Raw genomic sequence first — 115343 nt, 5'->3', positions numbered from 1 at the left:
GCGACATGCATGATGACTTCATTGATACATAGACCACCAGAGACCGTGTTGTTACGCACGTTTTCGATGCTACTATAGTTGTCACTAAAGACGTATAGCGCTAGTGGCCTTGGACGCGAGTTCACAAAATAGATCGCATCGTCTAGTGTCTCATAATGCATCAGTGGCAAAATCGGGGCAAAAATCTCATTTTGCATCAGATCGCTATCAGGCGCAGGCTCGCTCACAATCACAGGTGGCATCAGACGCGTTTCGATATTGGGCTCAACCGCAGTAAGTGCGTGTATCTCATCACCTGTTAGCGCGTCTAAGTAGCCCTTAACCCGTTTAAACTGCTCACCATTGATAATGCGTGAATAGTCTGGATTGTTTTCGATATTGGGATAGTGCTTAGCCATCCACTCTTTTGCCAAGTGGATAAACTGGTCATGATATTGACGCTGAATCAATACATAATCTGGGGCAATACATGTTTGACCTGCATTTAGTGTTTTACCCATCATGACACGGTTGACCACCGACTCTAGATTGGCATCATCCAATACAATCACTGGTGACTTACCGCCAAGCTCAAGCGTTACTGGTGTCAAGTTAGGCGCGGCGGCAGCCATCACCTTTTTGCCTACAGCAGTCGAACCCGTGTATAACAAGTGGTCAAATGGCAACTTACTAAAGGCAGCAGCAATATCAACCTCGCCCAGTACCACACAGATCATATCTGGCGAAAAATAACGAGAAATGGCATCAGCAAATGTCTGAGCAAACTGCGGCGCGGCTTCGCTCATTTTGACCATGATTCGATTACCCGCGGTGATTGCATCAATCATCGGACCAATCGCCAAAAACAGTGGATAGTTCCACGGCACCATAATACCGACCACACCCAATGGCTGCGGCTGAATCTCATTGTGAGCTGGCATATACAGTGCTGAAATAGGCGCGCGGTGTGCTTTCATCCACTTTTTGCCGTGTTTTTTGGCGTGACTGATACCGGTAAAACTCGGAAACAGCTCGGCAAACTGAGTCTCTGATTGACTACGATACCCAAAGTCTGCGCTGATTGCTTTTGCAAAGCTCTCTTGATTGTCGCTCAGCATCACTTCTAGATTGTCTAGTTGAGTCTCACGAGTGCCCCAGTCATTGATCGGCCGCGTACGGCTCAATGTTTGTAGACGTGAGAATTGAGATTTCATCTCATCGATGGTTTTTGCGGTACTCAGTGCTTCAGGCATACGCTGCAGCGCAAAACCTGCATCGGTTGGTGCCTGCTCATGGGCGTGTTGGTTGCTATCTGTCATTTGTCTTCCTTGTCGTAGTCACATGTACTCATATATCGTGTAGTCACTACATTATATTGGGTTATAGGCGCTGTCTTTCTAGTCAGGCGCGCGCTTTAATAACCTGCCCTGACTGTCAATTTCATCAGATTCCATTCATTATACTTTAATGTAGCGCATCAACTGTGCAATGAACAGCACCTTTCATTGACTGCCGCGTTTGTAATCGCCTACTAAAGCCATGATATTAAAATGGTTTTACTTTTTCTAGCACATTTTCTATAGGTACTCACATGCCACATCCGATGCTAGACTGCAGATAAACTTTGAGCGATAGACACCAAAACTGCTACACTACCTATCGACATTATCTATATTTAAACCAAACAATAATAAGACAGACACGCTCATGCAAAACGACACACAACCGCTCAATGACACGCTAATCAGTAAATCTCTGTCAGCAGCCGATTATGTTCTCACTCTCGATGCCATGCTGTCACGTACTCTCGAACGTATCGATCTAAAAAAACAGCAAGGACTACGCACGCCTGATGAGTTATGGATCGTTGATCACAACGATGTTTATACGCTTGGACAAGCAGGCAAAGAAGAACACATATTGCAGCGCACCGACACGCCTATCATCAAGACCGATCGCGGTGGTCAGGTAACCTGGCATGGTCACGGACAGCTGGTCCTTTATTGGTTGTTTGACTTAAACAATTTGGGCTGGAGTGTACGCCATCTGGTCTCCCACGCTGAGCAAGCGATCGAAGACGTCGTTAATGACTGTCTGCATAGCTCGCCATCTAGTCGTGACAATATCAGTGCCCACGCCCGCCGTGATGCGCCTGGCGTTTACATGTATTCTGACCCCACTGTAGCGGATGACAGTAGCAATGCTAATAGCAACTCGCTAGATAACAAATCTTTTGATAATAAGATTATGCTTGGAAAAATAGCGTCGTTGGGCTTCAAGATTAAGCATGGCTTTAGCTATCATGGTATCGCAATTAACTTAGACTGTGATTTGTCAGCATTCAACGCCATCAATCCTTGCGGTTATGAGGGTATGCAGATGTTGCGCCTGTCTGACTTTGTAGTCATGCAGACAGATTCAGAGCAAAAAGAATCAGAAACAAAAACGACTCAACAAATCAGCGACGCATTAAGCTATAAAATCGTTACCCAAAAACTTATCGATAATATCGCCAAGCGTCATGCTGGACTGATTGAATTGCGAGCCATCGCGCCAAAGTAAGTTTTGAGTCCATTTTTGCATAATCTTTTTTTGCATAATATCTTGCACGCTTAGACTTAAGCATTAAGAGAAAATTTAGACCAAACTTGTTATAATCGCACCCAGTACAAATCGGGTGCGGCAAAAATTTTGCAGTATCCCCAGCTAAATCAATCATTCAAACCTCTAAAACAAAAGCAAATTGGAGTATTTCATGGCAGATTTTAATAAAATTTTGGACGCAGGCGACGTAGACGGCGGTATCATCAACGTAGTAGTAGAGATCCCAGCTGGTAGCAGCCATAAAATTGAGTGGAATCGCGAATTGGCCGTATTTGAGCTTGATCGTATTGACCCACAGATTTTTGCTAAGCCATGTAACTATGGTTTCATCCCGCAAACACTTGACGAAGATGGCGATGAGCTTGATGTATTGCTATTGACTGAACAGCCACTACCAACAGGTATTTTCCTAAAAGCAAAAGTCATCGGTGTGATGAAGTTTGTTGATGATGGCGAAGTGGATGACAAAATCGTTGTCGTACCTGCTGACGACCGTGACACAGGTAATGCTTACAATAGCCTAGAAGACCTACCAAAGCAGTTAATCAACCAACTAGAGTTCCATTTCAGCCACTATAAAGACCTGAAAAAAGCGGGTACTACTGTGGTTGAATCTTGGGGTGATGTTGCGGAAGCGAAAGAAGTCATCAAAGAATCTATCCAACGCTGGAAAGACCTATAATTTATCAAAATTGGCATAAATGCTAATCATAGATGAATACCAAAATACCGCGATCGCAATGTGATCGCGGTATTTTTTTGTTTGAATATCGCTTGTGTAAAATGGTTATAATAAACCCTATTACTCATTCACACGCATACGCCGTAATAAGGACAGCCATGTTTAACCCCGACCCTAGCAAAAAGCCGGTCAATACAAAGTTGCCAAAAGACGTCATCATGATGGTCGAAAAAAACAACTTGGTAATGGCCATCAAAACGTTGGCGGCAGACGAAAACATCAGTATGGATGAAGCCAAGACTAGGATTGATGCCTATGAGACAGCACTAAAGGTAAAACAACAGCAAAAGCTCAATACCATCGCTAGTAAACAAGGTATCCCCAATCAAGCCATTAGCTTCGATAGAGAGCAAGAGATCGATGACGGACCTGGACCATTGGTAAAAAATCGTGTCAAAACCACCAAGCAAAGCCAAGGATTTAAGAGCCTGCAAGATGGTGTCGATGGTCAGCTAAATGACTTGGGCTATAAGAAACCTTTGCTCCCTTATTGGCTAAAACGATTACTCGTTATCGCTGTCTTGATGATAGGTATATTTTGGATATTGTGGCGAGTGTTTGTTTAAATCAAGTACTGAATCGCGATACTTTTTATAGAACCGTTTATCGCTGATACTGTAGCCTGCGAGTATTGTTACTCACAGGCTGGACAATAGAAAAGCCAAGCAAGGTTTGTTGGTTTCGCCAGTCTGTTATAAGTGGTTCCATGATAGCGGTCTGTTTTAAGTAGTCTATTAATAGGTTTGAAGGGTGAGATAACTGGTTCCGTTGAGGTATAGCTAAAACGCACCAAATTAAGCTATTTGACAGTAGGGGTCAAATAACTTAATTTGGTGAATGAAGTAATTCGCTATCTCCCCCATAAATTTTTTGAGAGTCAGCATGGAAATTTCACATTTAGATCATTTGGTTTTAACTGTTTCAGATATTGAAAAAACATGTAATTTTTATAATCAAGTTCTAAATTTTGAGGTTGTTTCTTTCGGGAATGGTCGTAAAGCCTTAAAGTTTGGTAAGCAAAAAATTAACTTACATCAAGTAGGAAAAGAATTTGAACCCAAGGCTAAGTGTCCAACAAAAGGATCTGCTGACCTATGCTTTATAGCAAAAACTCCATTAGAAATGATCGTTAAGCATCTAAACGATTTTAATATCCATATTGAAGCAGGACCAATTCAACGTACTGGAGCTACAGGAAACATTATATCTGTATATATTCGGGATCTTGATGATAACTTAATAGAAATATCTAATTATATTGTGTAGTTTTTGCGTAGAAAGCTACATTATGGCAAATAAACTTTAACCGAAGTAAATTGCTAAGAACAAAAGGCTACTAACGCCTTACCTATCTATATTATAGGAGCATTAATACAAATAGATAGAGCATTAAAAAAGGATACCATCGTATCCTTTTTTTGTTTTCATAATAATTGAGAGTAAGCCAATTTTAGTGATGCTCACCAGGGAGAATTCTGGCAAAGGCACGCTGAGCAAAGTTAGGCTTGCTATCCGTCGTTTGCGCCGCCGTCGAACTTGGAAAGATACGATAACCAATTGATTGAATACCGACGTTAAATGCTGGCACCAACGAGTACGTCGCTGAGGCAAATTTGCCCATATTACTGGCGATACTATTTGGCTTATGGACAATCGCTTTTGCGACCATTAATGCGGCTTCATCAGGCATCAAAGCTGGCATATAACGGTATAGCTTGGTTGGGGCGATCATAGGGGTACGTACCAAGGGCATAAAGATATTGGTGACCTTGATATTATCGCCTTTGACTTCCGCGGCTAAGCAACGACTAAACGCATCTAGCGCAGATTTTGACGCCACATACGCAGCAAAACGAGGGCTGTTGGCTAATACACCAATCGACGAGATATTGACAACTTGACCCGTTTGGCGGCTAATCATCGTCGGCAAGAAACCAAGAATAATTTTGACCGCGCCAAAATAATTGATCTCCATAGTGCGCTCAAAGTCATGAAAACGGTTGACCGACTCATGGACTGAACGGCGAATCGAACGACCAGCATTATTGACCAATACATCCACATGTTTAAAATCAGCAAGGATTTGTTCGCTAGTTTTTTCAATCTCATCCATATTGGTAAGGTCACATGGATAATAACTGGCCCTGCCACCCAATATTTCAATATTTTCTTTGACGGTTTTTAGTTTGTCTTCAGTACGCGCCAACAAAATAACATGCGCCCCGCACTCACTTAATAAAAAAGCCGTACGCTCGCCAATACCACTTGACGCGCCTGTAATGATAATATTTTTACCTTTTACTGCTTTGGTTATTGCTTTTTTCGAGGGATTAGCCATAAAAAGTCCTTTTTGTCTGTCCTATACCAATGAATATTCGTTTACAGCATAGCAAAAAAATATCGCATACAGTGAACAAAACACCAGTAGCTGATAGTTAATTTGACGGTTTTAGGGGTTTATAGTGATATATCATCATATAATAGTGACGATGTTTAGCGCCATACTTTTTGCTGACTGATACAGAGGAGACGTTATTTTGATCGGAAACTTAACCCACTATATTGACTTGATTGCCAAGATAGTCGAAGTCATAGGTGTCTTGATTATGTTTTTTGGACTCCTCTTTGCTTTTTACAAAGCATTTCGGATATCGGGCGGCCTGAACCACAATACCTACGTAGAGATCAGGCAGACCGTTGGCAAATCCATTCTTTTGGGACTTGAGGTATTGATTGCTGCAGATATTATGGCAACAGTGGTGACAGAGCCGACATTACGCAGCGTCTTGGTGTTGGGTATTATCGTGCTTATTCGTACGTTTTTGAGCTTATCGCTACAAGTTGAGCTAGAAGGCCGATTCCCTTGGCAAAAAGAAAAGCCCACACCTGAGAAAAATCCTGATGCTATGCCTTTCAATGAAGCCGCCCCTATTGATAAAACATAGATTGAATCAATAGAGTTGAAAGAGGTATCAGTGATTTATGCTCATAATAAGCGTGATGAAACTGTGCAGGCCATTACTACTCATACGTCTGCAAAAAACTCTGAACCACGCGGAACTGTCCGGCGGTACTCTCCTCGCCATACATCGCTTGACGGAAGGCGTTGGAGTTGGGGATGCCTGTCGTATACCACGCAATATGCTTGCGGGCGATACGGCAGCCAGAGTACTCGCCATAAAAGTCATACAGCTCTTGCAAATGTGCCAGTACGATTTCTTTTATCTCACTGACACTAGGGGCATCTAGACGCTCGCCAGTACGCAAAAAATGCTCGATATCGCGAAATATCCACGGCTGCCCTTGCGCGGCACGCCCAATCATCACTGCATCACAGCCTGTCATCTCATAAACATGCTGCGCTTTTTGCGCGCTGTCGATATCACCATTGGCAATGACAGGAATGCTAATGCTGTCTTTGACTTCGCGTATTAACTCGTAACGCGCCTCGCCCGTATACATATCTTCGCGCGTACGCCCATGGATGGCAATCGCGGCAATACCTGCTTGCTCTGCCCGCTTGGCGACTCGTAGGATGTTTTCACGACCATTTTCAAACCCCAATCGTGTTTTTAATGTCACAGGCGCATCAACAGCATTTACAGCGGCATCAAGCAGTCTTGCTACTAAATCCTCATCTTGTAGCAGCGCTGAGCCTGCCAGCTTACGACAAACCTTTTTGGCAGGACAGCCCATATTGATATCGATAATCTGCGCGCCATTATCGATTTGATAACGAGCCGCTTCAGCCAATTTTTCTGGTTCTGCGCCTGCTATCTGTGCAGAAATAGGCGCAATCTCGTTATCAAAGTTGGCACGATATAGGGATTTTTTGCGCGCATAAAGTGCCGTATCAGCGATGATCATCTCACTAACTGCATGACCTGCGCCAAATGATTTGCACAATCGGCGAAAAGGGTTATCCGTCACACCTGCCATCGGTGCGACCATCAAACGGTTTTCAATCGTCAGACCACCTATATTCAATGGCTGCAACAATGGATGGTCAGACAAAGTCGAGGACGAGGGTAAAACAGGAGAATCAATAGACATAAAAAAACGGCTTGATTTGTAAGGAAAACAAGCCGTTATTCTAAGGATTCTTGCACTTATTGCAAGCGATTAACGTGAATAGCTTGCATAAGCATTAGTCATTTTTGATACATGCCGTGCATTATTTATCAAGCACACTGCCCTGCTCTAGCGTGATGTCATCATCATGCTCTTGCATGCGCCACGGTAGACTATCAGGCGATACATTGAGGAAATGTAAATACTTCTCGAACTGATCGATGATGTCATTAATCACTGATTCAGATTTGTAGCCGTATAAATCATACGTCTGACCACCACGGCGTAGATACACCTCAGCACGATGATGGTGCTCTTGTGGCAAAGTATCTGCGCTGTCTTCAGTATAATAATCGGGCGCATCATGCTCAGATAGGCGCACTTCATACCAAAATTCGACATCGTCACCACGTTGTAACTCAAGCACCGCACGGTTATTGACTGCGTCATAGTTGACCTCAGTCGTCCAACCAGTTTCTGCAAATTTAGACGACACTTCCATCATCGAAGGCATCACCACTTCTTTGATGTAATTCAAGACCTTTTCACGCGTTGGCTTGTCGGTCATATAGTCGATACGCTCGCGCCATGCAGACGGTTTAAGTAGATGCGGTGGCAGTCTGTTGTCATTACCAAGGCTCTGATTACGATGTCCTTCGATACGCAGCGCACGCCACATACCAAACATTGAGATCAGAATGATAATCGCAAACGGTAACGCACTGACGATAGCTGCCGTTTGTAGCGCCGTTAGGCCACCTGCAATCAGTAGGACGGCTGCCACAGCGCCTTCGGTCACTACCCAAAAGCTACGCTGCCACCACGGCGTATCACTGCGACCACCAGCTGCTAGCGAATCGATCACCAACGAGCCAGAATCCGATGACGTCACAAAAAAGGTAATAATCAATAAAATGGTCAATGACGACACAAATTCAGTAAATGGCAAGTTCTCTAGTAGCTTAAACAGAGCAATCGCTTGGTTGTTTTGTACTTCACTGATCAATGAGGTATAACCATCGACCATAATCATGTGTAGCGCGGTATCACCAAACACCGAGAACCAAAAGAACGTAAAGAAAGTCGGTACGAGCATCACACCCAATACGAACTCACGGATGGTACGACCACGGCTAATCTTGGCGATAAACAGACCCACAAAAGGCGCCCATGCAATCGTCCATGCAAAAATAAACAAGGTCCAGCTGCCGATCCAATCGCTATTTTCGTACGCCTGTAAGCTAAAGGTACGCTCGACGATATTACCCAAATAGCTACCCGTATTTTCCATAAAGGCGTTCAAGATAAAAATCGTCGGACCGACAACAAATACAAATAGCATCAGCGCAGTTGCCAATAGCATATTTAAAATAGATAAGCGTTTTACGCCCTTATCCATCCCTGCCAATACCGATACCAATGCCGCGGCTGTCACCAAGGCAATGGCAATCACCTGTACGGTCGTATTCACTGGAATGATATCTGGCAACAGATAATTGAGTCCCGCATTAATTTGCGATACTGACAAGCCCAAACTGGTAGCAATACCGAACATCGTACCCAATATCGCAAACACATCGACCGTATGACCGATAGGGCCATGAATCCTGTCACCAATAATCGGATACAGTGTCGAGCGTATTGATAATGGTAGACCATGACGAAACGCAAAATACGCCAGTGATAAACCAACGACACCATAAATCGCCCAAATATGAAAACCCCAGTGGAAATACGCAATTTGCATCGCCTCTTTTGCCGCGGCAATAGTCTGCGGGTCCGACATTGGCGGACTGGAAAAATGCATCACTGGTTCCGCTACCCCATAAAACAGTAGCGCAATCCCGTAGCCTGCCGAAAATAGCATGGCAAACCATTCAAGGAATCCGTACTCCGCCTCAGCATGATCAGGGCCCAGCTTGATACTGCCATAAGACGAAAACGCCAGTACAATAATAAACATCAAAAACAGGGCCACTGCCAGCATATAAAACCAGCCGAATGTCTCAGTCGTAAAACTAAGCACATCACTGAACAGAGCACCCGCTGCCTCAGGATCAATCGCGGTACCGATGACTAGCAGCAGCATAATGACCGCTGCAGGTATAAAAACGGGCAATAAAATGGTAGAGCGTGAACCGTTACTCATAAGCAGTGGTATCCTCAAAGCCAAGAAAACAGGAGATAAAAACGATATCCCTAAACATAATCAGTATAAAAACTATCAATATAGAGACTGCTAAATCATCATGGCGGTGGTAATACCGATTGATAATAGCCAAGTAATATGTTGGTAGTGTTAAACAAGGATACTGTGTAACATAATCTTTGCCTAAACCCTAGAACGGGCGCGTATTTATAACAATAACTTAACGATTCTTACACAAGTATTACTGGACAATAAAAAAGGCAACTTGTTAGTTGCCCTTCAATCTTATATACCTATCATCCTAGCAATTTATGCCTCGATATCAGACGGCACTAATAACCATAGCAAGTCGCTGAGCAATGTCTGCAAGCTCACCTTGATTAGCCTGCGTTACTGCATGACGTCCTAACTCATGAATGCTCGATGGAATCAGATGCACATGATAATGAAATACGGTTTGACCAGCTTCCGCACCATTCAACTGCATTTGGATAATGCCTTCACGTTCAAACACTTGACGCTGGGCCTGCATGACCTTTTTAGACGTCATTAATACCGCAGCGGCATACTCTGGCTCAAGATCTGCCAAATCTACCGCTTTCTGCTTCGGTATCACCAATACATGACCTTCGGCTTGCGGCATGATATCCATAAAGGCAAGCGTCTTATCGTCTTCATAGACCTTGTGATATGGAATATCACCATCTAACATTTTGGCAAAAATATTATTGTCGTCATAAGCAGTCTTTTGATTTACTTCAGTCATTATTTTTTCCTTTGATTATTTGATTGTTGGATGCTTAACAGCTTTTAAAATGGTTTAGAGCGCTTGTCATATAGTGGACGAAATATAAGTTTAGTACAAGTTGCTATCATTTCCGTCGTTGATAAAATCAAGCTGTATACTCCCTAGCTTATCCCACTAATTTATTGGCGAGTCATGCCTTTTAAATGTTATATTAACCCTCTATTTTAACAACGCTATGTTTATGGATTCGTCTACTTTGTCAACTCAACCAGATATGGATAATACTGCTATAACCCTTGATAATAAGGAAGAACACTCTGATATTGAGAGTGAAAGCGGTACTCAAACCATTGACCCAAATGCTATTATCTTAGCAGAAGCCTTGACTGACAAAGCTATTAGCTGGCAGATACACAACTGCAAAATTGTCAAAAAGACCGTCACGCAAGATTTGCCACTGCCTTTTCTTTATCATTACGATAGCTTAGACGATGCCGTCAAGCAGTCGCATCCACTCACCCCTGAATTACTGCTTCAATTCAATACGCCTATGTCAGCTCACGAAGCGGCTAAATTGATTGGCATTGATGAGGAACTGTTGACCAGTCCTTGGCATGTGAAAGTCATTGGTTCATTGGTGGTGTTCAGTGAGGCATTGCAGTTAGCCGTTCGGTTGCATTGGACCAATACGGGCAAAGAGACGCAGCAAATCTATACTAAGGATGCCGCCGACGCTATTATTGCCGCTTTTGAAGACTGGCAGTTTTTTGGTCGTGTCGACGTTCTTTATAAAAATAATAAGCAGACGTTAATCAGTATTGATGCGCAAAATGCCAATACTCAAGCATTACCTGCCGAATCGCTATTGACGATTGACGCAAGTGGCGACTATCAACAGCTTTTGGCCACCCATGCGCTGGCAGCTATTTTGAAGCTAGAAGCCGATAAAGCTGAACTACCTTGGTTTGATAAAGCGATTTTAGCTCGCATTGAATAGTGCCTTAATTGTACTTTTATCATATTAAACCCATTACCATTACTAAGCTATTTTCAATTATTCATATCTAATGGTATGGTAAAGACTTAGTATTATTCACTAGTCTTCATATCAGATAAAAAGCAAACTATAAGCATCACACTTGCGAGTTCACACTCAAAAAAATCTCGCCTATTAGTAAGGAATATCACATGGATTATCGCTCAAAAACCTCTACCGGCGGTCGTAATATGGCAGGCGCGCGCGCATTATGGCGTGCCACTGGCATGACTGACGGCGACTTTGGCAAGCCAATCATTGCGATTGCCAACTCTTTTACCCAATTCGTACCCGGCCATGTGCATCTAAAAGACCTTGGACAACTGGTCGCACGTGAGATTGAGCAAGCTGGCGGCGTTGCAAAAGAGTTCAATACTATTGCAGTCGATGATGGTATTGCGATGGGTCATAGCGGTATGTTGTACTCGCTACCAAGTCGCGACCTGATTGCTGACTCGGTCGAGTATATGGTCAATGCGCACTGTGCTGATGCGCTAGTGTGTATTTCCAACTGCGATAAGATCACCCCCGGTATGCTAATGGCGGCAATGCGTCTTAACATACCCGTGGTATTTATTTCGGGTGGCCCGATGGAAGCAGGCAAAATCCTAGCCAGTACCGTTGGTAAGAGCCACAATACCGATAGTAGTGATAGCAGTGCCGTTCGTAAACTTGACCTTGTCGATGCCATGATGGATGCCGCTGACGACAGCATTAGTGATGAGGACGTAGCAGCTATTGAAGCCTCAGCCTGCCCGACTTGCGGTTCATGCTCTGGGATGTTCACAGCCAACTCTATGAACTGCTTGACCGAGGCGTTAGGCTTGGCCCTACCGAGTAATGGCTCGCTACTCGCTACTCATTCACTACGCCGTGAGCTATTTTTAGAAGCGGGACGCACTATTGTCTCGCTTGCGAAACGCCGCTATGAGCAAGATGATGATTCGGTATTGCCGCGCTCTATCGCGACAAAGGCAGCTTTTGAGAACGCCATGAGCTTAGATATTGCCATGGGCGGTTCAACCAATACGATCTTGCATCTACTTGCTGCGGCCAATGAAGCTGAGATTGATTTTAAAATGGCTGATATTGACCGTCTAAGCCGCGGTGTGCCCTGCCTAGCAAAAGTAGCCCCTGCCTCACAAAAATTCCATATGGAAGACGTGCATCGTGCGGGCGGTGTCTTTGCTTTGTTGGCTGAACTTGATCGTGCGGGATTGTTAAAAACTGACGTACCGACTATCCATAGTACGACAATGAAAGAAGCGATTGATAAGTGGGATATCATGAATCATGATAACCATGAGGCACGCGCGCGCTTCCTTGCTGCACCGGGTGGCGTTCGCACCACCGAAGCATTTTCACAATCAAAAGAGTGGTCAAACCTTGATGTCAACCGTGAGTCAGGTTGTATCCGTAGTGCCGAACATGCCTACTCTGCAGATGGTGGATTGGCTGTACTGTATGGCAATATTGCCGAGCGTGGCTGCGTGGTCAAAACCGCTGGTGTCGATGAGAGTATCTTAACCTTTACCGGTCGCGCACGTATTTTTGAATCACAGGATGATGCGGTTGCTGCGGTATTGGCTGACCAAATCGTTGCAGGCGACGTGGTCATCATCCGCTATGAGGGCCCTAAAGGTGGCCCTGGTATGCAAGAGATGCTCTATCCAACGACATATCTGAAGTCAAAAGGACTGGGTAAAGAATGCGCCCTACTCACTGATGGTCGTTTTTCTGGTGGTACATCCGGTCTATCAATCGGTCATGCTAGCCCAGAAGCTGCTGAAGGCGGTGCCATAGGTCTAGTTGAAGAAGGCGATAGCATTCACATCGATATCCCAAATCGCACTATCAACATGCAAGTCAGTGATGCAGACTTGGCCGCACGCCGAGAAGCTATGGAAGCACGTGGTCGCGATGCATGGAAACCTGTCAGTCGTGATCGTCACGTTTCTCCAGCATTACGCGCTTATGCAGCTATGACTACCAGTGCGGACACTGGCGCTGTACGCGACGTAAGCCAAGTTGAGCGCTAAGAACTGTATATAAACCCTTCGTTTTCGTAACTTAATTATAGAAATCTATCAAGCCTGCGCCATGCAGGCTTTTTTTTCACCAAAAAACAACGCATCTGTCGTTCTGATAACTATTTTTTTCGGTAATAATTCTTTTTTATCGTCATGATAAGTCATACTGCAGGCTAGATATTAAGCATCCATACCGACCATTATCAATATCGACAGCCGACCTTTTAAAACTCATCCTTAAAATACAACAACGTGCGAAAACCTTATGATTGAAAACTACAATTTATTTTTATTAATCTGCGGTATCGCCTTTTTGTTAGGGGCATTGTTTCCTGTTATCTTTAAACGTACCTCGATCTCATTGCCTATGCTACAAGTGAGCTTCGGTCTAATGATGGGTTACTGGTGGACGTCTCTATCGTTTTTAGACCCTATCAACAATGGGGTAATCATCGAAAAACTGACTGAAATTGTCATTTTGGTCTCATTGGTTGGTGCGGGTATCAAAATTGACACCGAATTTTCTTGGCGGCTATGGCGACCCACGGTCAGGCTCTTGCTCATCACGATGCCCATCGGTATTTTTGCGATGGCAGGGTTAGGCTATTATGCTTTTGGCTTGAGCCTCGGCGCTGCTATTTTGCTGGGTGCGGTATTGGCGCCTACCGACCCTGTTCTGGCCTCTAGCATTCAGGTGGGGCCACCTAATACTGGCAGAGAAGACACACCCCGCTTCACATTGACTTCAGAAGCAGGGTTAAACGACGGATTGGCTTTTCCTTTTGTCTACTTAGCGATTAAAATTGCGGAAGCTTTCAGTGAGGGAAAAGCTTTTACCAGTGAGATGCTGTGGTCATGGTTCACCCATGATGTTTTGTGGAAGATTGGCGCAGGGGTCTTGGTTGGTGTGCTGGTTGGCAAGGCGATGGCCAAAGTGGTGTTTTCTAAACACACCCGTGAGACCACGATATCGCAAGGATATGTGGTTATTGCTTTGACTTTGGTGGCATATGGTGTCGCAGAGTATGTACACAGTTATGGGTTTATCGCTGTCTTCGTCGCTGCATTTGCATTCAGGCGTTCAGAATGTGAGCACACTTATCATCAAAAACTACACGATTTTGCTGAGCAATCAGAAGGTTTGTTAATGTCGTTAGTACTGGTTATTTTTGGTATGTTCTTGGGTCAAGGTTTGCAAGCTGGTGTTGAGCTCACATGGCGTGTCTATGTCGTCAGCTTTACTTTCCTACTACTCATACGCCCAATTGGCGGGTTTATCGCCTTATCAGGACTTCATTTACCCCGTGCTGAAAAATACGCAATTTCAGCACTAGGTATACGCGGTATTGGTACTTTGTACTATCTGTCTTATGCGCTCAACACAGATTTCTTTGCTGAGGATGATGCACTCAAACTCTGGATTGTCTGCTCGATTGTGATTCTAACCTCCATCTTCATCCATGGTCTGAGCGCAACAAGGCTACTTAAAATGACACCAAAAGAGCATCATTAATCATTCATGATGCCAGTATCACGGATAAAGTGAGTTCATTTATAGAACTGCTTTTATCAGCGTACTTCATCAACCCAGCTCAAAACCGCTTCTGTCAATGCAAACTGACGGATATCATTGAGCATGGTGGTATCAAAGTTGTGGATAAAGGCAAATGACAGTTGACGCGTAGGATCACACCAAGCGACTGAGCCGTTATATCCCATGTGCCCAAACCCTGATAGTGCTGGATCAATCCCATTATCGGTAGTATCTTTACTACTACATATACTGAATAATCTGTGGTAGCCCAATCGCCACTGCATTGTTGCTGGCATGACAGCATCTAGGCCTGTGACTTGTATTGTGGAGAGCTGCTTAAACGTAGCACTATCAATTAGCGTCTGCCCTTGCCAAACCCCACCATTGGCCAACATGGCATAGATAGTGGCTAGCGCATCCGCTGAAGCGACGCCATTAGCAGCAGGAATGACTGCCTGTAGTGTCTTGCGATTGTGGTAATCAAGTGCTTGTTTTCCGGCAGGAATGAGCGCTGCCTTATAGTTTTTTAGATTGAGCTGGCTGGTATTGAAATATAGGCTATTAATACGCGCAGTATTTAATACAGGTTGTATGTTATCAATATTTTTGTTGTCTAGATCGTCATCAAGGCTACTTTGCGTTTCCGCTGTACGCTCATCATTTAGCATTTTTTGTTGCCAGCAATGATAGCTAGGCAGACTTGCATAAGTACGTAAAGTGCTTGGTGAGTCGGATTTTAAGGTTGGTTTTTGGCGCTTGTTACGCAGTTGTACACTATCCTCATTTGTTGATTCAAAGTCTTTGGCAAGCTTTGCTACTTGATCTACTTTGCTATCCGGCACACCAAAATAACAACTGTCTGCAATACCTAAAGGCTCGGTCAGATACTGACGTAATGCTTCGGCTAAGGACATATGCGTCACGGCTTCTATCACACCGCCTAGTACCCAACCATATACCAACGCGCTATAAGCGCTGCCATATGCGGCAGCGTCCTCAGGTGCTGTGATAGGCATTTCTTCAATATGGCTCAGCATAGCGCGCCAATCAAGCACTGTGTCACTATCGACATCGATACTGGTGATCGAAAACAGATCAGCCTGATGTGACATCACCTGTCGCAAAGTGATGTTGTCTTTACCTTGTGCAGAAAATTCTGGCCAATATTGAGCAATAGGCACATCATAATCAAGCAGCTGCTGCGAAACCAATACATGCGCTAGCGTCGCTAAGATGCCTTTACCAGTAGAAAAATTAATGGCGAGCGTATTAGGCTGCCATGATGCATCCAAACGCGCCATGCCTGTACTTGCCTGCGCAATACATTCGCCTGCCTGATATACAACCACAGCACCACCAGCTGGCGCGTCACCTAGTTGTAAGTCTGTCAATAGCTGCTGTAATCGGCGTTGTAAATCTATGCTCATAGATGTATCGATATTTTTATTATTTTGATCATTGCTTTGCTTATTGTCGTCCATTATTGCTACCTTGCTCCAGTATTGTGAACTGTCCTAGTATTAAAATCGGCTGAGTGTATGCGTTATACAGATATTGGAGATCAGCATAAATGCATTGATAACCAACAAAAAAGGCCACCTATCGGTCGCCTTTTTATGCATCAATAATTATGATAATTTAGCGCGGTACTAGCAAGCGATTATGGACTTCTTGTTCAAGCTTGGTCAAGCCGTGACTACGTCCACGCTCCATAGCAGTATCCATTTTACGTCCACGTAACCAACCTGCACGTAGTGCAATGGCAGCCCCTACCCTGTTGCCTGAACCGCAGTGCATGGCCATTTTTTTACCGTGATACTGACGCAATATATTATCAAATGCCAATATTTTAAGTTGCTTTAGCTCTTCAGCGCCATTAATAGGCAGATGCTCGTAGCTCATTCCTGCGCGCTCAACGGCGGCTGATTCATTAAAACTCAACTCATCCTCTGGCTGCAAATTAATCACCAACTCAACGCCAGCTTTTGCTAAGGCGGCGACTTTTTCTTCATTTAACGCGCCGCACACAATGGTATTGGCATCCGGACGAAAATAAGGATCAAAGACAGCGGACAAATCAACGCCATTGTCAGAAGCGCTATGGTCATCACTTGAGATATCAGTGACAACGTTGTCATTAGCAGCTGCTGTATCAATAGTCATTGGTCTGTCAGCTTGATCCGTACTTGTCGCGCTATTTTGTGAATTCATGTTTTGTGCAGTCATAATGATAAATGTGTTGGTTAAATATGGCTATTAAGATATAGGTTCCGATAAGTCGTACAATACTTGCTACTTGCTATTTAACGTCACCACACCCGCCAAATGTGGCTTACTATTTTTAGAGCTATATAGTCCGAAGTCACAGGTATCTCCTGCGTTCTCAAGCTTCGCTACTGGTTGAGCGATAAGCTCTACTTCAGCCGGCAAAAAGATAGGCAGTTTAAATGACACGTCGACTGTATAAGCATCAGGCAGCTCATCCATTAGAGCAAGACATTTAGCTTTTGACCACATGCCGTGTGCAATTGCTTTAGGAAAGCCGAACGCACGCGCTGATAGTGGATGCAAATGAATCAGGTTAAAGTCACCTGAAACAAAAGCATAACGGCGACCGATATCTTCTGGTACTTCAAAAATACTATGTACGTCTTTTTTACCTACTTCTGGCTTTACAGCAACTGGACGCGGTGTGCTTTTTTTATCTTTGCTGCTGGCCATTTTTTTGCTGCGTGATAGGTAAGTTGACGTCCCTTCCCAAATCACTTTGTCCTCTGCTTTGACCGTGGTGACAAAATCAAACTGCTGACCTTGAGCGTGGTCACGCAAGTTGTCAAAAGTGACTGACATGGACACCGTTTCGCGCTCACCGATAGGACGATACTGCGTGACGCTATTGTCTACGTGTACCAGACCCAACATCGCAAACGGAAACGGCTCTTTGACCATCATATTCATCTGTAGAGTCTGTGATAGTACTGAAAAATACGTTGCTGGAACTTTACCGTTATCAGCAAAGCCACAAATTTTACGATAGTCGTTTAGATTATCATGATCGATATGCAAATCATCGACGTAATAGGTGGCCTGCGGCAATTGATCTTTACTGACTTTGCCACTGTTACCAATAGGTAGTAAGCTTTTGACGATATTGGCATAGGTAGTGTGCGCTTTTGGCAACGCGTCATAATGGGTGTCTGACATAAGTAAATCCTAAATGTGGCTTGAACAAGATTTTTAACGTATCTAAAGACATTAAGCAGTCACTGACTGGTGCCTATTATCAAATCATCTAATAAGCACTATATTCAATCAATTTTGCAAGTATCTCTAATAGCAAAAAATAGTTTGGCTGATGGCTCTTGTGTTTTTATCATAAAAAAGCCACCCGTGGGCAGCTTTATTACAATTTATCAGCAAATATTTCGTAAGCATATGTGAGGCAAATCAAAAACAAAGGATAATACCATCACACTACCCTCTCCTTGTTTGCCACATATTCTCACCAATAAATCAGTATTATGCGCCAAGTAAGCTTTGACCACAAACACGAACTGTGTTGCCATTTAAGCCACCAGACGCAGGTGAAGCCAACCATGCGATGGTCTCAGCCACGTCAACTGGTAAGCCGCCTTGGCTCATTGAGTTCATACGACGACCAGCTTCGCGAATAGCAAATGGAATCGCTTCAGTCATTTGTGTTTCGATAAACCCTGGCGCTACTGCATTGATGGTCATGCCTTTAGCATTGTCTTCTAACTGCTTAGCAGTCGCATCAACCAAGCCAATAACGCCCGCTTTAGAAGTGGCATAATTGGTCTGACCCATGTTACCAGCGATACCTGAAATAGATGACACACATACGAAACGGGCATTTTCTTTTAGCACATCATTATCGAGCAAGTAGCGATTCAATTTAGCAATGCTACCCAAGTTAATATCGATGACCATATCCCACTTCTTCTCATCCATTCTGGCCAATGTCTTATCACGTGTCACGCCAGCATTATGGATAACTGAATCTAAACCACCACGCTTTTGCGCCGCATCTGCGATTTCTGCGCCAGCGTCATCACTAGTGATGTCTACTGTCAATGCAGAGCCACTGATTTCACTGGCAACTTTTTGTAGGTCAGCTTGCTGCTGCGGTACGTCAAGACAGATCACATGCGCGCCCTCGCGAGCCAAGACACGAGCGATTGCTTCGCCGATACCACGACTTGCGCCAGTCACTAACATCGTTTTACCGCCTAAAGGCTGATTCCAATCAACGTCCACTGAGTCGCCCTTGCTCACGCGTACCACTTGTCCTGAGACATAAGCTGAACGTGCTGAGGTGAAAAAGCGCAAGGTCGAGTCTAGGTTCTGCTCAGCGCCCGCTTCTACATAGATAAGCTGGGCTGTAATGCCGCGCTTGAACTCTTTACCTACTGATTTTACAAAGCCCTCAAGTGCACGTTGTGCCATGGCAGTTTCGATATCAGTGATGTCCTCTGGCGTACGACCAATAACGATCACACGGCCTGATTTTTCAACGCGGCGCGCAACGCTATGAAAAAACTCGTACACTTCTTTTAGCTGATCCGCGTTGCTAATATTACTTGCATCAAAAAGCAACACTTTGAACTGATCGTCACCACCTGTATTGGCTTTTGCTTCAACGCCTGCATCAGCAAGAGCGTCTTTGACATCATCACGGCTGTTTACATATACATCAGCATGCACATCTAACAAAATACGTGCAACAGATTCACTAATGCTTTTGTCCTCACCATTAGCACGGCCAACTAGTACACTACCACGAACCAAACGCTCACCGCTTTCAAAACGATCAAGCGTCGCTGGCATTGGCAAACCTAAGTTCTTTGCGACTTTTTTACCAATAGAAGATTGAACAAAATCACCATAACGGTCTGACATAATATATTCCCTATAAATAATGAATGGTTGAAATAATAGTAAACACTAAATGTAATACGCCTATTATATAGACTCATCAACATTGTAATTATTGATATTTGGTAAATCATCTTAAAACTGGCTTAACTATACACTGCCATCAGAAACATGTCCAAAAACAGACAATGTCTACAATAATCTGTAAACAAGTCAGTATACAAGCTGACGACTTTTTACCGACTTACTGACCATCATAACATGTTAAAATCCGGCCTATAAGTTATGGCAAACATAATTATTGATAACAATATATTATCTAACGTATCGTTATGCAATGCTACTATCTGATACTCGTTGGTACTCGCCAGTCTATTAGCGTCTTAACCAGTACATTTAAAGCTGTCATTGAACTTATATAAGCGACACATCGTTTGCTAAAGATATACATTAAACGAGCACAAAACGACTTATCATACACAGCGATACTAGGCGATAAATGATAATATTTGATTTTTGCTTAACATGACTTTGCCACTTTTTTTATGTTTACCCTTCAATTTTTCTGCCCATACTTTTTAAGGATAATATTATGAGTAATAAAAACAACCACCCTGATAGTCCAGTTGTTGAAAGTACTGTTGTTAAAGCCAGCGATGCAAAACCACAAGAAACTGCTGAAAACAATGAGCCTGCTAAAACTGCTGACGTTAAAGCTGATACTAAGGCTGATAACGCACAAGCTGAAAACACAAAAAAAGAAGCGCCAGCTACTAAAAAATCTGACGCTAGAGAAACTGATACCAAAAGCCCAGAGACTAAAGACACCACTAGCAAAAAATCAGATGATGAAAAAGTAGAAACCACAGCGGCTAAAAAACCAGCGACTGCTGCTAAAAAAACAAGTAAAACCAAACCTGCTTCGAACCAAAATCGTGTGGCAATCCTAGGTGGTAACCGTATCCCATTCGCGCGCTCAAATGGCTCATACGCTGATGTTAGCAACACAGATATGCTGACAGCTGCCCTAGACGGCTTGGTTGAGCGCTACAACTTGCAAGACGAAGTCATCGGTGAGGTGGTTGCTGGTGCTGTTATGAAGCTAAGCCGCGATATCAACTTGACTCGTGAAGCAATGTTGAATACTGCATTGAACCCACACACGCCAACTTACGATATCTCACAAGCTTGCGGTACTGGCTTGCAAGCGACCTTTGCTTCTGCCAACAAGATCGCACTTGGTCTGATCGATTCGGCCATCACTGGCGGCGTAGATACCACCTCTGATGCGCCTATCGCTATTGGTGACGGCTTGCGTAAAGTATTGATCAAACTTGGTGCCGCCAAAGACAATAAACAACGTCTAAAAGCATTAATGGGTCTAAATCCAAAAGATTTGATTGATTCACCGCAGAATGGCGAGCCGCGTACTGGTCTATCAATGGGTGAGCATCAAGCCATCACCGCGCTTGAGTGGAACATCACTCGCGAAGCTCAAGATGAGCTTGCCTTTAACAGTCACAAAAACCTAGCACGTGCTTATGACGAAGGTTTCTTTGACGACTTGATCACGCCATACAAAGGCCTGACTCGTGACAACAACTTACGTCCAGATACCACGCTAGAGAAGCTAGGCAAATTAAAGCCAGTCTTTGGCAAAAAGAACGCCAACCCAACCATGACTGCTGCCAACTCGACGCCACTGACTGACGGTGCTTCTTGTGTCCTATTGGGTACGGATGAGTGGGCAAAAGAGCACGGCTTAAAACCACTGGCTTATATTGTTCATCAAGAAACAGCAGCAGTAGATTTCATCGGTAAGTCTGGCACGACAGAAGGCCTACTCATGGCACCCGCTTATGCGGTACCACGTATGCTTGAACGCGCGGGCCTGACGCTACAAGACTTTGACTTCTATGAGATTCATGAAGCGTTTGCCTCACAAGTATTATCGACACTGGCTGCTTGGGAAGATGAGACATTCTGTGAAGAGCGCCTAGGTCTTGATGCGCCACTAGGATCGATTGATCATAGCAAGTTAAACGTAAACGGCTCATCACTAGCAGCGGGTCATCCATTTGCTGCAACTGGTGGTCGTATCTTAGCCACCGCTGCGAAACTACTGGATCAAAAAGGCTCAGGCCGTGCGCTAATCTCTATTTGCGCCGCTGGTGGTCAAGGCGTAACGTGCATCTTAGAAAAATAAGCCTCATAAATTGTGAATCAAAAATATATGCTGACTAATTATTTTAATCAGCATATATCTATCCATAAAAAATGCCCTTTAACTATTTAAAGGGCATTTTTTATTGTCTGTACTTTGCTATGATAGAACCGACCTAGATAGTAGCCTCTTAAAAAAGCCGATATGCCAAACAAAGGTAATATTTATGGGTAAGACAGAATTTCTACTTAAAAAAAAGTTTCTATTAAGAAAAATGAGGCAAATCATTTTTGGCTCTGAAAAATTGGTAACGACAAAACCCATTACAACCAGTGATTTTCAGTCTTTAACCACTAAGGAGGATTTAGATCGGTACAATCAGGAGCAAGCCATCCTGTCTGAACGTATCGAAAAAGACATTCTTGATGATGAACTGCGTCGAAAAATGCATCAAGATTTAATTGATACCTATGATGAAGAATTAGAAAATGAAATAGATGATTATGCGCGTGACTTTCGTTTTAACGGACGTGAGATGAGTGAGCAAGAAAAACTGGATCGGCGCACCTATTTCCATGAATTGGTACGATTGCAGCGAGAACTTATCAAGCTGCAAGACTGGGTGGTCGCAAATGGTGAGCGTATCGTCGTTATCTTTGAAGGGCGAGACTCTGCTGGCAAAGGTGGGGCCATTAAACGTATCACTCAGCGGCTCAATCCGCGAGTTTGCCGTGTTGCCGCCTTACCTGCTCCAACGGAACGTGAGCAGACACAGTGGTATTTTCAGCGCTATGTCGCGCATTTACCAGCCGCAGGTGAGATCGTCTTGTTTGATCGCAGCTGGTACAACCGAGGCGGTGTTGAGCACGTCATGGGTTTTTGTACCGATGCGCAGTATGAGGAGTTTTTTCAATCGGTACCAGAGTTTGAGCGCATGCTCGTGCGATCAGGCATTCGCTTAGTCAAATACTGGTTTTCTATCACCGACGATGAGCAGCATGCACGTTTTATGAGTCGGATATATGATCCGCTAAAACAGTGGAAACTCTCACCAATGGACCTGCAGTCACGCAGGCGCTGGGAAGACTACACCAAAGCAAAAGAGACCATGTTTGAGCGCACTCATATTCCTGAAGCGCCATGGTGGGTCGTTGAAGGTAATAACAAAAAGCGCGCTAGGCTCAACTGTATTGCGCACTTACTCGAGCAAATTCCTTACAAAGAAATACCTCGTGACGAGATTGAATTGCCCAGTCGCAAACGCGATGATGAATACTACCGCGAGCCTATTCCTGATGATATGTACGTACCGCCGCGCTACTAGCACTAACTGATACAAATATATGTCCTAAAAAAAGCCTTATAAAGTTATAAGGCTTTTTTATCGATTATAAAGTACCACTATGATGGCTATCTATAGAGACGCCTAGGTTTTTGAATTAAGTGGTATGAACTACATGGTATAAGTCGATTGTAAGCTATCAATTTTTCCCGCTAATAATCGCTCGACTTCGTTTTTAATTCTTTGTCCAGCGATATCACTACCAATTTGCACCGCAAAGCCTGCTGGTCGACCAGCTTGGGTCTTGGAGTTGATCCAAACAACTTTACCATTCATTGGCAAGCGCTCGCTAGAGTTAGGTAATGTAATAGCGATAAACACTTCGTTACCCAATTGCTGCGGCTGATCGGAAGGCACAAATAGCGCGCCATTATTCACAAAAGATAAATAGCTGGCATACAGCGTGTCGATACTTTCAATGTTACAGGTTAAAATCCCGCCGCGTCCTGGCATTGCCATAGTCAGCTTCCTTTATCAATTGGGTCTAATGTATTTTTATGAGTTATTGAAAGGTTATAAATAAAAACGATTGTGAGTTATTAGGCACTGATGAAGCGCTATATCACGACTTTTACAAGTCAGCTAATTCTTGCATTAGCTTATCATAGGCAAATTTTTCTTGCACATTTTGTTGCAAAGCAACTTTGGTTTGCTGCAAGCTGGTGGCGAATGTCTCTAGTCGGCTATCGGTGGGTTGATAAGATTCTAGTGTAGCCGATAGTTTGATATCTTTTTGTAGCTCACCAAGCCCTAAACAAACACGGCGCATATCAAGCAGCATCAGCTCAGACAGTTGAATAAACTCTTTGATACTTAACTGACTTTGCCAATAGTCACTTGCTGCTACGCTACTACGCTTACCACTACGTAGCGCTTGCCATGTAGTCAGCCATAGAGCACGCTTGCCATACCACGGTGCCTGTGCCAATGCTAACGCAGCAAGTGGCGCTCCGTTCGCTAGCTGTATAAGCTGTTCAATCGCCATTTTGCCAACGGCTTCACGATTGATCGTATGACCGAGTGCTTTTGTCACATAATCGACAGCAACAGTAGGCTCAATAGTCTGTAATGCCAACTGTTGTACACGACTCTTAATTGTTGGAAGTAACTGAGCAGGCGTATCACTGATTAAAAATAGGTAAACTTGTGCTTGTGGCTCTTCTAATGTCTTGAGTAGCGCATTGGCAGCAGCGACAGTCATTTGTTCTGCGTGATCCAACACGCAAATACGCATTCCTTGCCCGCCTTGATAAATAAAAGGCTGCAGGGCACGAATGTCATCTACTTTTATTTTAAGCGCGCTGCTGCTTGTGGTCTTGGTACTTTTTTTATCTTTTGCGCTGCTTGATTTGTCTTGAAGGGTGTCACTATCCGCATTAGTTGGCATACTCATAATTGGCAGCACTTGCAAGCTTGGATGAGTCCCTGACTTAAGCCATTGACAACTTTCACACGTGCCGCACGCGCCTAGCGGATTCATATCATGCTCGCGGCATAACAGCCAAGCCACTAACCGCCATACAAAGGCGCGTTTACCCATCCCCTGCATGCCAGCAGCAAGCAATGCATGCGGCAAGGACTGCTGCGTCAATACTCGCTGAGTCAATTGTGACCACAACGTCTGCTGCCATGGCAATAATGGCGCAAAATAGATACTATCTGAACGCTCTTGCGCGCCTACATTTGCTGTCAGGTCATTCATAGTTATAGCTCTATTGGCTCTATCACGTTTTCAGATATTTAGGATGCGGCACGCTAACGATACTCTGGATAATGTACGAGCGCTTGCTCAAACCATTATTTAGCAGGGTTTTGAAAATCAGCTAAGCTCATGGCATTTAAACGGTCCAGATCTTCTTGTGTATCGACACCCGCCGGCAGTTGACAAGCTGCTTCTGCAATGGCGATATGCTCACCATTTTCTAATACCCGTAGCTGCTCTAGACTTTCGAGTAACTCAAGTGGTGTCTGTGGCCAATGCACAAACTGCTGAAGCAGACTGACACGGTAGGCGTATAAACCCAAATGACGATACGCATTCTTTGGTGGCTGTCTTTGATTGTCATCCGCCAATACGATATCACGATCACAAGGGATCGGTGCTCGACTAAAATAAAGCGCGCGCTGTAGATCGTTATTATATTGACTGACCACTTTTACCACAGAAGATCGCTGGAACGTATCGTAATCATCGATAGGCTCACAGAGTGTCGCCATGACGCTGGCCTCATCCGCTACCAAAAGCGCCTGAACCTGCTCAAGCAGTAATGGCGGTACAAGCGGTTCATCGCCTTGCATATTGACCACAATATCATGATCAGCCCAGCCTTTAATAGCAGCGACTTCTGCCAAGCGGTCAGTGCCTGAAGCATGCTCGCTACTTGTCATCACCACATCAAAACCTGCATCGGTGCAAACCTTTGCAATACTCTCGTCATCAGTCGCAATACACATATCATCAGCAAAGGTTGCTGTTTTTGCCTTTTCAGCCACCCATAGTATCATCGGTTTACCATGAATGCTCAATAATGGCTTACCAGGTAATCGTGTGCTCTTGAAGCGTGCGGGAATCACAATATGGGTTTTGGCAGGTGTGGTGACAAGCGACATAGTTTATTCCTAAAAATTGTGTCAGTTTGACGTATTGACTATTATCTATGATGTCGTTTTTATACTAATATCAGAGTCAGCCTCAATACCCAAAGCTTTTAGTTGCTGGTTTAGATGATCATAACAGTTATCGGATAATACGGCTGTTACAGGCAAAACCCACAACCTGCTAACGAGCTCTGCATACTCATCACTTAATGCTTGCTCTGCCGTATAATCTGACAACAATGCTTTTATTTTTACCGCATCTTTACTGGTAACTATTATAGGATAATCGCTGTATTGTAAAAGCTCAGTCAAATTAAAGTCATAGTGATCAGGATAAGGATGCCCTATCACATCAAAACCAAGAGATTCTAACGTATTAAAAAAACGCTGCGGATAGCCGATACCGCTGGCCGCGTGTACTCTACTATTACTGGCAGGAACGACATTATCTATTTGCTTAATAGCTGTTTGAGGACTCCATAGACGTTGCAATTCATCAGCTTGCAAACGCATGGTCAAGCGCTCAGAGCTCTGTGGCTGATTACTACTTTTAGCCGAGTCTGTATTTGGTTTTTCATGATAAATAACATGAGCGCCTTTTAGTCGTGACATTGGCTCACGCAAAAATCCGGTTGGCAATAATTGCTCATTACCAAACCCCCGCGCGGCATCTACCACAATCCATTCTATATCCCGCTTGAGCGCATAATGCTGCAGCCCATCGTCAGCAATAATTAATTGCAAATCAGGCTCAGCATCCAACAAGGTAGTAATCGCTTGCTGACGATTGGGAGATACTGCCATGGCAGCGCCTGTCATATGAACAATCAAACATGGCTCATCGCCTACCACGTTGGGCAAACTAGTCGTGCTAACCAATGCCGGCATTTGGCTCGTATCACCACCATAACCTCGACTGATGACGCCGACTTTTGTGCCTCGTTTTTGCAAGTGATTGACCAAGGCGATAATTAACGGTGTTTTGCCGCTACCACCCACACTGATATTACCAATTACCATAACGGGTATAGGTGCGCGATAACTTGATAGCAACCCAACTTTATAAGCGTGACGACGAAGCAACATGATCAATCCATAAAGCCAGCTAATAGGTAGCAGTAGCCATAGCCAAAGCGCTTTACGCTGCCATGCACGGGTGACTGTTGTCTCAATGCTCATGGATAATTGCCATTCACCTATCGATTTGATTTCGTATTATGAAAAATAGTCCAATCTGAAGATATCTCAATATGCCAGCAATTAAAGCGGCTCTACCAAAGTCTACTCAAAATCTCGGGCATACATTTGCGCATAGTGCCCTTGCAGTGCCATCAACTCGGCATGTGTTCCAAGCTCAACGATTTGACCACTATCCATCACAGCAATACGATCTGCAGATTCAATAGTCGTTAAGCGGTGCGCAATTACCAATGTCGTACGGTTTTTCATGACGTTATCGAGCGCTTGCTGAATATAATATTCTGACTCATTATCAAGCGCACTGGTGGCTTCATCCAAAATCAAAATTGGAGCATCTTTTAACAGCGCACGAGCAATAGATAGTCGTTGACGCTGTCCGCCAGATAACTGCAGCCCTTCGGCCCCGATTTCGCTTTGGTAGCCGTTTGGCATTTTCATGATAAAGTCATGCGCGAAAGCCGCTTTTGCAGCCTGCTCGACTTCAGCTTGGCTCTTATTAGCCAAGCCACCATAAGCAATGTTATTAAATACTGTCGTATTAAATAGTACGACTTGCTGATTTACCATGGCAATTTGCGCACGTAGACTTTCTAATTTGATGTCTTCAATTGGTATATTATCTAAAGTAATTTGCCCAGAAGATGTCTCCAGAGTACGCGTTAAAAGATTCACTAAGGAGGACTTGCCTGCTCCGCTTCGTCCTACCAATGCAACCGTCTCGCCTGCTTTTATATTTAACGTAAAATCACGTAGAGCAACTGTCGAATCTGGATAAACCAAACTGATATTATCCAAAGACATCTGACCAGATAACGCCTTGCTGATAGTGCCTGTATCTTCCTCTTCTGGCTCATCAAGTAATGCAAAAATTGACTCACCAGCAGCAATGCCTTTTTGCAATTTTTGATTGATATCTGTCAATGAACGGACGGGCTTACTGAGCAGACCAGCTGCTGCAATATAAGAGATAAACTCCCCCGCTGAAATACCGCTAATAACTGAAGGTCTCAATGCAAGCCATACCACCACCGACATCGCTATCGCCATCAGCAGCTGTACTGCTGGGGTATTGATGCTATTGGTGACGACCACCTTCATGCCTTGGCGTAAGTTCTTTTTTGAAGTCTTATCAAAGCGCTCGGCTTCATATGCTTGTCCGCCATAATTTTTTACCACCTGATAGCCACTGATGACCTCATTGGTAATATGACTGACACTACCCATCGTTTTTTGAATACCTTTAGAGAGCTTAAGATAGCGCTTGGAGGCGATGCGAATGAGCCACAATATAGGCGGCAATACGACAAATAAAATGAGCGTCAAGCGCCAGTTGCTATAAAGCAAAAACCCTATCAATGCCACAACCGTCAAACCATCACGCAGCAAAGTCTTCATTGAGTCTGTACTGGCAGCGGTAACTTGCTCCACATCAAATATCAACTTGGATGAAATCGTACCAGCAGGATTGGCCAAATAGAACGAACTTGGCAAGCGCAGTAGTTTATTAAAAACCTCGACCCGCAGCTCATAAACCAAATTACGTGAGACCAAAGCCGAGTAATAGTTACCCAAAAAACTGCCCAAACCGCGTACGAAAAATAGCGCAATGATGAGTAATGGAAATAACGCCTGTTTGCTTCGACTACTTTGGTTAATGGCATCAGTAATATATTGCAACAGCTTGGCAATCCAAATCTCAGTTCCTGCATTGATAGCAAAGCCCAAAACAGTCAGTAGCAAAGCCCACCAATACGGCTTTAGATATCTTAATAGACGCAGTAAAGTCTTACTTTTTGGCGGACTAGACGAGGCTGCTGAAGGTTTTTTAGCAGAAGGGTTTGTAGAGTCAGGTGTGTAAGCTTGGCTCATAAAAGCCTCAATGTAGGTGTCATGAATGGGCTGTGCTTGATACACAGTTTATAATAATGATGCGGCAAATATTATTGCGGCAAAGTTTGACCAAGTGGGACAACGGTGCTGATATTTAAGTTCAAAAATCCGAGTTTACCAGCAACATCCATCACCCGTACGACAGATTGATGGGTAGCGTTGGCATCTGCTGCGATGACAAATAGCATATCGCGATTGGTTCCTGCTTCTTGTTGCAACATACTGGTCAGTTCAGCCTCATTGCTACTGGCGAGCGTAATACCATTAACCAAGTAACTGCCATCTTCTTGCACAGCTACTTCTATACTATTTTTTTGCTCTGTCTGCGCCACACCTTCTGCTTCAGGAAGGATAATATTTAAACGACTAAAATGATTAAAGGAAGTAGCCAATAGCAGAAAGACGATTAAAAACAATAAACAATCAATCATCGGCGTCAGATTAATTTCAAGTGGCTCAACAGTCGGTTTTCTAAAGCGCATATGAATCTCTTCTATTTACCTGCTGTTACGAACGTACTTTGAGCATCAAACTTAGTAGCAAATATGACTATTACATTGTCGCCATATTGGTTTTATCTATATTTAACCGATCGGGAACACGCTCATCAATAGTGGTCATACTATTAACAGGTGTCGCTGCGTGAGTATTGTCGAGCAATTGGTAGTCGTATAGCTCTTGAATCATCAGCCCTGCTTGAGTCTCGAACTGTGCATTGATGTCGATGATACGGCGCTGAAAGTATCGATACGCAACAAGCGCTGGGATAGCGACGATCATACCAGCAGCCGTAGTGATTAACGCTTGTGAGACACCAGCAGCAAGCATCGTTGGATCTTGCATCGCACCATCAGTAATCGCCAAAAATGAAGAAATAATACCTAATACAGTACCTAATAATCCAAGCAATGGTGCAATGGCACCAATCGTACCCAACATATTGATATTTTTTTCTAATTGATGGACTTGCACGCTAGCACGATTTTGCATGTGCATGGTCATAGACTCTAGGCCATACTGACGATAGAGCAAACCTGTCGCCAAGATATCACCAAGTGCCGTCTTCTCTTTGACATTCATCAATTGCGTACGGCCGATATCTCCATTTTCGCGTAAGCGAGTGATGAGCTGTTCACGCAGTCTGCTAGGCACAATCTTGCTAAATTGTAGTGTATGACTACGCTCAATAATGATAACCAACGCCAATATAGAACAGGCGACAATAGGTGTCATTAGCCAGCCACCTGCCTTTACTAACTCCCACATATTTGCTCTCTTCCATATTTTTAAAAACAGTTATGACGTAGATAGATTTATACGTAAATAGTCGTTACTAATAAATTAGTCCTACTAGCTTGCGTATTGTCTTATGCCTGCGCTTCTATGTGCTTAATCAAAGCAGCTAACTGGTCTTGACTGTGAAAAAAGATCTCGACACTGCCCTGCCCGTCTTTTTTGTGCTTAAGTTTTACCTCAGCACCCAGCATATCTGTCAGTCTTTGCGTGAGACGTTCTTCATCACGAGACTGTGCTTGTTCGACACGGTTGGCTTTGGGTGCAGGGTTCAAAATGGATTTGACCAGCTTTTCAGCTTCTCGCACCGTCATACCGCCATCGATGATTTTTTGCGCGATGATCGGCTGCTGCTCAGAAGACAATGCTAAAAGCGTTCGAGCGTGACCCATATCTAGCGCGCTATTTGCCAAATGATCTTTTACCGTATCATGCAATTGATTTAGACGTAGTAGATTCGACACCGTTGTACGCGCCTTGCCCACCACTTCAGCAATCATGGCATGACTCATACCAAACTCTGTATGAAAGCGTTGCAACGCCGCTGCTTGCTCGATCACAGATAAGTCTTCACGCTGGATATTTTCAATTAATGCCAGTGCAATGGCAAGCTCATCAGATAGCGCACGCTCAATCGCCGGAATAACTGACTTGCCTGCCATTTTTGCCGCGCGCCAGCGACGTTCGCCAGCGATAATTTCATGAGTGACAAATGCTTCACTCTTATCTTCATTGGCGAGCAATGGGCGAATAACGATAGGCTGCATCACGCCATGCTGTTCAATAGAGGATGCCAATTCTGCTAATGCCGTTTCACTCATATCACGGCGCGGTTGATACTTACCTGCTTGTAGACGCGTAACATCGATCTGCACGAGGCTGATTTGATCCTCTGAAGTGTTCACGTCTGTATTATTACCACGCGTTTTGCTGATAGCCGTCTTGTTTGTCACACGTGATGAACGAGTACTATTACTGACAGTAGTGTCCTTATCAGTGGATTTTACAGCCGATTTTTTACTGGCTTTGGGCGCAGCAGTATTGACGGGTGCAGTTTTCACAGGCATATTGATATCTAGCGTTTCAGCTGGCACGGCCATATCGCGTGCAGCCATATCATCTTGCAAGGCAGAGGCGGTGATTTGCTTTTCTTTCTTGATTGACCCTAATAAGGCATCTAAGCCTCGATTGGCAGCCAACCCTCTTTTCTTCGCCATGATTACCTATCCTCTAACGCTAAAATAAAAGCCTATTGATTACTACTGCGGCTTACTAAATACAATGTTAAGTGCTTTATCGTTCAAAAGCTTTTATAGAAAAACTAGCTGCTTTGCTTCATCACTTCAGCAGCCAGTTTTTGATAGGCGCGCGCGCCTTTTGACCATCTCTCATATGCAATAACTGGCAGACCATGGGCAGGTGCTTCTGCTAGGCGAATATTTCTTGGGATATGAGTCTTATACATAATATCGCCAAAATGCGCTTCTAATTCAGCAGACACATCACGGGCAAGCGTGTTACGCGCATCAAACAGCGTTCTTACTACACCGCGAATGTATAACTTAGGGTTTAATTCAGTGAGACGCTCAATCGTCTGTGACAAATCTGCTAGCCCTTCTAGTGCATAATATTCACACTGCATTGGAATAATCACACTATCAGTTGCTACTAACGCATTAATCGTTAGTAGGTTCAAACTCGGCGCACAGTCTATAATGACATAATCGTATGACGGCTTTTTTGTATTGGCTTGATCACTGACCAAATCTGCCATGGCCGTTTTGAACAATTCATGACTGTCAGTCTTACCCATCAACGTGATATCCATGCCAGCCAAATCACGATTAGCACCGATCACATCAAACCCTGCCGGACTGGTCACAATGGCTTCTGACAGCGCTACACCATCCAGTAAAACATCGGCTATAGTGAGCGTCAGATCGTTTTTGTCGACACCAGTACCGCTGGTTGCATTACCCTGTGGGTCTAAGTCAATCAGCAGTACGTGCTTGCGCTTAGCAGCTAAACTGGCGGTCAAGTTTACCGCCGTCGTGGTTTTGCCCACGCCGCCTTTTTGATTCGCAATTGCTATGATTTCCATACACTCACTCAATTTTATTAAGGTCTGTTACTGACTTTTTCTTTTAATTTATTTGACGCAGAATTTGCCGCTCAATATTATATGCTTATGCAGTGCTACTAACTCAGCACTTCATGAAAGGCAGCCATTTATAAAAAAATTCTTTTATAAAGTACCCAATTTTCGTTTGTATATTTTCAGTGCTTTTAAATACTATGCCATTTAGGTACAAACGTAAACTGCGTTTCACAAAAAACGACTGCTGTTTCATGACTGAGAAGTATCTACCATTCAGGCATTCTTAGCAGACATTTCAATCAAATGACGACTATCATGCAGACGCGGCACTGTCAGCTTAATCGTCTTAATGTGCCAATCACTATCGAGCGCTTGCAGTTCTTCATCGCTCGGTGCTTTGCCTTTCATAGCACACAAATAACCGCCATCTGTCAATCTCGGCTGTGCCACTTCAACAAAATCTATCAAACTGGCAAACGCTCTAGAAGTCACCACATCATAGCTGGCTTCGTGCGCTTCAATACGCGAAGCGATCGGTTGCATGTTACGTAAGCCAAGCTCACTGCTGATCTGCTTGATAAAGCGAATCTTTTTTTGATTACTATCAAGGGCTGTACACGGGCGCTCAGGCTGACAAATCGCAATAATCACTGCAGGCAACCCTGCACCTGTACCGATATCAAGCAGGGCTCCTGTCGGCAAATGCGTTATAATAGACAAGCAATCAATCACATGTTTGATCAGCGCTTCTTCTGGATCGGTGATAGCGGTCAGATTATACGCCTTATTCCACAACAAAAGCTGGTCTAAGTACAATAATAACGTGCGCTGCTGTTTCTCACTTAGTGATAGACTTAGCTCACTTACGGCTTGTGCTAAGATACTGGCCAGCTTTGGCAATTGTGAGCCAAGCTTCACAAAGCCAGTCGGATCAATATTGATATTACCCGTGCTAGTAGACGACGAAGAAGAGGTTTTAGCGGAAGCTGACATACAACGAGTTATCCAGTTTTGACATGTGAACCGCCTATTTTATCATGCAGTCTGCTCATTGAATAGTTGCAGATTGCGCCAATGTGGGACATCTTATACTATCTGCACCGTTCATGACGCGTTATTCTGCGTTAATAGCATAAAACGCCTTGCCTAGTTTCTTCATTTTTCGTTTATCATGATCAAAGATTTCTCTAAATATGATACAAAACTGCGCTTAATGACTTCGCTAAAATGCAACTATATCTTGTAAGATGTCACTATTAATTATAAAAAGTTCAATGCGCGCATGACCAGAATAAACATATTATCCCTCACACTCTTTCAATACCTTTAAAACGATCTCTGAAAAACCTATGACCGAACAATCCTATACTCCTATATCTCAAATATCAAAAGACACTAATAATATGGTACCACCTACCGCTGACTCACAAAACGATGAACCAGTAATATCTAACGCCCCAAATCCTATTTTTACTGAGGTTCAAAAAAGCTGCCGTATTTCGGCGGAGCAACTAAAACGTTATAGCGACCCTGATAAGTTGCCTACAGACACACGTACTGCGCCTGACTTAGATGTTGGTTTTGGTCAACAACGTGCGCTCAAAGCCTTACACACTGCGTTAGATATTAAAGCAAGTGGCTATCATGTGTTTGCTGCTGGCGAGAACGGCTTGGGTAAGCGTACTGTCATCAGTCGCCTGTTGGCCCGTATTGCCGCCGATGCACCAACGCCTGATGATTGGGTTTATGTGCACAATTTTACTGATCCACGTACGCCACTGGCTCTGCGTCTACCTGCGGGGCAAGCCGCTTTGCTACAACAGCAGGTCAATAACTTGTGGCAACAGGCCAAAAAGCGACTAAGCCAACGCTTTCGTAGTGACCAGTATCAAAGCAAAATCGAAGCAATCAAGAACAACACGCATCAAAAAGAGAGTCATGCTTACGACGCGCTAAACGCTGAAGGCAAACAGTATGATCTAGCCTTAACATTTCGCTCATTTGATAATAAGGCAGTTTTTGTCCATCCCAGTCAGCTGACGACAGACAGTAGCAGCGACCATGTAAAGGCTTCAGAATCATCTAGCAACAGTGAAAATTTATCATCAAGAAATGATAACCAAAAAGTCAACACACTGAACAATGATAAGACTAACCATGATGAAGAGCAAAACAACGCTCAAAATTCTGAGTATGGCAATAGTGAGTACGAGGCTGAGTTAAGTAACTTCGTACAGAAGAACCATATGCAAAAGCGCCTCAGTCAACTGACCATTGCGTTAGAGCAGTTAGAAGACGAAGCCAACGATGCGATAGAATCACTGCATCGCAGTATCGCGCGCCGTGCACTACAGCCTTTGTTTGCGCCTGTTTATGAGCAATTTGCCACGCACTCGCTTGTGGTTAATTACCTCAAAGCCGTATTTACCGATATGGTTACTCATGTAGAGCGTATCGTTAACGGCGATGATGAAGAATTTGTGACAGCTGTATTGACCACAACACCCAGCCGTTACGCGGTCAATGTCATTGTGAGCCATCTACCAGACAGTGGCGCGCCTGTTGTCTTTGAAGACTTGCCAACCCACCTTAATTTATTGGGTCATGTCGAGCAAATTACCCAATTAGGGACAGTAACGACTGATGTCAGTATGATTCGCGCAGGTGCCCTACACCGCGCCAATGGCGGCTACCTGCTGCTAGAAGCCAGCCATTTACTTGAGCATCCTTATGCATGGCAAGGTCTAAAGCGTGCGCTACAGTCACGTAAAATTAAGCTCTCAAGCCTTGAGCAAATGCTAACGCTAACAGGTAGCTTGTCTTTATCACCAGCGCCTATTGATCTTGATATCAAAGTGATCTTATTAGGTGAAGCAGACTTATATTATGAGCTGCTAGAGCTTGAGCCTGAGTTTGATGCGGTGTTCAAAGTTCGCGCAGACTTTCATGATGATGTGACGCGCACCAGCGAGCATGAATTGGCACTGGTAGCGAAAATGGCAGACATCATCGATTATGCTGATCTCTATCCATTCGATAGTAGCGCGCAAGCCACGTTACTTGAACATTTAAGCTTGCAAGCTGAAGAGCAGGACCGTTTAAGCCTACACAGTGATTTGTTGATCAAACTGTTGCACGAATCAAACCGGCACGCTCGTTTAAATGATGAGATGATGGTGACAGCAGATCATGTCATTCAGGCAATTGACGACATGGATGAGCGCTCAGGATATTTGCGCGATCTATACTGGGACGAGCTCAAAAACGGCCAGCAGCTGATTCAAACCCAAGGCAGTGCAGTTGGGCAAGTCAACGCCCTGACCGTCGTCAGCTATGCTGATAGTGAGTTTGGCATGCCAGCGCGCCTCACCGCGGTTATTCAGCCCAATATTGGCGCAGGTGAAATCCTTGATATCGAGCGTGATGTAGACTTGGGTGGTAGCTTGCACGCCAAGGGTATGTTAATCATGACCAGTTATTTGCGTGCGTTATTTAGCCAACACCATGCGCTAAACTTCAGCGCTTCGCTCGCGTTTGAACAAAGCTACGCCCATATCGATGGTGATAGTGCCACCGTTAGCGAAGGTTGTGCACTACTATCCGCCTTAGCAAATGTCCCCATTGATCAATCCTTTGCCATTACTGGTTCTATGAATCAGCTGGGCGAAGTGCAAGCAGTTGGTGGTATCAATGCCAAAATTGCTGGCTTTTTTGATGCGTGCCGCGAGCAAGAGTTGACGGGCGCTCAAGGCGTGGTCATTCCAATGGCCAATGTCAAACAACTCATGCTACGTGACGATATCATTGCTGCGGTAAAAGACGGCGACTTCCATATTTATGGCGTTTATACCTTGAGTGAAGCATTGACCTTGATGACAGGCCTACCCATCGATACCATGAATAAAAAAGGTCGCTACCGCAAGGACACCCTATTTGGCAAAGTCCTAAATCGTCTGATGCTCTGGGATGAAAACCAAGACGGCGATGATGAGGTAGATGATAAAAAGTCAAAAAAGAAAGAGAAGAAAAAACGCAAAGCTAAGCGCCAAAAAAAAGAGGACAAAATAAAAAAAGAAAAACGTAAAGGCGAAAATAACGATAGTGACGTCACTGATAACCGTGAGCAAAATGAAGCTTAAAGTGTTAATGACAACACACCAAAATGATAATTAGGAAGTGTCTAGACCATGTTTAGACAGCGCCTAAACGATGTCTAAATGTATACGAACGTCCCTAGACGCTTTGATACTTTTCTGAGATGATAAACAACCAGCCAAAATCTGTAGAACAATAACCTGTGACTTTATAAAGGGTATTTTTTAATGACTGTACATTCTACTAACGCCGAAAACATCCAAGCTCAGTCAGATTCTGATGAGCAAGCGATTGCAATAAAGGCGGCAGAAAATGATGTGTTAAAAGAGAGCCAAGATAATCGTCACGGGGCAGCGACAACGGCTCGTCAATGGCAAGTACTGTCACAGCTACAGCGCAATCGATGGGTAGGTACGACTCATATTTATGAACAGCTCATGATGGCCGGTTTTGACATCAGCCTGCGTACCGTGCAACGTGATTTAAACGCATTGGCCAAACGCTTTCCTATCGAAAAAAACAACGCCAATCCACAAGGTTGGCGCTGGAAAGAAGATGCGCCGCTGCAAAGCTTGCCGCATATGAATCTATCGCAAGCAGTTGCTTTTAACATGGTTGAGGCCAATCTCACTCAGCTATTGCCGCCTGTGATTTTAGATGAGCTATTCCCGTGGTTTGATCTAGCAAGACGACAGCTCAAAAACAGTAAAGTCACGCATTCATGGATAGACCGCGTGCGTATCGAACCTGCTACCCAGCCACTTATTGCCCCAGATATAGATTTAGATAGCAAAGACAACATTTACCATGCATTGTTTTATCAGCTACAAATCAATGCCTGCTACACTCGCAGCAATAAGTCAGAGGCCAGCGAATACACGCTAAATCCTATTGCCATTATCCAGCGTGGCGTGATTATTTACCTACTGGCGACTCGTACCGATGATCCAAAAGCCACCATCCGCACTTTTGCGCTGCATCGATTTGATAGAGTCGAGATTTTAGAGAGTGCAGCACAGACACCAGATAACTTTCAGCTCGATACTTATTTGGATGAAGGCAGCATGGGCTTTAGCCATCCGTTGTTTGGTGAACTGGCTGAGCGTGGTAAAAATACAGCTGTTGAGCTACAATTTACGCAACAAGCAGGCAGAAGCCTCACTGAGAGCAAGCTGAGTGATGATCAAATCGTTATATCAAACGACGACGACACCCTGACGATAAAAGCGACTGTTAATTTGACCTCACAGCTGGTTTGGTGGTTACGTGGTTTTGGCAGTGGACTGTTGGACGCCAAGCCTGCACTCCTTTATCAAGCGGTATTGGACCAACCTGCAATGACAAATAACGAATAACACTCGAATGACAATAATCGTTAACCACTAAAAATTAAAAAGGAATATTATGCCGACCACTGCCCCATCACCGCTGCTTTCCGACAGTTTAAGAGGACTGGGCTTGGATACGGGAACGTTATTTTTTGCACTCAACTATGAATTTACTAAGATCGAGCCGAAAGGGTTGTTGAAGCGTTTTAAAAAGGACAAAAGCGCGGTAGATATCGACTTGGCTTGCGTCTTGTACGATGACAATTGCATCATTAGTGATATCGTCTGGTTCAAACAATTACGTGACAAAGCTGAATCCGTCAAGCATCAAGGAGACAGTCTAAACGGTAAGGATCGCGGAGAGCAAGCCATGTATTTGGCTCCGCTTGATCAAGAACAAATTAGACTAGAGCTAGAGGAAATTCCCTTGCATATCACTCATATCGCTTTGATTGCCAACTCCTATCACGGGCACTCACTCTCTAGGGTCAAAAAAGGTGAGATTCATTTGAGTGATGATGAGGGTAACCGCTGTTTTGAAGTCAACCTAAAGCAGCTCCCACGTGATTGTAAGACGCTTTGGGTGGCTCATTTGCGCCGATCCGTTGATGACTGGCATTTAACCCTACAAAACTTACCATTGAGCGCTGAAGACTTATCTAACGCGGCGCAAGAAGTCGCACATGAGTTGGCACGGGCGCTACCGATTCCTCAAGGAATATAGCGTCAGTCGATCATAAAATCTAAAAAGGGTACTGCGTCTCAATCACACAGTACCCTTTTATTTTTCCCGCCAAACATATGTACTTCTAGAAATCTTAAGCATAAATTTCTATGATTGCCTGATAGATACTGAGCTATAAAACCTCACCGCAATGCGGGCAAAAATTCTTTTGACGCACTTCTACTTCTCTTTCTCGCCGCTCAAGTTCTTGTTCACGCAGTACTTGTAGTACGATATTTTGCGCTTGCTCTTTATCTAATCCTAGCTCTCGGCGAATCTTATCAATCATCATCTGATTTTGTACCAAATCAAAATCGCTATCGATCAACTGCTCACGAAAATGCTGCTCCAGCTCTTCACGGCGCTGAGCCAACTCATTTGCAAGACCCGTTGCCAAAATACCTGCAGGCAGTGCTGCTAGACCCACACCCAATATCGTAATAATAGCACCCAATATCTTGCCAGCATTAGTGATTGGTGTGACATCCCCATAACCCACGGTCGTGAGCGTTACCACAGCCCACCACATCGCCTTGGGTATTGACTCAAACTCTTCTGGCTGCGCATGGTTTTCAACCAAATAAATCCCACTCGAGGCGGTCACAATCATAATAATTAATATGAAAATAACCGCTTGAAACGAGCCGCGTTCTTTACTGATGACCACCAAAAGGATACGCATGGACGCAAAATAGCGGGTCAGTTTGAGAATACGGAATAAACGCAAAATACGTAAGAAACGCAGATCAATATTGACGAAGAAGTTTAAGAAGGCTGGAACAATGGCTACCAAATCAATGAGCGCGGAAGGACTTCTCACCCAATCCCAACGCTGTTTCCACGTTGTATTGTCCGGTTTGGCTTCAGCAACACTCCATAGTCGCAGCAAATATTCAATAGAAAAGATCACAATAGAGAAGTTTTCGAACCAAGTAAAATAATCTTGATAAGGGTAATACCAGCTATCAACTGACTCGGCAATCACAGCTGCCACATTAGTCATAATCAGGAATATGAGAAAATAATCAATATAGCGGCTAAACAAAGTGTCATGTTCATCATTTTGCAAAGTATCATAAACAAAATGACGCAGGCGCCTTATAGATTTGAGTAGCATGCCATCCCTATTCGGTGAAATACCGGTGTTATATAGATAAAATAAAGTCACTATCGTAAGATATGACTTGAAAGCTCTAGTACAAGACAGCTCATCTTAATCAGGATTAAGATAGAAATAGAAGTAGTTCAAAATTGCCAATACAAACACTGGCTCGTTGAGCACCAACCACAATCAACCCTCATGTGATATGCAAATAGTGAACATAGACTGCTATTAATAGCACCAATACGATTACTAAAACAGAAAACCGTAAAAATTGCTCATCAGCAAGCAATTGCTGGGTTATATCCTGTGCAGGCACCAAAAACAAATGACATTCAGGGCAACAAGAATCTACCTGATTCAGTATCTTTGCAGAACGCGCATTCTCACAGCGTAGTGGAGAGTTGCTACAATAACCGAGCATAATATATTACGCCTCTTGTCATATCATGAATATTAATTCAGTAAGCCATCACCATTTACTTCCAATTCTACCGTTTAGACATTAACAATCATTAATATAATTCTTAGCTATCTATTTTCAGAGTATCACAACACGCTTATACCCTACCTCACAATAATCATTTTTTTAAATAATCAAAATAATTATACAGTTATCGCGGTTACTATAAATAATTAAATAAAACTTAGTAAAGTATAATTAAAACCTTACAGTAATTGTGGTTTTATACTATAATAGAGTCATAATGTTACCGCTTTATCATCCATTATAACATTATGTATCAGTGTGCAATGTCATCCCTCATTCAACACTGATAGCCTTTTAATATATTAAGGAACCAAATCATGAAACTACAATCCCTAGTTTTAGCCGCTGCCACTGCCTTTACTATGACCACTGCTTTCGCTGTACCTGCTGGCACTTGGTCTATTGCGGCTGGTGCACATTATGTTGACCCTAAAAGTGATAATGGCACTCTAGATAATGGTTTGTCTGTTGATGTTGACGGCGATATACAACCAACTATCAGTGGTGAGTATTTCATCGCCAACAATATCGGTGTTGAGCTACTCGCAGCACTTCCATTTCATCATGATTTTGATCTAAACAGTGCTGATGGCACACAAGTTTTAACAGGTAAAACCCAACATTTACCACCGACTCTTTCTGTGCAATATCACTTTGACTCTGACAACATGCCAATGAATATCAAACCATTCGTTGGTGTTGGCGTGAACTATACGACCTTTTTTAAAGAAAGAATCTCTACCGGTGGTGATTTAGATCTTGATGATAGCGTTGGTGTGGCTGGTCATGTCGGTTTGGACATTCCTTTCGCTCCAACTGAAGCTTTCCGTATCGATGCGCGTTATATGGACATCAAAACAGATGCTACTTTAGATGGCAGTGACATCGGTGAAATCGATATCAGCCCTTGGGTATATGGCGTTGCATTTGTTAAACAGTTTTAATCACAAACCGTATTAACCTCGATTATTTAAGTATGAAAAGCCAGCGCTGATGCTGGCTTTTTTATGGCTAACATTTACTTATTTCAAATACAGTACTGCTCAAAAAAAAGACCACTCTTAGGCAGTCTTTTTTTTGATTTTAGCTTTTAGAGTAGCGTATCAGCTATAGCAAAATACGGCGTGGATCAGCGAGCAAGGTCGCTACATAACGCGTAAATACCGCTGCATCCGCACCGTTGATGACGCGGTGGTCATAAGACAATGACAATGGCAGCATCAAGCGCGGCTCAAAAGTCTGCTTAGCCGCGTTCCAAACAGGCTGCATAGTCGCTTCTGAGGCGCCCAAGATACCCACTTGTGGCCAGTTAACCAGTGGCGTGAATGCTGTACCACCCAAGATACCTTGGCTTGAGATGGTAAAGCTGGCACCTTGCATGTCTTTAGTAGTGAGCTTTTTATCGCGTGCTTTGCCTGCCAACTCACCAATTTCGATGGCGATCTGCTTGATGCCTTTGTCCTGTGCATTTTTAATCACAGGAACCACTAGGCCGTCATCAGTCGCAACCGCAATACCCATGTTAACACTCTTACGCAAAATCACTTGCGTATTGTCATCACTCAAATGACTGTTAAAGCGTGGGTGCTGGGTCAAAGCGTAAGCAGTTGCTTTAACAATAAAAGCCAAAATAGTCAGGCCAATACCTTGCGCCTTCATGTCACCTTTTAGCTCACCGCGTAGTTTTTCAGTTTCGGTGATATCAGACAAATCAAACTGTGTCACTTGCGGTAGATACGTATTGTAGTTCAACTGCGGGATTGACACTTTTTGCAAGCGGCTTAAATCTTGGGTTTCTGTTTCGCCCCAGATCTCAACGTTGCTCATATCAGGCAGCTTTGGCAGACCTGAGCTAACAGCGCCCTGAGCAGCTGGCGCTGCTTGTTGGGTGGTCAAACGGTTTTTAACATGCGCAAACAGATCTTCTTTTAGAATGCGATCGTTTAGCGCTGAACCATTTACCTGTGTGATATCCACGCCAAGCTGACGAGCCAGTTTACGTACAGCAGGACCTGCATATACATCAACCAACTTTTCATTCACTTCCGCTTCGCTCAATTTTTTGCCCGCAGGCGCAGCAGTTGAGGTCGGCGCAGGTGCTTGCTTTGGCTCGCCTGTTGGGCCTGGCTGTGACTTGCTTTCAGCTTTCGGTGCAGGCTTAGGTTTGTCCGCTTTATCTTCAGTTTTAGCAGTATCCGCTTTTGGTTTTGCCTTAGGAGTACCTGCTGCTTTAATAACGATAAAGTCTTGACCGTTGGCAACAGTATCACCAGCATTAACCAAGATTTTTTCGACCACACCTGCTTCTGGTGCAGGCACTTCGACTGAGGCTTTGTCTGACTCAATCAGTAAGATAGACTCATCTGCACTGACCGTGTCGCCTACACTCACCATAATCTCAGCCACTTGCGCTTCATCAACGCCTATGTCTGGCAGTGCATGGGTAGTCGATGCGCCTTCGCCAGCATCATCAGTCGCTTGTTCTGCATCTGCGTCATCTTCAACAGGTACGTCTTCATTATTATCGTCTGTTTGTTCTGCCTCAGTAACTTCTTCGGCAGTGTCGTCATTATCATCGCTTGCGTCAGCACTCTCTACTTCGATCAATACCATGCCTTCGCTGACTTGATCGCCAATGGCAATATTGATTTTGGTGACTTTACCAGCAGCAGAGCTTGGTACTTCAACTGAAGCTTTGTCAGACTCTAGCAGAACGATGTTGTCATCTTTTGCGATGACATCACCCACTGCTACCATAATTTCGCTGACTTCAGCACTATCGACACCCAAATCGGGGGCTTTAATGTCCATGTTTTATCTCCTAGTCTTATGATTATTATTCTTTGACATCACCGTCATTGAGCAAGGTCGCATCTGCTTGATCTTCGGCGCGGCCTTCATCGCTGATTTCTTCATCGTCTTCAGCAACGAACTCAGGCACAGGACTTGGGTTAACTTTGCCTGGCGCAGGTGCATCTGGAGAATGATCATAATAAGACTGTTGGTGCCATGCAGGTGGCTGATCCGCATCGATGCCTAAGCTTGAAATCGCATCTTTCACCAAACGCATTTCCACTTCGCCCTCATCCGCTAAGCGCTTAAGCGTAGCAACAACGATGTGAGCCGCATCAACGTTGAAGAAGCTGCGTAAGTTTTCACGAGTATCAGAGCGGCCATAGCCATCTGTACCAAGCGTGGTATAAGGGCGGTTGTCTGGTAACCAAGCACGGATCTGTTCTGAGTAGTTACGCATGTAGTCGGTTGCTGCAACTACGATACCTTCGTGCGGTGCTAATTGCTCAGTAACCCATGGCACTTTTTCTTCATCCATTGGATGTAGACGGTTGTAGTCGTCACAAACCATACCATCACGAGTCAACTCGTTGAAGCTGGTGACACTCCAAACGTTTGATGTGATATTGAACTCATCTTTTAGAATCTGAGCCGCTTTTTGTACTTCACGTAAGATCACGCCTGAACCCAATAGCTGTACCTGAGTTGAGCCGTTGTCTTCAAGTAAATACATACCGCGCTTGATACCTTCCTCAGCGCCTTCTGGCATGGCAGGCTGGTCGTAGTTTTCGTTCATTAGCGTTAGGTAATAATAAACGCGCTCGCCTTCTCCATACATACGGCGTAGGCCATCATGTACGACAACCGCCAGCTCATAACCATAGCAAGGATCATAGGTCACGCAGTTTGGTACCACGTTAAATAAAATCTGTGAATGACCATCTTGATGCTGCAAGCCTTCACCATTCAAAGTCGTACGACCCGCGGTAGCCCCTAATAAGAAGCCTTGTGCCTGACAGTCACCTGCTGCCCAAGCCAAATCACCGATGCGCTGGAAGCCAAACATCGAGTAATAGATGTACATCGGAATCATTGGCAACGCGTTCACAGAGTAACTGGTTGCTAAGGCAATCCAAGTACTCATCGCACCCGCTTCGTTGATACCTTCTTCTAGCATATGACCATCGATGGCTTCTTTGTAGCCCATCAATGCTTCGCTATCTTCTGGCGTATATTTCTGTCCAACTGCAGAATAAATACCCAATTGACGGAACATACCTTCCAAACCAAAGGTACGCGCTTCGTCTGGTACGATTGGTACCACGCGATCTTGGATGTCTTTGTTTTTCAGCATCGCTGATAACAAACGCACGAATACCATCGTCGTTGATTGTTCTTTACCGTTACTGCCTTTTAAGACGCGATCAAATATCGACAGCTCAGGAATGTTCAGCGGAATATGGCCACTGCGGCGGTTTGGCAGATGACCACCCAGTGCTTCACGGCGACCTTTTAGATACTTCATCTCTGCCGACCCTTCTTCAGGACGGTAGAATGGTAGGGTCTCTAATTGCTCATCGGTAAATGGCAAATCAAAACGATCACGGAAATAAACGAGCGCCTCTTGATCAAGTTTCTTGATTTGATGCGATTTATTGACCGCTTGTGTTGTGCTAGACAAACCATAGCCTTTGACAGTTTTGACCAGTACGACCGTTGGCTGACCTTTGGTTTTCATCGCTTCGCTAAACGCAGCATACACTTTTTGTGGATCATGACCACCACGGTTTAGGCGTGCAATGTCTTCATCAGTCAATGCATCTGCCATTTCTTTTAATTCAGGATATTTACCAAAGAATTCTTTGCGAGTAAACTCAGGCGTACGCGCTTCATATAGCTGGTACTCACCATCGACCACTTCTTCCATACGATGTTTGAGCACGCCAGTATCATCATTGGCAAGCAGGCTATCCCATTTACCACCCCAAATGACTTTAATCACACGCCAGCCAGCACCGCGGAATACCGACTCCAGCTCTTGAATAATTTTACCATTACCACGTACTGGGCCATCAAGACGCTGCAAGTTACAGTTGACCACCCAAATGAGGTTATCCAACTTTTCACGGCCCGCAAGAGAGATTGCACCCAGGCTTTCTGGCTCATCCGTCTCACCGTCACCTAAGAACGCCCAAATTTTACGACCTTCTTTCTCTAACAGTTTGCGGTTTTCCATATAACGATGCACGTGAGCATGGTAGATCGACATGATCGGACCTAGACCCATCGATACCGTTGGGAACTGCCAATAATCAGGCATCAAATATGGATGTGGATAGCTTGATAAGCCTTTACCACCCACTTCACGGCGGAAATTATCGAGCTGATCTTCAGTTAGACGACCTTCTAAATAAGAACGTGCATAGATACCTGGTGCTGAGTGACCTTGATAATAAATCATGTCACCACCGAAGTGATCACTTGCCGCACGGAAAAAATGGTTGAATCCTGTTTCATAAAGCGTGGCACTAGAGGCGAATGACGCTAAATGACCACCCAAATCATCATCGTTTTTGTTGGCACGCATGACCATTGCCAAAGCGTTATAACGAATCAACGCACGAATCTTACGCTCCATACCAAGATCGCCTGGATACATTGGTTCGTCTTCAACAGCGATACTATTAATATACGCGGTATCCAATCTATTAAATGGTAACCCTTCTTGAACAGCCATATTGTACAAGGCTTTTAGAAGAAACTGAGCGCGATCCTTATCTGCATGTTTGAGAACAGACTCAAAGGCTTGTAGCCACTCTTTGGTCTCGGTGCTATCAGCATCCTTGTAATAATTCATTGTTGTCGATCCTTTTATATCAGTCATACCTACCTATCTAGACGGTAGGGCTTTGTTAAATACTGGTGTGAAGTGAGATATCGGTTTACTTATGACTTCCTTGCTATGTCCAAGCATTCCCTTTCATACGGTGAGGTACAGCTAGATTATACAAAATAGTGCCACTGAGAATTGACGTATGCGTCAAATGGACGAAACTACAAAACAGATCATACTGTTGTCCCTGTATATTCAGTCATGAATGATTTTGACACTCTATTATAAGCGTTTGCGAGGCAATTGTTTATGGCTGTAGAGAAATGGATAAATAACAAGTATTTTTTAAATAAATAATGATTAGTTTTTTTAAAAATGACTATTGATCACTTGCTAAACTGCATCTATTCAACCTTGCTGAATATATAAAAATTAATATCGTCTCTGTAGTGACAGTTTGTGTTTCTAATTAGATATTATTTGAGTAAAATTTTATGCTATTCATACCCTATAAATAGACTTTCGTCTCATTTTTGTATATTAATTGTCACTTAGACATTATGCTTATCACAAAGCCATATCTAAATTCCATTCTTACTCTCGGAGCTATTATGAATTCGTCTATTGAACTGTCAGCTTTTAAGTCGAGAGTAACACGTTGGATAGCCTTACCGTCTTTGTTGGTACTACTGCCCAACTATTTGGCTTTTGCAGCAATTACAACTTGCCCTGCTAACTTTGTGTCTGATGAGTTTGCAAGCACTGATTACAGCAACTTAGGATCGACAGCATCGCCCCCTATTCTTGGTGTAAACCAACTTTTAAGTGGTCTTAAAAGTGAAAGTTACACTGTTGCTTCTAACAGTTTGATTACTACTGGCAGTTTAGATGCAGGTGGCTCAAATTTTTATAGACCTAAAACGCTAGCGGGCAACCTTCAATCATTTGAATTTTTTCAGGATTTTACTAACAAAGCATCATCTCGTACGGCCTCATATACCTTTAAAAATAGTTTTACCAACGAGTCTCAAGCCCTTACCAATGTCAGCTTAAGTATTTATGATATAGATGTGAACTATCTAGGTACAGGTACAGGAAACGGAGGAACAACACTAAATACTAGGTATTTCGAGTTTTCTGACCAAGTGACCATCACTGGTTTTACTAGTGCAGGTACTAGTGTGACGCCAACTTTAACGTATAGAGGCGCCGGAATAACGACTACGGCACCCTATCGTCAAACCACCACTACCGGTAGCGTTTTGTGTAGTACAGATTCTGTAGACGAAAGATGTAAAGTATCAGTTACTTTTAATCAACCTATCGTTAGAGTGGATGTGTCTTATGGCAATAACCCTAACCTAGAATACTACGATAATACTACTGGCACTGTGGGTAACCCTGGTGACCAGTTGATCAACATTGTATTTGATGGTTACTGCTACCTGCCACAGCCGCGTCTAACATATACTAAAGTGCTCTCTTCTTCTCGTAAAACAAATACCGATCAATTTACTGTTCAAATCAAGGATAATGCAGATAACTCGGTTGTTACCAGTGGTATCAACTCAGTTACTACGTCGGGTTCAGGTAATACAGTTACTACGGGAACAGGTACTACAGGAACCTTTAAGGTGAATCCTGCCAAGACCTATACATTGACTGAAGCCGTTTCAGGAACGACCAACCTAGCAGATTATACGGCGTCATATGCATGCAGAAGATCGGATGGTACAACCGTTACCACTTTAGATCCAAAAAATCTAAAGCTTACGTACGGAGATAGTTGGATATGTACAATCACAAATGATAGATCCAATTATATCTTTTCAGGTACTGTATTTAACGATAACGGTCAAATTACATCTCCAGCCAAAGATGATGTTTCTGCTAAATATTTAAATAACAGCCTTTATTTTAATGGTAGATATGACTCACCAACTGAATCTGGAATCCCCTTTACCACTGGTCACACCATTACTTTGAATAAGTGTGCTGGTGATAGTGGGACGTTTTCGCCTCAAACAGTGAATATTAATAGTGACGGTACCTACAGCTTTAATTTGACATCTGCACAAGTTGGCAGTTACACAAGACTCTGTGTCACTCAGAATGAACCTAGCAATTATGCATATTCTGTAGACACGACAAGCGATGTACGACAAATAAACATTATCAATAGTCAGTACAACTATCCTAGCAATGATTTCGGTGATGTTATCCAAGAAAATGCTGCATTGGTATTGATCAAGAGTCAGTATGTTCATGACTGTAGTCTAAATAACCTTGCCACAATTGGTGTCAATTATGAAGGTAGTGCTAGCAGCGCGTATAGTATAAAACCAATATCTGGCATTGTGCCAGGGCAATGTATCGCTTATAGAATTGAAGCCATCAATCGAGGTAATGTTTCTCTGACAGATATTGTTATCAAGGATACGCTACAGAGTAAAAACGACTCTAATAATTCGCTAATTACCTCTACCTTAGTTAATCCAACACCTATTGGTGAAAATAGTGGCACTCCATCATTTGCAACAAACTCGGTATCTATTGGTAACAACGGTACAGTGACCACCAATACTTTTTCCTTAGGTGCTACTACAGCCACTCGCCGTCAGGCAATTCGTTTTAATACTAAATATGGTACTACCATTAGTAACTAAACACCTGTGTATCAAATTACTAAGTACTCAATCAAGCCCTATCTTCTTTGATAGGGCTTTTACCGTTTGGTCATCTCGAAATACCATTTGTCGTCTTTATAATGAAAGTTTGTATTGGTTACGTGACAATAGCTTAAAGGGAGGTGTTTGCTTTTTACAGACGATCCTGATATCAAATTATAGACAGCTTCACTGTAGCCCAAAGCATCTGTATCCCAATGATAGCAACGGTATAAGAAAGGATTTTATATGAAACGTTTCAAGATTCTACGCAATGTTCTGTTAGCAACGGTTGCTTCTACTAGCATGTTAGGCTTCGCGCATGCTGAAGATGCTCTAAAGATGGAACTGACTGCCAATCAAGTCATCAAAAATGCTGACGGTAAGACAGTCTATACGGCAGTACGTACCGCACCAGCAGGTACTGTCATCCAATACAAGGCAACTTATACCAATACCATTAATGAAGATATTAATGATCTGATGGTAACTCTACCCATTCCTGCCAACATGACCTTTACTGGCGATGCGATGCCAGCCAGCGCACAAGCCAGCACTGATGGTAAGAACTACGCTGATATGCCGCTCATGCGCAAAGTCGATGGCAAGATGGTCAAAGTACCCTATTCCGAATACCGTACGCTACGCTGGAACATCAAATTACTACCCGCAAAAAAGGCAGCAGCTGTTGCCCTTAATACTGTCGTTAATAAATAACCCTTCATCCTTACTGATTTAATCTTTCGGAGATCTACTGCATGAAACCAAATTCTTTTAAATATTCAGTATTAGCCGTAGGTGTTGTGGCTGCAATGGGTATCTCTACTGCCGCTAATGCAGCTACTCCTAATACTACTGGTGGTATTAGTGCAGGAGCGGCACCGATTACCAACGTCGCAACCGCAAACTATAGCGTTGCTGGTATTGCTCAGCCAAACGTTACTTCTAACATTGTGACTGTCAGCGTTAGCGAAACAGCTAACTTTGCACTCGTATCGACTGTTGATGATGGTAGCATTGGTAACGATACTGCTGTTAATAGAACTGCTACGCCAGGTGGTACGACTACCTTTACTCATGCTTTAACCAATACGGGTAACGTGACGGATACCTATACCGTTAATACCACAGGTAATGACTCAGCCCTAGTAACAGCTGCTCCAGACTATGCTTTAGGTACTGCGCCTGTTACGTTTACTATTGTACAAGCAGATGGCACTGCTTTGACTCCTGCTCAGCGCACCGCTTTAGGAACTCAAGCGGAGACAGGTACCCTAGCCAATGGTGGTACTATTAGACTACAGCCAGGTACTAGAGCTAACTTAAGCTACGAAGCAGCTACGCCAGACGATCGTAACGGTAATGACAAAGGTGTAGGCACATTAACAGCGACCAGTACTTTCTTTACTGCTAATAATGCACCTGGTGCGACATTGGTGAACGAAAACCAAACTATCGTCAGATTGCCTACCTTCAAAATTACAAAAACAGCGACCAGTACTGTCGATTTGACAGTCGCTAACCCACAGATTGCTTATAGTATCGTAGTCACTAACGCAACTACTGACTATAGTACTGCTGCGACTGATTTTGTCATCCGAGATGTCCTTCCTGCAGGTTTGAGCTTGCCTAGTGGCACAGCATCAGACGTGACCGTAACTGGTGCTGGTACCGCGACGATCTCTACTGTTGGTACTCGACAAGCTATCAATGTTGCCGTAGCGAACTTAGCCGTTGGCGCAAGTCGCACGATTACTTTCACGGTTAATGTCGATAAAAATCAGTTTACAGCTGCTAATAGTTCAGTAACTAACAACGCAGAAGTCTACGATAAGTTCATCGGTCCGGTTAGCCCGCTACCTGCTACTCCTGTACTTGGTACTGACTATGATATTTTTGATAGCACAGATGGCACTGTAGGTGTTACTAGAATACCTGATGAGGCGGGTGAAGGTAACGGCGCTGGTATAGATACTCCTGGTGTGACCAACTTTACCAGACGAGCGGTTGTAGTGAGCAATCCAACGACTAGAGAAGTTCCCCCTGCCTCAGGTACTGCTAGTCAAGCGACTCATTCAACTCTCATTACTAACAGCGGTCAAGATGCTGAAGGTACCAATGCTAACCCATTGACTTTCACTATTGCCGATGGTGGCAATAATGCGGCTGTCAGACCTGTTACTGGTCCTGTTAGTGCTACTTATACGCCGCCTGGTAATGGCGCCCCGGTTACTATAACGCTGCAACCTACCGTTGCTGGTGGTAATACATATACTCTTAATAGCACTACACTACCAACCGCTCAATTTCCAAATGGTATTGCACCTGGTGGCACGCTAGCGATCAACTACAATGTGTCGTCGGGCAATGTAGCTGCTCCTGCAACTGTTAATGATGCTGCAGCTGTTGGTAGCACTGAAACTTCTGTTGTAACGCTAACGCCTGCTGGTATTAATCCACCTGCTGTTACTTCAGTAACTGATACGACTAACGTTAGAGGCTTAACTTTAGTGAAGTCTCAAGCATTAGATGAAACTTGTTCAGGTACGGTTGCTGCAAGTACCTTTGTTCAGACTGCGCTCGAGGCGAAACCTGATCAGTGTGTTATCTATCGTATTCAGGCGACTAATACTTCTTCAGCAGCGTTAGGTTTTAATCTTAACGCTTTAACCATCTCGGATTTGTTGTCTAACTTTTCAGCTGGTGCAGATTTAGTAGCTGGTTCACCTGCTACTTCTGCGACTGCTTCATCTACTGCAGGCATAGCTAGTACTTCTGCTACTGCGGTTCTTGGTAGTAACTACACTATAGCTCCTCAGGGCGTTGGCACCTTGACCTTTAAAATCAAGATCAAAAACGCTCGTTAATTTATATTTAATATTTCAAAGTCTATAAGCTTCAAAAGACGCTTATAGACTAACGCTCCAGCTTGACCTAATTGATTTTGATGAGCCAAGCTGGAGAATTACTATCCTACCCTTCTATGTTTTATTGGATAAGCGACACATGACTAAATCTTTAATGACACCGTCTAATCGTATTACGTTGCATACAGCGAAGATCTCTGCGCTGACTGCTGCAATGTTGCTTATGCAATCAAATATAGCGTTTGCTGCACCGAGCACTCTCGTACAAACTATCAACAACGTTGCTAATGCTTCTTATAATATCAATTCTATCAAACAGAATAGCATTTCAAACCAAGTCCAAGTCAAAGCCTCTGTCTTATCTGAATACGGTATTAATTTAACTCAGCAACCTGTGCGTACTGTCGCACCCAACACACTGGTGAATTGGGTTAATGTTCTTAGTAATACTGGCTATAGTAGTCAGACTGTTGAGCTGACGCTTGATGTATCGCCAACTCTATCTAATTTGAAAGTTTATCAAGACCTAAATAACAACGGTATCGTCGACAGTGGCGATAGACAACTTATTCTTGATAACATGAGCGCTCAAATCAAGCTTGGTCAGAGTGAAAACATTCAGCTTATTGTACAAGCGTTATCAGATGCTGATGGTCAGGATGGGGATACTGCTGATATTAAGATTGGTGCAGTTGTGTTGGAAGATTCGTCAGTCACCAGCGTGAGTGCGACCGATAGCTTGGTCATTATCGAATCTGGTATCAAATTCACCACTCCAAAATTTGATGAAAGTAAAACTGTTTCACAAATTAATGATGATGTTTATGTCAGTGCCAGCTATGCGCAATGTAACGTACAAACTGACAAGCCTGATCAAGTATGGGTAACCATCACATCGCCGATAACTGGAGATAGCTATTCACTCAAAGCTATAGAAACTGGTAATAACACGGGTAAATATCAGCTATCAGCGGCCACTCAAAATAACGCCAATGCTATTAACGATAAGCTCATCCAGACGTTGAACAGCGACACATTGACTGTCAATTTAGACGCCTGTATCGCCCCTTCGGTTGGTACTGGTGCTGATGAATTGCCAAACGCGTCTGACTTCACCGTACATATCAGTGATCTGAGCTCACAAATCAATATTGTCGATGATAATCCAACTTTAGTTGTCACAAAGGAAAGTGACGTAAAAAGTGCTGAGCTCGGCGATTATGTCAGCTACACCATAAATATCACAAACAATGGTAGTGCTACTGCTTACGATGTACAGCTAAAAGACGCATTACCACGCGGTTTTGCTTATGTCGATAGCAGTGTGCGTGTGAGCCCAGCGACTGCTATCGATATCAATCAGACACAGACTACTGAGTTTAAGTCTGACGGTAAATATCAGGTATTGAACTTAGGCAATATGGCAAATGGCGAAAGTAAAAAAATTACTTATCGTGTGCTTGTTGGTGCTTCATCACTAGGTGGTGATGGTATCAACCGCGCAATCGCAGTTGCTAACAATGAGCAAGGCCAAAGCTTAGTATCAAGAGAAGCACAGTGGAAAATCGACGTAGAACGCGGCGTCATGAATACTGACGGTATCATCGTTGGTAAAGTCTATCACGATATCAACCGTGACGGTATTCAGCAAAAAGAAGACGGCGAGCTTGGGGTTGCTGGTGTCCGTATATATATGGAGAACGGCAACTTCATCGTTACTGATCCTGAAGGTAAATACAACTTTTATGGGGTCAGTGCCAAAACACACGTACTAAAAGTAGATAGCACGACGATCCCTAGAGAAACAGAGCTGGTCACCCAAAGTAACCGTAATGCTGGTGATGCTGGCAGCCGTTTTGTCGATTTGAAATATGGCGAGCTACATCGTGCAGATTTTGCGATTGTGGGCGGCATGGGCGATAGTACTGAGCGTCTGAACGCCGAGCTAATCGCTCGTAGCAAATCAGTGAGTACTAAGAATGATACGCTAGAGCAAGCGGTAAAAACAGCGCTAACATTAGAGCCAAACTACGATGCCGACACGACTGATAATGTCGATGCTAGCGGCTGTAATATCAATGGTGATCTAGACCTTGGTAACAACTGTGATTCTGCTATTGTCAACGATATGATTGGGGATGCGACCAATCGTGTAGACATGGCCGTGACAAAGGTTGCACTTCCAGTAGAAAAAGAGCTCGAAGAATATTTAAAAGAAGTTGTCAATAACGATGTCTCGTTTATCAACTTGAGCGAAGGTCAACAGCTAAGTACTTACAAGCAGATGATACAGGTACAAGCACCACTTGGCTCAATATTTACTTTGTACGCCAATGGCAAAGCAGTATCAGAGCAAAATATAGGTAAAACTGCTAAGCAAGAAAAGCAGAATGTCACGGCTTTTGACTATTATGCGGTTGACCTAAAACGCGGAAGCAATACGTTACGCGGTGTGGCCACTGATATCAACGGAAAAGTCATCTCTGAGCAGACTATTAAAGTGTTGACACCTGATAGCTTGCAATCTATCGACTATCGTACTCAGGTACAGCTAGTAGCTGCAGACGGCATTAGCGAATACCAGATAGTCGTTAGTCTAAAGGATCGCGACAATCGCCCCTATATCGGTACTACTTCTCTTACACTTGATACTAATATCGGTCGTATCAATCTGAAAGACAGTAGCCAAGATCAAGCCGGCACCCAAGTTACTGTATCAGGTGGTGAGCTATTAATACCAGTCATCGCGCCAAGTGCACCAGGCAAAGGCGAGTTGGTGATTGATACGGGTAGCAGCAAACAAATCATTCCATTACAGTTTACGGCTAAGCTGCGTCCACTCATTGCTGTAGGTATCGTTGAAGGGGCTATTTCGCTCAAAGACTTTGACGGTAGCAGTATCACTGATGCTCAAGGCGCCTTTGAACAAGAGCTGAATGATTTTGCTGGTAACGACGACTATACCGCATCTGGTCGTGCGGCGATGTTCTTGAAAGGCAAAGTACGTGGCGACTATTTGCTGACGCTGGCTTATGACAGTGACAAAAAAGGCGAGCGATTATTCCGTGATATCGAGCCTGGCGAATACTATCCTGTCTATGGTGACTCATCGGCTAAGGGCTTTGATGCGCAATCAACCAGTAAGCTCTATGTGCGCTTGGATAAAGGCCGCTCATTCGCGATGTACGGCGATCTAAAGACACAAATTGACAATGATGAAGGCATTGAACTGGGTCAATACAACCGTACGTTGACTGGTTTAAAAGCGCAATTTGAAGATAATAATACTCGCGTGACTGCGTTTTTGGCAGAGACCAGTACCAGCCAGCGCGTTAATGAGACTCGTGGCTTAGGCATTTCAGGTCCATATCCATTGGCTGAGAACTTCGATGCGGTACTAGAAAACTCTGAAACGATTGAAGTGATCACTCGTGATGCCAATAATCCTGGTCTTATCATTAGTCGTGAAACGCTGACACGTTTTGCTGATTATGAGATAGACCCGATTAGCCGTAGTTTGTTTCTAAAATCGCCGATTGCGAGTCAAGATCTCGAAGGCAATCCTATCTACATTCGTGTCACAGTAGAAGTCGACGAAGGTGGTGAGGACTATTTGGTTGGTGGTATCGCTGCCAAACAGCAACTGACTAATAAAATCTCTATCGGTGGTAGCTATATCAATAGCGACGACCCATTGAACAAAGAAGAGCTGGCTAGTGTCAATAGCGTTATCAAGTTCAATGATAAGCTAAAGCTGGTCGCTGAATACGCGATGAACAAAGCTGAGAACCCTAATTTTCAGCCAAGTAATCAGATCAACACCACAGAATTAGACGGTAATAATGTTGAGGGCAATGCCTTACGTGTCGAGCTTGACTTTGATAACAAGAGAAACACCCGTGCCAAGGTTTATTACAATGATGCAGATGAAGGGTTTGTCACTGGTGCATCACCACTTACTGCTGGACGTACGGAGTCTGGCGTAGAAGTCATCCATACATTCAACGACAAAAAAACAGCGTTGAAATTAGAAGGCGTACGTACCGAAGATCATACTACCGAGGCGAGCGTCGAAGGTGTCCAGGCTAGCATAGAGCAGCGTTTAAGTGAGAATGTGGTCGGTGAGATTGGCGTACGCTACTATAAGCAAGATGCTACTGCTGCTTCACGCAATATCCAAGCGGCGACAGACGTTTTGGATATTACAGACGATACGCTATTTAATGATGACATTATCAACCAATCAGCATTGAACAGCGTTAGTGATGCTGACAAAGACATCGAAGGCACCACGGTTCGTGCTCGTATTACCTCTCGCCTGCCTAAGTTAAATAATAGCTTGGTATTTGCAGAGTATGAGCAAGATATCGACAACAGCGCACGTAATGCCACTTCTATTGGCGGCGAAACCCCTCTTGGTAGCTTGGGACGACTGTACGCGCGTCACGATTTGATCAACAGTCTATCGGGTACTTATGGTCTTGATGATACTGATGAGCGTCAACGTACTGTTTTTGGTTTCGATGCCACTTATATGAAAGATGGTAAAGTGTATAGCGAATACCGTATGAGTGACGCTATTAGTGCACGCGAGGCCGAAGCCGCTATCGGTCTAAAAAACAAATGGTATGTCCAAGAAGGTCTAACCTTGAATACCTTGTTTGAGCGTGTTGAGTCGCTTGAAGGCGAAGAAGACAATACGGCAACCGCAGCAGGTATTGGTGTTGAGTATCTTGCCAAAGAAAACTACAAAGCATCAGGACGCTTTGAGAAACGTTGGGGCGAGACAAGTGATACTTTACTGGGTAGCGCAGGTATTGCCTATCGTTATACCGATGAGATTACCTTATTGGCCAAAGATACCTACTCGCGCATCGACTATAATGATGGCGATCGCACGATTAATCGTTTCCAACTTGGTGCCGCTTATCGTGATTACGACAGTAATCAACTAGACATGCTTGCAAAGCTTGAGTATCGTTTGGATGACAATAACACGGGGGATGACACTTATCAAAAAGACACCATCATTTGGTCATGGAATGGTAACTACCATCCAACGCGTACCTTAACCTTGTCTGGTCGCTATGCGGGTAAGTATACAGAATATGAAGCAGACAACATTGCCAGTGACAACACCGCTCATGCCGTTTATGGTCGCGGTCTCTACGACATTAGCGAACGTTGGGATGTTGGCTTGCAAGCAGGTACTTACTGGAATAAGCAAGCAGATGACTTATCTTATATGCTGGGTGCTGAAGTGGGCTATAGCCCAATGACCAACCTTTGGTTGTCACTTGGCTATAATTTTATGGGCTTTGAAGATGAAGACATCGCATACGACGACAGTACTCAAGAAGGGGCTTACTTTAGATTGCGCTTCAAGTTTGATGAAAATCTATTCAAGCGTGAAGACCCACGTAAGAACAAGCGTCTAAATAGTGACTCTACGCAAGTTAACATGACTACCTTGTAAGCTAATGATAGCGTCTTAACTCCTGTCTGATGGCAATATAATCAGCGAATAGACAGGAGTCGCAGAGTCAGTCCTAATAATGGTAAATACCCACACTCATTACCTTCAGATAAGGTTTGCATCATGTTTAAAGCTGCCATTAAAACCACTGCTTATAAACAACCAGTACATACTGCACTCTCAGCACTGTTACTTTTGAGTGTCGTATCCCTTGCATCAGCACAAGATAGCATCGCTAACAACACGGCTCAAATCGTTGATACGAATAGTGTTGTAGACTGTCGTGATGATATTCAGGCTCAAGCGCCTTCTTATAAATATCAAAGCACGCAGCAACGTGTACTCAACTGCATGGTAGAGCAACTACAGCCCTATCAGCAAAAAGACAAAACGGCTCATCAGCAGTACCTCGCTTACAAAGCGCAAGCATGGCTTACTTATGCGATCCATAAAGACAGTATGAATAGCCGCTCAGCTGAGGGCCCATTAGCAGTAGAAATGGCTGAGAATATATTACAGTCACTAAAAAATAATACAGCACAAAACATCAAACTACAGCAAGATATCCCTACTACCTCTGCTCTCATGCGACCTGATCTATGGGCAACGCTAAGTGCGTTAAAAGACAGCGATGGTATAGAGTCAGTACCACGTGAAATGGCATTTAGTGAAGTGGCGTTAATTTGGGCGGCGACCAATCAATGTAAGCGAGGTTGGCGTGAATCAGGCATACATTTTCGTATGGCAGATCGCTGGCTTGAGCAAGCACGCGAAGCTTATGTGAATGCTCACGATTCACAGACTAACGTGGCTTTAGAACAATCTATCGTCAGCTACTACAAGCAGTATGCGCCTTTAGATACAGGCGACGATATCTGTCGCGGACAAGATCTAACGCCAAATAATTAAAGCGCCTTACTAAATGACAGAAGTAAAAAAGCCGACAAATCTGTCGGCTTTTTTGTATCTAATATAGATAAAATTAGCGGTTTTTACGTGGTAGTTTTTCTGGTAGATAGCAGCGTAAGTACGCGATAAATGCGGTATTTGCTTCTTGAATATAGTCTTCAGTGATACTCTGATGACGACGATAAGACAAGGTAAATATCGCATTAACAATGCTATAAGCAATCAATAACGTGTTTTGGATATCCTCAAAATTTGGCATCTCATAACGCTCTGATAAACGCTTGTAGACCAGGTCAACAATTTGATGGTCCATATCTTCACCAAACTCATCACCTTCAAAATCAGGCGTATTGGTGTCATAGATGAGTTTGGCTTTGGTTTCATCATTATGGAATATCGTCACGCACTGATCAATCAGCGCGGTTAGATATCCTTGCCATCTATCGTAATTGCCGATATCGACGGTTTCTACCATCTCTAATATTTCAATCGCATTCAAAAAGCGCAATGCTAAAAATATTGCTTCAATGTTAGGGAAGAAATGATAAGCAGAAGCTCTTGGTATGCCTGCTTCTTCACACACAGCCGCCAAAGTAATATCATTGATGGCTTGTGTTTCGCTCAACTTTTTGGCACCAGCCAAAAGTTTTTGACGACGTGCGCGGCCCTGCTGACTGGTAAATTTAAACTTGTTTGGTACAAGTTTTTTTGCCAATTCCGAGTCTACCAACACATCTTCGATTTTTTCGTCTTTGTTATCACTCATTATAAGTCTCTTAATGTTACGTCCTATTTTATAAATATAATCTTCATCGAATAGTATTCATCCTAAATGACCGGATTACGAGCTATCGACTGCAATACAAAGCCAATATTATCGCTACTAACCTCAATGAGGAGGCATCATAAACGCTTGTACACTATCAAGCAAGGGACATGAATGGGTTAAAAGTTAATGTATCGATTAACACTCTACTAGAGTTAACTATCTAATTTTATGAAGTTAATCATTCAGTTTAATTTTCGCTCTTATAATACCATGATCAGTCACCCTATCTGAATAATCCCACTTAAGATGGTCATTGAAATAATCAACTCTTTCGACCTGACCGAGCGAAAACTTGCTATCAGGTAAGAACTCTTCTGAGACAAACAACTGATCGATCACTTCTGGCATACCTTGATGAATATGGGTGTAAGCCACATCTTTCATCCAACCGTAGCGAGCTTGAATACGAGCGGCGTCAAAAAGTGCGACATCACGCATACTTTTATCATAATTGACCTCGCCAGTCTCAGTCATCAGCTGGGTCGTTACGCTACCAGTCACATCATTCATGTCGCCAAGCAGTATCAATGGCTCACGCGTGTGATGCAAACGTTCCATAATCGACATACGAATAGATGCCGCCTCTGCAGCACGCATGCACAAACTGCGAAGCTTGGCACGAATACGGATATTTGGATCATCCATGTCTTCTAATAGATGACCATTTTCGTCACGTAAGAAAAACGCACGTTTACTTTTTAGATGAGCCGTGATGATCGTTATTGGTTGACCATATGCGTCAACACGCAATATCAAAGGTGGACGATTAAAATGCTTATGAGGTCCGATATCGGGGATATCAATCACAGCCTTTGGTGCAATTTCTTCTAATAAGGTCGTCTCTAACTGCTCAAATCGACTAATAATACCGACGGCTGGCGTATTTTGTGCACCTCTACCTTGAGTATATGGACTTGCAGTGTCATTGCTTGCAAGCGGAATGACTGCCTGCTCTGGTTTGAATCCTAGTGAGACAGCTAGTGCTTCTAGTGCATTACTATCCCATACTTCTTGTACGGCGATGATATCAGCGTGTGCTTTAGCCAATAGGTCTGACAGACCACGTAGCTTATGCTCATAGGCTCTATTGTCATAAGCTGGGGCATTCTCATAATAAATGCGATTAGGGTTAGCAAAGTTCAATAAATTAGCTGTGGCAATATAAAACTGTTTACTACCGTCGTTATTAGTCATAAGTCCCCTGTCATTCTTGTTTTTCTTATATTATATTATATTCATACATATAGATTCATAGCAAATTTTATGCCAAAAAAAACTTCCAAAGGTTGACTTTGGAAGTTTTAAAATAACATAAATACTGCTGGTTAAAGTCATTAATAGAACCAATCGTACAATCAATTTATTTTCAGCAACGAAATAGTAATCTATTGTCAGTTTTTTAGTAAACCGACTGCCTATCAAACTGGCTATCTATTAAAGTCATTGAGTTAACAGTAATCATATTCTTAGATATTTTTAACATTTAACTTTTTTGTAAAATACGTACTACGATACACGATGCCATGCGTCACGTGATGCTAGACGCGCTTCATCCCACGCCAAACGAGAATCACCTTTCACTTCATGCCATGAACGCTCTAAGTCGGCTTCATGATCTTCAAAACGTGCATCTACTGGATAACGAGCGCGGTTTGCATAACCTACCGCATACGCTGGGTGCATATCGCGATCAAAGTCATAATCTTCTCTATGATAGTCAGCGTTTGCATACTCTGCACGCCAGTAAGCTTCTTCGTGTGTTGGATCAATGGCTTCAGCGGCTGCATGACCTGCGCCGCCACCAACGATAGCGCCAATAGCACCACCAATTAATGTACCTAATGGACCTGCCATTGTACCGATAGCTGCACCTGCTGCTGCACCGCCTACACCGCCAATACCTGTACCTACTGGATGTGAGCCTGGCTCACCCGTTATGATGTCTGCATTCAAATCTTCTTTTGTCTCTTTAGACATGTTTTTTACTTCACTACGATCGATAGCGTCATGGTTACTCATAGTATTGTCCCTAAATTATTTATTATTTGTTGAATTATTTATTTGCTAAAAGATTAGCGATTTTGCTAAATCCAACTGAAGTATAGAAACTTATAGGTAGAGACAGATAGCCTGATTATGTAAACTGTGTCCGTATTGCGATTGCATTGCGTTACAGCCTGTATCTTTATGACGTATATGTACGGTGCGCTCATACTTTGGGTAATCATAAGAGCTTAGCATTGATAAATTTACTATAGAAATCAAACCTATATCTGCATTAATGACCTTGCGATGGCACGTTGCCATTTATCAAGGTATTGCTCACGCGCATCAATCGACATGCTTGGCTCAAAAACACGATCCACTTGCCATGAGGCTTTCATGGTTGACTCATCGTAAAGCCCAGTTTTCAAACCAGCAAGTAGTGCTGCACCCTTTGCCGTAATCTCTGTGTCTCTTGGACGCAGCACTGGAACATCTAACAAATCTGCCTGAAACTGCATCAGCAAATCATTATTTGCCGCGCCGCCATCTACTCTCAGCTCAGTCAAGGGATGAGGGCTGTCTTTTTGCATGGCGATGAGCACATCATACGTCTGATAGGCAATTGCTTCCAACGCAGCACGGGCAATATGGGCTTTGGTAGTACCGCGGCTCATACCAGTGATGCTGGCACTGATATCAGAACGCCAATAAGGCGCACCCAATCCAGTAAAAGCAGGTAATAGCACCACATCTTCGCTACTGTCTACTTGCCGAGCTAAATCTTCGACATCGCTACTTTGTTGAATCATACCCAAATTGTCACGTAGCCATTGGATGATAGCTCCTGCCATAAAAACGCTACCCTCCAAAGCATAGGTGACTTCTTTTTTGGGTGGCTGTAGCATCCGCTTACCTGACTGTACGATTTGATCAAATGATAAATTGTCTGGACGAGTTGGCGATATTTTTCGCTGCCATGCAATAGTGGTTAGCAGCTTGTGCTCGCTCAGTTTTGGCTGCTGACCAATATTCATCAGCATAAAGCAACCTGTGCCATAGGTGTTTTTGGCCATGCCAGCATCGAGACAGCCTTGCCCAAAAAGCGCGGCTTGCTGATCGCCGAGCACCGCTTGAATGGGTATTTGCTTTGCAAATAGGCCTTTTTTGGTTTTGCCAAAATCACCGTCAGATGGCAGTACCTTAGGCAATATATTCATAGGAATGGCAAACCGATCACAAAGCGTCTCTGACCAAGCCAATTTATGAATATCAAATAGCAAAGTACGAGAGGCATTGGTCACGTCGATGACGTGCTCGCCGCCGGTTAACTTATAAATCAGCCAGCTATCAATGGTGCCAACGGCAACCTCTCCTTTACTGGCACGTACGCTGAGTTTATGATTATTTTCTAGCAGCCAAGCAATTTTACTGGCACTGAAGTACGGATCTAAGCGCAGACCTGTGATGCGTTGTACTTCCGCTGCCATATCATATTGAAGGTCATTGTTGAGATCATTATGATTGGCACTTTTATTCATGCTGTTATCGGCGCTTTCAGCAGCGAGTGTCTTGCAATAATTTGCTGTGCGTCTATCTTGCCAAATAATAGCGGGTGCGAGCGGCTTCCCTGTTTGCTTGTCCCACATGACAATAGACTCGCGTTGATTGGTAATCGCGATACTAGTGACATCAGTCGCAAGCAATCCTGCCTGATTGATCACATCATGCGCACAGCTGATCTGAGTTTGCCAGATTTGCTGTGCGTCTTGCTCAACAAATCCAGCTTTTGGCGTTTGCAGCGTTGTTGGCTGTTGTGCCATCTTAATAGGGCGTGCATGATCATCGTATAATATCGCTCGACTCGATGTTGTCCCTTGATCTAACGCCAAAATATATCCTGCCATTACGCATACCCTCTACTGATATTGTTGGTTCTATTTGATAAAAACTAGTGGCCATTCATTGTTTGCTGTTAATCAATCACTGTATATTTTATAAATGACTGGTCAAATTATTTAATGATAAAAATAAAAGTACGGTGGTTTAAATTATTTAACTCTAAGCTATGATGTTACTTATAAACAAATATTTAAAAAACAGCTCAAACCTCTATCATACCGCTAGGGATGACACAATAGAGAATAGCAGAATACTGAGCATTGACCCGTCACCATTGTGGCTCTACAGTGTACGCCTTATTTTGCACGATACGTTTTTAGCGCTTTCGTATTAGCAAGCACTTTATTAGAAAGCGTTCTGATATTTCAGTACAATATTTTATTTCAGCATTATTTATTCGCTTACTAGCAAATCGTTTATAATAGTTTGACTGCTTTATATTTTGAGCAATAAAATCTATTGATGCTGTCCGTTATTTTATAATACCTTACATTCTAATTAATGGCTTATGTGACTTATGAAATTCACTTTATCAGCGCTACCGACTGCTATGATGACAATTGCACTCATGAGCGGCCCTATAGTGACTTATGCGAGCACGGGCTCAGATAATATAGAATCATCAGATGACATGACACCGGTGACTGTGACAAAAATTGTAGATGCCGATGGTCAGATTAATAATCAGACAGTTCAGACAGCAATGGCACCTAGTCATACATTAGCAGAGACTCATTCTGAGCACAGCACATTAAACACCCTTATCGATCCAATCACACACAAAGCCGTGGATAATAGCTATCCATTAGAAGTCTCGAGCTTTTTAAGCCTAGAACAAGCGCAAAAGCTTTTGGTCCAAGTCTCGCCCAAAATGGCAGCCAATCAAGCAGCCATCGCTGCCAGCGAATATCAAACTGACGCCCTCAGAACTATCGATAATCCCCTCGTATTTGCGCGCGTCTCTGCCAGCGCTTACCATCTGGATGAGGATATAGATCTAACGTCTCTTAGAAACGGTATCGTCAACGAAGTAAATAATACTGTCGATAACGCGGTTCCTCCGATTGCAGACCTACCAGATTTACCAAACTTTGGGGAGTTGGTCGGTGAGCGAATTCCAGACTCTTATGATGTTAAGCGCTCAGGATCGACAACAGGGGCAGGTCTTGGTGTGGTCTGGCCTATTTATACCGCTGGGCGTACGGATGCATTGACTGGCGCCTCAGATGCACGCACCCAAGAAGCGGTCGCTGATAGCATCCTTGATAAAAACGAGCTCTATAATACGTTAATTGAACGGTATTTTAAGGCCCAATTGGCGATTATTGCCGCTTACTTACGTGAGGATGCTTACGATACCTTGCAGCAAACGGATCATATGGCAGAACGCTTGTTTGAAGAAGGCTTTATTTCGCGCGTCGATAGACTAGAAGCACAGTCTGCGCTTGCCGATGCCAAAAGCGAGTCCGTCAATGCAAATAATGATGCGCGCTTAGCTATGATTGCGTTACAGCGATTGCTACGTACTGATTATCGCATTAAGCCGACGACGCCATTATTTGTCTCTAGCCGTCCCCTACCGGATGTTAGCTATTTTCAAGACTTGGCATTGAATAATCATCCAGGATTACAAAAGGTCGCTGCCAAACGCGCGCAGGCTCAGCAGTTGCATGCATTATCAGATACTGGCTACAAGCCGACAGTCTTGCTATATGGTTATGGTCAGCTCGAAAAAGACCCAAGCTGGGTCGCTGGCATCTCTGCCAGTTGGAAACTGTGGGGCGGACTTGATAAAACCGCATCATTGGCATCAAGCAATGCTCAAATACGTCAGGCAGATCTTTCTGAGATTGAAGTCAGCGACAACCTGCTACTGCTGGTAGAAAAAAACTGGCACGATGTTAATAATGCTCAGTCACGCTATCAAGCGCTACAAAGTAACGTTGATTTGGCTGCAGAAGTTTTAAGATTGCGCCGCTTAGGATTGCAAGAAGGCGTGAATACCACAGTCGATGTGGTACAAGCACAAACGCAATCGCTCAAAGCACGTACTGAGCAAGCGCAAGCCGCCAACAGTTATGTACAGTCATTGGCCGCACTCATGCAAAGCTGCGGTACGCCGCTTGCTTTTAACGCTTATCTTAATGCCGCTGATATCCAGCTACCGACTTTGTACACTGAATGATGATTATATATAAAAGCTTATAAAGTATACGAGTAAGCGCTATGTCGTCGTTTCAACTTTTAAGTGTTATAAGACTAATGGGCGAAGATATATACCAAATCAGCATGACGCTACCAAAAAATAACGCTCAATGAACCATACTATTACTATAGTGAATCACTGTTTTATGAAAAAACCAACGTCCAAATCGATAAATAACTGGCTACAAACTTTGCTAAAAACGTGGCCTATTGCAAATACCACTAACGTTTGGGCACATTGCGCCAGTGTCGGATTTTTTGGTTTTTTATCCATCTTTCCAGCGATGGCGGTATTTGTGCTGATTTATGGTCTCGTATTTTCACCTGTTGAGATGCAAGAGCATATCTCCATTTTGCGTCCGTTTATACCTGACACAGTATATGAAGTCCTTAATTCGCGCCTAAGTGAGTTGGTCTCTAATACCAAATCCACGCTGACGTTTAGTCTGATCATATCGACCTTACTTGCCCTTTATGCTGGCTCCAAAGGCATCAAATCTTTAATTGCCCTTGTCAATCTCGCTTTTCATATCACCCAAGAGCGCAGCTTCATACAAGGCACGATTCGAGCAGTGAGCCTAACCTTTGGTGCGGTAGTCGTCTTGATGATAGCGGTGTCTTCTATTGCTATTATCCCTGTAGCAGCGAATTACTTCCCCTTCCCTCAAGTGGCTGAAACAGTTGCATTGTGGGCCAGATGGCCTGTATTGGCGGGTATTATCTTTTTAAGCTTTTTAAGTCTCTATCGCCTAGCACCAAATCGCGATGCCGTTGCACTAAAAAAACTGGTTCCAGGAGCAACGCTCGCGACCATTCTTTGGATTATATTGTCCGTGCTGTTTTCGATTTATGTGCAAAACTTCAACAACTATAGTGCTGAATTTGGGGCGCTGTCAGCGGCGGTGGTCATTATGCTTTGGCTGTATTATTCGGCCTTTATCGTCGCTTTTGGTGCGATTTTTAATTCTGAAGCCATAGACAATGCCAAACCTTATGCTGTTCGAGTGTACTAATCATAAATCCTTTGTTCTCAACTTTGCTGCTTTAGGAATCACACCGTCATGACTGAATTTCCAAACGAATCAGACAACTTAAATAAATCAGTTGATTCAACCGAGTCAGTGACCTCTCAAGATGCAAAAGCCTCCGTCGATCCAGTAGAAAATGTATCTGGTGGGTCTGACGCTCCAGAGCAATCTGTACCTGCATACAGTCGTGGCAACGCAAAAGCTGATAAATCTGCTCGTATGAAAAAGATATTGCTCATACTGTTTGTACTAGGTGTTCTTGGTGCAATTGCATACGGTTTATATAAAAGCAATCAGCATAATGAACCAGGAGTCATTACCCTCCAAGGGCAAATGCAAATGCAGCAAACCTCTATCGCTGCAAAGGTAGCAGGCCGCATTGCTAACATTATGGTGACAGAAGGTGATACGGTTACGGTGGGTCAACAACTCATCGAGATGGATTCGCCTGAGATTAATGCCAAGATCAACCAAGCACGTGCTGGTAAGCAAATCGCGCAAAGTCAATTGGACAAAGCAGAAAACGGGGCACGCCCGCAAGAGATCGCTCAAGCCAAAGCCGCTTGGCAAGCCAATAAAGCCGCGTCTGATTTGGCAGAAAACACCTATCAGCGTGTCAATCGTCTGTATGAAGAAGGATTGATGGCACGGCAAAAACGCGATGAGGCTTACGCGCAATATCTTGCTACTCAAGATCAAACTGAAGCCGCACGTTTGCAATATGATTTAGCATTAGAAGGTGCTCGCAGTGAAGACAAATCAGCGGCTACCGCTCAAGTCGCACAAGTCGATGCCCAGCTAGATGAGGCACTGGCAGCAAAAGAAGAAGCCAATCTAAAGAGTCCTATCGCTGGTATTGTGGACAACGTCATCGTTAGTGCTGGAGAAGTCATCGGTCAAGGTGTTCCTTTGCTCACGTTGGTTGATACCAATGACCAGTGGGTAGTGCTCAATGTCACTGAATCTTATTTAAATCAATTTGCTATTGGTCAGACATTTACAGGTACTATTCCCGCATTATCATCAGCAGATAAGCCTTATAACAAGCAGTTTACTGTTTATGCAACATCGACCTTATCTGATTTTGCTACTTGGCGACCGACCAACAATGATGATGGTTTTGATGTGCGTACCTTTGAGGTCAAAGCGCGACCATCCACGCCCGATACTCGCATTCGCTCAGGAATGAGTGTGGTTGTGCATATTAATCCTATCAATCAGAACCCAGAGTAGGCCATGCACTTGACTAAGTTAAGTGAGGCTTTTTTACGTAGCGCCGCTTACGAGCGCCGTTTTTTAGCCAAAAACCATTGGGACCTTAGTATGGTGGTGTGGATACCACTAGCCACAGTGCTGCTGATTTGGTGGATATTTTCACAGACTCAGATTACCGATTTACCCATTGGAGTGATCGATCAGGACAATAGTGCTGTTGCCAATACTACCGTACGTTACTTAGAAGCCAGTCCTACGCTTACGGTTAGACAGCTTTATTATTCACCAGCGGATGCAGAGGCTGCGATCTTGCAACGCGATATTTATGCGGTTATCATCATTCCTGAGGATTTTTCGCGTAATATTTTATCTAACAAGCCTGCCCCTTTAGTCCTACAAGTAAACGCCCAGTACGGTACGCACTCTGGCATTATTCAAACGGCTGTCCAAGCAGTCGCTAGCACATTGTCCGCAGGCGTAGAGATCAAGCGATTGATAAAGCAAGGCGTAGGGCCGTCGCAAGCCATGACTGCTTACTCGCCTATCAGTATCCAACGTATTAGTCTGTTCAATGCTGCAACCAATTATCAGCAGTTTTTGGCATCGACCGTCATACCTGCACTACTACATATATTAGCAATGGTCGTCGGGGCAACTACCATTGGTCGCGAGCTGCGCGATAAAAATATTGGTCGCTGGTATCGCTTTATCAGTACAGGTACACCTGACTTAGCCTTGGTTAAATCTTCTGAAAAAGCAGCTGCATTGAACACCGCACAAGATAGCGCCAACAACACTGTACTATCATCAGACTCAAAAATACCCAATTCTGTCAGCATATCAGTGTTGTTATCTGGTCTACTAGGCAAGTATTTTTGGCCAATGTTGGCCTATAGCTTATGGTCGGCTTTGGTATTGTGGCTTATAACGTCGAACCAAAATATAAGCATATTATCAATCATCGCAGTATATATCGGCCTGTTATGCTTGATGATACTGTCATTCTGGCTTGGTGCTATTTTTACTTTGAACTCCTTTTCACTGCGTATGGGTTTATCAACGACTGGTTTTATTTCAGCGCCTTCTTATGCCTTTGCTGGTGTGACCTTTCCTTATATTGCAATTAGTGATAGCGCGCAATACTGGTCGAATGCATTGCCGCTAACACATTACCTCAAGCTGCATATTGCCCAGTTACAAATGCAAGCACCGCTTGCTACATCCCTACTCATTGTCTATGGTTTAGCGGTTGCTACCATGATAGCCATGCTACTTGCAGCCTTATTAACCAAACGCGCATTGGCGCATCCTGAACGTTGGGGAGCACGCTAATGTCCGCACAATCGAATACCAAGCGCGAAAAACCTCAATCAGATATCGCTCCAGCATCTCAAACATTTTGGACAAGCTTTCTTCAAACTTTCAAAGATGTCTTTGGGGATAAAGGCGTACTTTTGATGTTGATTATTGCCCCGATTATCTATGGGTTCTTTTATCCTTGGCCCTACTCAACTGAAGTGGTCAACCATGTTCCAGTAGGTATTGTTGATTATGACAATAGTAACTTGTCGCGTACGCTTGCCCGTTATGCAAGTGCCAGTCCATCTCTAGATACTGAGCACTTTATCAATGAACAAGCGGCCAAAGAAGCCATATGGTCCGATCAAATTGCAGGCTATATGGTGATTCCAAGCGGCCTTGAAGAACAAGTCATGTCAGGGCAGCAAGCCTATGTCAGCGTCCTCGGCAACGGCGGCTACTTTATTTTAAATAAAAACGTCCAACTGGGATTCTCTCAAGCAGTAGGTACGGTATCCGCAGGCATCAAGGTAAAAAAAAGCATTGCGAAAGGCGCTTATGCATCTACCGCAGCACAGAATACTCAAGCTATACCGCTACGGATTATGCCACTGTATAACCAAACCGAGGGCTACGGTGCCTACGTCGTCCCAGCCGTCTCCGTCATTATCTTACAGCAGACACTGTTGATGGCGACTGCGATGCTAATTGGCACTTGGTATGAGCAGCGCCGTCATGCTGCGAGTGTACGCGGTTGGCTCGGACGTATCACAGCGCTGAGCACACTAAGCTTTATCATTGGCTGTTTTTATTATGGCTGGACTTTTGAGCTGCATCATTATCCACGTGGGCAAAATATGCTCGGAACGCTATTGTTTTTAGCACTGTTTTGTCCGACAGTCGCAACGCTCGGCTGCATACTCGGATTATGGTTCCGGCAGCGTGAGCGCAGTATGCAGATCTTAATCTTTATCTCCTTACCGATATTTTTCTTGAGCGGCTATCCATGGCCAGCCGACCAGTTGCCTCAAGTTTTGCAAGTAATACGCTGGATCGTACCGACTACCCCTGCGATCAACACCTCTGTGCAGCTTAACCAAATGGGTGCAAGCCTCTCTCAAGTCGCTATAGGATTTTATGCATTAGCTGGCTTATGGCTATTTTACTTTGCTTTGCTACTGTTTTTACGCAAGCGTATTCCGCAAAAAAAAGCCTACTTATAAATCTTCAAGTTAATTAAATCTATGAGTATAAAAAAGCGCCTGCTAATGTTAGTAGGCGCTTTTTTATACATATGACACTTTTACTTTGAGTCATTTTTAAACATCAAAATACTCGGTTCAAACCATTCAATGCTGCCACACGGTATGCTTCTGCCATCGTTGGATAGTTAAAGGTCGTGTTTACAAAGTACTCAAGCGTATTGTTGCACTTCATAACCGCCTGACCGATATGAATAATCTCTGACGCGTGGTTACCGTAGCAATGAATGCCTAAAATCTCTAAGGTATCACGATGGAACAATATTTTTAATACGCCCGAACGTTCACCAATGATTTGAGCACGTGCCAGATGCTTAAAGAACGCTTGACCTACTTCATATGGGACTTTTTCATCTGTTAGCTCCTGCTCTGTTTTACCGATACAAGAGATTTCGGGAATGGTATAGATACCAGTCGGTACACTAGATACTGGCTCGGCATCACTATCACCAACCATAAATGCAGCGGCACAGCGACCTTGATCGTAAGCAGCTGAGGCTAGTGATGGCCAACCGATGACATCACCCGCAGCATAGATATTGTCGATACCAGTACAATAAGTATCATCTACTTTTAGCTGACCACGGCTATTTGCTTTTAGTCCAATGGCGTCTAAATTCAAGCCTTCTGTGTTACCTGAGCGTCCATTTGACCAAAGAATGGCATCTGATTTGATTTTCTTACCGCTTTTGAGATGTAGGATTACGCAGTCATCATGGGTCTCAAGATAATCAATATCTTCATTACTACGGATAAGCACACCGAACTGCCTAAAGTCATGCGCGATGGCATCACTGATTTCGCTGTCTAAGTAGTTAAGCAATTGATCTTGGTTATTGATTAGATCAACTTTGTAGCCAAGACCAGTAAAGATAGACGCATACTCACACCCAATCACCCCTGCACCATAAATGATGATTTTTTTGACCACATAATCCATTTGCAAGATTTTGTCAGAGTCAAAAACGCGTGGATGGTTAAAGTCTAAAATCTCAGGACGGTAAGGACGACTACCGACAGTGATGATAGCTTTATTAAAAGTGATGGTTTCGTAGACATTGTCGTCGACTTCAATGCGCAGCGTATGAGCGTCAATAAAACTTGCCCACCCTTGAATGACTTCGATACGGTTGCGCTCATAAAAGCGGGTATGCGTACTGACTTGACGACGGATTACTTGACGAGCCTTAGCCAATACTTCATTTAGCGGAACTTGCTTATACTCCATCGCTTTGGTAAACATTGGGTCGCGACGGAAGTTAATTAAGTTAAATACTGATTGGCGCAATGCTTTACTTGGAATAGTACCGACATGAGTGGAGTTACCACCTACCTGATCTCGCGGATCAACGACCACCACTCTTTTGCCAGATTTGGTCAGCTTCATGGCAGCAGCTTCACCAGCAGGGCCCGCTCCTAAAACCACCGCATCGTACTCATACTCATGATCGTCACTTTTTAGTCGACGAGAATCTTTGGTAAATCCAGATTTAATATCAATACGAGTGTCATCAAGCGGGTTGATGAGATCAGGGTGATGCATGATATCTTCAGTGACCTGCTCATGCGTCTGCTCGATTTTCTGTTTTGTGTCTTTACCTTCAGTATGCTCAGGATTGGGCGAACGGCCATTAGATTTATTCGATACTTCAGTGTGGACGTCTTTACCAGTATCATTGGTTGCGTCACTTATATTCTTACTTACCATCATGTCCTCTTTATATATTGTTTGCTCTATTAATATCTATGTGCACTAGTTAATATTTTTAATATTCAAGCAATTTAGTAAAGTCGTACTCACAATAAGGCATGAATATACTTTTTACAAACTTGATGACGATTACATATTATAAAATTAATAGTCCATTACCCAATGCGGCGCTTAAGACCTGTCATCTGCAAGATACGCGTCGCAATCTCTTCAACAGACATCTCTGATACATCTAAGCTTGGGATACCATGCGTGATATAAATTCCCTGTATCGCACGCTGTTCTTGTTGGCACTGCTGATAACTTGAGTAACGACTGCCTGCACGGCGCTCTTGACGGATTTTTACCAAGCGATCGGTATCAATGAGTAAACCAAACAATTTGTCTTTATGCTCACGCAGCGCTTTTGGTAGTTGATTGTCGTATAGATCATCTTCGGTCAAAGGATAGTTAGCGGCTCGAATACCGAATTGTAATGCTAAGTATAGAGAAGTCGGTGTCTTACCAGAGCGTGACACACCCACCAAAATAATATCTGCTGCATTATAGTGACGAGTACGCGCCCCATCGTCATTGTCTAAGGCGAAATGGACTGCATCAATACGCTCTTTGTATGTCTCAGAATCAACATCATCATGCGCATGACCTGAATGACCATCTGGCTCTACGCCAGTCTCTTCTGCAACACGGCCAATCAACCCTTCGTACATATCCAAATTACAGCTGTGTGCTGAATTGATTTTTTCACGAATCTCTGGATTGACGATCGTATCAAATACTAACGGCAACGACCCATCACGTTGATATGCCATGTTGATCTGCTCTACGGCATCATCAGCACGCTCTAGGCTATCGACGTATGGCAACACTCTTGTCTCAAAAGGGACCGAGGCAAACTGACTTAAAATAGCGCGTCCGAGAGTCTCAGCCGTAATCGCGGTGCCATCTGAGATAAAAAACGCCGTTCTGATGGCTTGTGAGCTGTCCAAGTTTAACGCATGACGATTTTGGATAGTGGACTTGACTTGTTCAGATGGATTGCTTGAGTACATAACGTTGACACCTCGGTTGAAAACTCAATAATGATATTCATTTTATTTTTAGTATTGATCTAATAGCATTTATCTAACTTTGGCTGCCTTATCTCTTTTAAATGCAGAACGATGGCAGCGCTGCTATTGCACGTTTATATAGCCATATGCATTACTTATCTATCCGCTACATTATACGCATATTAGCATCCTAATAGAAATCAATGTTACAGGTGTACACTTAGAGACTTATGCTGTTTTAAGTTCACACATCACCCCTAATTTGTGGTCAGTTATCTGCTATTGATATCACATGTCGTATATAAAGGCAGAAATTTCGCGAATAATTCAAATAAATCCGCTTTAAACATGTCTATTTTTAGACTCGTCAGCAGTTATCAATACATGTCATCACCCCTACTATAGATATTTTTTCATCTTGCTAAAGGTAATATCTTTAGAAACTTGCCTTAATTTATATGGCAATTCCTACAATTTGTGTATTTTTAACAAGTTTTTTGGTAAAACCCCTCGAATTCCTCCTAATATGGCGGTATAATTCACCGTTATAATCTTTACTAAATAACCTTATTTTCTGGAGTTATCATGGCAGCGCAATCTACAGCACTTGTAATCAATCTTGATCAGCTAGGAAAAGACGACATCGAAATGGTTGGTGGCAAGAATGCCTCACTTGGCGAGATGATCAGCCATCTTTCTGATTTAGGCGTTAGTGTTCCAGGCGGCTTTGCCACCACTTCAAATGCATTCAATCGCTTTTTGACAGAAACAGGTTTACTAGAAAAAATCAACAGTGAGCTAAACACATTGGACGTCAATGATGTTAATAAGCTTGCGGCGACTGGTAAAAAGATTCGTACTTGGATCATCGAGCAAGAACTGCCAAAAGATCTTGAGCAAGAAGTACGTGAATCATTTGAAACCATGAGTGGCGGCGAAGATATCGCTGTTGCTGTACGTTCTTCTGCGACTGCTGAAGATTTGCCAGATGCGTCATTTGCTGGTCAACAAGAAACCTTCTTGAACATTCGCGGTATTGATAACGTCCTAATTGCTATTAAAGAAGTGTTTGCTTCTTTATATAACGACCGTGCAATCTCTTACCGTGTACACAAAGGTTTTGAGCACGAAGGCGTTGCACTGTCTGCTGCCGTACAGCGTATGGTACGTTCAGAGACTGGTGCGGCTGGTGTTATGTTCACGCTAGATACCGAAAGCGGTTTTGATCAAGTTGTGTTCATCACGTCAAGCTATGGCCTAGGCGAAATGGTTGTACAGGGCGCGGTTAACCCAGATGAATTCTACATCTCAAAACGTCTGCTAGCCGATGGTAAGCCTTCTGTTATCCGTCGTAACCTAGGCAGCAAGCACAAGAAAATGGTTTATGGTGATGAAGGCAGCACCGCAAAATCAGTGAAAACAGTCGATGTTGAAAAACAAGATCGCATGCAATTCTCTTTATCTACTGAAGAGCTGACCTCTCTTGCCAAGCAAGCGGTCACGATCGAGCAGCATTATGGCCACGCGATGGATATCGAATGGGCAAAAGACGGTGACAGCGGTGAAATCTTTATCGTTCAGGCACGTCCTGAAACCGTTAAGAGTCGCCAAGACAGCAATGTCATGGAACGTTATGTCATCGACACGACTGGCGCAAAAGTATTGTGTGAAGGTCGTTCAATCGGTCAGCGTATCGGTTCAGGTAAAGTACGTATCGTTACTCACCTAAACGAGATGGACAAAGTAGAAGAAGGCGACGTATTAGTATCAGACATGACTGATCCAGATTGGGAACCAGTCATGAAGCGCGCTTCTGCCATCATTACCAACCGCGGTGGTCGTACGTGTCACGCAGCGATTATCGCGCGTGAGCTAGGTGTGCCAGCCATCGTTGGTTGTGGTAACGCCACTGAGCTATTGGTTGACGGTCAAGAAGTGACTGCATCTTGTGCTGAAGGCGACACTGGTTTTATTTATGAAAGCCAGATTGATTTTGAAGTGCAGACCAACTCGGTTGAGTCTATGCCAGAGCTTGCATTTAAAGTCATGATGAACGTTGGTAACCCAGATCGCGCCTTCTCATTCACTCAAATGCCAAACGAAGGTATTGGTCTTGCGCGTTTAGAGTTCATTATCAACCGCATGATTGGTGTGCATCCAAAAGCGCTGCTAAACATGAACAGCTTGCCACGTGAGATCTCACAAGCCATTCAAGAGCGTATCGCAGGCTATGCCTCACCTGTTGACTTTTATGTTGATAAATTGGTTGAAGGTATCTCAACCCTAGCCGTTGCATTTATGGATCAGCCAGTTATCGTTCGTATGTCAGATTTCAAATCAAACGAATACGCTAACTTGCTTGGTGGTAAGCTGTACGAGCCATCAGAAGAGAATCCAATGCTTGGTTTCCGCGGTGCCAGCCGTTATGTGTCTGATAACTTCCGTGACTGTTTTGAGCTTGAGTGTAAAGCGCTAAAACGTGTTCGTGATGAGATGGGCTTGACTAACGTTGAGATTATGATTCCATTCGTCCGTACCACTGGCGAAGCGGCACAAGTGATCGAATTACTTGAGAAAAACGGTCTAAAACGCGGTGAAAATGGTCTACGCATCATCATGATGTGTGAGCTACCAACCAACGCGCTATTAGCAGAAGAGTTCCTAGAGTACTTCGATGGCTTCTCAATCGGCTCTAACGATTTGACTCAGTTAACGCTTGGTCTTGATCGTGACTCAGGTATCGTCTCACATCTATTTGATGAGCGTGACCCTGCTGTTAAGAAATTGCTCACTATGGCTATCGATGCTTGCCGTAAGCAAAACAAATATGTCGGCATCTGTGGTCAGGGCCCATCAGACCATCCAGATCTAGCGTTCTGGCTAATGGAGCAAGGTATCAGCTCGGTATCATTGAACCCTGATTCTGTGCTAGATACTTGGTTCTTCCTAGCTGGTGAAGAAAAGTAGACCGTTACGTTCAGTCGCAACGGTAACTCACACAGTCATTAAAGATACCACTATTAGGGTCTATTTGATTTTTTCAAATAGACCCTAATATAATGTCTTAAGACATGACTAACTATGCAGGCAATTATGCAGATTTTCCTTGCTCGAAATAACGTACAAGCTGGTCCATACAATTTGGAACAGCTTAATATCATGCTGGCATCAGGCGAAGTATTGCTTGATGATTTAATGTGGCATGAAGGCTTAGATCAGTGGCAGCGCGTAGGAAATGTGACCAATAATCAAACGGTTTATCGACCGACTGGTGCTACTACTCCTGATGCGAATGATTCTATTATCAATAATGTGACCGTCTTCCCTGAAGATACCAGCAATACTAAAGATAATAATTCAGTATCATTAGATAGACTATATGGCAAGCCTGAACGTTCTAAAAATGTGAAGGCCGATATGACGACCAATCGTCATCAGACGCCGCACAACAATGTATCATTAAACAAGCCGACTATTAAGAAGGCTGCCACGGACAAAGATAAAACCGTTGGCAACGTGGTACTTGCCCCGATTATGTCGCGAGTATTGGCGACTGCGCTTAATGGGCTGCTGTATGTATTGGCCATATTGCCATTAGTAATGGCATTGACCAAAATGGATGTGGACTATACCAAATTCCAAAACATTCAAGATATGGATGCTGCTTATCAATACTCAATGACATTGATGGAAAGCCTTCCTAGTAGTACGCTCATGATGTCGCAAGTCATGGTTTTTGGCTTGTTTGCATTGCAGCTGGTATTTATCACCATGCGTGGGCAATCACTAGGCAAAGTAATCACTGGTATTCGGGTTGTGGATCAGACCACACATCGTCTACCCTCGTTTATTAAGCTTGTCGGCACACGTACATTACTGTTGTTTATTATTTATAATCTACTGTTTTCGTTTACTAGCTTTTTAGGTTTTGTGATTATTGCTATCCATTATTACATGGCATCTAAAAGCCCTGAAAACATTGGTTGGCATGACAAGCTTGCCAAAACCTTAGTGGTCAAAGCTGACAGCAGTCAACTGGTAAAGAAATCAAAATCTGAGTAAATATTTTTTAACCATATAATTCATGATAGTCATAAAAAAGCTGCGTATAATCGCAGCTTTTTCATTTAGCAAAGATTACTCATGTTTTTTTTATATCTTATTGGCAGCACTCGGTGATTAACCTTTGTGTTAATCACCGAGTGCTGTTATAATACGGCGCTTTATAAACTAAGCTTTTTTCTTATTATATTTTTAGGAATTAGGGCTTACCTTATAAATCTCCTTGCTATTAACATAGGGTTAATAGCTACTAATCCGTAAGGAGTCATAATGCGACATTACGAACTGGTGTTACTTGTACACCCAGACCAAAGCGACCAAGTGGTTGGCATGGTTGAGCGCTACATCAAGTTAGTTCAAGACAACAACGGTGTTATCCATCGTCTAGAAGATTGGGGCCGTCGTCAATTGGCTTACCCAATCAACAAGATTCACAAAGCTCATTACGTTCTTTTCAACATTGAAACTGACGGCGAGACTTTGGCTGAACTTGAAGAATTATTCCGCTATAACGACGCGATCATTCGTAGTCTAGTTATGCGCCGTGACGAAGCTGTCACTGAAGAGTCGCAGTTAGCCAAGAATGCCGATGAAAAACGCGCACGCAAAGCAACTACTCGTCGTCCAGACAATCGTGAAAGCGATAATGACGACAACGACAACAGTGAAGACTAATTAAAGGAGAATACTCATGGCACGTTTCTATCGCCGTCGCAAATTCTGCCGTTTCACTGCTGAAGGCATCACTCACATCGACTATAAAGATGTTGAATTGCTAAAACAGTACATTAGTGATAATGGCAAAATCGTACCAAGCCGTATTACCGGTACGTCTACTAAATATCAGCGTCAACTAGCGACTGCTATCAAGCAAGCTCGTTATTTATCGCTACTTCCATACACTGATAACCATCAAGGTTAACCGCTAACTAGGAATGACTCATGCAAATTATTTTGTTACAGCGTATCGTCAACCTTGGTAAACTCGGTGAAACTGTCGATGTAAAACCAGGTTACGGTCGTAACTTTCTTATCCCTCAGGGCCGCGCTCTACCTGCGACTAAAGCTAACATTGAAAAGTTCGAAGCACGTCGTGCTGAGCTTGAAGCTGAAGAAGCAAAAGAGATCGCAGTTGCTCAAGAGCGTGCTGATGCACTAACTGACGTTAATGTTATCATGCGTGCTAAATCAGGTGACGAAGGTAAGCTATTCGGCTCTATCGGTACTCGCGATATCGCTGAAGCATTGACTAACTCAGGTCTAGAAGTAGACCGTGCTGAAATCAAGCTACCTGAAGGCACTCTACGTCAAGTTGGCGAATACAATGTTGATATTCAGCTACACCATGACGTTACTGCTAGCATCTTAGTTACTATTCTTTCTGAAGATGGTAACAACGAAGATTCAGCTGACGAAGAAGAAGCTGACGAAGATTATTCTGAAGAGTAATCTTTCAGATAATTAGACTCAGTCTATAAAAAAGCCAGTGACCTTGTGTTGCTGGCTTTTTTATATCTATGTATTCTCTATTGACTAATTGACTAGACGGCAACTCTCGCTACACTCATGCCGCTAAAATTACTATTCTATCTCGACTTTTGACCCTGTTATGATCATGATATATACCAGTAACCATCTGCAACAACTAACTCAAAAACATCATACCAAACAATAAGATACTGTCTATGTATTACGAATATAATTTTAGCCGCAAACAGCATTCAGATACTGCTCCATATTATTTATAAAAGGCCATCATATGATAAACGACAATGAGATACATACCGATGATAAGTTAATGTGCATTCAAGGCAATACCTTTTATTCGAAGGGTCAGATTTACACGGTAGGTAGAATCGTTAATGATAAATACTTTCAGATACTGACCAGCGGCGATGATGACCACTGGTATGCAACGCTAGATGATAAAGGTATTTACGTAAGCTTCGACTCTATGATAGCTACTGACAATAAAGCGTTCTTCGATAAGATTGCTTAGGTTGGAATTTATATAAAAAACTCATCTTGAACAAATAAAATAAGTGATATCTTATAAACAGACTGGCCATCTATAGTGGTCAGTCTGTTTTTTAGTGAGAGATCTTAGTTACAGGCAGTCTGAAAATTGAAAAAGCGATAACTCTACAGGCAAAATAATGCCCCCACTCTCATCAAAAAATACTCATATCGCCATAACAAACAGCATCTCTTTGACAAATGTATTTCCTAGTGATGCCTATTTGCTATAGAATATGCCCCTTCAAAATTTCGTATCGTTATTCATGCCTGTTTGCGTGAATAACTCATTAAGATATAAACCATATTGAGACAGTGATGATTGTATTTTGGCTTGTGCTGACCATTCTTTTTATTATTTTCGCTACCGCAAAGTTAAAGTGGCATCCTTTTTTAGTGTTAATTTTGTCCGCTTTTTTAGTCGCGCTATTTTATCAAGTACCACTTAATACGGTAGCAAAAACGATCTCTGATGGTTTCGGTGGTATCTTAGGCTATATCGGTCTTGTGATTGTATTTGGTACGATTATCGGCTTAATCCTTGAAAAAACGGGTGCCGCTATCGTGATGGCAGAGTCAGTCATCAAGGTATTGGGGCCACGCTTCCCTACTTTAACCATGTCTATCGTCGGTGCAGTCGTTTCGATACCTGTATTTTGTGACTCTGGCTATATTATCTTGAACTCTCTGAAAGAGTCTTTGGCTGAGCGCTTACATGTATCAAGTGTCGCGATGAGTATTGCCTTGGCAACTGGTCTATACGCTACCCATACCTTTGTCCCGCCTACGCCAGGCCCAATCGCGGCGGCAGGTAACTTAGGTCTAGAATCCAACCTAGGTTTGGTCATCATGGTCGGTGTGGTTGTGACAGCAGTTGCTGTACTGGCTGGCTGGTGGTGGTCTAATCGCTTTCTTAACGCGACTCCTGCCAATATCAATGCTGTAGATGCTCCAGCAGCCATGCCTGAAGGAATGAAGACTCGTGACGATTATAGTCACCTGCCTTCAGCGACAATGGCGTTTTTACCTATCATTGTTCCTATCATTCTAATCTGCTTATCTTCGGTTGCTAATTTCCCAAGTGCGCCGTTCGGTAGTGGTACGCTAGCAGAGATTTTAATATTCATTGGTAACCCGCTTACTGCGCTACTTATCGGTTTGTTCTTATCCTTTTTCTTGATTAAATCAAGCCAAAAAACGCAAGAAATCAGCGATAGCATCTCGCAAGGTTTGGTAGTAGCAGCCCCTATCCTATTGATCACTGGTGCTGGTGGCGCGTTTGGTGCCATGCTAAAAGTGACACCCATTGGTGACTACCTAGGCTCAACGCTATCGGCTTTGGGTTTAGGTATCTTCATGCCATTTATCGTCTCTGCTGCACTAAAAACAGCACAAGGCTCAACCACGGTCGCATTGGTTACGACTTCTGCTATGGTTGCCCCACTATTGAGCCAGATTGGCCTAGACAGTGAACTTGGACGCGTGTTTTGCGTGATGGCAATTGGTGCCGGTGCTATGACTATCTCACATGCCAATGACAGCTTCTTTTGGATTGTGAGTCAGTTCAGTCGCATGAGCGTCGCACAAGCGTACAAAGCCCATTCCATGGCCACTGGTATCCAAGGTGTGACTAGCATAGTATTTATTTGGTTATTGACCCTAGTATTTATCTAATTCATAAGATTGGGTACTTATATATACGTTTATTTGATGAGTGTTAAATAAACGTTTTAAAACATGACACTATCGCAATGATCGTGTCATTAAGATATGCAAAGAGAGCCGTATGAAAATTTTGATCGCCCCTGACTCGTTTAAAGAAAGTTTAGAAGCACTGGACGTGTGCCACGCCATTCAATCTGGCTTTAGCCAAGTGTTTCCAGATGCAGACTATAAGCTATTACCAATGGCTGATGGTGGTGAAGGCACCTCAGCGGTATTGTCTTATGTATTAGGCGGAGGCTGGAAGGAAGTCAGAGTACATGACCCGTTAATGAGACCGATTACTGCAAAGTATCTGTTATTGCCTGATGCGACGGCAGTTATTGAAGTGGCTCAAGCGTGCGGATTGCACCTATTAACAGCTGATGAGCGTAACCCCGTTATTGCGAGTAGTTATGGTGTTGGGGAGCTGATCGAAGATGCGTTAGCAGAAGGGGCTAAGCGTATCGTTATCGGTCTGGGCGGTAGCGCAACCAATGATGCAGGCCTTGGTATGCTAATGGCGCTAGGCATAACATTTCATGACATCAACGATAGCCTACTCACTCATGGTGGTGGCGCACTTGCCAGCCTACATAAGCTCGATAATACTAGCCTGCATGCACAGATATCAGACACGGTATTTGAAGTTGCTTGTGATGTGACCAATCCATTATGCGGTCTGCTGGGTGCAAGCGCCGTGTTTGGCCCACAAAAAGGCGCCTGTCCAGAGCAGGTCAATACCTTGGACAAGGCACTCAGTCACTTTGCGACCATCTGTGGACAGAACGGCTACGAAGACTGTCAACACGTTGAAGGCGCTGGCGCTGCTGGTGGTCTCGGATATGCGATGATGACGTTCTTTGACGCTCAGTTGAAATCAGGCTTTGATACAGTTGCCGAAGTGGCTCACCTGTCACAGCATATCGCAGAGGCTGACCTCGTCATCACTGGCGAAGGTAAGCTCGATGCACAAACAGCTATGGGTAAAGTGGCAGGTGGTATTAGCCAAATCGCTAAGACCAGCCGCACACCTGTTATCGCTATCTGCGGCAGTGTCGATGGACTAAAACCTGCTCAGACCAGTCAGTTCGATGTAGTCATGCCTAGTATCCAAAAAGTAGATACGATTGATAATGTATTGGGTTCTGCTTATAACAACATTGAGACGACTGCTGCTAATATCGCTGCAAGTATCAAACTTGGGCAGACTTTAAAATAGTGCAATCTATCAATAAGCCTCCTCCACTAAATGCACAGCTATCGAGCTTTTTATTAACGCTTTGTTAGCTGTGCATTTATCACTCTCAAAACAATTATAGCCATTTTTTTACTTCATTAATGACCGTACGCATTTTATTAGAGAGTGCCTGCTGTCTTCTGACTGCCAAATATAGCGTTTCGCTAACAGCAACTGGTAGATGATGACTGTTAATCAGCTCAGGCTTTGGATAAGCCGCCACTGCATGGGCTGGCAAAACAGTAAAACCTATTCCCCTGCTGACTGGTTCTAAAATCAGGCCAATCTGATTCGAAAAGCCCTTTTTCTCAAAATCATTGATATGCTGAAATTGCTCATAATTGGCAGTCAGTAGCATGCCTGCATGATGGGCACCATCCGGATGATCGATAAATCCAAGCTCGATAAGCTGCTCCCAACTAGGCTCTACGATAGCCGCAGGGGTTACTAGTATCAATGCTTCTTTCGCCATAGACTTGCAGCTAACCGTTTCATCATCTGAGATATCTGTCATAAAGCCAATATCAATCTCGTGATTAGCCAGTGCTCGCTCTGTATCAGAATTTGGTGCAAATCGGTAATCAATGACTAGTTTTGGATGCTGCTGCTGTAATGCCAAAAGCTGCGGATACAGTTTAAGTCCCACACTCCCTGGTGACATCAACCGTACCAGCCCTTTATAAGGCGGATCTTCACCGATGCGCTGCTCTAAATTTGATAAGCGTTGCAATATCTCGCCTGCTTCTTTGTAAAGCTGCTCACCTGCATTGGTCAATGAGAACTGCTTTCCTTGTCGAATCAATAAGTCCGTATCTAGTTGCTCCTCTAACTTACGTATGTGCTGACTCACGCCAGATTGCGTCATATATAGACGTTCAGCCGTACGCGTGAAGTGCCCGATCTCAGCAAGCGTGCAAAAAGTACGTAGCCACGTGATATTTATCATTACGTTTCATACTTATTCATATAATATTTGATAATTTTACATAATTAACCTGTATTTGTATACTGGCTTCACGTTAAAGAAAACGCACATCAAACAGGAGCACAAACTATGAATAACGTCTATCCAAGAAGCTTTTCGCACATCGGTCTGTCAGTCCCTGACTTAGATGCCGCCGTAAAATTTTATACTGAAGTGATGGGTTGGTACACCATCATGGAACCAACTGAGATTGTCGAAGATGACAGCCCGATTGGTGAGATGTGTACTGAAGTATTTGGTTCTGGTTGGGGCAGCTTCCGCATCGCTCACTTATCTACTGGTGACCGTATCGGTGTTGAGATTTTTGAATTCAAAAATCAAGAAAACCCTGAAAACAACTTTGAATACTGGAAAACAGGTATCTTTCACTTCTGCGTCCAAGATCCAAATGTTGAAGAATTGGCTGAGCGTATGGTTGCAGCAGGCGGTAAAAAGCGTATGGAAAAACCACGCTACTACTACCCTGGCGAAAAACCCTACCGCATGATTTATATGGAAGACCCGTTCGGTAACATCGTTGAGATATACAGCCACAGCTACGAGCTTATCTATAGCGAAGGCGCATACTAGATCCAGTATAAATTTAGATTATATCTGACTAAAAAACCAATAGCGTATTCATCACCTGAGTACGCTATTTTTTTGTGAGCTTTCTATGTGCTCCATCTATTGTATAGAATGTGAGCCATGCTACTATTTAGTCAGCTATATATAAAACTATAAACCACCCATTATCAAGGATGATAAATGACTCAATCTGACATTACTCTAGACACGGATAACCTTCTGGTTATTAGAGAAGACAGTAAAGAAAGTAGCGTAGTCACGCTCACCTTAAACCAACCCAAACAATTCAATGCGTTGTCCGTTGAAGTGCTGTCTGCCATGCAAACAGAGCTAGACAGTATCGCTCAAGACGATACGATCAGAGTCGTGGTTATTCAAGCGACAGGCAAAGCATTCTGTGCGGGTCACAATCTAAAGCAAATGCGCGCACACGACGATGAAGCATTTCACCGTGCTCTATTTCAGCAATGTAGCCAAATGATGCTTACCATCAACCGTATGCCGCAAGTCGTTATCGCAAAAGTACAAGGTCTTGCCACCGCCGCAGGATGTCAGCTGGTCGCCGCTTGTGACTTGGCCGTTGCCGCTGATGATGCAAAATTTGCCACCTCTGGGATAAACGTTGGACTTTTTTGCTCTACGCCTGCCGTTGCCGTCAGTCGTAATTTGCCCCGCAAGCAGGCATTTGAGATGCTAATTACAGGTGAATTTATCGATGCGCATACCGCTTTGCAATATGGATTGATCAATCGAGTTGCGCCAGCAGAGCAACTCGATCAAACACTACAATCACTGATAACAGCAATCACTACCAAGGCTCCGGTAGCAATAAGAACTGGCAAAGATATGTTTTATAAGCAGCTGGATATGAGTGTCGAAGACGCTTATGACTATGCCAGTGAAGTAATGACTTGCAATATGATGGCAGACGATGTGAGCGAAGGTATTGATGCTTTTATTGAGAAACGCCAAGCAGTATGGAAAGGATGCTAATTCCTATAATAATCATTGTATTGCTTCGCTGACGTTATACGGCGTGTGCTTGGATTAAAAAGCTAGCATATTCCTCTTTAATAATCGAGTTGGCTTATTGCTACGCATAGAAAAGGCCATGATATCGCTATCATGGCCTTTTTTATTTCTATTTAATAACGGTACTACAGATACTGCGAGCCGTTTATTACTCAGCAGCGATGGCTATCATCTCAACCAATAGCTCAGGGCGTGCAAGCGCTGATTCGCCACATGCGCGCGCTGGTGGCTGAATACCTTCAAACCACTGGTCATAGACTTCATTCATAGCAGCAAAGTCTGCCATGTCTTTGATCCAGACAGTTACTGATAGTAGCTTTGATTTGTCGCTACCCACTTCTTCTAATAGCGTTTGGATTTTTTCTAGACAAGTCAACGTTTGCGCTTTGATATCGTCTTCTGCATTACCGACCTGACCACACAAATAGATCGTCTGGTTATGGATTACGGTTTTGCTCATACGTTGATTGCTGTGTAGCTTTTTTATCATGTCTATACCTTTTATTCATTAATTTAATTCTGTACTAACTATAGTCAATCCACTATAAAAGCGTTACAGCGTTAACCTCGCTTGAAGTATGACATATACATCTGCACTCGGTTGCCTTGTACCGCTCTTAAATTGGATCAACTATATGTCAGATGCGCTCTTAGTTAGAAAAACGCTGGGCACTAAATGGTGCAAGATCGACCAATGTAGGCTTATCGTGAATCATCTCTTCGACAAGACGACCTGTCATTGGCCCTAGAGTGAAGCCTTGATGGCTGTGACCAAACGCAAACCAGAGCTTGTCATGCTTATCAGCAGGACCGATGACTGGCTTCATGTCAGGCATACAAGGACGTGAGCCTGCCCATGCTTCACTCTCAACCGCATCTTCTAATGGCAAGATTTTTTTAGCAAGCTTCAATACGGTTTGCAATTGACCAAAGTTCTTTGGCGCATTCATAGTAGTCATCTCAGCACCCGTGGTGATACGAATACCTTGCTGCATTGGCCCCATGACAAAACCTTTGTCCATATCAAACATACTATGATGGATTGTGTTCTTTTCCGTCACTTTGAAATGCTGATGATAGCCACGCATTGGGAACAACGGCAAGTTATAACCAAGTGGTTTGATCAAATCATTTGACCAAGGACCTGCTGCGATGACCAATTTATCACTATAATACGTATCTTTATCAGTGATAACTTTCCAGCCGTCCGCTTCTTGGACGATTTCTTTTACGTCATTTTCTTTGATCGTACCTTGCATGTCTTGGAAGTTTTTTGCGTAGGCTTTTACGAGCGAGCTTGGGTTTGATACTTGCCATGAATTTAACCAATGAATGGCACCAACAAAACCTTCGAAATTAGCACGAGGCTCTATTGCTTTTAGCTCTTCAAGACTCAGTACGTTATGCTCAACCCCTTGGTTGCGAGCATCAATGGCGGATGCTTGTGCTTCTTTGAATGTTTCTTCTGAGCGATGTAGTTGTAACCAACCATCACGAGTAATGAGCTCATCAGCACCAGAAGCGCTAATCATAGTTTGGTGCTCGCTAGTACAATGCTCAATCAGCGTCTGCCACTCTGACTCGATTTTTTTGACAGACGCAGGCGTAGAGTATTTCCAGTACTGCAGCAGCGCTTGATGATAACGCAGAATGGCTGGAATACGGTAGCGGATATCAGTACCTTGGTTCGGCAGTACTCGGATCATCTCTGTCAGCTGACGCGGAAAAGGATGCGTATGAATGGCTTCGCGCTGAATCAATCCTGCATTGCCATATGAGGTCTCTGACCCTGGCAATTTCTTGTCTAAAAGTAATACATTTGAGTTATTTTTTTGTAGATGCCACGCGATTGACGTGCCAACCATACCTGCACCGATAACGATAACTTCATAGCGCATAACCTATCCTTTTCTTAGGGTGTTAATACAGAGTATCAAATATAAGGGTCGAACCGAATTAGGTGCTAATAGTAACGCATTGTGCTCAATATTAAACCCTTATCTGAAAAATATTTTTACCATTAAATACTTTTAGCTATACCTTTATTTGCAGGTCATTTTTAAAAGGAATAGTTGGCGTATGAAGCTATAATTTGGCGATAAACACGAGGCAAAATTATCTGACATTTAGAACAAAAATATTCGTTAATGACAATGAAAAATTACCACCACATTGGATCATCGTTATCTATGACAGGCAGCTTCATTGTTTCGACTGTTACCTCGTCAGCAGATAACTCCGCGATAAAGCGTGAGGCCATGTCAAAGTATCCAGAATAACTAGAAAAATAATTCGGCGCGGTCAGATACAGCTGAGTTTTTGCACGACTACAAGCCACATAAAACAGCTTACGCTCTTCTTCTAATGCTTCAAAGTCATCTAATGAGCGATGATGCGGCGTGATGCCATCGACCAATGAATTGACGAATACCACTGGCCACTCAAGTCCCTTAGCACTATGAATGGTTGAGATCGTGACTTTATCATTACTTTGTTCATCGTCAGAGCTTTCCATGACCGCAACTGAGTCATTGGGTGGATCGAGCGCAAGATTTTCTAAAAAGCTATCGAGGCTCGTGTGCTCTGTCGCTAAGTTCTTTAGCACCCGAAAGTCCTCGCTACGCTCACGCCAGTTGTCTTCAATCAGCTTTAACACAGGGATATAAAACTCAAGAATATGCTCAATGGCTGTCTCAACCGATTCCGCTTGCTGGGCCTTGGTAAGCGTGTGATATAGAGGCTTTAGCTGATTGCTTTTTTTGGTGAACGGTGCTGCCAATAACGGCTCAAACGCATTATTGTCAGCAGTGATGGCTTGGGTTAAGCGCGTCGCCGTGACTGCGCCTACTCCTTTAAACAAAGTTAGAATTCGATGCCAAGCAATCGTATCATTTGGATTATAGAGAATTTTGACAAAAGCCAACACGTCTTTGATATGACGTCTTTCAATAAACTTGATACCGCCCACCACGATAAAGGGAATATTGCGCGCCATAAATTCTAGCTGCACATAATTGGACTGAAAAGACGTGCGGCACAATACCGCAAAGTCGTTGTAATCATACTCGGGCTTTAGCGCGACAATCTTGTCAGTGATATAGCTCGCTTCTTTTGTCTCGTCGCTGAGTCGTCGAAATATTGGTTTTTCCCCTGCTATTGGCGCATCAGAATACAGCTGCTTTTGATAACCTAGCGTGATTTGCGCTGACAACGCATTAATATAGCCTAGCACCGATGGCGTACTACGATAATTTTGTTCAAGCTTAATAAGTTTGGCATCGGGATAGGTCTCACCAAAAAGCAAGATATTTTCGTAATTGGCGCCGCGAAAGGCATAGATACTTTGATTGTCATCGCCAACGACCATTAGTGACACCGAGGCAGGCTCACATATTAAATCGATTAACTGTTTTTGTGGAATATTGGTGTCTTGATATTCGTCAACCATGACATAACGATAGGTGTTTTGGAGTCGCTGCCTAAAAGTGTCGTTGGTTTTTAAATGACGTACCACTTGACTGATAATGTCGTCAAAATCGTATAAGTGATTGGCACGCTTATACTCATGAAAATCGATTGCCAATTGCTCGATGATAGGAATGTGCACCGCAATATCAGGATAATTAGCCTCGATTAAGTCACGAATATGTATACGTCTGTTTCTAGACGTCGATATGATATTTTGCAGCGTTTTTTTGCGCGGAAAGGCTTGGGCTTTGGTTTGCGTGGGATACTTTTTTTCTTTGTGTACCAAATCGATGGCATCCTCACTATCGCCAGTATCTAAAATCGTAAATCGTGGATTGATACCGAGCAGGCCCGAGTATTGACGCAGCAGCATATTGCAAAATGAGTGAAAGGTGCCACTGGTGATACTGTTTAAGGCCTTATCTATTGGCAGCTTATCTTCAGCCAATGCGTCATCAGATAGCTCTTGATTTGAAAGACTACTTGCCAGCAAAGATTTAACGCGATCTTTGATTTCATTTGCCGCTTTACGCGTAAAAGTCAGCAGTAATATCTCTTCAGGCGACACGCCGTTTTCGAGCAAATAACTGGTGCGATAGGTCAAAGTCTTGGTTTTGCCCGATCCTGCACCCGCAATCACCAACACTTTACCTTCGATAGTAGTGGCAGCCATGAGCTGATCGGGATTAAGCTCGCTGGCATAGTCGACCTTTAATCCTAAATGACTATCCAACCTTTGCGTAAGCAGCTTTGTGTTTGCTTGATCATTAGCATCAATGAGGTTTGCCTCTAACTTTTTGATGGCCTGCTCAAGTCGAGCAAGTTTGGGCTTCATCTGAAGGAAGTTTTGTGGATATTTATAGCGGCGTGTGTCAAAAATCGAGGTTGTCATTATCGGATATTGCCTTACATTGTGTTTTGGAGCGAGCTGATTGTTTGAAAAAAATTAATCCAACCAGCAGATTGCACTTACTGTTTGTGAGCCTGATGCCACTATTTATCTATGATAACTTACTATAGCAAAAAATACTGAATACCAAATCAAACACAGCTTATCTAAATAAGGAACAACCAATCGTATTCACTTTTTAGCGTTTGACATATCCTAACCTTAATAGAAAAACACCTACCATCGCTGAGTAAAAACCTAAGCATATACCGTAACAACCTCACCCCTATTCCGGTAAATTTGCTACAATGTGCCCAATTTTGATTTACTATTTGACTAATATTTTAAACAAGCTGAGTTTTAGACGAACTCAGTTTTGTCCTGACTAAATATCAAGTCTTATATTAGCTCAGTACCAACTATTTTATTAATACATTGAGAGACTGTTATGGGTTTTAATTGCGGCATCGTCGGCCTACCAAACGTGGGTAAATCCACCTTGTTTAATGCGTTGACCAAAGCGGGTATCGCCGCTGAAAACTTTCCGTTTTGTACCAAAGATCCCAATACCGGTATCGTACCAGTACCAGATCCACGCCTAAAGAAACTGGCTGATATCGTTAACCCTGAGCGCGTATTGCCAACGACAATGGAGTTTGTAGACATCGCAGGTTTGGTGGCAGGCGCGTCAAAAGGTGAAGGCATGGGCAACCAGTTCTTGGCTAACATCCGCGAAACTGATGCGATTGCTCACGTCGTTCGCTGTTTTGATGATGACAACGTGGTACACGTCGATGGTCGCGTCAGCCCGATTGATGATATCGAAACGATCAATACTGAGTTGGCATTGGCAGATTTGGAAGCGGTTGAACGCGCTATTCTTAACTTGACCAAAAAAGCCAAAGGCGGTGACAAAGACGCGAGCGCCATGCTGGATGTGTTCAAAAAGATTGAGCCATTATTAGCAGAAGGCAAAGCGGCGCGCGCGGCCAACCTAGACGCTGATGAGAAAAAACTCATCCGTAGCTACGGTTTAATTACTCTAAAGCCAACCATGTATATTGCTAACGTTGCTGAAGATGGTTTTGAAAACAATCCATATCTCGATGCTGTTCGTGATTACGCGACTGGCGAAGAATCTATTGTTATTGCCCTATGCAACCAAATCGAAGCTGAAATTGCCCAGCTAGATGAAGAGGACAAAAAAGACTTTTTGGCTGAAATGGACATGGAAGAAGCCGGGCTTGATCAAGTAATTCGCGGTGGTTATGACTTACTTGATATGCAGACTTACTTCACCGCTGGTGTCAAAGAAGTACGTGCATGGACAGTTGCAATTGGCGCGACTGCCCCGCAAGCTGCTGGCGTTATTCATACGGACTTTGAGCGCGGCTTTATTCGTGCCGAAGTCATCGCTTATGATGATTTCATAGAATACAACGGTGAAAAAGGCGCGGCTGCCGCTGGTAAGTCACGCCTAGAAGGCAAAACCTATATCGTTCAAGATGGCGATGTCATGCACTTTAGATTTAACGTGTAGCTTTAGCTAGTCAATACTGCCTGATAGCTAATCAGCCGATGTTGGATATTTTCCAGCATCGGCTTTATTTTATCGACTTATTGTTATAATATAACATATCTTTATTTTACTTGTTTGAGGGACTATATTTTGACTGACTTTTTCTCTTTTTCCAAATTTGCAAGTGCTGCTATAGTAGGCAGTGTTATGACAGTTTCATTGTTAGGCTGCCAGCCAAAAACAGACGGTGAGCCAGCAGCATCTGAAGACGTGACAACCGTAGACAGTCACGCAGAGCACGATGAACATGCTCATGAGGAGCATGACCACGAAGCGCACGATGATATGGAACACGATCATGAAGGACATGACCATGAAAGTCATAATGACATGGACGTTCACGAAGGACATGATCATGAGGGTCACGACCATTCTGAGCACGCTCGCAACAGCACACCATTCTCTTGTGAGCCTACTGCTACTATCGGCGTATACTATCATACCGATGCCACACCGCAGACCGCACACCTACTTATTGACGGTATCGAATACGATTTGACAGCTGCCTCTGGTAGCGACGCCCTTACTGACAAAACCATCTATACGAGTGATATTGGATTAGATGACACTCATGGCATTATATGGCAAGTGGATGGTGACAACGCAACCTTGCTAAACAAAACACTAAATAGTGATGTGTCTATCGAAGAGGAAGACGTTCTTTTTGATTGCCAGAAGTCTTAGTAGCTGTACCAAGGGCGCTATTTTGTTATGCTAGAGGCTCCCTTGGTTTCGGATGTTCCAATATGCTAAGTACCCCAACCTCTTTGTCGTCTTCTACTGCGCAATGGTCTCATCTTCTCAACTCACAGCGTCTTGGCGCTGCCAAAAAATTCAACGCTAATACGAGTACTCGCTCTCAGTTTCACAAAGACTATGACAGACTGGTATTCTCTCACTCGTTTAGGCAGTTGAATCAAAAAACCCAAGTTCATCCATTGACCAATCAGCTAGGTATCCATACTCGCCTGACCCATTCGCTTGAGGTCTCCTCTATTGGACGCTCTTTAGGGATGATGACCGCAGAAAAGCTCCATGATAAGCTAGGCAATGGTTTACTAGCAGGAGTCTCGCCATCTGATATTGGCGTAATTGTACAAGCAGCCTGCCTCGCTCACGATATTGGTAATCCGCCGTTTGGTCATGCTGGAGAGTACGCCATTCGTGACTGGTTTCGGCAGCCTAATCCTCAAGTGATTTTGCAACAGCTCAGTAGCAATGAGCGACTGGACTTACTGGCTTACGAAGGCAATGCACAAGGGTTTCGGTTACTAGTACGCAATGAACACCATCCCGATAAAGGTGGCATGCGTCTTACCTGCGCAACGCTAGGCGCTTTTATGAAATACCCTTGGCTTGCCACTCACAGCAATGATAAAAATGACAACGCCCATAATGTACAGAAATTTGGCTGCTTTTATAGCGAGGCCTCTCAGTTAGAGGAGCTGGCAGCATGTTTGCATTTGCCGCGCTCAACACATCACGATGGCTTTGCACGCCATCCGTTGGCGTATCTGTTAGAAGCTGCAGATGATATCTGCTATGCGCTGATAGATTTAGAAGATGGTATTAATCTGAATATGCTAACCTATACTGAGGTTGCCACGATATTTTATGAACTGATTGGCGAGCATCCTGATAGCGTGAGCTTGCCCACGCATATGTCAGTCAGGCAGAGTCTGGCCTCTCTGCGATCACGCGCCATGATGCGCTTGGTCAATACGATCACCGATGCTTTTGTGGCCAATAGCGAAGACTTGCTGGCAGGTACGCTCCAAGGCAGCTTGTTTGCGCATTGCGACACCAGTGTGCAAAACGGTATCTTGCAGGCCAAGCAATTGGCCCGCGAAAAAATATTTAATCATCCGAACAAGGTAAGAATGGAGCTAATGGCCAATCAATGCTTGCATCGCCTGATGGATGCCTTTGTACCACTGGCTTGGACGGGCACTGAGGCAGTAGAAGCTGCTGCATCATCTATGTCGTTTGAACAGCAGAGTCTACTAAGATTACTACAACCCCACTTAGATGAGCATCGCCGCGTGTTATCAGACAATATTTATCACAATATATTGAATATTTTAGATTTTATAACAGGCATGAATGACCACGAAGCTTATCGATTGGCGCAAGAATTGCAAGGTCACTGGGGTACGGTGGTTTAAAAGATTAATTAGTGCAGGTTCAGTAAATTAGCACGAATTGTGCATTTCAGTCGTATTTGTGCGCTGAAATGAGTATGATAAACCTCTATCGGACAATTTTGAAACATTATGAGCAGTCGCGAACAAAAAAAACTTCAAACTCGGCACGCCTTTTTTAATGCCGTACTCGATCTATGTATGACAGGGCAATCTTTTAGCTCTATTAGTCTCAGGCAGGTCACGCGTGAGGTTGGCGTTGTGCCGACTGCGTTTTATCGCCATTTTGATGATATGGAGTCGCTCGGTCGCGCCTTGGTCATCGAAGAATTGGGTGGTACGCTCGCCACACTCAGCGATAGCCTGCAAATTGGACGCAAACGTAGCTTTGATCGTCAGATAGCGAAGAGCATTCAGTTGTTCTTATATATGGTCAGCGATCAGCCTTACTACTGGCAGTTTTTGGTCAGTGAGCGCTACGGTGGCTCAGAATCTGTGCGAAAAGCCATCAATGAACTGGTTAAAAAACATGCCCAAAGCTTGGCAGATGACCTAGCATTACAGCCAGCATTTACTCATATCAATGATTATGACCGTCGTCTATTGGCTGAAGCTGGCGTAAATATGTTCTTTTCTTGGATTATCGACTGGTTAGAATTGACCTACACTGAAGATCATGATGACGAAATCGATCTAAACGTCATCGAAGAGAATAAACAGTTGATGCTACATAACTGCACTCGCCAAGCGCAGATGTTATTTTATGGGGCATATAACTGGAAATCTAGTGAAGAGACCCGCTTAAGAGATTAATGAAAAGCGCACTACCATTCATCAAAAGCTAGGACGAAACGCCCATAGTCGCTGCGTGACCACTTTGACTTCTTTGGGCTTTTCGCTAGTGACATCGCTACTGCTACCACTAGTGTCATTTGTGGCTTGACTGTCGTTCGCTGCGTTTTTACCAATCAATACGGTAGCAAAGCGCTGTCTTGCCTGACCAACAGTTGCATTGTCAGTCGCTGTGATAAGGGCCATAAAGGCCTGACTATCAACTGCCAACAAAGGCGTTAATGCTGCCCGCTGCTTTTCATCTAAGCCGCTCAAAATTGGCAGTTGCCATAGCTCATCGATAGACGTGAGCGCTTGCTTACTGCGCGTGTCGACTATCCCTTGCATCTGCTGACTGGTTGCACCATCGATCAGTGCGGCAAGTAATGCTGGGCTCGCAGTATTCATATTGATAGGCAAATAATAAGGAACAGCCGTCAGATAAGGTCGTAGTGTCGCTAGCACTTCTGCATTCACCCCTCGAACCTCTTGTAGCTGATCAACGCTAACAAAAGGCTGATTGGACAATTCTGTACTCGCCACACCATTTGCTTGCTGGTCATATACCGTACTTTCATCGCCGCCATCTAGATAGACCTCACTGTCCGTATCTTGCCAATCAAGGACGGCAACCGCAATATCTGGTTCTAAATTCAACTGTGCTAAGAGACGCTGAAAGACTTCTAGCGCAGCAGTATCAACCGTGCCACCTTGATATAAGTTATTGATATTAAAACGACCCGCCTCATCACGCAGCTCGATGCTGACACTGTGGTTTGCTAATGTGTATGGCGGTATCGGCTGTGCCCAGATATCTTGCTCACTATCGGTGTCGTTAAGCTTACTGTCCGCACGAATCATCGTCACTGCTAACTGCTGACCGGCATCAATATCTTGCAATAGCTGATTTTGATCAAACAATAATCCGCTACGCCTAATCGCAACTTTTTGGCTAGCAAGCATCGCGCCTGCAACCACAGTGATACTCACCACCAATAGTAAGATCGTGAGCAGCGCCACACCACGCTGAGAGTTTGCTGTTATTGACATAGAGAGCTTATGTTGCTGAGTAAGTGATGCATGTTAAATACTACCTTCTCAATTACTGTTTCGCACACTGCTATTATCTGTATTACTGCCGCTATTATTGTTGTTACTGTCACTGCCATTATTATTGTCGCTACTATTATCATTGTTACTACTATCGTTGCTATTAGCAGACTTTGCGCTACTACGGGGTATTGGTTGTGGCGCTAGCGCCCACTGCCAAGTAATAGGCATGTCTTGATAAGTAAAGTTGACGGCAATTCCTTTCGGTAGTAAAACAACATCGGGCTTAGCACCCGCTGTATTCGCTGCTTGTCCCAATGCTGTATTTGTATTGCTACTATTATTGACGTCATCGCTTGGAAATTTGGTGCTCAGCTCTGGCAAATAGGCTTGCCAACGCCCAGCAGTAACACCTTCCAATAATACACTGTCTAAACTGACGCTATCGCGCCCATCTTCAAGACTGGTATATTGACGACGTATCAGGCGCTCATCTGCAAAAATATATTCAATATGCTGGATACTAGTGCTGCTTTGATAACGTGGATCAGGATCAGCAAAGCGTACAAAGCTGACACGCTCACCCTCTACCCTCATAAAAGGCTCAGGTGCTATCTCATTTTTTTGCTCGCCTGCTTGGTTACTATTACTTGTACTGTCGTTTGTACTGCTATTTGCCGCACCAATATTCTGAGTATTAAGCGCTTGATAAGGAATCACTTGTGCCATGTCTTGCTGCAGTTGTAGATAGGCGTATTGTAGTACGGCCAAATTATCAGCATGAAACTGTGCTCTCTCGCGCGCGCGGTTGACACTGTCAAATACTTGCCAACCTGCGACTGTCAACATGGCAAATATTGCCATAGCAACCATCAGCTCAAGCAGCGTAAACCCGCGCTGTAGCTTCATACTCACAAGCCGCCCCCTGCTTGCCCGATACTACCTTTACTACCTAAATCTAAACTGCCCGTATCTTGGTCGGCATTGCTTAGAATGACACTAATATCAGTGACTGATGTGCCTGCCTGTCCATCTATGATAGGCGCCACTGCGATATTTACTTGTTTTAGTGCAGGTGTGATGGCATCACCGACTGTCATGACTATCTGCCAGTCACGCCCTTGAGCATTAATCGTTTGAGTACGGTTGGCGGTCAACCATGTGTCTTGAATACGCAAATCAGCAGCGGCATTTTGTGCAACAAAATGAGCAAGCGTGCGGGTGCGCAATATATCAACCGACTTCAAATACGCACTGCTAGCACGGCTCGCCGCGACGGCCACTACTGCCAAAATGGCTAAGGCAACCATTACCTCAATCAAGGTAAAGCCACTCTCGCGCCCAGACTTGAGTGATATAGATTTGAGAGACGTAGGCTGAGCCTTCGTCGCAGAATATTTGGACAACTTATTCACTATAATCCCTGCCCTATCATCATACTACCATCGGGCATTATCGTGATTACCTCACCCACCAGACGCGAATCGTGAATCACTTCGATGGTGACAGGCGTCGCTTGGCCCGTACCAAACCACAATACCTGCGGCACGCTTTGATTACTAAACCAAGGCTGTAGCGTTTGCGTCTGCCCTGTACTTGTTGAATTACTAGCATCCAAGCTCTGCACTCTGATACTAACGCCAGCGGGCAGCTCAGGCAAGCTAACTTCTGACTCAATCTCCCATCTCGGTGTTGGCTGCGTCTCTCCAGTAGAGTCTGACATACTGCTCAAATCAGCAGACAGCTCCATTGCGTTCTTTGGCTGGCTATCCATACTGCCTACTGCAATATCAGCCGTTTGATAGGCAATGTAAGGATTCGATAAGGTAACGATTACAGGCGCTACCTGTCCCTGCTTATCTGCCTGCAAACGTAAACCCATCGGCTGCATACGCTCAGCTGATAGCAAACGGACGTAGCTCAGTGAATCAGTGAGGTGTTCATAAAAGGCGCGGTTTTTGCGAGAGTCACTACTGCCGACAGACAGACTCATCATGCCAGCAAATATAGATAGAATAACCACCACTACTACGATTTCAACGAGCGTAAAGCCAGCCTGCCTATGACTGCTTATTGATGAGGTATGTTGTGAGGGACATGCATTACTTGATAGAGAGAGACAATTACAATTAGACGATGTAGCTAAAATACGAAAGCGATTTGGACAAGACGTTTGACCGACGATGGCTAAAGGGCAATTGGCCGCTGAGCTGGACTGAGTCTTGACAGTGACCGGCATATTGCACCTATAAGCCTGTAATTCAGTTTTGTATATAGGACGATAACGTTCATTTTTATGAACGCTAAGAAAGATACATTGAAAGATACATTTTGACGTGCTGCCATATCAGGTATGACAACACGTAACACTAAATAATCAATGACATCGAAAATCAGTCGACATTCTAATAATTGGTATTGCGATGCTCTTCTGATTCAGTATCGATCTGCTCTACTAATTCTTGCATATCTTCATCCATGACCTCATCTTCTTCAGCAGGATAGTGACTGGGCAATTCTAGCATTTGCTGAACAAAGGCATAGCGTAAGGTATCACGGCGACCCAAATAACGCTGATAAAAGCTTGAGTTTAGTAGACCCGCACCGCCTTGACCCATCGCCCAAATAGAAGATAAATAATCGCGAGTACTCAGACTACTATGCTCGTCTTTCAGATAAGCACTGATGATATCAATCAAGCGCTTCATACGCTGGCGACGAATATCATACAACTCGCCAAATAAGCGATTCAGACCAGTGACCGATGCTGCCAGACGCTCTTCGATTTGATTCAATAGCATGGCTTTTTGCGGATTGAATAGCTGCTGAAAAATCATGCGGGCAACGCCTGCCGATGGGCAGTCATCAATACGGTTGATATCAAATAGCTGCTCTTCGTAACGAATAATAATACGCAGATAAAGCTCATCTTTACTAGAAAAATGCTTATATAGCGTGCCTTTAGCCAAGTCGAGCTGATCTGCCAAACTATCCAAAGTAATATCACCATCGCCTGACTCAAGTAGCAATTGCTCTGCCATCGCTAAGATATTTTCTTCTCGTGCCTTAAACTGATGCTGACGACTCATAATCTCTCCTAAAACATGACAAGATTAAGCATACAACCATCATTTACGGCAGTACATCGGCAATGAAAGTATGGGACTGTACCAAGACTGCTCGAGGACCACAAAAGGGAATATGCTTATGTTTGCTAAATAGTCATTGATAATCAGGTGGCTATATTTAGTATGATAAATACCTAAGGGGATTGAACCACAAGACTATCGAATAAATGACTGAGTGGTCATAGCATAACCATTTTAATGATACTGTGCCAGTAAATTTTCAAAGTTTTTTGCCGTCAGTGCACCGACTTCCTCGCTACTACATCCATACATGTCTGCGATACAGTTTGCCACGTAGGGAACATATGCAGGTTCGTTTGGTCTGCCGCGTTTGGGGACTGGCGCCAAGTATGGACTATCAGTTTCAATGAGTATTCTGTCTCTAGGCATTTTTTGGGCTGCATCTTTGATGTCTTGCGCACTCTTGAAACTCACGATACCTGAGAATGAAATATAAAATCCCAAATCTAATGCCCGCTTTGCAGTCTCCCAATCTTCAGTAAAGCAGTGAATGATGCCATGCTCAGCACCTTCACTTTTTAGAATATCAATCGTATCTTCTTTGGCATCACGCATATGGATGACGAGTGGTTTTTTTAAATGTTGGCTGGCATGTATATGACGTGCAAGGCTGGCTTGCTGCGCTTTTTTGTTTTCTGTTGACCAGTAATAATCGAGACCCGTCTCCCCTATCGCCCATACATGATCAGCCTTAGCGGTCTCTATCAGACGCTCTACTGTCGCTGATTGTAATATACCAATGTCTTCACAAGGATGAATACCGACGCTCATCCCTAGATTTAGCGTTTCGTCACCATAGGTGCTGACAATATTAGCGATTTCATCATATTCAGCAAAATCACACATGATGGCCATCGCGCGAGTAACATTGGCAGTTTTCATGGCATCAATCGCGCCGGACAACTGGCCATCATATTTGGTTAAATCTAAACGGTTGAGGTGGCAATGCGTATCTGTAAACATAAATAATCTCGTTTTTGGAACAAAGTCAGTAAAAGTTATTGAAATTTAAAATTCGTTGATAAGTTGATTGCTATAAAGGGTGCTGTTTTCAAGTAACGCAAATGTGAGCGCTTTTGAAGTCTGGCGCATAAATGCCTAAAATCAATGCAGCGGCGCAATGATCAGTGCAGAGGCACGACGCGCATCACCTCTTCTATCGTCGTCACCCCTTCACTAATGCGTTTTGCACCTGATAGACGTAGAGGCTGCACCCCTTCTCGGTACGCTTGCTGCTTGAGCACATCCAAGTTGGCATCAGCAGCGACCAATTTTTTTAACTCATTAGAGAGCGGCATAATCTCATAGAGTCCGACTCGTCCTTGATAGCCAGTATGTCGACAGTGCTCGCAGCCTTGCGCGGTATAAGTCTGTGTGGGTACTGGCGCGCGCCAAGGTTGTACCAACTCTTGCCACTGAATGGCTATTTCGCTGTCCGGCGTCACCTCTACTGCTTTTTTACAGTGCGGACATAGCGTCCGTAACAGGCGCTGTGCCATGACCCCTAATATAGTCGCTGATGTCAAAAAAGGCTGGATACCGAGATCATGCAAACGAGTGATGGAACTTGGTGCATCGTTGGTATGTAATGTCGAGAGCACCAAATGCCCCGTCAGTGAGGCTTGTACTGCCATATTTGCTGTTTCCGCATCTCGAATCTCCCCAACCATAATGATGTCGGGATCTTGACGCATCAGGGAGCGAATACCATCCGCAAAGTACAAATCGACACCTGGATTGACCTGCATTTGGTTAAAGGCAGGCTCGATCATCTCAATCGGATCTTCAATCGTACAGACATTCACTTGCTCAGTGGCTAGCTGCTTGAGCGTGCTATAAAGGGTGGTGGTTTTACCTGATCCTGTTGGGCCCGTGACCAGAATAATACCGTTGGGATTTGCGGTCAGCTCATGCCACATCTCAAGCTGCTTACCCCACAGACCAAGCTGCGCGAACGAGCGAACGAGTACCTCAGGGTCAAAGACTCGCATGACCAGCTTTTCACCAAAAGCGGTGGGCATAGTCGATAGACGCAGCTCAGTCTCTAACCCTTTCGGCGTACGCGTTTTTAGTCGACCATCTTGCGGCTTACGTTTTTCTGCAACGTTCAGACGCCCTAAGATTTTGATACGCGCGGTCACCGCCACGATAATCGCGAGTGGCATCTCGTACACGGTATGTAGCACACCATCAATACGGAAACGCACTTTGCCCGTCTCACGGCGCGGCTCCAAATGGATATCACTGGCACGCTGCTCAAAAGCATATTGTAGCAACCAATCAACCACTCTGACGATATGCTGGTCATTGGCATCAGGGTTGGTATTATCGCCCAGTTGCAGCAATGCTTCGACATTAGTAACATCAGCCACGGCACGTTTGTGAACACTATTCGCCCCTGCTATGGCTTGCGTGACTTGATAGAACTCTTGGCGGTAGCGATTGATTTGCTCAGGATTAATATAAACCGTGCGATAGCTTTTTAACTTGATTAGCTTTTCGATATTTGAGTGCCAATCGGTATAAAAAGGCTGATCTGTCCCGATAACCACTTCATCTAAAGTGACCTCAATGGGCAAAATATACTGTGAGCGTGCATATTCAAAAGACATCAGCTGCGTCACTGCCGGGACGTCAACTTTTAATGGATCAATACGAACGAGTGGCATGTCTGCTTTGGCCGCTAGCCACTGATTTAGCCATGCCAGCGTCAACTTATTATCAGAGTTACCATCGAGGGCATGTCCATTGGGCAAGCCAAACTCACTAATTGTCAGTAGTGGATGCTGTGCTTTGCTTCGGCGGCTGGTAATTACTAGATTATAGCCACGTTGATCAATGACTTTATCTGCCAATAATTCATCTAGGCACCAGCGTAAATCAATTACTATCGAATAATTCTGAGCAGCCATATTTTTCTTCTTTTATTGTTTTGGGGTACGTTGACAAACATGCTATCGATTCATATCACTTATATTGCCACTACCGCTGTTATTTGCAACTGTCCTAAGTCTATCAACCAAAAGCTCACATCAACAGACTTATAGCGCATGATAAATGAGGTTTCTTTCTCTTTACGGCGGTATGCAGGCCTTGGATCTTGCGCGATCAACGCTTTAATAGCCTCGATATCAGAGATTAGCAATTGGCTTTGTATTTGCTCGACCATCGAAGCGACTGTAGCACTTTTCGATACACTCTTTACAGAGCTATGGCTTGCATCATTATTACTGATTTCAGCGGGCTCTCCTACGCTCGCTAGCAGCATAAATTGTTCGTAAGCTGTCTCTGTCATCACTACCTCTAATAATGCTGGCGCAATTGGCGCAAATCCACTTTTTGCATCCGGAAGCGCGTCGCTATAAGCCACGTACGGCTTTATATCGATAATTGGCGTGCCATCTATCATATCAGCACCCTTGATGATAAGTAACACGCGACCTTGTACTATCTCAATACGCTCAAGTTTGACAACGGACAGTCCCAGCTCTGATGGACGATACATACTGCGACTGGCAAATATCCCTATCTTTTGATTACCGCCCAATCTTGGTGGCCGCACTTGCGCTCGAAAGCTACTATTGGCTTGATTATTGTCTTTATGTCGATAGTTATGATGAAACTGCCAACTGATCCATATATGACTAAAGGCCTCTAAGCCCTCAAACGCGGCTGGCGTATCGTAAGGCGCTAGCATTTCAATGGCACTGGTCAGCGCGACCAAATTCGGCTGCCTTGGTGCACCAAATTTCTGCGAGAGTGGCGCACGATGGTAGCCAATGATGGGGACGTGGTGAGAGTTATCTAAAGACATATTGTCATCAGACATAGAGCAGCTCCAGTAATAAAAAACGGTCCTTTTTAGACAATTTGGCCAAATGATACAAAATTACTCACTAACGATATTCCATTTTATCATGCTGGTGGGTAGCAGCTAGACGGATTTTTACTTTAAAGTTTGATATCATGTGCAAGAAATTTTTTGATGAGAGTCTTTTACATTTGGCTTATTTGTAACTCCTCTTATCAATACTGATGATTTAACATGCACAAAAAATAGTCTACAGCCCTATCGGCTGATAGATAAACCTTATTATTGAATTTTACGGTAGGTACGTTTTCACATTCAGCTTTTTCGATAACTATTAGAATACTGATAGGTTTTTATATTTTTTAATCTATCATTGAAAATTTTGATTTAATACGTATTTAAACCTAACGACACCGATAGCAACCTATTAATTAACGAGGACTTTATGTCAAAACTTCGCACCGAAACGGTCACAGAGGTTCATCATTGGAATGATTCTCTATTTAGTATCAAAACCACTCGTGACGATGGCTTACGCTTTCGTAATGGCGAATTTGCGATGATTGGTCTTGTTGTCGACGGTAGACCACTGTTGCGTGCTTATTCGATTGCCAGTCCTAATTACGAAGACCAGTTAGAATTCTTTTCTATCAAAGTTCAAGACGGTCCTCTTACCTCACGCTTACAGCACATCAAAGTAGGCGATGAGCTATTGGTCAGCAAAAAACCGACAGGTACATTGGTATTAGATGATCTACTGCCGGGCAAGCATCTATATATGCTGTCAACAGGTACCGGACTTGCCCCTTTCTTGGCATTGGCACGTGACCCTGAAGTATATGAGCGCTTTGACAAAGTCATCTTAGTACATGGTGTCCGTCACGTCCATGATTTGGCGTATCGCGAGATGTTCGAAAATGAGCTGCCGAATGATGAAATCTTTGGTGAATGGTTCCGCGAAAAGTTCATCTACTACCCGACTGTCACTCGTGAAGAGTTTAGAAACCAAGGCCGAGTCACAGACTTGATGAAGTCTGGCAAATTATTCGAAGATATCGGTTTACCACCGATGAATAAAGACGACGATCGTGTCATGATCTGCGGTAGCATGCCGTTCAATGCTGAAATTTCAGCCATTTTGGATGACTTTGGCCTGACCGTTTCACCGCGTATGGGTGTACAAGCAGACTACGCGGTTGAGCGTGCTTTTGTAGGATAGAATATTTTTTTGAATTAATATTAAATAATTCTTGACGAAGGAAAATAGGCTGCTATAATACGCAGCCTATACAGAGTTAACCCTGTAGCCCAATTCGATAATATTTATTTAATAGACATTATCTTCTAACATGCCAGTGTGATGGAATTGGTAGACATGACGGATTCAAAATCCGTTGCCTTTAAAAGCGTGTCGGTTCGAGTCCGACCACTGGTACCATATAGCAATACAATCTAACCTCCCTTTTCGGAGGTTTTTTTGTGTCTGTTAATTTTATACCTGTGGTATTTGTTTGTTTACATCGCTACTTCAGATTCTCTAACAACACTTATCTTAATCGGTACGGCATAGCTCCATGGCATGCCAGCACTGCAATAAAAAGACCCATCACGAAACGACACAATATACGCGGTAAAGTCATTACCACAATGATCCATCATGGCTTGCTCGTCGCTGTCATCGCAAACTGCACACCATATTCGTTTTTCGCCGCGCGCTAGCATGGCCCGTGTTAAATCGCTCCCTTTCAATTCGTTATTCATTTTCTGCTCCTTGATCATTCTGAGCTCTCTAGAAACGATATGTTTTTAAAGAGTTGATCTACCAGTACTCCATTCACAAGTTTAGAATGAGAGCTACAAACAACGTCTTTCTACAGTACTAAAAATATATGAGGCGTTATCTACTTTTATTACCTTGCCTATCATTGTGAATACTTATAGTTTAAAACTTTAATGTGCTAACTGTAATAGATATCCATCGAATTTACGATGAATAGCAAATCTATTAAGATAGACGGTTTATTGAGATAAAATAACTTGATAAACGCTTTCATAAAAGAGGCCGATAGAAAACAACTGTTTGTTAATGTCAGCGTAAGTATTAGAAAGCTGTCTTATTTACTGTACATAATCTTACACTATATTTAATTACTGATATATATCAATAATTAAATATTATCGTTATTTAGTCAAAAATTTACGGAAAAGCCACTTTGAGCTCTAACAATTGATAATAGAAAAAGCCATTAATTCAGGTAAAATACTGAATATGACAGACTCTATTCAATCGAACTCCCGTAAAATCATTCATATCGATATGGATGCTTTTTATGCCAGTGTTGAGCAGCGTGACTTTCCTGAATTACGTGGCAAACCATTGGTGGTTGGCGGTGATCCTAATGGTCGCGGTGTGGTTGCTGCTGCCAGTTATGAGGTGCGTCAATTTGGTGTACGCTCTGCTATGTCATGCTATGAAGCACGCAAACGTTGCCCAGAAGTGATATTTGTAAGACCGCGTTTCGAGGTTTATCGAGCAGTCAGTGGTAATATTCGCCGCATTATGTATAGCCTAACGCCCCATGTGGAGCCGCTATCATTAGATGAAGCGTATCTTGATGTGACAGGTTTATCTGTACATAGAGGTTCAGCGACATTGATGGCCAATTGGTTACGCGCGCAGATATTGGAACATACAGGATTGACTGCTTCTGCCGGTGTGTCATTTAATAAAATGCTCGCCAAGATTGCCTCTGACATCAATAAGCCTAATGGTACAGCGATTATCACGCCACAAGATGCGGATCACTTTATTAGCACGCTACCCATTGAGCGGTTTCATGGCATAGGGAAAGCAACGGCAAAGCGCTTACATGCAATGGGTGTGAGTAATGGCGCTGATCTTCGGCGTACACCAGCTGCCGTGTTGGTACAAGAATTTGGCAAACGTGGTCAGTTTTATCATGATATCGCTCATGGCCGCGATGAGCGCCCTGTGAAATCTGAACGCACGCACAAGTCTGTTGGTTCAGAGACCACTTTCAGAGACAACCTAAATGATAATGAGGCATTACTCACGCAAATATATGAGCAAAACGCCGATGCCTTTAAGCAAATGCACCAAAAGCAGTTAGTCGCTCATACCATTACTCTAAAAATTAAATATTCAGACTTTACTCAAATCACCCGCTCACATACCCTTTCGACGACGTTTGATAGCGCCGAGTCTGCACATTATTGGCTAGACAAGCTATTTTTGGATATTCCGCGCCAGCTCCCCATTCGACTAGTTGGTGTGACTTTTTCTTCGTTAGCACCTGCCGCTCAGTTACTACCTCAACTAAATCTATTTGAGTAAATCAACTTACTAATGATAAAGACTTCGTCGTTGATAGCTATAGCTGATAATTTCCACTTAGGCTATTTATAGGTTTAAAGCATATCTTATACATGATTACTGCTGAGCAAAGTATCCTCTCACAAAGGTATTTCTGCTACAATTATGCCAAAATTCCTATCCATTTAAAGACTGATTATGACCGACTCTCATATTGACTCTGCTGATACTAACGCGCCAACTGATACCGACAAAAACAACGACATCTTAGATTATCTGAGCGTTGAAGATTATGACTATGAGCTACCAGATAGTCTGATTGCACGCTATCCATTAGCGCAGCGCTCTGCCTCAAAACTTCTATACTTGCCAGCTCGTACTCAAATAAATGACACTCGTGTAGAAGATCGTTTGTTTTCTGAGTTGCCTGACTTATTAGAGGCTGGAGATCTGATTGTCTTTAATGATACCAAGGTAATGAAAGCACGCTTATTTGGTCAAAAGGATACTGGCGGTAAACTTGAAGTACTGATTGAACGCCTAGTTGATATCTCGGACTTAGATGAAGTGACACTGCATCTAAAAGACACCAATGATGAAGCGGTCAATCAAGAGCATATTGCCCTTTGCCATGTCAAAGCCAGCAAAGCGCTCAAGCTTGGTCAACGCTTACAACTTGCCGATGGTCATATGAGCGCTACGATGATTGGTCGCCAAGACAACTTATTCATTTTGGCGTTTGATGCGCCGATCTTACCGCATCTAGAGCTTTATGGTGAATTGCCGATTCCGCCCTATTTTGAGCGTCATGCTGATGACACTGACAACACTCGTTATCAAACCGTTTTTCATGACCCGGCCAAGCTCGCCAGTGTGGCTGCACCCACAGCAAGCTTACACTTCGATGAATCCGTACTGAGCAAGCTTGACGAGAAAGGTATCAACACCGCTTTTGTCACATTGCACGTTGGGGCAGGTACTTTTGCTCCCGTCAAAACAGACAATCTGCTCAATCACACCATGCATAGTGAATACGCGCATTTGCCACAAACGACTGCAGACCTCATCAATCAAACGCACGCGAATGGTAAAAAGGTTATCGCGATCGGCACAACAGTGACGCGTGTTCTTGAAACGGCTTATCAAAAAACTGCCATTGACGGTCAAGCGCTCTCTAGCTGGTCGGGCGATACGGATATATTTATTTATCCTGGGTTCAAATTCGGCGTTATTGATCGGTTGCTGACCAACTTCCACTTACCTAAATCGACACTACTGATGCTAGTATCGGCATTTTCAGGTAAGTCATCTATCGAACACGCCTATCAACATGCTATCGAAAAACAGTATCGATTCTTTAGTTATGGCGATGCCATGCTACTAGATAGAAAAGCTGACTGAACACTACAAAGACATTTTGTGCATTGGACACAACAGTTGTGAAATAAACTGGTAAACTAAACGGTATTTTGTTATAACAGCAAAGACAACTTATTTATACTAAAGGGCTGCTCATGTCTTGTCATCTATCTCGTCGCTTGACTACTGTACATCGCGCGGTATCGATGGCACTACTTTGTTCTGTAAGCTGCGCCGTCTTAGTGCCGAGTGTACAAGCAGCAACCATTGGTAAGACGGTGGTCACTTCAGCCCAGCATGAGCCTTTAGTAGCGAGCATCGTCGTCAGTAATATTCGAGCAGCTGACTTTTCTGCCAGTTTGGCAAACTCGACCATTTACCAGCAAATGGGTTTGACCCCAACTGACTCTATGACGGTACGCTTTCAGCCCACCTCAGCGACCAGCGGTCAGGTTTTTATTACCACATCACAGCCGGTATCTAAGCCTTTTGCTGATGTCGTGTTAGCGATAAATGATAATGGCCAGCGTAATATGGTACCCAAAACGCTACTGATGCCATTAAAAAATACCTTACCTATCAATACTGGTAAAAATATCGACACAGGTGCCAAAAAGCCAAATTTGCCTAGCATTTCTGCAAGTAATGCCATACCTTTGACGGTCAGAAAAGGCGCGCCGCCGCCACTGATGTCTGCCCCTGCTATATCCTCGCCCAAGTTATCAAAGCCAAACGAACCAGCGACTGAATTGTTGGCTTCTACATCACCAGCACCTAATATTCAGGTGCCAACAGTGACGGCTACCTCACAGGTCAACAGTCTTACTTATACACCTAGCCGTCTCAATAATGGTCGCTTAAACAGCAATGCTGACATAAATAATAATACCAGTCGTTCAACTGCTCTTGGTAGCAGCCAAAGCTCGGTGGACATTTTGGATAACAGTCCACTAAGTGTAGCAAGTAGCAATAGCGGTACTGACGCGCGCGCTCATAACAACGTAGTTGCGGCGGATAAGCAAAGTACTGACAAGCAGCTTGATATCCTAAACATACAAGTGACGCGCCAAATACAGCCAAGCAGTAAAGCAGACTCTGACCTCATGGCAAGCTCACCTGTCAAAGCAACAACCACTAAAGCGATAGATAAATCAAAAAGTGTAATCGACTCAGATAGCACTGTTATCGCCACAGCTCAAGGCAGCAATATACCTGCTAATACAGCATCATCTGTGCCATCCAAAACGACGACTAATCCAAGTGCAGCTAGCAATAAAGTAACGAGTAATGCGACCACTCAATATCAGGTGCAACGCAATGATAGCTTGTGGATGATCGCGGAGCAGATCGCGCGCGAGAACAATCTAGATACGCCAACAGTGATGAAGCAGATTCAGTCACAAAATCCTGATGCTTTTATCAACAAAGATGCTGATCAGTTAAAAGCCGATGCTAAGCTTAGCCTACCTAGCTACGATGTCATCCCTTCACAGCAACATTTAGAAGCTGCCATCAATGCCCAAAGACAATACAGTCGTAGAGCGAATACGCCTGTGGTAAAAAAGTCAGCGCAGATAGTATCCAAAAAGTCGTCTGAGACAGCACAAGTGGCCAGCGTACCTAAGAAACCAACCACCACTAAAACACAGAAACTGCCACAAGCACAGTTTTCTGTCCTTGCCCCTGGTCATGATGGTAATGCAGATGGCACTCAGGCGAAATCAGCGGCAGATAAGGGCAATGGTCTAAGCACCGATATATTAGCAACGCTAAAAGCCTCAAGACAAGAGACTGCCTCACAAGCTCAGCGCCTGTCAAAAACCAGCAGCGCGCTGGACAACTATACGAAAAAGCTCCAATTACAAAATCAAAAACTGGCTGAGCTACAAGCTCGTCTCAAAAAACTACGCAATCAATAATTGCCTAACGGATCAACGCACGATGCTGTGATCTTAGGAGTAGGAATAACTATGGACAATATGCTATATATCATCGCCGGATTGGTGCTTATCCTGTTAGTCGCTGGTTTTTTATTGCGCAAAAATAAAGCACAAAAGCAAAGTGCACAACCACCTGTAAGCTCAGTAAGAAATGCCGCTGCACCAGCACGAAAAACGGATTATGGCACTGCTGCCCAAAGCAATCAAAATGATAGCAATAAGTTCGATCATATCACGATTGCCCAGCGTTTTATGGATCAACAGCGCTACGACAAAGCCATTGAAACGATCAATCGCGGACTAAACGAAAAGCCTAATGACAGTCAGTTATCTATTAAGCTATTGAGCATATACGCTACGCTAGATCAGCCAGAAAACTTTCATGATGTCTATAACAGCATTAAAACTCATAATGATGCCAAAACTATTACGCTTGCTGATGAATTAAAAGATTTATACATTGGAGAGCAAAGTCCAGTAGCCACGCCAGAAGTAGCAATAGAAGATAATAATGATCGTTTTGATGCTCTAGATTTCGATTTATCTACCACTAATCAAGCCGATGATACAGCTGACATATCTGATCGTCCTGTTATTGAAGATAATAACGATGCTGTAATAGACCAACCTATTGATAGCCCAGTGTTTACAAGTGAGCCTACTAAAAACGTAGACGATAGCTTTGATCTGACGCTCAGTGACTTAGAAGATGATTTCAATGAGTCAAATGCTACTGATGAGACGCCTGTTACATCATTGGCCACGGATGATGATAGCCTTCATATTTCTACAAACGACCGTGCTGATACCATCAAAAATAACGAGGTCAAAAATGATGAGGTCATAGAAGACAACGATCTTAGTGACTTTGAGTTTGATTTTGACTCACCTGTAGAAAACACTTTAATTGAAAATTCTAACGTATCAGATGTCCAAGACAGTGAAAGCGAAGCATTAGTGTTAGAAGACGACTTCATCTTAGATTTTGATGATTTAGTAGCCGATACAGATAAAGATACTCCTGTTAATAAAAATGAAGAAGAAGCTTCTAGCAATGCTGTTCAAAACAATGAAGATGACTTTACTTTATCTTTAGACGATCTGGACGAATCAGACAACATTGATACCGTTAACACTTTCGCGATTAATGAGCCATCTACTACTGACGTAAATAGTGATATCGATGCCTTTGTTTTGGAAGATATTGACTTTGAAAGCGCTGATTCTGACAGTAGTACTCTCGAAGATGATAGCGTTGCAGACTTAAGTTTTGAAGAACAACTGATCAACGATGATACTGACATTGATGCTTTTGAAGCGTCAGATACCACGCCAGTTACGTCGTTAAGATTTGATGATGACACGCCTATAACTGATGACTTCGATATCATAGACACAGATTCTTTATTAGATTCTTCTGTAGCGACGTCCCCAGCCTCTACCGTTGCACCAGTCGAACCTCAAACAGATATCAGTCATGAAGCGGTCGAATCAGCAGAAGACTTTTCATCGCGCTTTGCAGCAGATTTTGACTTTGTAAAATCATTAGATAGCAATCAAGTGACGCTAGATTTAGCCAATCAGTATTTACAATTAGGCGAATATGACAGTGCCAAACGTTTGCTTAATGAAGTGATCGCTCAGGGTAATAGTGAGCAGAAACAACAAGCACAACTATTACTTGAGCGCACAGCATAATCAGTCGTCCGGATGCATATCAGCAAGTATCTCTTATTATCGGAGGCTTGCTGATTTTTTGCATTTAATTCTGATATTATCTATTACTGACCTCTCAACCTGTCACCCATAAACGCTCTGGCGCTTCCTTTTTCATAATTATTTACTGTGTTGATACTATGCCATCTTCTTTTATGACCAAAACTATGTCTGACCCCGTTAAATTAATCTATGCTGGTGGTACCTTTGGTAGCTACGGTAAGCCGCTGGCGCCTTTATCGGCAGACGTTTTTTTACCTACGCTACAAAAGCTACTGACTGAGCAAAGCCATACGACTGGTTCACCAGTAATTTCATGGCTAGACAATACGCTGATCAAAGACAGTAGCCAGCTTACGCCAGTTGACTTTGTACATTTTTATCAGCTATTACTGAATGCTTATGGTCAAGGTGATAGACGCTTTGTCCTAATTAGTGGCACTGACACGTTAAGTTATTTAGGCGCATTTTTAGCAGAAGCTTTTGCCGGTAGCGATATTTGTATTGTGGTCACTGGAAGTATGCGGCCATTATTAGACAGTGAAGTGATTCACTCCTACGATATCGATGCTGATAGCGACGCTTGGGGCAACCTTAACGACTCATTGAAGCTAGCTGCGGCTGGTGAATCAGGTGTCAAGATTAGTTTTGGCGGCGAATCGTGGCCTGCACAAACCGTACAAAAAATTCACAGTCATGATCTTATGGCATTTACTGGGCATTCTCGAGCAGCATATCCAGCCAACAGTTATATAAAAAATCTATCAGATACCCGTAGACAGCATTGGCTTGATGATCAACAAGACTTACTACCTAATATCAAAACAAGTGCTGAGCAGGCCAAGATCCATGCTGTATACTGCTTACCTAATGATGTTCAGGTGCTCAATGATCAACTACAAGCGTTATTATCACAGCCGCCTTGTGGCATTATTCTGCTAGGGTTTGGTGCTGGTAATATTCCTTATTCAGATACGCTAGCAGATACGCTCAATCTTGCGCATGAGCGTGGACACATGGTGATATCTGCCAGTCAATGTCCGTTTGGCGGTGTGAGCGACAGCTACGCGGCGGGCAGTTGGCAATATGACTATCACGTTACTGCTGGTGGACGCTTAACCATCCCTGCTATTTATGCACGGTTGTTATGGTTGCTACTGCGCTATGACAGTCCAGCAAGACGACGACAGCGCTGGTTGAATAATGTCAGTCAGCCTGGCACAAGCATCAAAAAGCGATAAATGCTCCTTAATTAATTCCAACTTTATAAGCTTAGAAACCAAAATGTCTAAGATTGAAACTATCGAACCTGAACGTTCACCAACCTATACTTTGGCGATTGCGATTGAGTTTTTGGGTACGCACTATCATGGTTGGCAGCGGCAACGAGAAGTGCTGGGTGTACAAGAAGCACTAGAAACCGCTATCGGCAAGGTCGCCAATGAATCCGTTGAAGTCATCGCTGCTGGGCGTACTGATGCCAGTGTCCATGCCAGCAATATGATTGCTCATTTTACCACTCATGCGTATCGCCCTACTCATAACTGGTTACGCGGTGTCAATAGCCTATTGCCTGACGATATTGCCCTACGCTGGATTCAGCCAATGCCAGCTGATTTCCATGCGCGTTTTGGTGCGATTGCTCGTCGTTATCGTTATATCACCCTTAATCAAGCGCAGCGCCCTGCGATACTCAATCATCAGGTTACCCATATCTATGAGCCTTTAGACCTAGTAGCGATGCAAAAGGCAGCTGCCGATATCGTTGGTACTCACAATTTTAGCAGTTACCGTGCGGCAGCCTGTCAGTCTAATCAGCCAGTACGTACCGTCAGCCATGCCAACCTTTTCGCTCATGGTCAGTTTATTGTGTTTGATATACAAGCAGATGGATTTTTGCATCATATGGTTCGTAACTTGATGGGTACGCTATACGCGATTGGCAGACATGAGTTAGAGCCAGCAGACTTTTTAAATATTTTGAGTAAAGAGGATCGGACAATTGCGCCGCCTACTGCCTCAGGGGATGGCTTGTATTTCATTAATGCCTATTATCCTGAGCATTTTCAGCGCCTATTGCCGCAGGCACCCCTCACACCGATTTGGTTAAACTTACCTGACTAAATCAGTGTAAATTAACATACATATCACTTACATGCTGTCAAGTCAAAACCAGGTTCTGTATTGCTTTAATCTGCTAACTTACGTATAATATGGGCTTATTTTTAATTGATTGATACAAATTATGGCAAAAGACGATATTATCGAATTTGAAGGCGAAGTCATTGATACCCTTCCTAACACTTTGTTCAAAGTTCGTTTAGAAAACGGACACGAAATCATTGCACACATCTCAGGTAAGATGCGTAAGCATTATATTCGTATCTTGACAGGTGATAAAGTTAAGGTTGAAATGACCCCTTATGACCTATCTAAAGGTCGTATTACTTACCGTGGTAAAAACTAAATACTCGCCAACTCATATGGTTATGAAAGTATTTATAAAAATACAGCCAATAGCCGAATAGCTATTTTATCGCTGATAGCTGATATAGACGCTTGAGTGGTTTGACTGATAATAATAATGAAAACGCTAACCTGCTCATTATTGCCTATCACTGTTTTAGTTATTTAGTATTCGCTGTTTGTTTTATCATAAAAAATACCGCTAAATTTCAGCGGTATTTTTTTGTCTGCATTTTATGAAATAATTAAACGATGAGTTATTTGAACTCGACAGTGGCATCGTTCTTTATAACACCTAATAGGCTCAGTGCATCCCAGTTAGTGAGGCGAACACAACCTGCTGATGCCTGACGACTGATACGTTCAGGATCGGGTGAGCCATGAATGCCATACGATGGTTTGCTAAGGCCAATCCATACCACGCCAACCGGATTGTTAGGGCCTGGCGGGATAATAGATTGTTTGCCATTATCGCTAGTATAGGTGTAATTTGGCTCGTGAATTTTGACTTTGACTTTATGCGTACCCGTTGGTGAAGGTGTTGCTGTGCTACCTACTGTGGTTGGATAGCTGGCAACCAGATTGTCACTGTCATCGTATGCATATAAGGTTTGCGTGTCTTTATCAGCGACCACTCGGCTCACTGGTGTTGTATTAGGGTTACCTGGGTTATAGACAATGATGGTTTCGCCACTTTTAAAGCTGGCATTGGGGTTAAGCGATTTGAGATAATCACGACTGATATGAAATTTTTCGCCCAAGGCTTCAAGGACGCTTTCATAATACATACCATCTAGCTTAGCTTTGGCTTCAGCACTAGCAGGAATTTGGGTAGTTTTGACATTCACATCAGCATCTGTCAGCTGATAACTGACTAATACAGGCTGTGAAGTAAGCGTAGAGTTCTTAGTCAATGCTTGCCACGTCTCTTCATTGACCGCTTCGGTTACTGGTAACCCTTGAGCCTTTTGAAAAGCTTGCATAGCTTTGCGCGTGTTCTTGCCCCAATAGCCATCAACCGCACCCACACCACTATGGTTCCAATTTAGTAGCGCTTGTAATTTGGTACCAACATTACGATCAATCTTGGTATCAGCTTTCCATGTTGCTTCATTTACCTTTTTAGCAGTTTCTGATAAATTTTCTGTACTATATTCAATTTTTGTTAATAATTTATTTAGCGAATTTGCGGCTTTGCTACTACCATCTATTTGCTGACTAACACCATTGGTTACTGGACTGATGTCGTTACTATCAGTCATCGTGCTGTCCATCGTATCAGCATCGATATTTTGATCACTAGTTTGGTCGCTAGTAGGTTGGTTGCTACTAGCACTCATCTCTGCTTCGGTGCCTGCATTGTTATTATTATCTGTTGTAGTGTCTGTCATGCCACTATTAGACGACTTGCTCTCATTAGTCGTTTGTACGCTATTTTCAGCACTACTAGCATTGCTGCTACAACCCACTAATAATGCGGAGGCTGTTCCCATCGCCATAACAAGGCTGCCAACCTTAAGTAGTTGAGACATAAAAAAACTCCCTAAATAATTACCATGTATCAAAAAATATCGAAAAACTTATTATAGAAATATATTGCCATAGCCCTACCACTATTCCCTAACAGCTTTATGTTAATAACTGAATCTTCCTACTGTGCATTTGTTAATAGGGTGAACAAACATACTGATCTGTTTACAATAAGGCATGACTCAATACCATATAACAGAAAAAACCCATAAATTGCTTAGCAACTTATGGGTATAAAATAAACGAGATTAAACTGTAAACACTACATAAAAACGGTCTGCATTAGATTGGCTAACTCATACCAGTTTAGCCAATACCGCTTGCCCCATCTCTTGGCAACCTACTTGCTTGAGTCCAGCTTCACTGCTGTCTAAAATATCAAGCGTACGCAAGCCATCATCAAGCACATCACTAACTGCTTGTTCGATCGCTTGTGCGGCTTCCTCTTGTTTAAAGGTATAACGTAGCATCATAGCGACAGACAAAATAGTCGCGAGTGGATTGGCTTTGTCTTGCCCAGCGATATCAGGCGCGGAACCATGACATGGCTCGTACATGCCTTTGCCAGACTCATCTAAGCTCGCTGATGGCAACATACCAATAGAACCGGTCAACATTGCCGCTTCATCAGATAAGATATCACCAAACATATTGCCCGTTACCATGACATCAAACTGCTTAGGATCTTTGATCAACTGCATACAAGCGTTATCAGCATACATGTGCGATAACGCCACATCACTATACTCTGCTTGCTGCATCTGAATCATTGTTTGCTTCCACAGCTCAGTCACTTCTAAGACGTTGGCTTTGTCTACCGAACATACTTTGGCCGCTGTACCTGCGGCTTGGGCGCGGGTTTTTGCCAGTTCAAAAGCAACTTTACCGATACGCTGAATCTCACTAGTGCTATACACCATCGTGTTATAGCCTTGCTGCTCACCATTTTCTAATGTACGGATACCGCGAGGCTCACCAAAATAAATGCCCCCAGTCAATTCGCGAACAATAAGCAAATCTAAACCAGAGATAATTTCAGGTTTGATACTTGACGCATTGGCTAGCTGAGGATAAAGCTTTGCTACACGTAAATTGGCAAACAAACCCAGCTCACCACGGATTTTAAGCAGACCGCGCTCAGGGCGCTTACTACGTTCAATCGCATCCCATTTAGGGCCGCCAACAGCGCCTAATAATACAGCATCTGCTGCACGTGCACGCGCTAACGTTTCATCAGGTAAAGGCTCACCTGTGGCATCAATAGCCACACCACCAATCAATCCAGACTCTAATGTCAAACCAAGTGAAAACTTCTCATTGACCGCATTAAGCACGTCGATAGCTTGAGTCATGATTTCAGGGCCAATACCATCGCCCGCTAATGTTAAAATCGTTGCCATACTAATCCTTTTGGATATATTTTTATCAATTAATTTTTATTACGCTGTGGTCGTTTTAGGTTTAGCTGCTGACGTTACTGCTTTGACCATGCCTGTCTCTACAAACTCACCTTGGTGTTCAGACCCTAACCGTTTACAGAATCGGCGCTGCACCTTATCACCTTGTAATAGATCAATACATAGAGGCTCAGGCGATGCTGTATCCAATAAACTGCCAGATTTTTCACTGCTTTTCTTTTGATAAGCACGTAACTGATAAGTACCCGCGTCCGCAAAATCATGAATCAGCGCAAAACGCTCAACGTATCCCATGTTATTCTCTGGATAAAAATTGACATGGACTTCACGTTTTGCAGGCATCATCCGTGCATAATAGTTGGTTAACCCTGGCATACCAGATGCGGCTAATGGCACTATCTGTATAGAGTTTTTATTCATGAGCGGTGTCATCTCTACGCTCATTTGGGGCGTTGCAGCGCCTTTATAACTTGGTAAAGACGCTACAATCTGAGGATTAACTGGCTCATGATTATCAGGAGAAATAACAAGAGTCTTATCTATTTGCAAGATTTCACAGTGGTAAGTACCCTCGCACGCGATGTTTACTTCGCCAGCAACGGGTTGGATCTTACCCACCCACGCTTTCGCACTTTCTGACTCATCTATTTTTTGATAGCCCGTCAATAGCTGGCAGCCTGACAAAAATAAGCTTGCAGCAATAATCGTACTTGTCGATAGAGCATAACGTTTTTTATTCATAATGGCGGCTACTATTCATAAGAGAGATAATAAAGTATGGTAAAAACTACCCTTCATTTTAGCCAGTTCACCGCCATAACTCAACGCTGCGTTGCGACTGGCCAGCAGTTTTGTGAGCAAGGCATCATAAAATCCTTACCTAAGCGCGTACGTCGTTAAAGATCCACGGCGTTTT

Annotated in this window: 91 protein-coding genes and 1 tRNA gene (2 of these 92 cut by a window edge); 47 read left to right on the top strand and 45 right to left on the bottom strand. The window is 43.6% G+C overall.

Features of this window, described 5'->3' with window-relative positions:
• Positions 1-1232, bottom strand: partial view of a coniferyl aldehyde dehydrogenase gene (locus I3255_RS05240; protein ID WP_238037783.1) — the 5' portion only. It extends 187 nt beyond the left edge of the window; only the first 1232 of its 1419 coding nucleotides appear in the window; its start codon is at positions 1230-1232; its stop codon lies off the left edge, out of view.
• 454 nt (positions 1233-1686) lie between these two features.
• Between I3255_RS05240 and lipB the strand changes: the two genes are divergently transcribed.
• From lipB to I3255_RS05220, 4 genes are all read left to right on the top strand, one after another.
• Complete coding sequence (gene lipB, locus I3255_RS05235; RefSeq protein ID WP_238037555.1) at positions 1687-2541, top strand: lipoyl(octanoyl) transferase LipB; 855 nt, start codon at positions 1687-1689, stop codon at positions 2539-2541.
• 193 nt (positions 2542-2734) lie between these two features.
• Positions 2735-3265 (top strand): inorganic diphosphatase, encoded by a 531-nt coding sequence (locus I3255_RS05230; RefSeq protein WP_057759479.1) that lies wholly within the window; start codon positions 2735-2737, stop codon positions 3263-3265.
• A gap of 158 nt (positions 3266-3423) precedes the next feature.
• Positions 3424-3891 (top strand): hypothetical protein, encoded by a 468-nt coding sequence (locus I3255_RS05225; protein ID WP_201600932.1) that lies wholly within the window; start codon positions 3424-3426, stop codon positions 3889-3891.
• 316 nt (positions 3892-4207) lie between these two features.
• Positions 4208-4591, top strand: a complete 384-nt coding sequence (locus I3255_RS05220; RefSeq protein ID WP_238037554.1) for a VOC family protein — start codon at positions 4208-4210, stop codon at positions 4589-4591.
• Between the two features lie 184 nt (positions 4592-4775).
• On the opposite strand, the gene I3255_RS05215 is transcribed toward I3255_RS05220, so the two are convergent.
• The gene (locus tag I3255_RS05215) at positions 4776-5663 is read right to left on the bottom strand and encodes an SDR family NAD(P)-dependent oxidoreductase (RefSeq protein WP_201600931.1); all 888 of its coding nucleotides are present in this window, start codon (positions 5661-5663) and stop codon (positions 4776-4778) included.
• 199 nt (positions 5664-5862) lie between these two features.
• Here I3255_RS05215 and I3255_RS05210 point away from each other — a divergent pair, with 199 nt between their 5' ends.
• The gene (locus tag I3255_RS05210) at positions 5863-6270 is read left to right on the top strand and encodes a DUF1622 domain-containing protein (protein ID WP_238037552.1); all 408 of its coding nucleotides are present in this window, start codon (positions 5863-5865) and stop codon (positions 6268-6270) included.
• Between the two features lie 76 nt (positions 6271-6346).
• On the opposite strand, the gene dusB is transcribed toward I3255_RS05210, so the two are convergent.
• The 3 genes from dusB to I3255_RS05195 form a co-directional block, all read right to left on the bottom strand.
• A complete protein-coding gene (dusB, locus tag I3255_RS05205) occupies positions 6347-7378 on the bottom strand; it encodes a tRNA dihydrouridine synthase DusB (RefSeq protein WP_238037550.1) in 1032 nt (343 codons plus the stop codon).
• A gap of 121 nt (positions 7379-7499) precedes the next feature.
• Positions 7500-9545 carry a BCCT family transporter gene (locus I3255_RS05200; RefSeq protein ID WP_201600925.1) on the bottom strand — a complete coding sequence of 682 codons (2046 nt, stop codon included), beginning with the start codon at positions 9543-9545 and terminating at the stop codon, positions 7500-7502.
• Between the two features lie 322 nt (positions 9546-9867).
• Positions 9868-10311, bottom strand: coding sequence for an HIT domain-containing protein (locus I3255_RS05195; RefSeq protein ID WP_238037548.1), 444 nt, complete (start codon positions 10309-10311; stop codon positions 9868-9870).
• A 238-nt stretch (positions 10312-10549) separates the two neighbouring features.
• On the opposite strand from I3255_RS05195, the gene I3255_RS05190 reads away from it, so the two are divergent.
• The 3 genes from I3255_RS05190 to I3255_RS05180 all read left to right on the top strand — a co-directional run bounded on the left by I3255_RS05190 (position 10550) and on the right by I3255_RS05180 (position 14872).
• A complete protein-coding gene (locus I3255_RS05190; RefSeq protein WP_238037546.1) occupies positions 10550-11290 on the top strand; it encodes a hypothetical protein in 741 nt (246 codons plus the stop codon).
• A 191-nt stretch (positions 11291-11481) separates the two neighbouring features.
• Positions 11482-13368 carry a dihydroxy-acid dehydratase gene (ilvD, locus tag I3255_RS05185; protein ID WP_238037544.1) on the top strand — a complete coding sequence of 629 codons (1887 nt, stop codon included), beginning with the start codon at positions 11482-11484 and terminating at the stop codon, positions 13366-13368.
• A gap of 256 nt (positions 13369-13624) precedes the next feature.
• Complete coding sequence (locus I3255_RS05180; protein WP_238037542.1) at positions 13625-14872, top strand: cation:proton antiporter; 1248 nt, start codon at positions 13625-13627, stop codon at positions 14870-14872.
• Between the two features lie 56 nt (positions 14873-14928).
• Here I3255_RS05180 and I3255_RS05175 read toward each other — a convergent pair whose 3' ends face one another.
• The 4 genes from I3255_RS05175 to I3255_RS05160 all read right to left on the bottom strand — a co-directional run bounded on the left by I3255_RS05175 (position 14929) and on the right by I3255_RS05160 (position 19813).
• Positions 14929-16320, bottom strand: coding sequence for a serine hydrolase domain-containing protein (locus tag I3255_RS05175; protein WP_238037781.1), 1392 nt, complete (start codon positions 16318-16320; stop codon positions 14929-14931).
• A gap of 211 nt (positions 16321-16531) precedes the next feature.
• Positions 16532-17056 carry a sulfur transferase domain-containing protein gene (locus tag I3255_RS05170; protein ID WP_238037779.1) on the bottom strand — a complete coding sequence of 175 codons (525 nt, stop codon included), beginning with the start codon at positions 17054-17056 and terminating at the stop codon, positions 16532-16534.
• A gap of 129 nt (positions 17057-17185) precedes the next feature.
• Positions 17186-18097 carry a MaoC/PaaZ C-terminal domain-containing protein gene (locus I3255_RS05165; RefSeq protein WP_238037540.1) on the bottom strand — a complete coding sequence of 304 codons (912 nt, stop codon included), beginning with the start codon at positions 18095-18097 and terminating at the stop codon, positions 17186-17188.
• Positions 18098-18412: 315 nt separating this feature from the next.
• Positions 18413-19813 (bottom strand): 3-oxoacyl-ACP reductase, encoded by a 1401-nt coding sequence (locus I3255_RS05160; RefSeq protein ID WP_238037538.1) that lies wholly within the window; start codon positions 19811-19813, stop codon positions 18413-18415.
• 568 nt (positions 19814-20381) lie between these two features.
• Here I3255_RS05160 and I3255_RS05155 point away from each other — a divergent pair.
• Both I3255_RS05155 and ppk2 read left to right on the top strand, forming a co-directional pair.
• Positions 20382-21995, top strand: coding sequence for an acetyl-CoA C-acetyltransferase (locus tag I3255_RS05155; RefSeq protein ID WP_269117270.1), 1614 nt, complete (start codon positions 20382-20384; stop codon positions 21993-21995).
• Positions 21996-22179: 184 nt separating this feature from the next.
• On the top strand, positions 22180-23277 hold the full coding sequence (gene ppk2 / locus I3255_RS05150; protein WP_238037536.1) for a polyphosphate kinase 2: 1098 nt from the start codon (positions 22180-22182) through the stop codon (positions 23275-23277).
• 129 nt (positions 23278-23406) lie between these two features.
• Here the strand turns inward: ppk2 and I3255_RS05145 are convergent, their stop codons facing one another.
• The 10 genes from I3255_RS05145 to rsmG all read right to left on the bottom strand — a co-directional run bounded on the left by I3255_RS05145 (position 23407) and on the right by rsmG (position 33367).
• On the bottom strand, positions 23407-23754 hold the full coding sequence (locus tag I3255_RS05145) for a PilZ domain-containing protein (protein ID WP_238037534.1): 348 nt from the start codon (positions 23752-23754) through the stop codon (positions 23407-23409).
• A gap of 112 nt (positions 23755-23866) precedes the next feature.
• A complete protein-coding gene (locus I3255_RS05140; RefSeq protein ID WP_238037532.1) occupies positions 23867-24997 on the bottom strand; it encodes a DNA polymerase III subunit delta' in 1131 nt (376 codons plus the stop codon).
• A 95-nt stretch (positions 24998-25092) separates the two neighbouring features.
• Complete coding sequence (gene kdsB / locus I3255_RS05135) at positions 25093-25905, bottom strand: 3-deoxy-manno-octulosonate cytidylyltransferase (protein WP_238037528.1); 813 nt, start codon at positions 25903-25905, stop codon at positions 25093-25095.
• 45 nt (positions 25906-25950) lie between these two features.
• On the bottom strand, positions 25951-27072 hold the full coding sequence (lpxK, locus tag I3255_RS05130; RefSeq protein WP_238037525.1) for a tetraacyldisaccharide 4'-kinase: 1122 nt from the start codon (positions 27070-27072) through the stop codon (positions 25951-25953).
• Between the two features lie 102 nt (positions 27073-27174).
• Complete coding sequence (gene msbA, locus I3255_RS05125) at positions 27175-28962, bottom strand: lipid A export permease/ATP-binding protein MsbA (RefSeq protein WP_238037522.1); 1788 nt, start codon at positions 28960-28962, stop codon at positions 27175-27177.
• A 71-nt stretch (positions 28963-29033) separates the two neighbouring features.
• Complete coding sequence (locus I3255_RS05120; protein ID WP_238037519.1) at positions 29034-29465, bottom strand: biopolymer transporter ExbD; 432 nt, start codon at positions 29463-29465, stop codon at positions 29034-29036.
• Positions 29466-29535: 70 nt separating this feature from the next.
• A complete protein-coding gene (locus I3255_RS05115) occupies positions 29536-30249 on the bottom strand; it encodes a MotA/TolQ/ExbB proton channel family protein (RefSeq protein WP_238037517.1) in 714 nt (237 codons plus the stop codon).
• Between the two features lie 101 nt (positions 30250-30350).
• Positions 30351-31493 carry a ParB/RepB/Spo0J family partition protein gene (locus I3255_RS05110; protein WP_238037514.1) on the bottom strand — a complete coding sequence of 381 codons (1143 nt, stop codon included), beginning with the start codon at positions 31491-31493 and terminating at the stop codon, positions 30351-30353.
• 104 nt (positions 31494-31597) lie between these two features.
• Positions 31598-32377, bottom strand: coding sequence for a ParA family protein (locus I3255_RS05105; protein ID WP_238037511.1), 780 nt, complete (start codon positions 32375-32377; stop codon positions 31598-31600).
• A gap of 270 nt (positions 32378-32647) precedes the next feature.
• The gene (rsmG, locus tag I3255_RS05100) at positions 32648-33367 is read right to left on the bottom strand and encodes a 16S rRNA (guanine(527)-N(7))-methyltransferase RsmG (RefSeq protein ID WP_238037510.1); all 720 of its coding nucleotides are present in this window, start codon (positions 33365-33367) and stop codon (positions 32648-32650) included.
• A gap of 410 nt (positions 33368-33777) precedes the next feature.
• On the opposite strand from rsmG, the gene I3255_RS05095 reads away from it, so the two are divergent.
• The 3 genes from I3255_RS05095 to I3255_RS05085 all read left to right on the top strand — a co-directional run bounded on the left by I3255_RS05095 (position 33778) and on the right by I3255_RS05085 (position 38521).
• On the top strand, positions 33778-36513 hold the full coding sequence (locus I3255_RS05095; protein WP_238037508.1) for an ATP-binding protein: 2736 nt from the start codon (positions 33778-33780) through the stop codon (positions 36511-36513).
• A gap of 183 nt (positions 36514-36696) precedes the next feature.
• Positions 36697-37824: a WYL domain-containing protein gene (locus I3255_RS05090; RefSeq protein WP_238037506.1), complete on the top strand. Its 1128-nt coding sequence runs from the start codon at positions 36697-36699 to the stop codon at positions 37822-37824.
• Between the two features lie 49 nt (positions 37825-37873).
• The gene (locus I3255_RS05085; RefSeq protein WP_238037504.1) at positions 37874-38521 is read left to right on the top strand and encodes a TerD family protein; all 648 of its coding nucleotides are present in this window, start codon (positions 37874-37876) and stop codon (positions 38519-38521) included.
• A 133-nt stretch (positions 38522-38654) separates the two neighbouring features.
• Here the strand turns inward: I3255_RS05085 and I3255_RS05080 are convergent, their stop codons facing one another.
• On the bottom strand, positions 38655-39638 hold the full coding sequence (locus I3255_RS05080; protein ID WP_238037503.1) for an ion transporter: 984 nt from the start codon (positions 39636-39638) through the stop codon (positions 38655-38657).
• A 792-nt stretch (positions 39639-40430) separates the two neighbouring features.
• Here I3255_RS05080 and I3255_RS05075 point away from each other — a divergent pair.
• Positions 40431-41057 (top strand): OmpW family outer membrane protein, encoded by a 627-nt coding sequence (locus I3255_RS05075; RefSeq protein WP_238037501.1) that lies wholly within the window; start codon positions 40431-40433, stop codon positions 41055-41057.
• A gap of 163 nt (positions 41058-41220) precedes the next feature.
• Here the strand turns inward: I3255_RS05075 and I3255_RS05070 are convergent, their stop codons facing one another.
• Together I3255_RS05070 and aceE are read right to left on the bottom strand one after the other, a co-directional pair.
• Entirely contained in the window at positions 41221-42924 is a 1704-nt protein-coding gene (locus tag I3255_RS05070) for a 2-oxo acid dehydrogenase subunit E2 (protein WP_238037493.1), read from the bottom strand.
• A 25-nt stretch (positions 42925-42949) separates the two neighbouring features.
• On the bottom strand, positions 42950-45763 hold the full coding sequence (aceE, locus tag I3255_RS05065; RefSeq protein ID WP_238037491.1) for a pyruvate dehydrogenase (acetyl-transferring), homodimeric type: 2814 nt from the start codon (positions 45761-45763) through the stop codon (positions 42950-42952).
• Positions 45764-46350: 587 nt separating this feature from the next.
• Between aceE and I3255_RS05060 the strand changes: the two genes are divergently transcribed.
• From I3255_RS05060 to I3255_RS05040, 5 genes are all read left to right on the top strand, one after another.
• Complete coding sequence (locus tag I3255_RS05060; protein ID WP_238037488.1) at positions 46351-48405, top strand: hypothetical protein; 2055 nt, start codon at positions 46351-46353, stop codon at positions 48403-48405.
• Positions 48406-48654: 249 nt separating this feature from the next.
• Positions 48655-49122, top strand: coding sequence for a hypothetical protein (locus I3255_RS05055; protein ID WP_238037487.1), 468 nt, complete (start codon positions 48655-48657; stop codon positions 49120-49122).
• Between the two features lie 41 nt (positions 49123-49163).
• Positions 49164-51272: a DUF11 domain-containing protein gene (locus I3255_RS05050; RefSeq protein WP_238037486.1), complete on the top strand. Its 2109-nt coding sequence runs from the start codon at positions 49164-49166 to the stop codon at positions 51270-51272.
• 139 nt (positions 51273-51411) lie between these two features.
• Entirely contained in the window at positions 51412-56748 is a 5337-nt protein-coding gene (locus I3255_RS05045; protein ID WP_238037485.1) for an SdrD B-like domain-containing protein, read from the top strand.
• A gap of 123 nt (positions 56749-56871) precedes the next feature.
• Positions 56872-57657, top strand: a complete 786-nt coding sequence (locus I3255_RS05040) for a hypothetical protein (RefSeq protein WP_238037483.1) — start codon at positions 56872-56874, stop codon at positions 57655-57657.
• Positions 57658-57730: 73 nt separating this feature from the next.
• On the opposite strand, the gene I3255_RS05035 is transcribed toward I3255_RS05040, so the two are convergent.
• The 4 genes from I3255_RS05035 to glpK all read right to left on the bottom strand — a co-directional run bounded on the left by I3255_RS05035 (position 57731) and on the right by glpK (position 62376).
• Positions 57731-58423, bottom strand: coding sequence for a TetR/AcrR family transcriptional regulator (locus I3255_RS05035; RefSeq protein ID WP_238037480.1), 693 nt, complete (start codon positions 58421-58423; stop codon positions 57731-57733).
• A gap of 237 nt (positions 58424-58660) precedes the next feature.
• A complete protein-coding gene (locus I3255_RS05030) occupies positions 58661-59680 on the bottom strand; it encodes an endonuclease/exonuclease/phosphatase family protein (protein WP_238037478.1) in 1020 nt (339 codons plus the stop codon).
• A gap of 312 nt (positions 59681-59992) precedes the next feature.
• Positions 59993-60505 carry a hypothetical protein gene (locus I3255_RS05025; RefSeq protein ID WP_201599679.1) on the bottom strand — a complete coding sequence of 171 codons (513 nt, stop codon included), beginning with the start codon at positions 60503-60505 and terminating at the stop codon, positions 59993-59995.
• A gap of 248 nt (positions 60506-60753) precedes the next feature.
• Entirely contained in the window at positions 60754-62376 is a 1623-nt protein-coding gene (gene glpK / locus I3255_RS05020) for a glycerol kinase GlpK (protein WP_238037476.1), read from the bottom strand.
• A 512-nt stretch (positions 62377-62888) separates the two neighbouring features.
• Here glpK and I3255_RS05015 point away from each other — a divergent pair.
• From I3255_RS05015 to I3255_RS04995, 5 genes are all read left to right on the top strand, one after another.
• Positions 62889-64556, top strand: coding sequence for a TolC family protein (locus I3255_RS05015; protein WP_238037474.1), 1668 nt, complete (start codon positions 62889-62891; stop codon positions 64554-64556).
• A 166-nt stretch (positions 64557-64722) separates the two neighbouring features.
• Positions 64723-65589, top strand: coding sequence for a YihY/virulence factor BrkB family protein (locus I3255_RS05010; protein ID WP_238037472.1), 867 nt, complete (start codon positions 64723-64725; stop codon positions 65587-65589).
• Between the two features lie 48 nt (positions 65590-65637).
• Positions 65638-66837, top strand: coding sequence for an efflux RND transporter periplasmic adaptor subunit (locus I3255_RS05005; protein ID WP_238037469.1), 1200 nt, complete (start codon positions 65638-65640; stop codon positions 66835-66837).
• A gap of 3 nt (positions 66838-66840) precedes the next feature.
• Complete coding sequence (locus tag I3255_RS05000) at positions 66841-68151, top strand: ABC transporter permease (protein ID WP_238037465.1); 1311 nt, start codon at positions 66841-66843, stop codon at positions 68149-68151.
• On the top strand, positions 68151-69341 hold the full coding sequence (locus tag I3255_RS04995) for an ABC transporter permease (protein WP_238037463.1): 1191 nt from the start codon (positions 68151-68153) through the stop codon (positions 69339-69341). The genes I3255_RS05000 and I3255_RS04995 overlap by 1 nt, the downstream gene beginning before the upstream one ends.
• A gap of 103 nt (positions 69342-69444) precedes the next feature.
• Here I3255_RS04995 and sthA read toward each other — a convergent pair whose 3' ends face one another.
• Together sthA and I3255_RS04985 are read right to left on the bottom strand one after the other, a co-directional pair.
• Positions 69445-71088, bottom strand: coding sequence for a Si-specific NAD(P)(+) transhydrogenase (gene sthA / locus I3255_RS04990; RefSeq protein ID WP_238037774.1), 1644 nt, complete (start codon positions 71086-71088; stop codon positions 69445-69447).
• Positions 71089-71246: 158 nt separating this feature from the next.
• Complete coding sequence (locus I3255_RS04985; RefSeq protein ID WP_200960304.1) at positions 71247-72080, bottom strand: pyruvate, water dikinase regulatory protein; 834 nt, start codon at positions 72078-72080, stop codon at positions 71247-71249.
• A gap of 648 nt (positions 72081-72728) precedes the next feature.
• Here I3255_RS04985 and ppsA point away from each other — a divergent pair.
• From ppsA to I3255_RS04945, 8 genes are all read left to right on the top strand, one after another.
• Positions 72729-75110, top strand: a complete 2382-nt coding sequence (ppsA, locus tag I3255_RS04980; RefSeq protein ID WP_238037460.1) for a phosphoenolpyruvate synthase — start codon at positions 72729-72731, stop codon at positions 75108-75110.
• A gap of 114 nt (positions 75111-75224) precedes the next feature.
• Positions 75225-76205 (top strand): RDD family protein, encoded by a 981-nt coding sequence (locus tag I3255_RS04975; protein WP_238037458.1) that lies wholly within the window; start codon positions 75225-75227, stop codon positions 76203-76205.
• 270 nt (positions 76206-76475) lie between these two features.
• Positions 76476-76880 carry a 30S ribosomal protein S6 gene (gene rpsF, locus I3255_RS04970; RefSeq protein WP_238037456.1) on the top strand — a complete coding sequence of 135 codons (405 nt, stop codon included), beginning with the start codon at positions 76476-76478 and terminating at the stop codon, positions 76878-76880.
• A gap of 16 nt (positions 76881-76896) precedes the next feature.
• A complete protein-coding gene (gene rpsR / locus I3255_RS04965; protein ID WP_010198808.1) occupies positions 76897-77127 on the top strand; it encodes a 30S ribosomal protein S18 in 231 nt (76 codons plus the stop codon).
• 20 nt (positions 77128-77147) lie between these two features.
• Positions 77148-77654, top strand: coding sequence for a 50S ribosomal protein L9 (rplI, locus tag I3255_RS04960; protein WP_201599665.1), 507 nt, complete (start codon positions 77148-77150; stop codon positions 77652-77654).
• A gap of 310 nt (positions 77655-77964) precedes the next feature.
• Entirely contained in the window at positions 77965-78204 is a 240-nt protein-coding gene (locus tag I3255_RS04955; RefSeq protein WP_238037454.1) for a hypothetical protein, read from the top strand.
• A gap of 335 nt (positions 78205-78539) precedes the next feature.
• A complete protein-coding gene (locus tag I3255_RS04950; protein WP_238037451.1) occupies positions 78540-79895 on the top strand; it encodes a GntP family permease in 1356 nt (451 codons plus the stop codon).
• A gap of 112 nt (positions 79896-80007) precedes the next feature.
• The gene (locus I3255_RS04945) at positions 80008-81144 is read left to right on the top strand and encodes a glycerate kinase (protein ID WP_238037448.1); all 1137 of its coding nucleotides are present in this window, start codon (positions 80008-80010) and stop codon (positions 81142-81144) included.
• A gap of 94 nt (positions 81145-81238) precedes the next feature.
• Here the strand turns inward: I3255_RS04945 and I3255_RS04940 are convergent, their stop codons facing one another.
• On the bottom strand, positions 81239-82108 hold the full coding sequence (locus I3255_RS04940; RefSeq protein ID WP_238037446.1) for a LysR family transcriptional regulator: 870 nt from the start codon (positions 82106-82108) through the stop codon (positions 81239-81241).
• Positions 82109-82216: 108 nt separating this feature from the next.
• On the opposite strand from I3255_RS04940, the gene I3255_RS04935 reads away from it, so the two are divergent.
• Complete coding sequence (locus I3255_RS04935) at positions 82217-82717, top strand: lactoylglutathione lyase family protein (protein ID WP_194197411.1); 501 nt, start codon at positions 82217-82219, stop codon at positions 82715-82717.
• A gap of 177 nt (positions 82718-82894) precedes the next feature.
• A complete protein-coding gene (locus I3255_RS04930) occupies positions 82895-83707 on the top strand; it encodes an enoyl-CoA hydratase (RefSeq protein WP_238037444.1) in 813 nt (270 codons plus the stop codon).
• 187 nt (positions 83708-83894) lie between these two features.
• Here I3255_RS04930 and I3255_RS04925 read toward each other — a convergent pair whose 3' ends face one another.
• The 3 genes from I3255_RS04925 to I3255_RS04915 all read right to left on the bottom strand — a co-directional run bounded on the left by I3255_RS04925 (position 83895) and on the right by I3255_RS04915 (position 88106).
• Positions 83895-84233, bottom strand: coding sequence for a RidA family protein (locus I3255_RS04925; protein ID WP_055124581.1), 339 nt, complete (start codon positions 84231-84233; stop codon positions 83895-83897).
• A 163-nt stretch (positions 84234-84396) separates the two neighbouring features.
• On the bottom strand, positions 84397-85644 hold the full coding sequence (locus tag I3255_RS04920; RefSeq protein WP_238037442.1) for an FAD-binding oxidoreductase: 1248 nt from the start codon (positions 85642-85644) through the stop codon (positions 84397-84399).
• Between the two features lie 263 nt (positions 85645-85907).
• The gene (locus I3255_RS04915) at positions 85908-88106 is read right to left on the bottom strand and encodes an ATP-dependent helicase (protein ID WP_238037440.1); all 2199 of its coding nucleotides are present in this window, start codon (positions 88104-88106) and stop codon (positions 85908-85910) included.
• A 445-nt stretch (positions 88107-88551) separates the two neighbouring features.
• Here I3255_RS04915 and ychF point away from each other — a divergent pair, with 445 nt between their 5' ends.
• From ychF to I3255_RS04895, 4 genes are all read left to right on the top strand, one after another.
• Positions 88552-89643, top strand: a complete 1092-nt coding sequence (ychF, locus tag I3255_RS04910) for a redox-regulated ATPase YchF (RefSeq protein ID WP_057759361.1) — start codon at positions 88552-88554, stop codon at positions 89641-89643.
• A 186-nt stretch (positions 89644-89829) separates the two neighbouring features.
• The gene (locus I3255_RS04905) at positions 89830-90366 is read left to right on the top strand and encodes a DUF2796 domain-containing protein (RefSeq protein ID WP_238037438.1); all 537 of its coding nucleotides are present in this window, start codon (positions 89830-89832) and stop codon (positions 90364-90366) included.
• 62 nt (positions 90367-90428) lie between these two features.
• Positions 90429-91847, top strand: coding sequence for a deoxyguanosinetriphosphate triphosphohydrolase (locus tag I3255_RS04900; protein WP_238037436.1), 1419 nt, complete (start codon positions 90429-90431; stop codon positions 91845-91847).
• A 108-nt stretch (positions 91848-91955) separates the two neighbouring features.
• The gene (locus I3255_RS04895) at positions 91956-92636 is read left to right on the top strand and encodes a TetR family transcriptional regulator (protein ID WP_058023818.1); all 681 of its coding nucleotides are present in this window, start codon (positions 91956-91958) and stop codon (positions 92634-92636) included.
• Positions 92637-92657: 21 nt separating this feature from the next.
• Here I3255_RS04895 and gspK read toward each other — a convergent pair whose 3' ends face one another.
• From gspK to tsaA, 8 genes are all read right to left on the bottom strand, one after another.
• The gene (gspK, locus tag I3255_RS04890) at positions 92658-93704 is read right to left on the bottom strand and encodes a type II secretion system minor pseudopilin GspK (protein ID WP_238037434.1); all 1047 of its coding nucleotides are present in this window, start codon (positions 93702-93704) and stop codon (positions 92658-92660) included.
• Between the two features lie 48 nt (positions 93705-93752).
• Positions 93753-94613 carry a type II secretion system minor pseudopilin GspJ gene (gene gspJ / locus I3255_RS04885; RefSeq protein WP_238037771.1) on the bottom strand — a complete coding sequence of 287 codons (861 nt, stop codon included), beginning with the start codon at positions 94611-94613 and terminating at the stop codon, positions 93753-93755.
• 2 nt (positions 94614-94615) lie between these two features.
• On the bottom strand, positions 94616-95119 hold the full coding sequence (gene gspI / locus I3255_RS04880; RefSeq protein ID WP_238037432.1) for a type II secretion system minor pseudopilin GspI: 504 nt from the start codon (positions 95117-95119) through the stop codon (positions 94616-94618).
• Positions 95119-95943 (bottom strand): prepilin-type N-terminal cleavage/methylation domain-containing protein, encoded by an 825-nt coding sequence (locus tag I3255_RS04875; RefSeq protein WP_238037430.1) that lies wholly within the window; start codon positions 95941-95943, stop codon positions 95119-95121. The genes gspI and I3255_RS04875 overlap by 1 nt, the downstream gene beginning before the upstream one ends.
• A 166-nt stretch (positions 95944-96109) precedes the next feature.
• Positions 96110-96793 carry a TetR/AcrR family transcriptional regulator gene (locus tag I3255_RS04870; protein WP_201599651.1) on the bottom strand — a complete coding sequence of 228 codons (684 nt, stop codon included), beginning with the start codon at positions 96791-96793 and terminating at the stop codon, positions 96110-96112.
• A 234-nt stretch (positions 96794-97027) separates the two neighbouring features.
• Entirely contained in the window at positions 97028-97816 is a 789-nt protein-coding gene (locus I3255_RS04865; RefSeq protein ID WP_238037428.1) for a TatD family hydrolase, read from the bottom strand.
• 161 nt (positions 97817-97977) lie between these two features.
• On the bottom strand, positions 97978-99765 hold the full coding sequence (locus tag I3255_RS04860) for a GspE/PulE family protein (protein ID WP_238037426.1): 1788 nt from the start codon (positions 99763-99765) through the stop codon (positions 97978-97980).
• Positions 99766-99824: 59 nt separating this feature from the next.
• Positions 99825-100682: a tRNA (N6-threonylcarbamoyladenosine(37)-N6)-methyltransferase TrmO gene (gene tsaA / locus I3255_RS04855; protein WP_238037423.1), complete on the bottom strand. Its 858-nt coding sequence runs from the start codon at positions 100680-100682 to the stop codon at positions 99825-99827.
• Between the two features lie 427 nt (positions 100683-101109).
• Between tsaA and I3255_RS04850 the strand changes: the two genes are divergently transcribed.
• Positions 101110-101883, top strand: coding sequence for a ferredoxin--NADP reductase (locus I3255_RS04850; RefSeq protein WP_201599647.1), 774 nt, complete (start codon positions 101110-101112; stop codon positions 101881-101883).
• 132 nt (positions 101884-102015) lie between these two features.
• A tRNA-Leu gene (locus tag I3255_RS04845) sits at positions 102016-102102 on the top strand.
• A gap of 77 nt (positions 102103-102179) precedes the next feature.
• Here the strand turns inward: I3255_RS04845 and I3255_RS04840 are convergent.
• Positions 102180-102425: a hypothetical protein gene (locus I3255_RS04840; RefSeq protein WP_238037420.1), complete on the bottom strand. Its 246-nt coding sequence runs from the start codon at positions 102423-102425 to the stop codon at positions 102180-102182.
• 508 nt (positions 102426-102933) lie between these two features.
• Between I3255_RS04840 and dinB the strand changes: the two genes are divergently transcribed.
• From dinB to infA, 7 genes are all read left to right on the top strand, one after another.
• The gene (gene dinB / locus I3255_RS04835) at positions 102934-104019 is read left to right on the top strand and encodes a DNA polymerase IV (RefSeq protein WP_238037416.1); all 1086 of its coding nucleotides are present in this window, start codon (positions 102934-102936) and stop codon (positions 104017-104019) included.
• A gap of 177 nt (positions 104020-104196) precedes the next feature.
• Positions 104197-105399 (top strand): tRNA preQ1(34) S-adenosylmethionine ribosyltransferase-isomerase QueA, encoded by a 1203-nt coding sequence (queA, locus tag I3255_RS04830; RefSeq protein WP_238037413.1) that lies wholly within the window; start codon positions 104197-104199, stop codon positions 105397-105399.
• 113 nt (positions 105400-105512) lie between these two features.
• Positions 105513-107276 (top strand): peptigoglycan-binding protein LysM, encoded by a 1764-nt coding sequence (locus I3255_RS04825; protein WP_238037411.1) that lies wholly within the window; start codon positions 105513-105515, stop codon positions 107274-107276.
• Positions 107277-107327: 51 nt separating this feature from the next.
• Positions 107328-108995: a FimV/HubP family polar landmark protein gene (locus tag I3255_RS04820; RefSeq protein ID WP_238037408.1), complete on the top strand. Its 1668-nt coding sequence runs from the start codon at positions 107328-107330 to the stop codon at positions 108993-108995.
• Between the two features lie 185 nt (positions 108996-109180).
• Entirely contained in the window at positions 109181-110254 is a 1074-nt protein-coding gene (locus tag I3255_RS04815) for an asparaginase (RefSeq protein ID WP_238037405.1), read from the top strand.
• Positions 110255-110297: 43 nt separating this feature from the next.
• Entirely contained in the window at positions 110298-111137 is an 840-nt protein-coding gene (gene truA / locus I3255_RS04810; protein WP_238037402.1) for a tRNA pseudouridine(38-40) synthase TruA, read from the top strand.
• Positions 111138-111258: 121 nt separating this feature from the next.
• A complete protein-coding gene (infA, locus tag I3255_RS04805; protein ID WP_021814850.1) occupies positions 111259-111480 on the top strand; it encodes a translation initiation factor IF-1 in 222 nt (73 codons plus the stop codon).
• 256 nt (positions 111481-111736) lie between these two features.
• Here infA and I3255_RS04800 read toward each other — a convergent pair whose 3' ends face one another.
• From I3255_RS04800 to leuD, 4 genes are all read right to left on the bottom strand, one after another.
• On the bottom strand, positions 111737-113011 hold the full coding sequence (locus I3255_RS04800) for a L,D-transpeptidase family protein (protein WP_238037397.1): 1275 nt from the start codon (positions 113009-113011) through the stop codon (positions 111737-111739).
• A gap of 294 nt (positions 113012-113305) precedes the next feature.
• A complete protein-coding gene (gene leuB / locus I3255_RS04795; RefSeq protein WP_238037395.1) occupies positions 113306-114409 on the bottom strand; it encodes a 3-isopropylmalate dehydrogenase in 1104 nt (367 codons plus the stop codon).
• Positions 114410-114448: 39 nt separating this feature from the next.
• Complete coding sequence (locus I3255_RS04790) at positions 114449-115168, bottom strand: hypothetical protein (RefSeq protein ID WP_238037393.1); 720 nt, start codon at positions 115166-115168, stop codon at positions 114449-114451.
• Between the two features lie 139 nt (positions 115169-115307).
• Positions 115308-115343: the end of a 3-isopropylmalate dehydratase small subunit gene (gene leuD / locus I3255_RS04785; protein WP_201599633.1), read on the bottom strand. It continues 615 nt past the right edge of the window; the window shows 36 of its 651 coding nt (coding positions 616-651); the start codon falls outside the window, past its right edge; its stop codon occupies positions 115308-115310.

The sequence above is a fragment of the Psychrobacter sp. Ps6 genome (assembly GCF_022129235.1).
Classification (GTDB): domain Bacteria; phylum Pseudomonadota; class Gammaproteobacteria; order Pseudomonadales; family Moraxellaceae; genus Psychrobacter.
Note: the sequence above shows the minus strand (reverse complement) of the source record. Positions and strands in the feature narration are given on the sequence as shown.

Excerpts from the sequence above, each read along its gene's own strand:
- lipB (WP_238037555.1), top strand. The coding sequence starts at position 1,687 with ATGCAAAACGACACACAACCGCTCAATGACACGCTAATCAGTAAATCT.
- I3255_RS05230 (WP_057759479.1), top strand. The coding sequence starts at position 2,735 with ATGGCAGATTTTAATAAAATTTTGGACGCAGGCGACGTAGACGGCGGT.
- I3255_RS05225 (WP_201600932.1), top strand. The coding sequence starts at position 3,424 with ATGTTTAACCCCGACCCTAGCAAAAAGCCGGTCAATACAAAGTTGCCA.
- I3255_RS05220 (WP_238037554.1), top strand. The coding sequence starts at position 4,208 with ATGGAAATTTCACATTTAGATCATTTGGTTTTAACTGTTTCAGATATT.
- I3255_RS05215 (WP_201600931.1), bottom strand. The coding sequence starts at position 5,663 with ATGGCTAATCCCTCGAAAAAAGCAATAACCAAAGCAGTAAAAGGTAAA.
- dusB (WP_238037550.1), bottom strand. The coding sequence starts at position 7,378 with ATGTCTATTGATTCTCCTGTTTTACCCTCGTCCTCGACTTTGTCTGAC.
- I3255_RS05200 (WP_201600925.1), bottom strand. The coding sequence starts at position 9,545 with ATGAGTAACGGTTCACGCTCTACCATTTTATTGCCCGTTTTTATACCT.
- I3255_RS05195 (WP_238037548.1), bottom strand. The coding sequence starts at position 10,311 with ATGACTGAAGTAAATCAAAAGACTGCTTATGACGACAATAATATTTTT.
- ilvD (WP_238037544.1), top strand. The coding sequence starts at position 11,482 with ATGGATTATCGCTCAAAAACCTCTACCGGCGGTCGTAATATGGCAGGC.
- I3255_RS05180 (WP_238037542.1), top strand. The coding sequence starts at position 13,625 with ATGATTGAAAACTACAATTTATTTTTATTAATCTGCGGTATCGCCTTT.
- I3255_RS05175 (WP_238037781.1), bottom strand. The coding sequence starts at position 16,320 with ATGAGCATAGATTTACAACGCCGATTACAGCAGCTATTGACAGACTTA.
- I3255_RS05170 (WP_238037779.1), bottom strand. The coding sequence starts at position 17,056 with ATGACTATTGATACAGCAGCTGCTAATGACAACGTTGTCACTGATATC.
- I3255_RS05165 (WP_238037540.1), bottom strand. The coding sequence starts at position 18,097 with ATGTCAGACACCCATTATGACGCGTTGCCAAAAGCGCACACTACCTAT.
- I3255_RS05160 (WP_238037538.1), bottom strand. The coding sequence starts at position 19,813 with ATGTCAGACCGTTATGGTGATTTTGTTCAATCTTCTATTGGTAAAAAA.
- I3255_RS05155 (WP_269117270.1), top strand. The coding sequence starts at position 20,382 with ATGAGTAATAAAAACAACCACCCTGATAGTCCAGTTGTTGAAAGTACT.
- ppk2 (WP_238037536.1), top strand. The coding sequence starts at position 22,180 with ATGGGTAAGACAGAATTTCTACTTAAAAAAAAGTTTCTATTAAGAAAA.
- I3255_RS05145 (WP_238037534.1), bottom strand. The coding sequence starts at position 23,754 with ATGGCAATGCCAGGACGCGGCGGGATTTTAACCTGTAACATTGAAAGT.
- I3255_RS05140 (WP_238037532.1), bottom strand. The coding sequence starts at position 24,997 with ATGAATGACCTGACAGCAAATGTAGGCGCGCAAGAGCGTTCAGATAGT.
- kdsB (WP_238037528.1), bottom strand. The coding sequence starts at position 25,905 with ATGTCGCTTGTCACCACACCTGCCAAAACCCATATTGTGATTCCCGCA.
- lpxK (WP_238037525.1), bottom strand. The coding sequence starts at position 27,072 with ATGAGCATTGAGACAACAGTCACCCGTGCATGGCAGCGTAAAGCGCTT.
- msbA (WP_238037522.1), bottom strand. The coding sequence starts at position 28,962 with ATGAGCCAAGCTTACACACCTGACTCTACAAACCCTTCTGCTAAAAAA.
- I3255_RS05120 (WP_238037519.1), bottom strand. The coding sequence starts at position 29,465 with ATGCGCTTTAGAAAACCGACTGTTGAGCCACTTGAAATTAATCTGACG.
- I3255_RS05115 (WP_238037517.1), bottom strand. The coding sequence starts at position 30,249 with ATGTGGGAGTTAGTAAAGGCAGGTGGCTGGCTAATGACACCTATTGTC.
- I3255_RS05110 (WP_238037514.1), bottom strand. The coding sequence starts at position 31,493 with ATGGCGAAGAAAAGAGGGTTGGCTGCCAATCGAGGCTTAGATGCCTTA.
- I3255_RS05105 (WP_238037511.1), bottom strand. The coding sequence starts at position 32,377 with ATGGAAATCATAGCAATTGCGAATCAAAAAGGCGGCGTGGGCAAAACC.
- rsmG (WP_238037510.1), bottom strand. The coding sequence starts at position 33,367 with ATGTCAGCTTCCGCTAAAACCTCTTCTTCGTCGTCTACTAGCACGGGT.
- I3255_RS05095 (WP_238037508.1), top strand. The coding sequence starts at position 33,778 with ATGGTACCACCTACCGCTGACTCACAAAACGATGAACCAGTAATATCT.
- I3255_RS05090 (WP_238037506.1), top strand. The coding sequence starts at position 36,697 with ATGACTGTACATTCTACTAACGCCGAAAACATCCAAGCTCAGTCAGAT.
- I3255_RS05085 (WP_238037504.1), top strand. The coding sequence starts at position 37,874 with ATGCCGACCACTGCCCCATCACCGCTGCTTTCCGACAGTTTAAGAGGA.
- I3255_RS05080 (WP_238037503.1), bottom strand. The coding sequence starts at position 39,638 with ATGCTACTCAAATCTATAAGGCGCCTGCGTCATTTTGTTTATGATACT.
- I3255_RS05075 (WP_238037501.1), top strand. The coding sequence starts at position 40,431 with ATGAAACTACAATCCCTAGTTTTAGCCGCTGCCACTGCCTTTACTATG.
- I3255_RS05070 (WP_238037493.1), bottom strand. The coding sequence starts at position 42,924 with ATGGACATTAAAGCCCCCGATTTGGGTGTCGATAGTGCTGAAGTCAGC.
- aceE (WP_238037491.1), bottom strand. The coding sequence starts at position 45,763 with ATGAATTATTACAAGGATGCTGATAGCACCGAGACCAAAGAGTGGCTA.
- I3255_RS05060 (WP_238037488.1), top strand. The coding sequence starts at position 46,351 with ATGAATTCGTCTATTGAACTGTCAGCTTTTAAGTCGAGAGTAACACGT.
- I3255_RS05055 (WP_238037487.1), top strand. The coding sequence starts at position 48,655 with ATGAAACGTTTCAAGATTCTACGCAATGTTCTGTTAGCAACGGTTGCT.
- I3255_RS05050 (WP_238037486.1), top strand. The coding sequence starts at position 49,164 with ATGAAACCAAATTCTTTTAAATATTCAGTATTAGCCGTAGGTGTTGTG.
- I3255_RS05045 (WP_238037485.1), top strand. The coding sequence starts at position 51,412 with ATGACTAAATCTTTAATGACACCGTCTAATCGTATTACGTTGCATACA.
- I3255_RS05040 (WP_238037483.1), top strand. The coding sequence starts at position 56,872 with ATGTTTAAAGCTGCCATTAAAACCACTGCTTATAAACAACCAGTACAT.
- I3255_RS05035 (WP_238037480.1), bottom strand. The coding sequence starts at position 58,423 with ATGAGTGATAACAAAGACGAAAAAATCGAAGATGTGTTGGTAGACTCG.
- I3255_RS05030 (WP_238037478.1), bottom strand. The coding sequence starts at position 59,680 with ATGACTAATAACGACGGTAGTAAACAGTTTTATATTGCCACAGCTAAT.
- I3255_RS05025 (WP_201599679.1), bottom strand. The coding sequence starts at position 60,505 with ATGAGTAACCATGACGCTATCGATCGTAGTGAAGTAAAAAACATGTCT.
- glpK (WP_238037476.1), bottom strand. The coding sequence starts at position 62,376 with ATGGCAGGATATATTTTGGCGTTAGATCAAGGGACAACATCGAGTCGA.
- I3255_RS05015 (WP_238037474.1), top strand. The coding sequence starts at position 62,889 with ATGAAATTCACTTTATCAGCGCTACCGACTGCTATGATGACAATTGCA.
- I3255_RS05010 (WP_238037472.1), top strand. The coding sequence starts at position 64,723 with ATGAAAAAACCAACGTCCAAATCGATAAATAACTGGCTACAAACTTTG.
- I3255_RS05005 (WP_238037469.1), top strand. The coding sequence starts at position 65,638 with ATGACTGAATTTCCAAACGAATCAGACAACTTAAATAAATCAGTTGAT.
- I3255_RS05000 (WP_238037465.1), top strand. The coding sequence starts at position 66,841 with ATGCACTTGACTAAGTTAAGTGAGGCTTTTTTACGTAGCGCCGCTTAC.
- I3255_RS04995 (WP_238037463.1), top strand. The coding sequence starts at position 68,151 with ATGTCCGCACAATCGAATACCAAGCGCGAAAAACCTCAATCAGATATC.
- sthA (WP_238037774.1), bottom strand. The coding sequence starts at position 71,088 with ATGGTAAGTAAGAATATAAGTGACGCAACCAATGATACTGGTAAAGAC.
- ppsA (WP_238037460.1), top strand. The coding sequence starts at position 72,729 with ATGGCAGCGCAATCTACAGCACTTGTAATCAATCTTGATCAGCTAGGA.
- I3255_RS04975 (WP_238037458.1), top strand. The coding sequence starts at position 75,225 with ATGCAGGCAATTATGCAGATTTTCCTTGCTCGAAATAACGTACAAGCT.
- rpsF (WP_238037456.1), top strand. The coding sequence starts at position 76,476 with ATGCGACATTACGAACTGGTGTTACTTGTACACCCAGACCAAAGCGAC.
- rpsR (WP_010198808.1), top strand. The coding sequence starts at position 76,897 with ATGGCACGTTTCTATCGCCGTCGCAAATTCTGCCGTTTCACTGCTGAA.
- rplI (WP_201599665.1), top strand. The coding sequence starts at position 77,148 with ATGCAAATTATTTTGTTACAGCGTATCGTCAACCTTGGTAAACTCGGT.
- I3255_RS04955 (WP_238037454.1), top strand. The coding sequence starts at position 77,965 with ATGATAAACGACAATGAGATACATACCGATGATAAGTTAATGTGCATT.
- I3255_RS04950 (WP_238037451.1), top strand. The coding sequence starts at position 78,540 with ATGATTGTATTTTGGCTTGTGCTGACCATTCTTTTTATTATTTTCGCT.
- I3255_RS04945 (WP_238037448.1), top strand. The coding sequence starts at position 80,008 with ATGAAAATTTTGATCGCCCCTGACTCGTTTAAAGAAAGTTTAGAAGCA.
- I3255_RS04940 (WP_238037446.1), bottom strand. The coding sequence starts at position 82,108 with ATGATAAATATCACGTGGCTACGTACTTTTTGCACGCTTGCTGAGATC.
- I3255_RS04935 (WP_194197411.1), top strand. The coding sequence starts at position 82,217 with ATGAATAACGTCTATCCAAGAAGCTTTTCGCACATCGGTCTGTCAGTC.
- I3255_RS04930 (WP_238037444.1), top strand. The coding sequence starts at position 82,895 with ATGACTCAATCTGACATTACTCTAGACACGGATAACCTTCTGGTTATT.
- I3255_RS04920 (WP_238037442.1), bottom strand. The coding sequence starts at position 85,644 with ATGCGCTATGAAGTTATCGTTATCGGTGCAGGTATGGTTGGCACGTCA.
- I3255_RS04915 (WP_238037440.1), bottom strand. The coding sequence starts at position 88,106 with ATGACAACCTCGATTTTTGACACACGCCGCTATAAATATCCACAAAAC.
- ychF (WP_057759361.1), top strand. The coding sequence starts at position 88,552 with ATGGGTTTTAATTGCGGCATCGTCGGCCTACCAAACGTGGGTAAATCC.
- I3255_RS04905 (WP_238037438.1), top strand. The coding sequence starts at position 89,830 with ATGACAGTTTCATTGTTAGGCTGCCAGCCAAAAACAGACGGTGAGCCA.
- I3255_RS04900 (WP_238037436.1), top strand. The coding sequence starts at position 90,429 with ATGCTAAGTACCCCAACCTCTTTGTCGTCTTCTACTGCGCAATGGTCT.
- I3255_RS04895 (WP_058023818.1), top strand. The coding sequence starts at position 91,956 with ATGAGCAGTCGCGAACAAAAAAAACTTCAAACTCGGCACGCCTTTTTT.
- gspK (WP_238037434.1), bottom strand. The coding sequence starts at position 93,704 with ATGTCAATAACAGCAAACTCTCAGCGTGGTGTGGCGCTGCTCACGATC.
- gspJ (WP_238037771.1), bottom strand. The coding sequence starts at position 94,613 with ATGAAGCTACAGCGCGGGTTTACGCTGCTTGAGCTGATGGTTGCTATG.
- I3255_RS04875 (WP_238037430.1), bottom strand. The coding sequence starts at position 95,943 with ATGCCGGTCACTGTCAAGACTCAGTCCAGCTCAGCGGCCAATTGCCCT.
- I3255_RS04870 (WP_201599651.1), bottom strand. The coding sequence starts at position 96,793 with ATGAGTCGTCAGCATCAGTTTAAGGCACGAGAAGAAAATATCTTAGCG.
- I3255_RS04865 (WP_238037428.1), bottom strand. The coding sequence starts at position 97,816 with ATGTTTACAGATACGCATTGCCACCTCAACCGTTTAGATTTAACCAAA.
- I3255_RS04860 (WP_238037426.1), bottom strand. The coding sequence starts at position 99,765 with ATGGCTGCTCAGAATTATTCGATAGTAATTGATTTACGCTGGTGCCTA.
- tsaA (WP_238037423.1), bottom strand. The coding sequence starts at position 100,682 with ATGTCTGATGACAATATGTCTTTAGATAACTCTCACCACGTCCCCATC.
- I3255_RS04850 (WP_201599647.1), top strand. The coding sequence starts at position 101,110 with ATGTCAAAACTTCGCACCGAAACGGTCACAGAGGTTCATCATTGGAAT.
- I3255_RS04840 (WP_238037420.1), bottom strand. The coding sequence starts at position 102,425 with ATGAATAACGAATTGAAAGGGAGCGATTTAACACGGGCCATGCTAGCG.
- dinB (WP_238037416.1), top strand. The coding sequence starts at position 102,934 with ATGACAGACTCTATTCAATCGAACTCCCGTAAAATCATTCATATCGAT.
- queA (WP_238037413.1), top strand. The coding sequence starts at position 104,197 with ATGACCGACTCTCATATTGACTCTGCTGATACTAACGCGCCAACTGAT.
- I3255_RS04825 (WP_238037411.1), top strand. The coding sequence starts at position 105,513 with ATGTCTTGTCATCTATCTCGTCGCTTGACTACTGTACATCGCGCGGTA.
- I3255_RS04820 (WP_238037408.1), top strand. The coding sequence starts at position 107,328 with ATGGACAATATGCTATATATCATCGCCGGATTGGTGCTTATCCTGTTA.
- I3255_RS04815 (WP_238037405.1), top strand. The coding sequence starts at position 109,181 with ATGTCTGACCCCGTTAAATTAATCTATGCTGGTGGTACCTTTGGTAGC.
- truA (WP_238037402.1), top strand. The coding sequence starts at position 110,298 with ATGTCTAAGATTGAAACTATCGAACCTGAACGTTCACCAACCTATACT.
- infA (WP_021814850.1), top strand. The coding sequence starts at position 111,259 with ATGGCAAAAGACGATATTATCGAATTTGAAGGCGAAGTCATTGATACC.
- I3255_RS04800 (WP_238037397.1), bottom strand. The coding sequence starts at position 113,011 with ATGTCTCAACTACTTAAGGTTGGCAGCCTTGTTATGGCGATGGGAACA.
- leuB (WP_238037395.1), bottom strand. The coding sequence starts at position 114,409 with ATGGCAACGATTTTAACATTAGCGGGCGATGGTATTGGCCCTGAAATC.
- I3255_RS04790 (WP_238037393.1), bottom strand. The coding sequence starts at position 115,168 with ATGAATAAAAAACGTTATGCTCTATCGACAAGTACGATTATTGCTGCA.